Source organism: Plantactinospora sp. B6F1 (assembly GCF_040120695.1).
Lineage (GTDB): Bacteria > Actinomycetota > Actinomycetes > Mycobacteriales > Micromonosporaceae > Plantactinospora.
On the sequence record NZ_JBEEAC010000003.1, the window covers coordinates 111753 to 226596 of the forward strand.

The 114844-nt window shown below is 71.7% G+C and carries 102 protein-coding genes, 2 tRNA genes and 5 pseudogenes (2 of these 109 only partly in view); 65 read left to right on the top strand and 44 right to left on the bottom strand.

Annotated elements, in window-relative coordinates:
- From ABNF97_RS06100 to ABNF97_RS06115, 4 genes are all read right to left on the bottom strand, one after another.
- Positions 1-252, bottom strand: partial view of an ATP-binding protein gene (locus ABNF97_RS06100; protein ID WP_349337908.1) — the 5' portion only. Its footprint begins 2667 nt before the window's first position; the window shows 252 of its 2919 coding nt (coding positions 1-252); it begins with the start codon at positions 250-252; the stop codon falls past the left edge of the window.
- Positions 253-575: 323 nt separating this feature from the next.
- Entirely contained in the window at positions 576-923 is a 348-nt protein-coding gene (locus ABNF97_RS06105) for a VOC family protein (protein WP_130465137.1), read from the bottom strand.
- A complete protein-coding gene (locus ABNF97_RS06110; protein ID WP_130465136.1) occupies positions 920-1120 on the bottom strand; it encodes a DUF397 domain-containing protein in 201 nt (66 codons plus the stop codon). The genes ABNF97_RS06105 and ABNF97_RS06110 overlap by 4 nt, the downstream gene beginning before the upstream one ends.
- The gene (locus tag ABNF97_RS06115) at positions 1111-1908 is read right to left on the bottom strand and encodes a helix-turn-helix domain-containing protein (RefSeq protein ID WP_349337909.1); all 798 of its coding nucleotides are present in this window, start codon (positions 1906-1908) and stop codon (positions 1111-1113) included. Before ABNF97_RS06115 ends, ABNF97_RS06110 begins: the two co-directional genes overlap by 10 nt.
- A gap of 242 nt (positions 1909-2150) precedes the next feature.
- Here ABNF97_RS06115 and ABNF97_RS06120 point away from each other — a divergent pair, with 242 nt between their 5' ends.
- Together ABNF97_RS06120 and ABNF97_RS06125 are read left to right on the top strand one after the other, a co-directional pair.
- Positions 2151-2435: a hypothetical protein gene (locus tag ABNF97_RS06120; protein WP_349337910.1), complete on the top strand. Its 285-nt coding sequence runs from the start codon at positions 2151-2153 to the stop codon at positions 2433-2435.
- Positions 2432-2830, top strand: a complete 399-nt coding sequence (locus ABNF97_RS06125; RefSeq protein ID WP_349337911.1) for a hypothetical protein — start codon at positions 2432-2434, stop codon at positions 2828-2830. Before ABNF97_RS06120 ends, ABNF97_RS06125 begins: the two co-directional genes overlap by 4 nt.
- On the opposite strand, the gene ABNF97_RS06130 is transcribed toward ABNF97_RS06125, so the two are convergent.
- The 3 genes from ABNF97_RS06130 to ABNF97_RS06140 all read right to left on the bottom strand — a co-directional run bounded on the left by ABNF97_RS06130 (position 2778) and on the right by ABNF97_RS06140 (position 5684).
- Positions 2778-3329: a phospholipase gene (locus ABNF97_RS06130; protein ID WP_349337912.1), complete on the bottom strand. Its 552-nt coding sequence runs from the start codon at positions 3327-3329 to the stop codon at positions 2778-2780. The genes ABNF97_RS06125 and ABNF97_RS06130 overlap by 53 nt on opposite strands.
- A 227-nt stretch (positions 3330-3556) precedes the next feature.
- Positions 3557-5218, bottom strand: coding sequence for a glycoside hydrolase family 10-like protein (locus ABNF97_RS06135; RefSeq protein ID WP_349337913.1), 1662 nt, complete (start codon positions 5216-5218; stop codon positions 3557-3559).
- Positions 5219-5423: 205 nt separating this feature from the next.
- Complete coding sequence (locus ABNF97_RS06140; protein ID WP_349337914.1) at positions 5424-5684, bottom strand: hypothetical protein; 261 nt, start codon at positions 5682-5684, stop codon at positions 5424-5426.
- 256 nt (positions 5685-5940) lie between these two features.
- Here ABNF97_RS06140 and ABNF97_RS06145 point away from each other — a divergent pair, with 256 nt between their 5' ends.
- Complete coding sequence (locus ABNF97_RS06145) at positions 5941-6963, top strand: NAD-binding protein (protein WP_130465131.1); 1023 nt, start codon at positions 5941-5943, stop codon at positions 6961-6963.
- 8 nt (positions 6964-6971) lie between these two features.
- Here ABNF97_RS06145 and ABNF97_RS06150 read toward each other — a convergent pair whose 3' ends face one another.
- Both ABNF97_RS06150 and ABNF97_RS06155 read right to left on the bottom strand, forming a co-directional pair.
- On the bottom strand, positions 6972-8006 hold the full coding sequence (locus tag ABNF97_RS06150) for a 2-oxoacid:ferredoxin oxidoreductase subunit beta (RefSeq protein ID WP_349337915.1): 1035 nt from the start codon (positions 8004-8006) through the stop codon (positions 6972-6974).
- Complete coding sequence (locus ABNF97_RS06155; RefSeq protein ID WP_349337916.1) at positions 7999-9861, bottom strand: 2-oxoacid:acceptor oxidoreductase subunit alpha; 1863 nt, start codon at positions 9859-9861, stop codon at positions 7999-8001. The genes ABNF97_RS06150 and ABNF97_RS06155 overlap by 8 nt, the downstream gene beginning before the upstream one ends.
- 344 nt (positions 9862-10205) lie before the next feature.
- Between ABNF97_RS06155 and ndhC the strand changes: the two genes are divergently transcribed.
- Positions 10206-10586 carry an NADH-quinone oxidoreductase subunit A gene (gene ndhC / locus ABNF97_RS06160; protein WP_130465128.1) on the top strand — a complete coding sequence of 127 codons (381 nt, stop codon included), beginning with the start codon at positions 10206-10208 and terminating at the stop codon, positions 10584-10586.
- Between the two features lie 99 nt (positions 10587-10685).
- Here the strand turns inward: ndhC and folP are convergent, their stop codons facing one another.
- On the bottom strand, positions 10686-11555 hold the full coding sequence (gene folP, locus ABNF97_RS06165; RefSeq protein ID WP_130465127.1) for a dihydropteroate synthase: 870 nt from the start codon (positions 11553-11555) through the stop codon (positions 10686-10688).
- A gap of 248 nt (positions 11556-11803) precedes the next feature.
- On the opposite strand from folP, the pseudogene ABNF97_RS34120 reads away from it, so the two are divergent.
- From ABNF97_RS34120 to ABNF97_RS06185, 4 genes and pseudogenes are all read left to right on the top strand, one after another.
- Positions 11804-12412 (top strand): annotated as a pseudogene (locus ABNF97_RS34120) (DivIVA domain-containing protein); the annotation flags it as partial.
- A 425-nt stretch (positions 12413-12837) separates the two neighbouring features.
- Positions 12838-13356 carry an SRPBCC family protein gene (locus tag ABNF97_RS06175; RefSeq protein ID WP_130465126.1) on the top strand — a complete coding sequence of 173 codons (519 nt, stop codon included), beginning with the start codon at positions 12838-12840 and terminating at the stop codon, positions 13354-13356.
- A 102-nt stretch (positions 13357-13458) separates the two neighbouring features.
- Positions 13459-14073, top strand: coding sequence for a DNA-3-methyladenine glycosylase I (locus ABNF97_RS06180; RefSeq protein WP_130465125.1), 615 nt, complete (start codon positions 13459-13461; stop codon positions 14071-14073).
- A gap of 155 nt (positions 14074-14228) precedes the next feature.
- Positions 14229-14828: a hypothetical protein gene (locus ABNF97_RS06185; RefSeq protein ID WP_349337917.1), complete on the top strand. Its 600-nt coding sequence runs from the start codon at positions 14229-14231 to the stop codon at positions 14826-14828.
- Positions 14829-14958: 130 nt separating this feature from the next.
- Here the strand turns inward: ABNF97_RS06185 and ABNF97_RS06190 are convergent, their stop codons facing one another.
- Together ABNF97_RS06190 and ABNF97_RS06195 are read right to left on the bottom strand one after the other, a co-directional pair.
- Positions 14959-15747, bottom strand: a complete 789-nt coding sequence (locus ABNF97_RS06190; RefSeq protein ID WP_130465123.1) for an enoyl-CoA hydratase-related protein — start codon at positions 15745-15747, stop codon at positions 14959-14961.
- A complete protein-coding gene (locus tag ABNF97_RS06195) occupies positions 15744-16568 on the bottom strand; it encodes a PaaX family transcriptional regulator C-terminal domain-containing protein (RefSeq protein WP_130465122.1) in 825 nt (274 codons plus the stop codon). Before ABNF97_RS06195 ends, ABNF97_RS06190 begins: the two co-directional genes overlap by 4 nt.
- 188 nt (positions 16569-16756) lie before the next feature.
- Between ABNF97_RS06195 and ABNF97_RS06200 the strand changes: the two genes are divergently transcribed.
- Together ABNF97_RS06200 and ABNF97_RS06205 are read left to right on the top strand one after the other, a co-directional pair.
- Complete coding sequence (locus tag ABNF97_RS06200) at positions 16757-16924, top strand: DUF3117 domain-containing protein (RefSeq protein WP_007455245.1); 168 nt, start codon at positions 16757-16759, stop codon at positions 16922-16924.
- 464 nt (positions 16925-17388) lie between these two features.
- Complete coding sequence (locus ABNF97_RS06205) at positions 17389-18771, top strand: leucyl aminopeptidase family protein (RefSeq protein WP_349338053.1); 1383 nt, start codon at positions 17389-17391, stop codon at positions 18769-18771.
- A gap of 33 nt (positions 18772-18804) precedes the next feature.
- Here the strand turns inward: ABNF97_RS06205 and ABNF97_RS06210 are convergent, their stop codons facing one another.
- Positions 18805-19380: a class I SAM-dependent methyltransferase gene (locus tag ABNF97_RS06210; protein WP_130465119.1), complete on the bottom strand. Its 576-nt coding sequence runs from the start codon at positions 19378-19380 to the stop codon at positions 18805-18807.
- A gap of 451 nt (positions 19381-19831) precedes the next feature.
- Here ABNF97_RS06210 and ABNF97_RS06215 point away from each other — a divergent pair, with 451 nt between their 5' ends.
- Together ABNF97_RS06215 and ABNF97_RS06220 are read left to right on the top strand one after the other, a co-directional pair.
- Positions 19832-21154, top strand: coding sequence for a trypsin-like peptidase domain-containing protein (locus tag ABNF97_RS06215; RefSeq protein ID WP_130465118.1), 1323 nt, complete (start codon positions 19832-19834; stop codon positions 21152-21154).
- Positions 21155-21252: 98 nt separating this feature from the next.
- Positions 21253-21699, top strand: a complete 447-nt coding sequence (locus tag ABNF97_RS06220; RefSeq protein WP_349337918.1) for a twin-arginine translocase TatA/TatE family subunit — start codon at positions 21253-21255, stop codon at positions 21697-21699.
- A gap of 31 nt (positions 21700-21730) precedes the next feature.
- Here the strand turns inward: ABNF97_RS06220 and ABNF97_RS06225 are convergent, their stop codons facing one another.
- The 3 genes from ABNF97_RS06225 to ABNF97_RS06235 form a co-directional block, all read right to left on the bottom strand.
- Positions 21731-22933 carry an Mrp/NBP35 family ATP-binding protein gene (locus ABNF97_RS06225; protein WP_349337919.1) on the bottom strand — a complete coding sequence of 401 codons (1203 nt, stop codon included), beginning with the start codon at positions 22931-22933 and terminating at the stop codon, positions 21731-21733.
- A 397-nt stretch (positions 22934-23330) separates the two neighbouring features.
- A complete protein-coding gene (locus tag ABNF97_RS06230; protein ID WP_349337920.1) occupies positions 23331-23852 on the bottom strand; it encodes a hypothetical protein in 522 nt (173 codons plus the stop codon).
- A 6-nt stretch (positions 23853-23858) separates the two neighbouring features.
- Complete coding sequence (locus ABNF97_RS06235) at positions 23859-24890, bottom strand: HAD family hydrolase (protein ID WP_349337921.1); 1032 nt, start codon at positions 24888-24890, stop codon at positions 23859-23861.
- A 100-nt stretch (positions 24891-24990) separates the two neighbouring features.
- Here ABNF97_RS06235 and ABNF97_RS06240 point away from each other — a divergent pair.
- Positions 24991-25932: pseudogene (locus ABNF97_RS06240) on the top strand (DMT family transporter); the annotation flags it as partial.
- A gap of 116 nt (positions 25933-26048) precedes the next feature.
- On the opposite strand, the gene ABNF97_RS06245 reads toward ABNF97_RS06240, so the two are convergent.
- Together ABNF97_RS06245 and ABNF97_RS06250 are read right to left on the bottom strand one after the other, a co-directional pair.
- Positions 26049-26480: a DUF4190 domain-containing protein gene (locus tag ABNF97_RS06245; protein WP_349337922.1), complete on the bottom strand. Its 432-nt coding sequence runs from the start codon at positions 26478-26480 to the stop codon at positions 26049-26051.
- Between the two features lie 48 nt (positions 26481-26528).
- Positions 26529-27107, bottom strand: a complete 579-nt coding sequence (locus tag ABNF97_RS06250; RefSeq protein WP_130465112.1) for a DUF4190 domain-containing protein — start codon at positions 27105-27107, stop codon at positions 26529-26531.
- A 256-nt stretch (positions 27108-27363) separates the two neighbouring features.
- Here ABNF97_RS06250 and ABNF97_RS06255 point away from each other — a divergent pair, with 256 nt between their 5' ends.
- Positions 27364-28218, top strand: a complete 855-nt coding sequence (locus tag ABNF97_RS06255; RefSeq protein WP_486484990.1) for an SDR family NAD(P)-dependent oxidoreductase — start codon at positions 27364-27366, stop codon at positions 28216-28218.
- 63 nt (positions 28219-28281) lie between these two features.
- Here the strand turns inward: ABNF97_RS06255 and ABNF97_RS06260 are convergent, their stop codons facing one another.
- The 4 genes from ABNF97_RS06260 to ABNF97_RS06275 form a co-directional block, all read right to left on the bottom strand.
- Positions 28282-28860 (bottom strand): DUF4190 domain-containing protein, encoded by a 579-nt coding sequence (locus ABNF97_RS06260; protein WP_349337923.1) that lies wholly within the window; start codon positions 28858-28860, stop codon positions 28282-28284.
- 119 nt (positions 28861-28979) lie between these two features.
- Positions 28980-29387: a CoA-binding protein gene (locus ABNF97_RS06265; RefSeq protein ID WP_130465110.1), complete on the bottom strand. Its 408-nt coding sequence runs from the start codon at positions 29385-29387 to the stop codon at positions 28980-28982.
- A 62-nt stretch (positions 29388-29449) separates the two neighbouring features.
- Entirely contained in the window at positions 29450-30988 is a 1539-nt protein-coding gene (locus ABNF97_RS06270) for an Rv2578c family radical SAM protein (RefSeq protein ID WP_349337924.1), read from the bottom strand.
- Between the two features lie 46 nt (positions 30989-31034).
- Complete coding sequence (locus tag ABNF97_RS06275) at positions 31035-32060, bottom strand: LacI family DNA-binding transcriptional regulator (RefSeq protein ID WP_349337925.1); 1026 nt, start codon at positions 32058-32060, stop codon at positions 31035-31037.
- Between the two features lie 302 nt (positions 32061-32362).
- Between ABNF97_RS06275 and ABNF97_RS06280 the strand changes: the two genes are divergently transcribed.
- From ABNF97_RS06280 to ABNF97_RS06290, 3 genes are read left to right on the top strand one after another with little or no spacing between them, the layout of a single operon-like run.
- A complete protein-coding gene (locus ABNF97_RS06280; RefSeq protein WP_349337926.1) occupies positions 32363-33541 on the top strand; it encodes a Gfo/Idh/MocA family protein in 1179 nt (392 codons plus the stop codon).
- Positions 33538-34353 (top strand): sugar phosphate isomerase/epimerase family protein, encoded by an 816-nt coding sequence (locus tag ABNF97_RS06285; RefSeq protein WP_349337927.1) that lies wholly within the window; start codon positions 33538-33540, stop codon positions 34351-34353. The genes ABNF97_RS06280 and ABNF97_RS06285 overlap by 4 nt, the downstream gene beginning before the upstream one ends.
- Before the next feature lie 32 nt (positions 34354-34385).
- Positions 34386-34829, top strand: a complete 444-nt coding sequence (locus tag ABNF97_RS06290; RefSeq protein WP_349337928.1) for a thiol-disulfide oxidoreductase DCC family protein — start codon at positions 34386-34388, stop codon at positions 34827-34829.
- Here ABNF97_RS06290 and ABNF97_RS06295 read toward each other — a convergent pair.
- The 3 genes from ABNF97_RS06295 to trxA all read right to left on the bottom strand — a co-directional run bounded on the left by ABNF97_RS06295 (position 34769) and on the right by trxA (position 36683).
- The gene (locus ABNF97_RS06295) at positions 34769-35731 is read right to left on the bottom strand and encodes an MFS transporter permease (RefSeq protein WP_349337929.1); all 963 of its coding nucleotides are present in this window, start codon (positions 35729-35731) and stop codon (positions 34769-34771) included. The two genes, ABNF97_RS06290 and ABNF97_RS06295, sit on opposite strands and share 61 nt — an antisense overlap.
- On the bottom strand, positions 35728-36168 hold the full coding sequence (locus ABNF97_RS06300) for a hypothetical protein (RefSeq protein WP_130465105.1): 441 nt from the start codon (positions 36166-36168) through the stop codon (positions 35728-35730). The genes ABNF97_RS06295 and ABNF97_RS06300 overlap by 4 nt, the downstream gene beginning before the upstream one ends.
- Before the next feature lie 152 nt (positions 36169-36320).
- Positions 36321-36683, bottom strand: coding sequence for a thioredoxin (gene trxA / locus ABNF97_RS06305; protein ID WP_107257700.1), 363 nt, complete (start codon positions 36681-36683; stop codon positions 36321-36323).
- Between the two features lie 675 nt (positions 36684-37358).
- On the opposite strand from trxA, the gene ABNF97_RS06310 reads away from it, so the two are divergent.
- The 10 genes from ABNF97_RS06310 to ABNF97_RS06355 all read left to right on the top strand — a co-directional run bounded on the left by ABNF97_RS06310 (position 37359) and on the right by ABNF97_RS06355 (position 45246).
- Entirely contained in the window at positions 37359-37898 is a 540-nt protein-coding gene (locus tag ABNF97_RS06310; protein WP_130465104.1) for a hypothetical protein, read from the top strand.
- A 25-nt stretch (positions 37899-37923) separates the two neighbouring features.
- Positions 37924-38583, top strand: coding sequence for a TrmH family RNA methyltransferase (locus ABNF97_RS06315; protein WP_130465103.1), 660 nt, complete (start codon positions 37924-37926; stop codon positions 38581-38583).
- Between the two features lie 90 nt (positions 38584-38673).
- Positions 38674-39399 (top strand): DUF6758 family protein, encoded by a 726-nt coding sequence (locus ABNF97_RS06320; protein WP_349337930.1) that lies wholly within the window; start codon positions 38674-38676, stop codon positions 39397-39399.
- 119 nt (positions 39400-39518) lie between these two features.
- On the top strand, positions 39519-39677 hold the full coding sequence (locus ABNF97_RS06325) for a hypothetical protein (RefSeq protein WP_165436875.1): 159 nt from the start codon (positions 39519-39521) through the stop codon (positions 39675-39677).
- A 6-nt stretch (positions 39678-39683) separates the two neighbouring features.
- Positions 39684-40559, top strand: a complete 876-nt coding sequence (locus tag ABNF97_RS06330) for a PH domain-containing protein (protein ID WP_130465101.1) — start codon at positions 39684-39686, stop codon at positions 40557-40559.
- A gap of 116 nt (positions 40560-40675) precedes the next feature.
- A complete protein-coding gene (locus tag ABNF97_RS06335; protein ID WP_130465100.1) occupies positions 40676-41386 on the top strand; it encodes a SigE family RNA polymerase sigma factor in 711 nt (236 codons plus the stop codon).
- On the top strand, positions 41383-42558 hold the full coding sequence (locus ABNF97_RS06340; RefSeq protein WP_349337931.1) for a hypothetical protein: 1176 nt from the start codon (positions 41383-41385) through the stop codon (positions 42556-42558). The genes ABNF97_RS06335 and ABNF97_RS06340 overlap by 4 nt, the downstream gene beginning before the upstream one ends.
- A gap of 10 nt (positions 42559-42568) precedes the next feature.
- Positions 42569-43468, top strand: a complete 900-nt coding sequence (locus ABNF97_RS06345) for a PHP domain-containing protein (RefSeq protein ID WP_349337932.1) — start codon at positions 42569-42571, stop codon at positions 43466-43468.
- A gap of 40 nt (positions 43469-43508) precedes the next feature.
- On the top strand, positions 43509-44123 hold the full coding sequence (locus ABNF97_RS06350) for a MarC family protein (protein ID WP_349337933.1): 615 nt from the start codon (positions 43509-43511) through the stop codon (positions 44121-44123).
- A gap of 265 nt (positions 44124-44388) precedes the next feature.
- A complete protein-coding gene (locus tag ABNF97_RS06355) occupies positions 44389-45246 on the top strand; it encodes a RecB family exonuclease (RefSeq protein WP_349337934.1) in 858 nt (285 codons plus the stop codon).
- Positions 45247-45345: 99 nt separating this feature from the next.
- Here ABNF97_RS06355 and ABNF97_RS06360 read toward each other — a convergent pair whose 3' ends face one another.
- Positions 45346-45771 (bottom strand): transcriptional repressor, encoded by a 426-nt coding sequence (locus ABNF97_RS06360; RefSeq protein WP_130465095.1) that lies wholly within the window; start codon positions 45769-45771, stop codon positions 45346-45348.
- Between the two features lie 209 nt (positions 45772-45980).
- Here ABNF97_RS06360 and ABNF97_RS06365 point away from each other — a divergent pair, with 209 nt between their 5' ends.
- The gene (locus tag ABNF97_RS06365; RefSeq protein WP_130465094.1) at positions 45981-46469 is read left to right on the top strand and encodes a DUF2231 domain-containing protein; all 489 of its coding nucleotides are present in this window, start codon (positions 45981-45983) and stop codon (positions 46467-46469) included.
- A gap of 58 nt (positions 46470-46527) precedes the next feature.
- Here the strand turns inward: ABNF97_RS06365 and ABNF97_RS06370 are convergent, their stop codons facing one another.
- Positions 46528-46869 (bottom strand): hypothetical protein, encoded by a 342-nt coding sequence (locus tag ABNF97_RS06370; RefSeq protein WP_130465093.1) that lies wholly within the window; start codon positions 46867-46869, stop codon positions 46528-46530.
- Positions 46870-46961: 92 nt separating this feature from the next.
- Here ABNF97_RS06370 and ABNF97_RS06375 point away from each other — a divergent pair, with 92 nt between their 5' ends.
- Positions 46962-47147: a hypothetical protein gene (locus ABNF97_RS06375; RefSeq protein ID WP_130465092.1), complete on the top strand. Its 186-nt coding sequence runs from the start codon at positions 46962-46964 to the stop codon at positions 47145-47147.
- An 86-nt stretch (positions 47148-47233) separates the two neighbouring features.
- Here the strand turns inward: ABNF97_RS06375 and ABNF97_RS06380 are convergent, their stop codons facing one another.
- From ABNF97_RS06380 to ABNF97_RS06390, 3 genes are all read right to left on the bottom strand, one after another.
- Positions 47234-47935 (bottom strand): hypothetical protein, encoded by a 702-nt coding sequence (locus ABNF97_RS06380; protein WP_130465091.1) that lies wholly within the window; start codon positions 47933-47935, stop codon positions 47234-47236.
- A 184-nt stretch (positions 47936-48119) separates the two neighbouring features.
- Complete coding sequence (locus ABNF97_RS06385) at positions 48120-48530, bottom strand: FmdB family zinc ribbon protein (RefSeq protein ID WP_130465090.1); 411 nt, start codon at positions 48528-48530, stop codon at positions 48120-48122.
- A gap of 128 nt (positions 48531-48658) precedes the next feature.
- On the bottom strand, positions 48659-49273 hold the full coding sequence (locus ABNF97_RS06390; RefSeq protein WP_130465089.1) for a 5-formyltetrahydrofolate cyclo-ligase: 615 nt from the start codon (positions 49271-49273) through the stop codon (positions 48659-48661).
- 109 nt (positions 49274-49382) lie between these two features.
- Between ABNF97_RS06390 and ABNF97_RS06395 the strand changes: the two genes are divergently transcribed.
- From ABNF97_RS06395 to ABNF97_RS06450, 12 genes are all read left to right on the top strand, one after another.
- Positions 49383-52112: a diguanylate cyclase gene (locus ABNF97_RS06395; protein WP_486484857.1), complete on the top strand. Its 2730-nt coding sequence runs from the start codon at positions 49383-49385 to the stop codon at positions 52110-52112.
- Between the two features lie 9 nt (positions 52113-52121).
- The gene (locus ABNF97_RS06400) at positions 52122-53078 is read left to right on the top strand and encodes a sugar phosphate nucleotidyltransferase (RefSeq protein ID WP_130465088.1); all 957 of its coding nucleotides are present in this window, start codon (positions 52122-52124) and stop codon (positions 53076-53078) included.
- A gap of 22 nt (positions 53079-53100) precedes the next feature.
- Entirely contained in the window at positions 53101-54420 is a 1320-nt protein-coding gene (locus ABNF97_RS06405; RefSeq protein ID WP_349337935.1) for a molybdopterin molybdotransferase MoeA, read from the top strand.
- 85 nt (positions 54421-54505) lie between these two features.
- Complete coding sequence (locus ABNF97_RS06410) at positions 54506-55147, top strand: GNAT family N-acetyltransferase (RefSeq protein ID WP_130465086.1); 642 nt, start codon at positions 54506-54508, stop codon at positions 55145-55147.
- Between the two features lie 287 nt (positions 55148-55434).
- Positions 55435-56280: a divisome protein SepX/GlpR gene (sepX, locus tag ABNF97_RS06415; protein ID WP_207230652.1), complete on the top strand. Its 846-nt coding sequence runs from the start codon at positions 55435-55437 to the stop codon at positions 56278-56280.
- A gap of 94 nt (positions 56281-56374) precedes the next feature.
- Positions 56375-56451, top strand: a tRNA-Ala gene (locus tag ABNF97_RS06420).
- 477 nt (positions 56452-56928) lie between these two features.
- On the top strand, positions 56929-57099 hold the full coding sequence (locus tag ABNF97_RS06425) for a hypothetical protein (RefSeq protein WP_349337936.1): 171 nt from the start codon (positions 56929-56931) through the stop codon (positions 57097-57099).
- Positions 57100-57314: 215 nt separating this feature from the next.
- Positions 57315-57983 carry a MauE/DoxX family redox-associated membrane protein gene (locus ABNF97_RS06430; RefSeq protein WP_349337937.1) on the top strand — a complete coding sequence of 223 codons (669 nt, stop codon included), beginning with the start codon at positions 57315-57317 and terminating at the stop codon, positions 57981-57983.
- Positions 57892-58434 (top strand): redoxin domain-containing protein, encoded by a 543-nt coding sequence (locus ABNF97_RS06435; RefSeq protein WP_130465084.1) that lies wholly within the window; start codon positions 57892-57894, stop codon positions 58432-58434. The genes ABNF97_RS06430 and ABNF97_RS06435 overlap by 92 nt, the downstream gene beginning before the upstream one ends.
- On the top strand, positions 58431-60323 hold the full coding sequence (locus ABNF97_RS06440; RefSeq protein WP_349337938.1) for an ABC transporter ATP-binding protein: 1893 nt from the start codon (positions 58431-58433) through the stop codon (positions 60321-60323). Before ABNF97_RS06435 ends, ABNF97_RS06440 begins: the two co-directional genes overlap by 4 nt.
- Complete coding sequence (locus ABNF97_RS06445; RefSeq protein WP_130465082.1) at positions 60323-60904, top strand: S26 family signal peptidase; 582 nt, start codon at positions 60323-60325, stop codon at positions 60902-60904. Before ABNF97_RS06440 ends, ABNF97_RS06445 begins: the two co-directional genes overlap by 1 nt.
- A gap of 81 nt (positions 60905-60985) precedes the next feature.
- Positions 60986-63844, top strand: a complete 2859-nt coding sequence (locus ABNF97_RS06450; RefSeq protein ID WP_349337939.1) for an AfsR/SARP family transcriptional regulator — start codon at positions 60986-60988, stop codon at positions 63842-63844.
- Between the two features lie 64 nt (positions 63845-63908).
- Here ABNF97_RS06450 and ABNF97_RS06455 read toward each other — a convergent pair whose 3' ends face one another.
- Positions 63909-65288, bottom strand: a complete 1380-nt coding sequence (locus ABNF97_RS06455; RefSeq protein WP_349337940.1) for a golvesin C-terminal-like domain-containing protein — start codon at positions 65286-65288, stop codon at positions 63909-63911.
- A gap of 539 nt (positions 65289-65827) precedes the next feature.
- Here ABNF97_RS06455 and ABNF97_RS06460 point away from each other — a divergent pair.
- From ABNF97_RS06460 to ABNF97_RS06470, 3 genes are all read left to right on the top strand, one after another.
- Entirely contained in the window at positions 65828-69532 is a 3705-nt protein-coding gene (locus ABNF97_RS06460) for an RICIN domain-containing protein (RefSeq protein WP_349337941.1), read from the top strand.
- A gap of 200 nt (positions 69533-69732) precedes the next feature.
- Positions 69733-75975 carry an RHS repeat-associated core domain-containing protein gene (locus ABNF97_RS06465; RefSeq protein WP_349337942.1) on the top strand — a complete coding sequence of 2081 codons (6243 nt, stop codon included), beginning with the start codon at positions 69733-69735 and terminating at the stop codon, positions 75973-75975.
- A gap of 179 nt (positions 75976-76154) precedes the next feature.
- The gene (locus tag ABNF97_RS06470) at positions 76155-77393 is read left to right on the top strand and encodes a PucR family transcriptional regulator (protein ID WP_349337943.1); all 1239 of its coding nucleotides are present in this window, start codon (positions 76155-76157) and stop codon (positions 77391-77393) included.
- On the opposite strand, the gene ABNF97_RS06475 is transcribed toward ABNF97_RS06470, so the two are convergent.
- Both ABNF97_RS06475 and ABNF97_RS06480 read right to left on the bottom strand, forming a co-directional pair.
- Positions 77317-77628 carry a cation:proton antiporter regulatory subunit gene (locus tag ABNF97_RS06475; RefSeq protein ID WP_349337944.1) on the bottom strand — a complete coding sequence of 104 codons (312 nt, stop codon included), beginning with the start codon at positions 77626-77628 and terminating at the stop codon, positions 77317-77319. The genes ABNF97_RS06470 and ABNF97_RS06475 overlap by 77 nt on opposite strands.
- Before the next feature lie 54 nt (positions 77629-77682).
- The gene (locus ABNF97_RS06480) at positions 77683-77907 is read right to left on the bottom strand and encodes a hypothetical protein (protein ID WP_349337945.1); all 225 of its coding nucleotides are present in this window, start codon (positions 77905-77907) and stop codon (positions 77683-77685) included.
- Positions 77908-78271: 364 nt separating this feature from the next.
- On the opposite strand from ABNF97_RS06480, the gene ABNF97_RS06485 reads away from it, so the two are divergent.
- Positions 78272-78586 carry a TraR/DksA family transcriptional regulator gene (locus tag ABNF97_RS06485; protein WP_349337946.1) on the top strand — a complete coding sequence of 105 codons (315 nt, stop codon included), beginning with the start codon at positions 78272-78274 and terminating at the stop codon, positions 78584-78586.
- 133 nt (positions 78587-78719) lie between these two features.
- Positions 78720-79133 carry a hypothetical protein gene (locus ABNF97_RS06490; RefSeq protein ID WP_349337947.1) on the top strand — a complete coding sequence of 138 codons (414 nt, stop codon included), beginning with the start codon at positions 78720-78722 and terminating at the stop codon, positions 79131-79133.
- Between the two features lie 69 nt (positions 79134-79202).
- Here the strand turns inward: ABNF97_RS06490 and ABNF97_RS06495 are convergent, their stop codons facing one another.
- Together ABNF97_RS06495 and ABNF97_RS06500 are read right to left on the bottom strand one after the other, a co-directional pair.
- Complete coding sequence (locus ABNF97_RS06495) at positions 79203-85457, bottom strand: RHS repeat-associated core domain-containing protein (RefSeq protein ID WP_349337948.1); 6255 nt, start codon at positions 85455-85457, stop codon at positions 79203-79205.
- A gap of 292 nt (positions 85458-85749) precedes the next feature.
- A complete protein-coding gene (locus tag ABNF97_RS06500) occupies positions 85750-86610 on the bottom strand; it encodes a hypothetical protein (protein ID WP_130465074.1) in 861 nt (286 codons plus the stop codon).
- A gap of 236 nt (positions 86611-86846) precedes the next feature.
- Between ABNF97_RS06500 and ABNF97_RS06505 the strand changes: the two genes are divergently transcribed.
- Complete coding sequence (locus ABNF97_RS06505; RefSeq protein ID WP_349337949.1) at positions 86847-89642, top strand: AfsR/SARP family transcriptional regulator; 2796 nt, start codon at positions 86847-86849, stop codon at positions 89640-89642.
- A gap of 52 nt (positions 89643-89694) precedes the next feature.
- Here the strand turns inward: ABNF97_RS06505 and ABNF97_RS06510 are convergent, their stop codons facing one another.
- The 3 genes from ABNF97_RS06510 to ABNF97_RS06520 form a co-directional block, all read right to left on the bottom strand.
- Positions 89695-90519, bottom strand: coding sequence for a GDSL-type esterase/lipase family protein (locus ABNF97_RS06510; RefSeq protein WP_130465072.1), 825 nt, complete (start codon positions 90517-90519; stop codon positions 89695-89697).
- A 105-nt stretch (positions 90520-90624) separates the two neighbouring features.
- Positions 90625-92157, bottom strand: a complete 1533-nt coding sequence (locus tag ABNF97_RS06515) for an outer membrane protein assembly factor BamB family protein (RefSeq protein ID WP_349337950.1) — start codon at positions 92155-92157, stop codon at positions 90625-90627.
- A 349-nt stretch (positions 92158-92506) separates the two neighbouring features.
- Positions 92507-94216, bottom strand: a complete 1710-nt coding sequence (locus ABNF97_RS06520) for a dolichyl-phosphate-mannose--protein mannosyltransferase (RefSeq protein ID WP_502930462.1) — start codon at positions 94214-94216, stop codon at positions 92507-92509.
- 147 nt (positions 94217-94363) lie between these two features.
- Between ABNF97_RS06520 and rsmI the strand changes: the two genes are divergently transcribed.
- Positions 94364-95224 carry a 16S rRNA (cytidine(1402)-2'-O)-methyltransferase gene (rsmI, locus tag ABNF97_RS06525; protein WP_349337951.1) on the top strand — a complete coding sequence of 287 codons (861 nt, stop codon included), beginning with the start codon at positions 94364-94366 and terminating at the stop codon, positions 95222-95224.
- A gap of 28 nt (positions 95225-95252) precedes the next feature.
- Here the strand turns inward: rsmI and ABNF97_RS06530 are convergent, their stop codons facing one another.
- On the bottom strand, positions 95253-96197 hold the full coding sequence (locus tag ABNF97_RS06530) for a hypothetical protein (RefSeq protein WP_349337952.1): 945 nt from the start codon (positions 96195-96197) through the stop codon (positions 95253-95255).
- Positions 96198-96552: 355 nt separating this feature from the next.
- Between ABNF97_RS06530 and metG the strand changes: the two genes are divergently transcribed.
- From metG to ABNF97_RS06555, 5 genes and pseudogenes are all read left to right on the top strand, one after another.
- Positions 96553-98370 carry a methionine--tRNA ligase gene (gene metG / locus ABNF97_RS06535; RefSeq protein WP_349337953.1) on the top strand — a complete coding sequence of 606 codons (1818 nt, stop codon included), beginning with the start codon at positions 96553-96555 and terminating at the stop codon, positions 98368-98370.
- Positions 98371-98397: 27 nt separating this feature from the next.
- The gene (locus ABNF97_RS06540) at positions 98398-99258 is read left to right on the top strand and encodes an SAM-dependent methyltransferase (RefSeq protein ID WP_207230650.1); all 861 of its coding nucleotides are present in this window, start codon (positions 98398-98400) and stop codon (positions 99256-99258) included.
- Between the two features lie 125 nt (positions 99259-99383).
- The gene (locus ABNF97_RS06545; RefSeq protein ID WP_130465068.1) at positions 99384-99956 is read left to right on the top strand and encodes a sigma-70 family RNA polymerase sigma factor; all 573 of its coding nucleotides are present in this window, start codon (positions 99384-99386) and stop codon (positions 99954-99956) included.
- Complete coding sequence (locus tag ABNF97_RS06550; RefSeq protein ID WP_349337954.1) at positions 99956-100522, top strand: hypothetical protein; 567 nt, start codon at positions 99956-99958, stop codon at positions 100520-100522. Before ABNF97_RS06545 ends, ABNF97_RS06550 begins: the two co-directional genes overlap by 1 nt.
- Before the next feature lie 209 nt (positions 100523-100731).
- Positions 100732-101205, top strand: a pseudogene (locus tag ABNF97_RS06555) (CE1 family esterase); the annotation flags it as partial.
- Between the two features lie 222 nt (positions 101206-101427).
- On the opposite strand, the gene ABNF97_RS06560 reads toward ABNF97_RS06555, so the two are convergent.
- Positions 101428-101637 carry a DUF397 domain-containing protein gene (locus ABNF97_RS06560; protein ID WP_130465067.1) on the bottom strand — a complete coding sequence of 70 codons (210 nt, stop codon included), beginning with the start codon at positions 101635-101637 and terminating at the stop codon, positions 101428-101430.
- A 534-nt stretch (positions 101638-102171) separates the two neighbouring features.
- Between ABNF97_RS06560 and ABNF97_RS06565 the strand changes: the two genes are divergently transcribed.
- Both ABNF97_RS06565 and ABNF97_RS06570 read left to right on the top strand, forming a co-directional pair.
- The gene (locus tag ABNF97_RS06565) at positions 102172-102615 is read left to right on the top strand and encodes a hypothetical protein (RefSeq protein ID WP_130465066.1); all 444 of its coding nucleotides are present in this window, start codon (positions 102172-102174) and stop codon (positions 102613-102615) included.
- 396 nt (positions 102616-103011) lie between these two features.
- On the top strand, positions 103012-103917 hold the full coding sequence (locus ABNF97_RS06570) for a TatD family hydrolase (RefSeq protein ID WP_349337955.1): 906 nt from the start codon (positions 103012-103014) through the stop codon (positions 103915-103917).
- 23 nt (positions 103918-103940) lie between these two features.
- Here ABNF97_RS06570 and ABNF97_RS06575 read toward each other — a convergent pair whose 3' ends face one another.
- Positions 103941-105020 (bottom strand): Lrp/AsnC family transcriptional regulator, encoded by a 1080-nt coding sequence (locus ABNF97_RS06575; protein ID WP_349337956.1) that lies wholly within the window; start codon positions 105018-105020, stop codon positions 103941-103943.
- Entirely contained in the window at positions 105017-105355 is a 339-nt protein-coding gene (locus tag ABNF97_RS06580; protein ID WP_349337957.1) for an alpha/beta fold hydrolase, read from the bottom strand. Before ABNF97_RS06580 ends, ABNF97_RS06575 begins: the two co-directional genes overlap by 4 nt.
- A 62-nt stretch (positions 105356-105417) precedes the next feature.
- Between ABNF97_RS06580 and ABNF97_RS06585 the strand changes: the two genes are divergently transcribed.
- The 7 genes and pseudogenes from ABNF97_RS06585 to ABNF97_RS06610 all read left to right on the top strand — a co-directional run bounded on the left by ABNF97_RS06585 (position 105418) and on the right by ABNF97_RS06610 (position 111843).
- On the top strand, positions 105418-106704 hold the full coding sequence (locus tag ABNF97_RS06585; RefSeq protein WP_349337958.1) for a glycoside hydrolase family protein: 1287 nt from the start codon (positions 105418-105420) through the stop codon (positions 106702-106704).
- 111 nt (positions 106705-106815) lie between these two features.
- Positions 106816-107691 (top strand): 16S rRNA (adenine(1518)-N(6)/adenine(1519)-N(6))-dimethyltransferase RsmA, encoded by an 876-nt coding sequence (gene rsmA, locus ABNF97_RS06590; protein ID WP_349337959.1) that lies wholly within the window; start codon positions 106816-106818, stop codon positions 107689-107691.
- A gap of 130 nt (positions 107692-107821) precedes the next feature.
- Positions 107822-108778: a 4-(cytidine 5'-diphospho)-2-C-methyl-D-erythritol kinase gene (locus tag ABNF97_RS06595; RefSeq protein WP_349337960.1), complete on the top strand. Its 957-nt coding sequence runs from the start codon at positions 107822-107824 to the stop codon at positions 108776-108778.
- A gap of 24 nt (positions 108779-108802) precedes the next feature.
- A pseudogene (locus tag ABNF97_RS06600) lies at positions 108803-110312 on the top strand (ABC-F family ATP-binding cassette domain-containing protein); the annotation flags it as partial.
- Positions 110313-110398: 86 nt separating this feature from the next.
- Positions 110399-110608: pseudogene (locus ABNF97_RS34125) on the top strand (ABC transporter C-terminal domain-containing protein); the annotation flags it as partial.
- Between the two features lie 161 nt (positions 110609-110769).
- A complete protein-coding gene (locus ABNF97_RS06605; RefSeq protein WP_130465058.1) occupies positions 110770-111225 on the top strand; it encodes a DUF4383 domain-containing protein in 456 nt (151 codons plus the stop codon).
- Positions 111226-111369: 144 nt separating this feature from the next.
- A complete protein-coding gene (locus ABNF97_RS06610; protein WP_130465057.1) occupies positions 111370-111843 on the top strand; it encodes a DUF4383 domain-containing protein in 474 nt (157 codons plus the stop codon).
- A 17-nt stretch (positions 111844-111860) separates the two neighbouring features.
- Here ABNF97_RS06610 and ABNF97_RS06615 read toward each other — a convergent pair whose 3' ends face one another.
- Positions 111861-112463, bottom strand: a complete 603-nt coding sequence (locus ABNF97_RS06615; RefSeq protein ID WP_349338056.1) for a TetR family transcriptional regulator — start codon at positions 112461-112463, stop codon at positions 111861-111863.
- A 217-nt stretch (positions 112464-112680) separates the two neighbouring features.
- Positions 112681-113655 carry a fatty acid desaturase gene (locus ABNF97_RS06620; RefSeq protein ID WP_130465056.1) on the bottom strand — a complete coding sequence of 325 codons (975 nt, stop codon included), beginning with the start codon at positions 113653-113655 and terminating at the stop codon, positions 112681-112683.
- A gap of 148 nt (positions 113656-113803) precedes the next feature.
- Between ABNF97_RS06620 and ABNF97_RS06625 the strand changes: the two genes are divergently transcribed.
- The 3 genes from ABNF97_RS06625 to glmU all read left to right on the top strand — a co-directional run.
- On the top strand, positions 113804-114655 hold the full coding sequence (locus tag ABNF97_RS06625; protein ID WP_349337962.1) for a helix-turn-helix domain-containing protein: 852 nt from the start codon (positions 113804-113806) through the stop codon (positions 114653-114655).
- A 28-nt stretch (positions 114656-114683) separates the two neighbouring features.
- Positions 114684-114758 (top strand) — tRNA-Gln (locus ABNF97_RS06630).
- A 70-nt stretch (positions 114759-114828) separates the two neighbouring features.
- On the top strand, positions 114829-114844 hold the beginning of the coding sequence (gene glmU, locus ABNF97_RS06635) for a bifunctional UDP-N-acetylglucosamine diphosphorylase/glucosamine-1-phosphate N-acetyltransferase GlmU (protein ID WP_130465055.1). 1541 nt of this gene lie beyond the right edge of the window; only the first 16 of its 1557 coding nucleotides appear in the window; it begins with the start codon at positions 114829-114831; its stop codon lies beyond the right edge, outside the window.

Genomic DNA, 114844 nt, shown 5'->3' on the forward strand with positions numbered 1-114844 from the left:
CGGACCGAGCGTGAGCGACTCACGGAACGGCGGGCACGCCGCGACGGGTATCACCCGCCCGTCGGACTCCAACCCGACGAGAAGCTCCCGGAGCAGCCGGCTCTTGCCGATCCCCGCCTCGCCCTCCAGCAGCACCACAGCGGGCGGACCGGACAGCCACAGCCGTAGCTCGGCGATCTCCTGCTCGCGGCCGACCAGTTCCGGCTGCCGGGGTCCGACCCGGCCACCCCTCGGGACAACCCCTTGAGACATCCGCACGACTCCCATCTCTCGACCCGGTGGAAAGATCGTCGGCAGAAACTCCTGGTAGACCTACACCCTGTACGGCCCCGCGTCCAGACCGCCAGCCCGATATTGGACAGCTCGGCGGTCCGGTCCCGTACGCCCGGCCAGGCCCAACCGGTACATCGCTCGATGCCTCACCCGCCGACGCACCGCTGTGCGACCACATCTGAAACGCGCTCGCATCGCCCAGGCGGAAGCAGCCGACGAACTCGTCGAACGAGGTCCGCAGCGGGGCCGGTGTCTCGGAGCTCGTGAAATTTCAGGCCGGTGGGGTGTTCGCCTTCCGCCGGTCAGCGGTGGCCGACGACGTTGACCACCTTGCCGTCCGGGTCGCGGACGAAGAAGCGCCGGACGCCCCACTGCTCGTCGGTGATCGGATGCACGATCTCCGCGCCCGTCGCGCGTACCGCCTCGTAGACCGCGTCGACGTCATCGACTTCCACGCTGAGGTCCGGGTTCACGGGGCCCGTTGCGTCTTCGGTGATGAGGATGACCTGGGCGGTGGGGTTGGCCGGTGAGACCAGGTTGACCACCCAGCCCAGGTTCATCTCTTCCCGGAAGCCCAGGAGCTGGTAGAAACCGCTGCTCGCCACCGGGTCGGCGGTGCTGATGTCGGGGACGGCACGGCGAATCGTCACGCCAGACTCTGGGGGTGCCTGGCGAGGGCGACGAACGCGCGCCAGGCGGTGGTGCCGAAGGTCAGGGCGGGGCCGGTCGGGTCCTTGCTGTCCCGGACCCCGACCACGCCGGGCAGGTTGTCCGCCACCTCGACGCAGGAACCGCCGTTGCCGCCGGAGCGGGTCGACTTGCGCCACCGGGCGCCGGTTAGCTCCATGATTTCGCCACTTCCCTGATCAGTTCGAGCGACGGCCGGAGCGGAAGGGCGTGGTTCCGCACGACCTCCCACATCCTGCTCAGATTAGCAATGTCGTCGGGGCGATCGACGAGCTGTGCTTTGAGCTGGTTGTCGGCATGCCCGAACCGGCGGTTGTCGGGGAGGTCGGCCAGGATGAACTGGCCGGCCATTCCCAGATAGATCCCGGTCGACGCGGGCACCACCTGCACCTGGACATGCTCCAGCTCGGCCAGCTCGATGATCCGCTCGATCTGCTCCCGCAGCACCTCCGGCCGCTCCGGCACCGGCCGGCGCAGCACCGCCTCGTCGATCACCGCGATGAACAGCGGTGGCTTCTCCCGGGTCAGGATCGCCTGACGGGACAGCCGGGAGGCGACGTGCCGGTCGATCTCCTCGGCGGTGAACCGGCCACCGGCCAGCGTCGCCCGGGCGTACGCCTCGGTCTGCAACAGCCCGGGCACGTAGGCCGGCTCGAACCAGCGGAGCATGACCGCCTTCCGCTCGATCTCGATCCAGTCCTGCAACCAGATCGGCGCGGCGTCGAGGCCGGCGAGCTTGAGCAGCAGCCGGCTGTACGTGCCGCCGGTGGAGAACGCCTTGTCGATCGCGGCGACGTAATCGGCGGTCGGCGGCCGGTGCCGGGTCTCCACCGAACTGACGTGGGTCGGCGAGAACTTTATGGCGCGTGCCCACTCCTCCTGCGTCGCGCTCCGGGACGTCCGTGCCTCGATCAGCTCCTCGACCAACAGGTCGATCGCGGTACCCACTACGCACCCTCCACTCATTTCCGGTCGTCGACTACTCGATCCACTCACGACTACGCGCCGCACGTCGCTGAACTGCGCGAACGTGCCGCAGACCTATCGACCGTAGTCGCATCCACAGCAGACTGTCACCAGCGGAACCGCTCGGGGTGGCACTGGAACGGGCGGAACCGCGCGGGGGCCGCCGGGGCCTTCCCCTTCCCGAGGCGGCCCCCGCTTCCAGACCGAGCGGAGGAGGTCGCGGGATGCGACGGCTGCTACGACGTACGACGCCGAAACGGCACCGTCGGGACTGGCGCCGGCTCTGGCGTTACTGCCGGTGTGGGCTGCGCTGGCGGTGCCCGGACCGGCTGGCTGCGGCGCCGCCGACACCGGTCCCGCCGCCACCCCCGGCGGCCCGGCCAGCCCGCGCCACGAACCAGCGCCGTGGCTGGGACAGCGCCACCGGCAACCGGGTGGTACGGGCCAGCCGACCCGTCGGTGCGCGGGTGGGTCGGACGGGCGTCACCCGGCTGCCGAGCGCGCGATGATCGCGGTTCCGCCCGCACGACCGCCTCACCTGCCGCGCCGGCCGATCTGGCTCTGCCGGGCCTGTGCGGCGGAATGGCCGTGCCTCACCGCCCGCACGCTGCTGGTGATCGAGTACGTCGTGGATCCGGTCGGGCTGTCGGTCTACCTCGCCACCATGCTCCAGGCGGCGTTGCGGGACCACCGGCTGCTCAACCCCGCGCCGGGTCCGGATCCGGCCAGGATGTACGCCCGCTTTCTCGGCTGGGCGAAGCCGCGCCTCGACATCGCCCGCAACCAGCTCGGGGCCGGCGCCGACGGCAATCGGCGCCGGCCCCGGCCGGATCAGGACGGTGAGGCGGGGATCAGCGCAGGCTCACCCCGGCGGCCGCCGCGCGGCGCTCGCCGTCGGCCTTGAGCTTCGCGGCCCTGTCCAGGTCGGCCTGCGCGACGATCACCGAGCCGAACGCGCGTACGGCCTGGTAGTAGGTCCAGGCCAGGCTGTAGCAGGCCGGGCGGACGAAGGCGTTGTACCTGGCGCAGGCCCGGCGCAGGTCCTCGTAGAACGCGCTGTCCAGCCGGGCCTTGTTCGGGTCGAACTGGCCGACCGCCTTGTAGTTGCGGTAGCCGAAGTCGTGCCGGTAGCAGGAGAGTGCGAAGTTGAACCCGAGCGGGTTGTCCGGGCTGGACGAGCAGTAGTCGGTGCTCCAGTTGAAGGCGTACTCGGCCCAGGCGGCCCGGTTAATGCGGGCGGAGTTCCAGGCGGTGTAGCTGCTGGCGCTGGTCTGGGTCCAGCTCGACAGCACCGAGAGCTTCTGTTCGGGGGTCACCGCGGCGGCGGCGGGTGCGGCGGACCCGAAAACCGCCAGGACCGCGAACGTGCCGGCGGTCAGGGCGGTGAGCAGGCGACGGGACATGGTGGGTACCTCCGGATAGGAAGGGCTCCCTCGTGGGGCGCCCGGCGGGGCAGAGTTGTCACCGGTAGGCGATCTAGGTGGTGACAGTCTCGGGGCATCGTCGCCCGCCGATCTCCATCCGACCTCTATTTTCGACAGGCGCCAGAACGGACGAATGCTCCGAGGCGTCGTACGCCCCGGAGCATCCGCCCGTCAGTGCCGGCTGGTTCAGTGCCGGCCGGTTCCGCTCAGCGGAGTACGAACCACGGCGGGCTGGGCTGGCTCTCGTTGGCCAGCCGGTCCAGCGCGGTCACGTAGTAGCTGTACCGGCGACCCGGCTCCGCCGTGCGGTCCAGCCAGGACTGCACGCCCTTACCGTCGGCCCGGACGGTGCCGACCAGGTTGCCGGCGTCGGCGAAGCCGCACGAGCCGGGCACGTCGATCCCGTCGAACCGGTAGATCGCGTACGAGCTGGCCTGGCCGAACGGCCAGAGCCCGTCGGCCGGCTGCCGCCAGCGCAGCCGTACCCCGTCGGCCTGCCGGGACGCGCCGGTCAGCACCGGGAACATCAGCGGCCTGGCGGCCAGGTGGGGCATGGTCGGGATCAGTGCCGGCCGGGAGTAGTGCTCGGCGGCGTAGATGTCGGTGGCGCCGAGCTTGTTGGCCCGGACCTGCACCGCGCTGAAGTGGATGTTGCCGTCGACCTGCGGATAGTCCCGGTTGAAGGTCAGGTGCCGGGACATCTCGGCCGGGTCCTGCCAGGCCGCCGGCTGGGCCGGCTCGCCGATCTTGTAGTCCGCCTGCCCGATGTAGAGCTGCACCCGGGTGCCGGCGACCACGTCCGCCCACCAGGGGACCAGCTTGGCGTAGTCGGCCACCGCGAGGCCGATGTTCCAGTAGACCTGCGGCACGATGTAGTCGATCCACTCCTCCTTCACCCACTTGCGGGTGTCGGCGAAGTTGGCGTCGTACGACTGGGTGCCGTTGGTCTCCGAGCCGAGCGGGTCGGACGAGGCGTTCCGCCAGATGCCGAACGGGCTGACCCCGAACTTCACCCACGGCTTCGTCGCCTTGATCCGTTGGCTCATCTCCTGGATCAGCAGGTCGATGTTGTGCCGCCGCCAGTCCGCCTTGCTGGCGAAGCCGGCACCGTACTCCTCGAAGGTGGCGTCGTCGGCGAAGTCCTGCCCGGCCGCCGGGTAGGGGTAGAAGTAGTCGTCGAAGTGCACGCCGTCAAGGTCGTACCGCTTGACCGCGTCGAGCATGGCGGTCTGGACGAACTGGCGTACCTCCGGGATGCCGGGGTTGTAGTAGAGCCGGGAGCCGGCCGCGTTGACCGGGTAGGCGACGGCCCACTCCGGGTTTTCCCGGACCGGGTGGCCCGGGGCGAGCTTGTCGATGTCGGCGCCGGCACCGTCCGGCATGGAGATCCGGTACGGGTTGAACCAGGCGTGGAACTCCAGGTTCCGCTTGTGCGACTCGGCGACCAGGTACGCCAGCGGGTCCCAGCCGGGGTCCTGGCCACGCACCCCGGTCAGGAACTCCGACCACGGCTCGTGCGGGGACGGCCAGAACGCGTCGGCGGTCGGCCGGACCTGTACGACCACGGCGTTGTGGTTCAGCCGCTCGGCCAGGTCGAGCCAGCCGGTGTACTCCGCCTTCTGGGCGGCGATCCGGTCCGGCGCGGTGTACGAGGCCTTGGTCGGCCAGTCGATGTTGACGACGCTCGCGATCCACATCGCCCGGAACTGCCGCTTCGGGGTGGCGGGATCGGTCGCGCAGCCGGTGTTGCCGGTGCGGGTGGCTGCGCTGGCGGTGGTGGTGGGTGTGGCGGTTGCGGGTGTGGCGGTGGCGAGCGAACCGAGCAGCGCGGCTGTCAGCCCGGCGGCTACAAGCCGATATGGCTTCATGCGGTGCTTCCCTTCACTGGGGCTCCCCGGGGGCGGGGATGGGCACGGCGGCATCCGGTCGGTGTTTTGTACCGACGCGCTAATGCCGCTGGAAGGAAATTTTCACACCGTCGCCACCGGCGCAACCTTCGATCGACCACCGGCGCTCCGCCGTACGGTCCGGCGCGCCCACCCGGGGCGTGTCCTGGGACCGGTCGGTACCGCCTCAGTCGCCCTCGGTCAGCGCCGCGACTCCGGCCAGCGCCGCCACCCTGACCAGTGCCTCGATCCGGCCCTGCGCTTCGCCGTCCCGGCCGAGCCGCTCGCCGACGATCCAGACCCACTCGTCCTGGTAATAGTGTGAGATGTCGTGCCGGACCTGCTCGACCCGGAGCCGGAGCGGGTAGCCGCCGTACCGCCAGTCCTCCTGGCGAAGCTGGAGTACCGTCCCGGCAGCCAGATCGGGAACTGCGGGCAGCGTGGTCACGGCACCTCCAGGCGACGGGGAGAGTTGCGGGAGCGCGCGGCTCGGTAGGCGAATGACCGCATCTGTCGTCACAGCGTGCTAATTCGGCGGCACCCAGCGCAATGTATCTAAGCAAAATTTCAACTCGATGCATGGCGGGACGCCCGGCCACAACCCGGCCGGTCGGCCCCGATCCGGGCAGGTGGTCAACCCGGTGCGATGATCCCGGCTATGTTGTGGGCGTGCGGGCGGGGGCGGCGATGAGGCGGGGGCGGCGATGATCCACTTTCCCGCCATCCGCAGGGGCCCCCTGCGGGCGCTGGGCCAGCGGCTCGCCGCCGCGATCGGCCTCGTCCTGCTGATCGTCGCGGTCGTCTATCTCGACCGGGACGGTTACCGTGACCTCAACGAGGACGGGGTCACCCTGCTCGACTCCTTCTACTACGCGGTGGTCTCCCTATCCACCACGGGATACGGCGACATCACGCCGGTGACCGAGGGCGCCCGGCTGATCAACGTCCTGGTGATCACCCCGGCCCGGGTGCTGTTCCTGATCATCCTGGTCGGCACCACCCTGGAAGTCCTGACCGAGCAGTACCGCACCAACCTCCGCTTGACGCGGTGGAGGAGGACAGTGAAGGACCACGTCATCATCTGCGGCTACGGCACCAAGGGCCGTAGCGCGATCTCCGCACTGCTCGAAACCGGCTTCGACAAGCAACGGATCCTCGTCGTCGAGCGCAACCCGGCGATCGTGCGGCAGGCCAACTCGGCCGGACTGGTGGTGGTCGAGGGGAGCGCGACCCGGTCGTCCACGCTCAACGAGGCGCACGTCCGGCACGCGAAATCCGTGATCATCGCGACCGACAGCGACGAGGTCTCCGTACTGGTCACGCTGACCGTACGGCAGCTCACCGCCGGCCAGGTCCGGATCATCGCCGCCGCCCGGGAGGCGGAGAACGCCCCGCTGCTCCGGCAGAGCGGGGCGCACCACGTCATCGTCTCGTCGGCGACCGCCGGCCGGCTGCTCGGCGTCTCCACCTCGGCCCCGCCGCTGATCGACGTCGTCGAGGACCTGCTCACCCCGGGCCAGGGCATGGCGCTGGCGATGCGCTCGGCCACCCGGGACGAGGTCGGTGTGTCACCGCGCCAGCTGGAGTCCCTGGTCATCGCGCTGGTCCGGCGGGGCAAGGTGGTCTCGCTCGCCGACCAGGCCGCCACCGCCATCGAGACCGGTGACATGCTGGTGTACGTCCGCGACGACCGCTCCAGCAGCGCCACCGCCGACCCGGCCCGCTGACGATCCTCCTAGAGGATCGTCCAGGTGTCACCGCTGTTCAGCAGGCCGGCAAGCTGCTCCTCCGGGGTACCGGTGCTCTTCGCCCGGGCCGCGTCGAGCTGCCCCTGCACCACACCGTCGTAGCTGGGCCGATCGATGTCGCGGAAGATCCCGATCGGGGTGTTGCGCAGGGCGAAGCCGGGCAGCCGGGAAAGCGCGAAGGCGTACGCCGGCTCGTCGACCGTGGCGTCGTGCACGACGATCTCGTCCGCGGGTACGGAGGCGGTCTCCCGGACCTCCAGCCCGAACCCGCCGGGCGGGTGGACCACGCAGAACTGCCCCTCGGACCCGAAGGTGACTGGCTGACCGTGCTCCAGCCGGATCAGGTAGTCGTCCCGGGTGGCCGGCTCCTTCAACTGCTCGAAGGCGCCGTCGTTGAAGATGTTGCAGTTCTGGTAGATCTCCACGAACGCCGAACCCTGGTGCTCGGCGGCGGCGCGCAGCACCGACTGCAGGTGCTTGCGGTCCGAGTCGATGGTCCGGGCCACGAAGGTCGCCTCGGCGCCGAGGGCCAGCGAGAGCGGGTTGAACGGCGCGTCGGCCGAGCCGACCGGGGTCGACTTGGTGATCTTGCCTACTTCGGAGGTGGGAGAATACTGCCCCTTGGTCAGCCCGTAGATCCGGTTGTTGAAGAGCAGAATCTTGAGGTTGACGTTCCGGCGCAGCGCGTGGATCAGGTGGTTGCCACCGATCGACAGTGCGTCGCCGTCACCGGTGACCACCCAGACCGACAGGTCCGGCCGGGAGACCGAGAGCCCGGTGGCGATCGCCGGAGCCCGGCCGTGGATCGAGTGCATCCCGTACGTGTTCATGTAGTACGGGAAGCGCGACGAGCAGCCGATGCCGGAGACGAAGACGATCCGCTCCCGGGGAAGCCCCAGCTCGGGCATGAACGACTGGACCGCGGCGAGGATGGCGTAGTCACCGCAGCCGGGGCACCAGCGCACCTCCTGGTCGGACTTGAAGTCCTTGGTGGTGAGTTTGACGGCGACGGGCTCAGGCATTCTTCACGACCTCTTCCAACATGGTCTCCAGCTCGGTGGCGGTGAACGGCAGCCCCCGGACCTGGTTGTATCCGATCGCGTCGACCAGGTAGCGGGCCCGGATCACGTGGGCGAGCTGGCCGAGGTTCATCTCCGGGATCACCACCTTCTCGTAACGGGCCAGCACCTCGCCGAGGTTGGCCGGCAGCGGTGCGAGGTGCCGCAGGTGCGCCTGCGCCACCGGCAGGCCGCGCTGGCGCAGTCCGCGGCAGGCCGCGCCGATCGGCCCGTACGTCGAGCCCCAGCCGAGCACCAGCACCCGAGCGTCCGAGTCCACGCCGTTGGGTGACCCGGTCTCCACCTCGACGTCCGACACCTCGATCGCCTCGATCCGGGCCGCCCTGGTCCGCACCATGAAGTCGTGGTTCGCCGGGTCGTACGAGATGTCGCCGGTCTTGTCGGCCTTCTCCAGACCGCCGATCCGGTGCTCCAGCCCCGGCGTGCCGGGGATCGCCCACGGCCTGGCCAGCGTGGCCGGGTCGCGCAGGTAGGGGAGGAAGGTCTTGCCGTCCTCGCCGTTCGGCTCGGTGGCGAAGTCGACCCGCAGGTCAGGCAGCGACTCGACGTCCGGCAGCAGCCACGGCTCGGAGCCGTTCGCCACGTAGTTGTCCGAGAGCAGGATCACCGGGGTCCGGTAGGTCAGCGCGATCCGGGCCGCCTCCAGCGCGGCGAAGAAGCAGTCCGACGGCGAGCGCGGGGCGATCACCGCGACCGGCGCCTCGCCGTGCCGGCCGTACAGTGCCATGTTCAGGTCGGCCTGCTCGGTCTTGGTCGGCATGCCGGTGGACGGGCCGGCCCGCTGCACGTCGACGATGACCAACGGCAGCTCCAGGGCCACCGCCAGGGAGATCGTCTCGCCCTTCAGCGCCACACCCGGGCCGGAGGTGGTGGTGACGCCGAGCGCACCGCCGTACGATGCGCCGAGCGCCGCCCCGATCGCCGCGATCTCGTCCTCGGCCTGCATCGTGGTCACGCCGAACCGCTTGTGCTTGCTCAGCTCGTGCAGGATGTCCGAGGCCGGCGTGATCGGGTACGCCCCGAGGAAGACCGGCAGGCCGGACCGGACACCGGCGGCGACCAGGCCCAGGGAGAGGGCCGCGTTGCCGGTGATGTTCCGGTACGTTCCCGGGTTCATCTTGGCCGGTTTGACCTCGTAGCGGACCGCGAAGTCCTCGGTGGTCTCGCCGAAGTTCCAGCCGGCCTTGAAGGCGGCGGTGTTCGCCGCGACCAGCTCCGGCCGGGCGGCGAACTTGCGCTCCAGGAACCGGATGGTCGACGCGTACGGGCGGGAGTACATCCAGGAGAGCAGGCCGAGCGCGAACATGTTCTTGGCCCGTTCGGCGTCCTTCTTCGAGACGTCGTGCTCGGCCAGCGCGCCGACGGTCATCGAGGTCAGCGCCACCGGGTGCAGCACGTAGCCGTCCAGCGAGCCGTCGTCGAGCGGGCTGACCTGGTAGCCCACCTTGGCCAGGTTGCGCCGGGTGAACTCGTCGGTGTTGACGATGATGTCGGCCCCGCGCGGCAGGTCGGCCAGGTTGGCCTTGAGCGCGGCGGGGTTCATCGCGACCAGGACGTTGGGGGCGTCCCCCGGAGTCAGGATGTCGTAGTCCGCGAAGTGCACCTGGAAGCTCGACACGCCGGGTAGGGTGCCGGCGGGAGCGCGGATCTCCGCGGGGAAGTTCGGCAGTGTCGAGATGTCGTTGCCCAGTTGAGCGGTTTCCGAGGTGAACCGGTCGCCGGTGAGCTGCATGCCGTCGCCGGAGTCGCCGGCGAACCGGATAACCACCCTATCCAGCTGCTGGACCTGCTTGCTCACTGCTGCACCTCGCTTCGCTCGGCCCGGTAGGACGGACTGAGCTCAGGGGTGACCTCGCCTTGCTCGGCCACGCGTCCTCCTTGAGCGCCGGTGGCGGGTTGGCGGTGCTGAGGGCTCGGCTGTCCGTTCCAGTCCTTCATCGCCCCGCTCCAGTCCTTCATTGCAGAGCCTACGTCGATGGTTAGGTGATCCTTCCCCAAGGTCCGGCACATGGGACGCCGCAATGGCGTCATTAGTATGCTTTCGCCCCACCTGGACGGGGGGTGCCGTTATCCAGATCACCGGAGTCAGACGTCGGGATTCCGCAGGGCGAGAACCCGACACCGGGCGGTAGGCTGCCGCACATGACCGGATACCTCGGGTCGTACGCGACACTGGGGCTGCTGCTGCTCGCCAGCGTACTGGTCTTCGTCGGTGCGTTCGCCGCCAACCGGGTGCTCCGGCCGGCCCGCCCCGCAGACCCGCCGGGCAAGCGGACCAGCTACGAGTGCGGGCTGGATCCGGTCGGCAGCGACTGGGCGCAGATGCAGATCCGCTACTACGTATACGCCTATCTCTACGTGCTGTTCGCCGTCGAGGCGGTCTTCCTCTTCCCCTGGGCGGTCGTCTTCGACCGGCCCGGATTCGGCCTCGTCACGGTGATCGAGATGGCGATCTTCGTCTCCGTGCTCGCCCTCGGCATCCTCTACGCCTGGCGGAAGAACATCCTCCGCTGGACCCGGTGAACCTTTTTCAACCTCCCCTTGCGGTCCGACGGACCGCAAGGTCGGAGGCGCTGCATGAGCGCCGCGCGGTTCAGGTTGAAAAAGGTTCAGTGAGCCGGATCAGGCCAGCCCGCGCCGGGACACCGCCGGTGGGCGATCACCCCTGATCGAGGCGACCATGTCGAGCAGCCGCCGGGTCGGCCGTACCTGGTGCGCCCGGAACACCCGGGCACCCAGCCAGGCCGAGATCGCGGTGGCCGCCAGGGTGCCCTCCAGCCGCTCGTCGACCGGCAGGTCGAGGGTCTCCCCGACGAAGTCCTTGTTGGAGAGGGCCACCAGCACCGGCCAGCCGGTGTCGGTGAGCTCGGTCAGCCGTCGGGTGATCTCCAGCGAGTGCCGGGTGTTCTTGCCGAAGTCGTGCGCCGGGTCGATCAGGATGCCGTCCCGGCGTACCCCGAGCCGGACCGCCCGGTCGGCGAGCCCGGTGACCGTGTCGAGGACGTCGGCCAGCACGTCGGGGAAGGTCGCCCGGTGTGGCCGGGTACGCGGCGCCAGGCCGCCCGCGTGCGAGCAGACCAGCCCCGCCCCGGTCGCGGCGGCCACCTCGGCGAGCGCCGGATCGGCACCGGACCAGGTGTCGTTGAGCAGGTCCGCCCCGGCGGCAACCGCCTCGACGGCCACCTCGGCCCGCCAGGTGTCGATCGAGATCACCACCTCGGGGAAGGCGGCCCGGACCGCGGCGATGGTGCCGACGGTACGACGGATCTCCTCGGCCACGTCGACCTCGGCACCCGGTCCGGCCTTCACACCGCCGATGTCGATGATTTCCGCACCCTCGGTCACCGCCCGCTCCACGGCCCGCAGCGCGCTGTCCGCCGCGAAGGTGACGCCTCGGTCGAAGAACGAGTCCGGCGTCCGGTTCACGATCGCCATCACGGCGAGGTCTCCGGGCGCGAACGACCGCCGTCCCAGTCGGAGCGCGTCCGCCATCCACTCCTCCTCCACCGGTTCTCCGCGCTGATCACGCTAGTTGACGGCGATCATCGGCCCTGGCCGAGGGGCCGGACGCCGGGGCCGCCCGAGCACCGGTCTCCGCGCGGACGGTGGCGCGGCACGCGACGACGTCCTGCCCGGCGCCGGGGGGTTCGCCGGCGCCGGCCGGCACAGTTTCACGTTCGTCGAAGAATGACCGGGGTGGCGGGGTCGCCCGACCCGGCTCGCCATGCCACCATCGGCGGATGGGTCAGGTTCTGCTCCTCTTGGTCGTGGCGCTGACCGTCGCGGCGGTGGTCTTCGGGGTGACGGTGCTGGTGACCGGCTCCGATCCGGGGCTGGGCACCGCCGAGCCGGACGGTCGGGCAGTGCCGCTGCCCGGTAACCGGCCGCTGCTGGAGACCGACGTCGGACAGGTCCGGTTCGATCTGGCGCTGCGGGGCTACCGGATGGCACAGGTCGACCAGGCGCTGCGCCGCACCGCCTACGACATCGGCTACAAGGACGAGTTGATCGGCGTGCTCCAGGCAGAGGTGACCGCGCTGCGGGAGGGGCGGCTGGACGACGCCGACGTGCTGCGCCGGGCCCGGGAGGCTGCGCTGGTACCGGTCGGGTCGGCCGGCACCGCGCCGGAGGGCGCGCTCGACGGCTCCTCGGCCCGTGCGCTGGCGGCCGCGGCGACGACCGGCGGGATCGGCGGGCACTCGTCGCCGGTGCCGCCGGTGGACGGGCCGGCCGATGCCGCCGGTGGTACGAGCGGTTCCGGCGAGCGGCCCGGTCCGCCCGAGCCGGCACCGCTCGATTTACCGCAGCGCGCCTTCAGAGCCGATCCGTCCACCCGGTCCGACCCCGCTGCGGCGCAGCCCGCCGCGTCCTCGACTGACGAGCGGGCGGACGAGGGTACGGACGAGCGGGCAGCCGAGCGGGCGGACGACGCCGGGGCGACGGTCCGGGCTCGCTCGGTCCGGGAGGGCGGATCCGTGATCGAGGCCGAGGACGGGGATCTGACCGAACCCGCCGCGTCGGTCCGGCCGGCCGTCGGCGCCGAGCCGGCCGAGCCGACCAGCGTCGAGCCGACCAGCGCCGATGCGACCAGCGCCGAGCCGACCAGCACCGCAGCGACCGGTGACGATCCGACCACCGGGAACGGGGACGACCGGCCGACCCGGGCGGACGCACCAGCCGGGTCGGGCAGTGCGGCGGCTGGGTCGGACGCATCGGCCGGGTCGGGCAGTGCGGCGGCTGGGCCGAGCGAACCGGCGGAGCAACCGGAGCGGGCATGAGCACCGCCGACCCGGGCGGTGCCGACCCGAACGACACCGAGGGGCTCCGGGCGGCCGCTCAGCCGGGCACCGGGGAGGTCACCGCCACGGTTATCGTCGCCGCCCCCGCACCCCGGGTCTTCGCCGCGCTGACCGCCTGGGAACGCCAGGGCGACTGGATCCCGTTCACTCGGGTCCGCCTGCTGGAGGGGGACGGCGGCGAGGGCAGCCTGGTGGAGGCGGTCACCACGGTCGGGCCGGCCGTACTCCGTGACGAGATGCGGGTGGTCCGGGTCGACGCGCCGTACGAGGTGCGGGTGGTGCACTGCGGGCGGCTACTGCGCGGTCCCGGTGTGCTGCGCTGCACCCAGATGGCCCAGGACCGCACCCAGGTGGTCTGGCACGAATGGTTCCACCTGCCCGGTGGCTCGGCCGGCCGGGTGGCCTGGCCGGTGCTCTGGCCCGGCTCCAAGTTCGGCCTCACCCAGGCGCTGAAGCGGTTCGCCCGGCTGGTCGAACGCGGACAACTGCCCTGACCGGCTCGGGACGGGGATGCCTGGCCGGCTCGGCACGGGGATGCCTGGCCGGTGCTCCTGGTCACCTGTGGGTTGTCGGGCGGTTGGCCTACCGTTGACCGCGTGACTGATCTGGTGACCGGCGCCGACGGGCTGGCCCGCTGTGGCTGGGGCGCGAGCACCCCTGACTATGCCGTCTACCACGACGAGGAGTGGGGGCGGCCGCTGCACGGCGACGACGCGCTCTACGAGCGGCTGACGCTGGAGGCGTTCCAGTCCGGACTCTCCTGGCTGACCATTCTGCGTAAGCGGCCGGCGTTCCGGCTCGCCTTCGACGGGTTCCATCTGGAGACCGTGGCCGGCTACGGCGATGCGGAGGTGGCCCGGCTGATGGCCGACGCCGGCATCGTACGGAACCGGGCGAAGATCGACGCGGCGATCGCCAACGCACGGGCCGCGCTCGACCTGCCGGACGGGCTGACCGCGCTGCTCTGGTCCTTCGCCCCGGCCGCCCGGGTGGCCCGGCCCCGGTCCGTCGCGGAGGTGCCGGCGATCACCGCCGAGTCGACCGCGATGGCGAAGGCGCTCCGGAAGCGGGGCTTCCGATTCGTCGGCCCCACCACGGCGTACGCGCTGATGCAGGCGACCGGCATGGTCGACGATCACCTCGACGGTTGCCACGTACGACTCGACGGCCGCCACGTGCCGCCGCCGACCGTCGCCGCCGTGATGGGATAGCGGCCTGACGCTTCCCCACGGCTGAAGCATTCCAGCCACGTCCGACAGTTCCGTGCACCCAGAGAAGGCGACGCCATGCCGACAACCAACGACACCACCTCCGAGCATCCTTTCCTCCCCGTGGCCGGAGCCAGGGGTTTCTCGGGCGGCTCTTGATGAGTGCAGCGGGTGCGGGCCGGAGCTGGGCGGTCGTCATCCCCGGGGAACGCTACGAGGCCGAGCGGCTCTTCCACCACGACACCCTGGAGCTGACTGGTCTCAACGGGGCGCCCCGGCCCGGCCCCGGCGATCCGGTGCTGGTGGTCCGCGACGAGCAGCCGCCGCTGGTGGTGGCGCTCGGCCGGGTGATCGCCACCGATGGTGTCGAGGAGCGGGACCCGGACGATCCGCAGGCCGGACCGGCCTTGCCCGGTCCGCTGGCCGTGGCGTATACCCGGCAGGTCTTCGACGCTCCCGTGCCGGCCGACCGACTCACCCTCCACGGCCCGGTCACCCCGGTCGACCCGGCGGTCTTCGAGGAGTTGGTCGGGCGGGTCGGCCCGGCGCCGGAGCGGCGGAACTACCTGGTCAGCCTGGATCTGCCGATCGAGGCGGGGTCGCCGGCCGAGGCGGTCCGGCTGTTCTGGGCGTACGTGCAGGAGCTGGGGCCCCGCGAGCTGCCAGCATTCGTCGCGCCGTCCGACGACGAGCTGGCGATGCAGGCGTTCGTGCTCGGCGTCGAGGCCAACCAGGATCCCGAGGAGGACGACGACTGAACCGGACCGACGACTGAACCGGCGACCGGAGTGACCTGAGACGGGTTGTCGGATATCCGACAAGCCACGACGGCGGCGAGCTGCCGTCGCCGCACCGCCGGTGCGGCGTGCCACGCTGCGGCAGGTCGGGTCAGCGGCCCTCGAACGTCGGCCGGCGCTTCTCCAGGAAGGCGCTGGTGGCGGCCCGGTGGTCGGCGGTGGCTCCGCAGATCGCCTGCGCCTGTGCCTCGGCGGCCAGCGCCTCGGAGAGGGTCCCGGCGTCGCCGACCGAGAGCTGCCGCTTGATCGCCCCGTACGCCACCGTCGGTCCGGCGGCCAGCCGGGCCGCCAACTCCTGCGCGGTCTCCAGCACCTGCTCGTCGTCGACGAGCCGGTTGAGCAGCCCGAGCCGGTGCGCCTCGTCGGCCGGTACCGGCTCGGCGAGCATCAGCAGTTCGATCGCCTTCGCGTGGCCGACGAGCCGGGGCAGTGACCAGGATGCGCCGGTGTCGCCGGCCAGCCCGACCTTGGCGAAGGCCATCAGGAAGCTCGTGCCGGGACCGCCGATCCGGAAGTCGGCGAGGAGGGCGAGGGAGGCTCCGGCGCCGGCCGCCATGCCGCGTACCGCCGCGATCACCGGCTTGGGCAGCCTGGCCAGCCGGGCGGCGATCGGGTTGTAGTGGGTCCGGACCGTGCCGAGCGGGTCGGTGTTGCCGTCGGCCAGCGTGGCGGCGTGTTCCCGGAGGTCCTGGCCGGCGCAGAAGGCCGATCCGGCGCCGGCGAGCACCACCGCGCGGCAGGAGCGGTCCTGTTCCAGCTCGGCCAGCGTGTCCCGCAGCGCCTCCTTCAGCGCCACGTTCAGCGCGTTCATCGCGGCCGGCCGGTTCAGGGTCAGCGTGACCACGGAGTCGGAGCGGTCGATGAGCAACGGCTCGGTCACGGGTGTCGACCCTTCTGTCGGGGGATTCGGTGGGCACCGTCGAGGCACTGCTCGACGAAGCGGTCGGCGGCTGGGCGCAGTCGCGCGGCGTGCCGGTCGAAAAAGGCGGCGGCGCTGGTCCCCGGCCACCGCTCGGGCAGGAGCGCGGGGGGCAGCTGCGGGTCCCGGAAGAGGAAGGTACGCCATGCGTGCACCAGGCGGAACCGGGCGGCGTACGCGTCCTCGTCACGGCTGCGTACGGTCACCCCGGCCAGCAGTGGCCGCTGCGCGGCGACGAATTCCTGGTACGCGTTGGCGATCTCGTCGAGGTCCCAGGCCCGCCGGACCACTCCCATCGCCCCGGGCGTGCCGGCGGTGTGCGCCGCGGTGAACCGCTCGTAGCGCACCCCGGCCTCGGCCAGCAGGCCGTCCACGTCCTCACCGGGCCGGGTGGCGACCCAGGTCTGCTCGTCGAGCATGCCGTAGCCCAGGTAGCTCAGGTTGGCGGCGAGACGTTGCCGGTCCCGCCGGTTCATGCCCGTTTCAAGCACGATCAGGTCGAATCGGCCGTCCCACCCGATCTTGCCCGTGCGGTAGATCCGGGCCGCCGCCTCGTCGAGTCGGCGGGCCGCTCTCGGGGTGAGCAGGTAGCCCGGTCCGGCGGCCAGTCGGAGCGGGTGCAGCCAGCCCTGCCGGACCATCCGGGAGACCGCGGTGCGGACCGCGGGTGCGGCGATGCCGAGCGGGGAGAGTAGTTTGACCAGCGCGGACACCGGTGCGCGTCCACCCCGGGTGCGGAGGTAGTCGCCGTACAGGTCGAAGAGTGCCGACCGTGCCTGCATGACCGCACATTGTGACACCCCTTCTCAAGATAAGCTAGATGCTGTTACATCAACGCCGGTTCGGTTTGGGTCCGGCGGTGTTCATCAGGGAAAATCGTTGGTCGGCACCGCGGCCTTGGGCGGTGATGCTGACCAAATGGATGTGGGGATAACCCACCGACCCTGATGAAGGTCTGAGGGGAGACAACATGGCGGCGATGAAGCCGCGGACGGGCGACGGTCCGCTGGAAGTCACCAAGGAGGGCCGGGGCATCGTCATGCGGGTTCCGCTGGAGGGTGGTGGCCGGCTCGTCGTCGAGATGACTCCCGACGAGGCCAACGCGCTCGGTGACGCGCTGAAGGCCGCCGCCGGCTAAGTGAACGCCGACTCCTCCGGGCGGTACGTCTCGTCCGGCGGGGTTTCTCACCCTGGGCCACCGGCGGCGCCGCCGGTGGCCCAGGGTCGTCATGTCGGGCGGGGTACCTTCTCCCCGTTCATACAAGATCGTCTGGAGGTGCCGTCGGCGTGCTGTCGATCCGTCTGGTAGTCGACCCGACCGGGTTCGAAACCCTGGCCCTGCCGATCGCGCCCGATCCGGCGCCGGGCAGGCCCACCGACGGGCCGGAGCGGGCAGCTCCGGGCACGACCGACGAGGCCGGCTCGGGCACGACCGACGGGGCCGGCTCGGGCACGACCGACGGGGCTGGCTCGGGCACGACCGACCAGGCCGGCTCGGGCACGACCGACGGGGCTGGCTCGGGCACGACCGACCAGGCCGGCTCGGGTACGGGCCAGGCCGGCTCGGGCCCCGAGGACAGCGCCGGGCCGAGCGCGCGAGCCCTGCCCACCCTCCTCGCCCTGCCGGCCGGGCTGGCGGCCGAGGCGACCGCCCTGCTGCCGCACCTCGATCAGCCCGGGAGCGCCGGCGCCCTGCACCGGTCGATCCGGCCGCAGGGCAGCCCGACCCGGCTGCTGCTGGCCGGGGTGGGCGCCGGCGACGAGGCCGGCTGGCGGTCCGCCGGGGCGGCGATGGTCCGGGCGGCCGCCCGTGAGAGTTCGATCACTATAGCCATTCCGGTCGATGCATCCCGGGATGCGGTACGCGGGCTCGCCGAGGGGATCTGGCTGGCGTCGTACCGGTTCCGGATGCCCGCCGTCGACGGATCCGCCGGCGACCCGCCCCCGCTGACCGAGGTACTGCTCGCCGTCGCCGACCCGGAGCCCTACCGGGCGGCGCTCGACACCGCCCGGGCGGTGGCCGAGGCGACCCGGTTCGCCCGGGACCTGACCAACACACCCTCCTCGCTGAAGACCCCGGCGTGGTTCGTCGACCGGGTGATCGAGGCGGCCGGTGGGCGGGACGGGCTGACCGTCGAGGTCCGGGAGCCGGACCGGCTCGCCGCCGAGGGGTTCGGCGGCATCCTCGCCGTCGGCGGGGGATCGGCACAGGGACCCCGGCTGGTCGAGCTGCGCTGGCGGCCCGAGGGGGCACAGCGGCACGTCGTACTCGTCGGCAAGGGCATCACCTTCGACACCGGCGGCATCTCGATCAAGCCTCGGGACGGCATGAAGCTGATGCGCAAGGACATGGGCGGTGCCGCGGCCGTGGTCGCCACCGCGCTCGGTGCCGCCGCGCTCGGGCTGCCGGTCCGGGTCACCGCGCTCGCCCCACTCGCCGAGAACATGCCGAGCGGCTCGGCGTACCGGCCGGGCGACGTCGTGCGGCACTACAACGGACTGACCAGCGAGAGCACCAACACCGACGCCGAGGGCCGGCTGGTTCTCGCCGACGCGCTCGGTTACGCCGTGGCGCGGCTCGCCCCGGACCTGCTCGTCGACCTCGCCACGCTCACCGGGGCGAACGCGGTCGCGCTCGGCAAGCGGACCGCCGCCCTCTACAGCGACACCGACGAACTGGCCGAGGCGGTACTCGCGGCGGCCGACGCGGCCGGCGAGCGGGCCTGGCGGATGCCGCTGACGGCCGACTACGCCGAGTACCTCGGCAGCGAGATCGCCGACCTCTACAGCGCCCCGAACCAGGGAGCCGGATCGGTCACCGCCGCGCTCTACCTCCGCGAGTTCGTCGGTGACCTGCGGGACCGCTGGGTGCACGTGGACATGTCGGCGCCGTCCTGGTCCGACGGCAACGACGGTGAGCTGGTCAAGGGCGCCACAGGCTGGGGCGTACGCACTCTGCTGCGCTGGCTGGCGACCCAGCCGTGACCGGCCGGTGTCCGGCGGCGGTGCCGTGGCCGGTCAGCGCTTGACCGCGACGAGCAGCCCCTCACCGGTCGGCAGCAGCGCCGGGGTCCACTCCTCGGACTCGCGGACCGCCTTGGCCACCTCCCGGACGGTCACCGTCTCCACGTCCCGGGCGGCCGGGTCGCCGATCCGGCCGGCGGCCAGCGCGCCGTGCAGCGCGAGCACCCCGCCCGGGCGCAGCAGCCGCAGCGCCGCCTCGACACAGGCGCTGTACTCCGCGACCTCCGAGTCGACGAAGATCAGGTCGTAGGCGCCGTCGGCGAGCCGGGGCAACACGTCCAGCGCCCGGCCGGTGATGATCCGGGTACGGCCGGAGGCGAAACCCGCCTCCTGGAAGATACGCCGGGCGATCCGCTGGTGTTCCGTCTCCACGTCGATCGTGGTCAGGATGCCGTCGGGGCGCATGCCGCGGAGCAGCCAGAGGCCGCTGACCCCGGTGCCGGTGCCGATCTCCACGACGGCTCGGGCGCTGCCGGCCGCGGCCAGCAGCCGGAGCGTGGCACCGGTCCCCGGCGTGACGGCGTCGAGTCCGACCTCCCTGGCCAGGCTACGGGCGGTACGCAGGACCAGGTCCTCGGCGACGTACGCTTCGGCGAACTGGAGTGCTTGGGCGGTCGTCGTACTGACTGACCGGGCGACCGTGGCGATGGGGCACCTCCGGGCGGCGAGGGACTCGGCTGGGGATGGAACCTGGGACGAGGGCTCGGTTGCGCTGTGGGTCGGGGCCGTACCGGGATTTCCGGCGGGGCGGAGCTTGCGGGCGGCGGGTCGGCGGGGCGACGGTGGAACGGTGGAGGTGGGACGGCGGACCGGGGCGGGGTTGCGGGTATGAGCCTAAGGGTGGCGGTACGTGATCGGCAGGCGCGTACCTCGGACGGTCGCCGCTGCCTCCGAGCAACGATGACCGGTCTTCGGCCATCCGTGCGATCCTGGATGCGGAACCCGGACGCCGCGGCCGGAACCGGTCGCTCCGGCCCGCGCGGCGCCCGGCTTCGGGGACGGACTGTGGGAGGCAGCGAACGTGACGGACGGCTGGAACTGGCGCCAGCCCGATGGGACGGCAAGGCCGGGGAATCCCGGGCCGCCGACGCCCCCGACGGTCGGGCCGGCGACGCCCGGATCGACCGTCGACCCGGGATCGTCCCCGTGGTGGTCTGACGCGCTGCGCGACCCGTGGCGGAACCCGGCCACCCCGGTGGCGGTGGTGGTGCAGGCGACACCGGCCTCGGGCACGGGTGCCGAACCCGAGCCGGTGACCGACCCGGACACCGGCCGGGGCGGACTGACCCGGGTCTTCCTGGTTTCGTTGGTCACCGCGCTGTTGGCCGGCGCGCTGGGCGGTTCCCTCGGGTACGCCTTCGCCGTGCGGGGCGGTGTCACCGGTACGACCGCACTCGGCTCGACCGCCGGAGAGCCACCGGTCACGGCCCGGCGTCCACCCGACTCGCTGGCCGGTGTCGCGGCCCGGCTGCTGCCCAGCGTCGTGACGGTACGGGTAAGCGGCAACGGCGGCATCGGTCTCGGTTCCGGGTTCGTGGTCACCCAGGACGGCTACGTGATCACCAACGACCACGTGGTCGGAGTCGGCACCGACACCGCGACGGTGGTGTTCAACGACGGCTCCACCGCACCCGCCGAGGTGGTCGGGAAGGATCCCGAGGCGGACATCGCCGTGATCAAGGTGTCCCGGACCGGTCTCAAGCCGGTGGAGTTCGGCGACTCGGACGGCGTGGCGGTCGGCGACCCGGTGCTCGCCTTCGGCACGCCGCTGTCGCTGGCCAACACCGTCACCGCCGGCATCATCAGCGCCCTGGACCGGACCTTCCGGCAGGGTGAGACGGGTGGGCAGGTGCGTTACTACGCGGCCATCCAGACCGACGCCGCGGTGAACCGCGGCAACTCCGGCGGTCCACTGGTCGATGGCGGTGGGCGGGTGATCGGGGTGAACTCGGTGATCCAGACGCCGGCCGCCGACGAGGAGACCGCCGGCAACGTCGGCCTGGCCTTCGCGATCCCGATCAACCAGGCAAAGCGGTTGGCTCAGGAGATCATCGACACCGGCAGGGCGCGCCGGACCGTGATCGGCGCGTCGGTCGGCGGCACCCGATCCGGCGCGTCGGGCGGGGTGCGGATCTCCGCCGTCGAGCCGAGCGGGCCGGCCGCCGCCGCCGGCTTGCGCGCCGGTGACGTGCTGCTCAGGCTCGATGGCAAGCCGCTGGAGGAACCGAGCGATCTGATCGCGCTGGTCCGCAAGTACGCACCGGGCTCGGTGGTGAACGTCGAGTACCGGCGCGGGTCGGAGCGGCAGGCCGCCTCGGTGACCCTGGCCGCCGACGCGAAGTAGCGGTCTGGCCGCCGACGCGAAGTAGCGGTCGGCTCCCCCTCCCACGGCCGGCGGTGGCGTGCGTACTCTTGCCGTGGGCGGGACGAGGAGGCGAGCGCGTGTTCGAGAACCTGAACTGGTGGGAGATCGGTACGCTGCTGCTGGTCGCACTCCTGATCTTCGGCGACCGGCTGCCGGCCGTGATCAGCGACGGCCTCCGGATGCTGCGCAACCTGCGCAACATGGCCCGCAACGCCACCGGTGACCTGAGCCGCGAGCTGGGCACCGACATCCAGCTCGAGGACCTGCACCCGAAGGCGTTCATCCGCAAGCACCTGCTGAGCGAGGAGGACGAGCAGGCGATCCGGAAGCCGCTGGAGGGGACGTTCGAGAAGCTCCGCTCCGACCTGACCGACGTACGCCGGGAGGTCGACGACGTGGCGGCCTCGGCGGACATCCGCCCCTCCACCGCCGGCTCGACCGGTGGCGTCACCGCCTCGACCCCGGGTACCGGCAGCGACGTACCGCCGGCCCAGCGCCACGCCTTCGACGTCGACGCCACCTGACCCCCGCGCGCCGCGGTCGGCCGGGGCGGGGTCAGCGACCGGAGGGACGTAGCCCGAGAGGCTTGCCGAGCAGCGACTCCCGACGTACGGCGAGCCGGTCGGCCACCGCGGCCAGCGCCCTGGCGGCCGGCGCATCCGGCTCGGCGAGCACCACCGGGTCACCGGCGTCGCCCGCCTCGCGGACCCGGGTGTCGAGCGGGATCTGACCCAGCAGCGGCACCTGTGCGCCGATAACCCTGGTCAGCGACTCGGCGACCGTCGCGCCACCGCCGGAGCCGAAGACCTCCATCCGGGAGCCGTCCGGCAGGTCCAGCCACGACATGTTCTCCACCACCCCGACCAGCCGCTGGTGGGTCTGCAGGGCGATCCCGCCGGCCCGCTCGGCCACCTCGGCCGCTGCCGTCTGTGGCGTGGTCACCACCAGGATCTCCGCGTTGGGCAGCAACTGGGCCAGCGAGATGGCCACGTCGCCGGTGCCCGGCGGCAGGTCCAGCAGCAGGACGTCGAGGTCGCCCCAGTAGACGTCGGCGAGGAACTGCTGCAACGCGCGGTGCAGCATCGGGCCCCGCCAGACCACCGCCGCGTTGCCGTCGGTGAACATGCCGATCGAGATCACCTTCACCCCGTGCGCCTGGGGCGGCATGATCATGTCTTCGACCCGGGTCGGCCGGCCCTCGACGCCGAGCATCCGGGGCACGGAGTGACCGTAGATGTCCGCGTCGACGACGCCCACCGAGAGCCCCTTGGCGGCGAGCGCGGCGGCCAGGTTGACGGTGACACTCGACTTGCCGACCCCGCCCTTGCCGCTGGCCACGGCGTAGACCCGGGTCCGGGAACCGGGCTGGGCGAACGGGATCACCGGCTCCTGGCTCTGCCCGCCGCCGCGCAGCCGGGCCTGGAGGGCCTGCCGCTGCTCCGGGCTCATCACGCCGAAGTCGATGGTGACTCCGGTCACCCCGGTCACCGCGCCGACCGCCGCGGTGATGTCGGTGCGCAGTTTGTCCCGCAGCGGACAGCCGGCGACGGTGAGCAGCAACTCCACCCGTACCGTGCCGTCGGCGGCGACAACGGCGGAGCGCACCATGCCGAGGTCGGTGATCGGCCGGCGGATCTCCGGGTCGTCAACGGTGGCGAGCGCGGCGTGCACCGCCTCCTCGACGGCGTTCGTGGGCCGGATGGCGGAGCCGGTGCCGGAGGCGGCGGCCCCCTGGCCGGGAACGGTTGGCGCAGACATATTCGCCATGCTACGTCGCCGAGCGGGCCGACCGGCTGGCCCACCCGGACGGACGCCCGGCCCGGCGGGGTCCAACCGACGAGAGGGAATCGCACGACGTGGGCGGCAAGTCGGACGTTCAGCACTGGGTGGGGACATTGGCGATTTGGCGGGTAGACGCCGTACCCGCCCGGGTGCGACGATCGTTGAAGTTCGCCGCGCGCCTAGCCCCTTGAGGCGCGCGGCGTTTCTCTGGTCCGACGTCCTGCGGTGCACGCTGCGGTGCTCTGCGCTGCCGTCGGGTTTGCGATGCGGTGCTCTGTGCTGCCGTCGCCTTCCGGTGCGGTGCTTGGTCGCCCGCCAGCCGCTCCGCCAGGCGCCGCGCTCCCGCTCCGCCGACCGCAGCACGGCCGGCCGGTCAGCGGCGCCGGACCCGGTGCAACCGGAACGGCCGGCGGGTCGGCCGGACCGCGGTGGCCTCGCGTGGCGGGGCGGCGAGCGAGTCGTCCGGCAGGGTCTCTCCGGCGGCCAGCGGCGGCCCGGCCGGGGTCAGCCGGCTGAGCACAGAGCCGGCCCGCCATCGCTCGGCCAGGTCCGCCGGGCTGCCGGAGGCGTTGAGCCGCTTGGCCGCCACCTGGGGGGCCACCGTCGCCCACTGCTCGCTCTCCGGTGCGACCCGGGACACCTCTGCCGACCAGGTGACGATCCGCCCACCGTGGTCGCCGCGCAGCGTCACCGTCGCAGTGTCCGCCTCGGCGAGTCCGGGCGCGGACTGCTCACCAGGACCGCTCACCACGTACAGCCCGTCGTCGAGTGGGACGCACCACAGCGCGACCGGTGGCCGGTCACCGACCGCCACCCAGGCCACGGCGGCCTTTTTCACCGCCTCCGCCACCAGCGGTGAGACCGGGGTCACCTGCTCGTCCGTCACACCCCGCATCCTGCCTCACCCGGGACCGGCACGGAACCCGACGTCGAGGCGGAGCGGGGGTACGTCGAGCAGCCCGAGAACCTCGGTCAGCGAGCTGAGTGCCGGGCCGGTCCAGCCATGGTCCGGGTTGAAGACCAGGTGCGCGTCGAGGTCGGCGGCGGCCAGCCGGATCGCGGTCATCCCGGCTCGGGTGGCGCCGGTGAGTTCCTGGCTGCCGCCGTCGCCGACGTAGAGGCAGTCGCCCGGAGCGAGGCCCAGCCGGTGGCAGGCGGCGAGATAGATCGCCGGATCGGGCTTGCAAACACCCACCTGTACCGAGAAGACCCCCGCGTCGAGCAGAGGCGCGACCGGCAGGCGCGGCAGAAGGGCCGGAAGTTCGTGGGTACAGTCGCTGACCAGCGCGGTACGGGCACCCCGACGCCGTACGGCGCGCAGTACCGTCACCGCCTCGGGACGGAGCCGGGTGTCGGCGCGTACCGCCGCGACCCGGGCCTCGACGGCGGCGCGCAGGTCGGCGGCGGAGGGTCGGACGCCGGTCTGCGCGCAGATCCAGCGCATGGTGTCGGTGGCGTCGCCGAGCGCCCCGGTGGCGCGCAGGTAGAAGGACCGGTCGAGCACCTCGACCAGCGCCTCCACGGCACAGCCGAGCAGCGCGGCGACCACCGCGTGCTGCCGGCCCCGCCGGTTGGCACAGGTGAGGGTGCCGAAGAAGTCGAAGATCACCGCCCGGTACGCGGGTAGGCGGCGCCCCGGCTGCGCCACGACGCGGTCGCCAAGCGGTGCCCCGCCCGGGTCCGGCCGATCCGGTCCTGCTGGCTCGTCCGGGCCGGAGCCGTCCGCGGTGGAGTCGCTCGCGGCGAGGTTGGCCGGGGTGAGGTGGTCCGGGGCGGGTGTGCCCGGGGTGGGGTGATGATCCGGGGTGGGGTGGTGGTCCGGGGTGGGGTGGTGGTCCGGAGCGGGTGCGTCCGGGGTGGGGTGGTGGTCCGGGGTGAGGTTGGCCGGGGCGGGACGGTGTTCTGTCGGGGAGGGGAACCGGTATGTGGGCATGGGGGAGCAGCCTCCGAACCGGATGGAGCCAGGCGGATCGGACGATGGTAACGACTTGTCGATCAGTCGGTGGCCCCCAGTGACATGTGAGGATTTCTCCGTGCCCGCCGTCGCATCGTCGCCCCGGACCTCGGTCGACCCGCTGAGCATCGGCGCGGTCACGGTGGCCATCGCGGCGGTCTCGTCGTCCGCGCCGCTGATCGCGTTCGCCGCCGCCCCCGCACTGGCCATCGCCTTCTGGCGCAACTTCCTCGCGGTCGGCGCGCTCGGGCCGGTCGCGGTCTTCCGGCGCCGGGCCGAGTTCCGGGCACTGGCCAGCGGCGCCGGCCGGCGGGACGCGGGCTACTGCGTACTCGCCGGTCTCGCCCTCGCGATGCACTTCGCCACCTGGATGCCGAGCGCCCAGCTGACCTCGGTGGCCGCCGCCACCGCACTGGTGGTCACCCAGCCGGTCTGGCAGGGGCTGATCGCGCTCGGCCAGGGCCGGCGGCTCTCCACGGTCGCCTGGCTCGGCATCGGGCTGGCGGTGGCCGGCGCGATCTGGGCGGTCGGCGCCGACTTCGGGGTCTCCGGTCGGGCCGTCGCCGGTGACCTGCTCGCGGTCGCCGGTGGGATGGCGGCGGCGGTCTACACCGCCCTCGGCGAGCGGGTCCGGAACACCATCAGCACCGTTGGCTACACCACCATCTGTTACGGGGTCTGCGCGGCGGCACTACTGCTGGTCTGCCTGGCCGGGGGCGTACGCCTCGGCGGCTACGACGCCGGCACCTGGCTCGCCGTACTCGGGCTGGTGGTGGGGGCGCAACTGCTCGGGCACTCGATGTTCAACTACGCGTTGCGCCGGATCTCGGCGACCACGATCAGCGTGCTCTTCCTGCTCGAAGCGCCGGGTGCCGCGCTGCTCGCCTGGGCCTGGCTGGGGCAGGCGCCCCGGACGGCCGCCCTGCCCGGGCTGCTCCTGCTGCTGGCCGGGGTCGCCGTCGTACTGCACGGCGAGGCGCGGGCCGGCCGGTGTCCGGGCACCGGGACGCAGGCGGAACCGCTACCCGCGCCACCGGAGGCGGGGCCCCTGCCGGAGAGCGAGCCGCCCCGGCAGAGCGGGCCACGCTCCGGCAGGGGCACACCGGATCGGCGGAACTGACCTCCGCCGGGACAGCCTCAGGTGCTCGCCGTGGTCGCGAAGAGCACGCCCATGAAGACCAGGTAGCCGAGGAAGAAGAGCAGGCCGAGGGCGACCATCGCGACGGAGACCCAGCCGAGTACCAGGCCGGCGGTGGCGAAGCCGCCGCCCTCCTCGCCGCTCGCCTCGATCTCGGTACGCGCCTTCTTCGACAGATAGATCGCGACCACGCCGACCAGTTGGCAGCTGAACAGGGCGACGATCCCGGTGACCAAGGCGGCGATCGCCATCCCGTTCGTCGGGCGACGGGCCACGTAGGGGTAGCCGGGATAGCCGGGATAGCCCGGCGTCCAACCCGGCTGCGCCGCGCCGGCCTGCCCCGGGTACTGGCCGGGGTCGACGGCAGGCTGCGCGGCGGCGTCCGGGGCGCTGGTGGGCTCGGACGGGTTACCGGTGCTGGCTGGGTTCACGGCGTCTCCTGCTGGTCCGGGTGCTCGGTAGCCGGGTGTCGTAAATGCTCAGTAGCCGCTGTCGTACGACGGCGACGGTTGGTTGGCCAACCAGACGAAGAAGACCACGATGGCGATGGTGGCCAGGACCGCGATAGCGGTGGAGATCCAGCCGACGATGATGCCGGCCTTGGCGAATCCCTCGCCGCCCTCGCCGCGCTCGCGGATCTGCTTGCTGGCGACGTGCCCAAGGATCGCTCCGACGGCACCGAGGTAGCCGCCGAACCCGTAGGCGCAGAGCCCGATCGCACCGACGATGGCGACCACCATCGCGGCGATGGAGAGGCCGTTCGTCGACGGGCCCGGGGTGACGACCGGATAGCCGACCGGCGGATAGCCCGGAGGCATCACCGGCTGGCCGCTGATCGGATCGGTGCCGGCCGGGTACGCCTGGGTCGGGTAGCCGGGGTCGGCCGGATATCCCGGCTGGTGGGGCTGGTGAGGGTTGTCCGCCTGCACCGTGGGGTCCTGGTAGATGGGCTGGTAGCCCGGATCGGGGTAGCCCCCGGGTTGGGCCGGTGGTTGGGCCGGTGGTTGTGCCTGCCAGGACGGATCGCTGGAGTAGGCACTCTGCTGGGGGTCGGTCATTCGAGGTCTCTCACTTCGTCCGTTCGGATGCGTCGCCAGGGTAGTCGGCGTCCGCCAGCCAGGTGTCCCCGCGTCCGGCCTGGCGGGGCGGCCGACGAACCGGGGCCGGTCCCGCCGGACGTGTGGTCGGCGCTGCCACGGCGGTGCGGCGTTGCCCGTATCGGCTGGAACCGGCAGGATCGCGGGCATGGTATTCGACGCGCGTGCCGGGGACAGATCCGGTAATCGGCCTCGTCGGGACGCCACGCGCCCCGCGCTGGCCCGCCGGCCCCGTACCGGCTCGCAGGGCACGGTCTCGCAGAGCATCGACCCGGGCCGGCCGACAGCGCCGGTCGGTGACGCCGAACCGGTGACGATGCGCCTGGACGGGCGGGTGGCGCTGGTCACCGGCGCCGGCAGTCCGGACGGGATCGGGTACGCGACCGCCCGCCGGCTCTGCGCGCTCGGTGCCCGGGTGGCGATCGTCTCGACCACCCGCCGCATCCACGAGCGGGCCACCGAGCTGGGCGCGACGGGCTTCGTCGCCGACCTCACCGACGAAGCCGAGGTCGGCGCGCTGGCCGACGCCATCGTCGAGCAGCTCGGCGAGGTGGAGGTGCTGGTCAACAACGCCGGACTGGCGAGCCGGGCGAGTCCCGAGATCCTCCGGCCGGTCGCCCAGTTGAGCTACGACGAGTGGCACCGGGAGATCGAACGCAACCTGAGCACGGCGTTCCTGTGCAGCCGGGCGTTCAGCGGCGGCATGGCCGAACGGGGCTGGGGACGGATCGTGAATCTCGCCGCCACCGCCGGCCCGGTCAACGCGCTGCCCACCGAGGCCGCGTACGCGGCTGCCAAGGCCGGCGTCGTCGGGCTGACCAGGGCACTGGCGATGGAGATGATCGCCGACGGGGTCACCGTCAACGCGGTGGCGCCGGGGACCATCTACACCGCGGCGTCCACGATGACCGAACTGAAGCAGGGGCTCGGTACCCCGGTCGGCCGCCCCGGCACCCCGGACGAGGTCGCCGCGGCGATCGCCTTCCTGTGCTCGCCGGCCGCCTCGTACATCACCGGCCAGATGCTGGTGGTGGATGGCGGCAACAGCGTGCGGGAGGCGGAGTACCGGTAGCCGGGCCGCCGTCCGCGAGCGGTCCGGCGATCCGGGCCCGCCGTCGTCGCCACGGCCCCTCGATCAGTACGCGCCGCCGTCGCCCTCCGCGCCGGCCCAGCTCACCAGGGCCAGCCAGCCGCAGCAGCCGATCAGGTAGAGCGCGGTGAAGATGTAGCTGAGCACCAGTCCCCAGGTGGCCAGCTGGCCGCCCTGTTCGCCGGTACTGCGGATCTGGCGTCGGGCCAGGTGCCCGAGCACGATGCCGGCCGGCGCGAAGACAAAGGCGAAGACGAGGGAGAGGATCGCCAGCAGATTGATGCCGGGCTGTCGGCCCGGCTGACCGTAGTGGCCGGGCCCGCCCGGGGCACCGGGCTGGCTCGGCTGACCGTGGTGGCCGTACTGGCCCTGGTGGCCGTACTGGCCTGGTTGGCCCTGGTGGCCGTACTGGGCGTGGTAACCGGGTTGGTCCTGGTAACCGGGCTGCTCGGGTTGGCCGGGATAGCCGTACTGACCGGGATAGCCGTACTGGCCGGAGTAACCCGGCGGGTCCGGGTAGCCGCCGTACTGGCCGGGCTGGTCAGCGCGTTCGCCAGAGCCGGATGGGGGCCCTGTCGGGGAACCCTGCGGATCCTGCGGTTCACCGGGCCCTGGGTTGTTCATCGGTGTTCCCCTCCTTACCGGGGGAACGCTACCCTTCGGCGCCGCCTTTCATGGCAAATGTCCGGGATGGCGCGTGGCGGATGGTGCCGAAGCAGCGGCACCGGGCTCCGGAGGGACCCTCAGGTACGCCGGGAGAGTCCGCCGGTGGCGCGCTCCACCGCGAGGCAGCGGTCCTCGACGTAGTCGATGCCGGCCTCCTCGGCGATTCGCCGGGCCTCGGCCGAGACGATGCCGAGTTGCAGCCAGACCGCCGGGGCGCCGATCGCGACCGCGTCGCGGACCACCTGCACGGCGTCCTCGGCCGGCCGGAACACGTCGACCAGGTCGACCGGATGCGGGATCTCGGCAAGGGAACGGTAGACCCGCTCCCCGAAGAGTTCGTCCGCCTTCGGGTTGACCGGGATGATCCGCCAGCCGTGCCGCTGCATCTGCGCGGGAACGCTGTGTGCCGGCTTGGCCGGGTCGCGGGATGCCCCGACCACGGCGATCACCCGGGCGTCGGCCAGGATCTGTTGAGGGCTACGCACCTCCCGAGACTAGTGCGGTGGGCACCGACATTCCACCGTGTCCCGGCGGGCCGGGCCGCTGATCAGAGCAGGGTGAGCTGTTCGACCGCGGGCGCCGGGGTCGGCACCCGGCGGGCCTCGCCCGGCTCGCCACGGTGCAGGCCGTACCGGCGGGCCGCCATCCGGACCCGGCCGGTCAGCTCGCGCTGGTATGCCTGCGGCAGGTAGGAGCCCCGCCCGAAGAGGGTCCGGTAACGGGGCACCAGGTGCGGGAACTCCCGGGCCAGCCAGCCCGCGTACCACTCCCGGGCGCCGGGACGCAGGTGCAGCGGCAGCGGGGTGACGCTCACCGCGCCGGCCGCCGCGACCGCGGCCACCGTCTCCTCGATCGACTCGTCGCCGTCGGTCAGCCCGGGCAGGATCGGGGCCATCAGCACCCCGACCGGAAAGCCGGCGTCGGTCAGCCGGCGTACCGCGTCGAGCCGGCGTCGCGGGCTGGGCGTGCCGGACTCGACGGAGCGCCACATCCGCTCGTCGACGAAACCGATCGACATCGAGACGCCGACCCGGGTCACCGTGGCCGCCTCCTGGAGCAGGGGCAGGTCGCGCAGGATCAGGGTGCCCTTGGTCAGGATCGAGAACGGGTTGGCGAAGTCGCGCAGCGCCGCCAGGATCGGCGGCATCAGCCGGTAGCGACCCTCGGCCCGCTGGTAGCAGTCGACGTTGGTGCCCATCGCGATGTGCTCGCCCGACCACTTCGGTGCCGCCAGCTCGCGGCGGACCAACTCGCCCGCGTTGACCTTGACGACTACCTTGCTGTCGAAGTCGCGACCCGCGTCCAGGTCGAGATAGGTATGTGTGCCACGGGCGAAGCAGTTGTGGCTGACCACCCCGTTGGCGACGAAGTCGCCGGTGCCGGTGGTGATGTCGTAGAGCTGGAGCTCCCGGTCGAGCGGCTCGATCCGGCGGATCCGCAGCGCCGCCCGGCTGCCGAGGATCGTCCCGTCGAGCCCGCCGACGGGGATGTCGGCGGGACCGGGCGTGGCCCGGCCGGTGCCGACCAGGCTGTCGGTGATCGCCAGGTAGGGCCGGGGAGGTTCGCCGGGCAGCGCGGCGACGACGTGCTTCCAGCCGCGCGGGGTGAGGAACCGGTGGTCGCCGCTGGCGGTCAGCTCGGTGCCGTCCGCCAGGACGATCCGGTACGCCGGCTTCACCGTCGACCAGTGCGCCAGCACCTCGGTCCGGACGTAGCGCCGGTGGTTGCCCTGCGCGACCGTGCCGTAGATCTGGTCGCCGATCCGCAGCTCGGCCAGGGCCCGGGTGCGCCCGTCGGCGAGCAGGATCGCGGTGTCGCCGGCCAGGCAGTAGGCGCAGGCGTGGCTGCACCCGCGGTAGGGGTTGATCGTCCACTGGAACGGCACCCGCGAGGCGCCGGGCACCCGGTTGATGATCGACCTGGCATGCACCTCGTAGAACGTCATCCCGGCGAAGCCCGGGGTGTCGAAGGTGCGGACGGTCGCGCCGGGCAGCGCCAGCGGCAGGGGTGGAGCCGCCGGCGCCGCCCCCGGAGGGGTACCGCTGTCGGGGGGAGCCGACGTCAGGTTTTCCCAGCGCATGGCCATTATTCGAACATACGTACGAGCCGCTGTGCAACTCGCCGCGCCGGGCTTACCGGCCGGCGGGCGGTCCGCTGCTCTCCCGGCGGACCAGCTCCGCGGCGACGTGTTCGATCTGTGGGGTGTTCAGCGGCTCGGGAGGTTGCAGCGCGAGGGTCATGGCCCGGGCTCCCATGTCGGCGAGGGGCAGCCGGATCGTGGTGAGCGCGGGCGTCACGTCCCGGGCGATCGGCATGTCGTCGAAGCCGACCACGCTGATCTGGCCCGGTACGTCGATGTTCCGGGATCTCAGCTGCGCGAGGACGCCGATCGCCATCGAGTCGTTCAGCGCGACGATGGCGGTGACCTCGGGGTGGGTCTCCAGCAGCGTGGCGGTGGCGGTGACACCGCCCGAGCGGTCGAAGTCGGCGTAGACGATCTGCCGTGCGGTGAGCTTCTGGCCGTGTTCCCGGGCGGCCCGGCGCAGCCCGGCGAGCCGGTCGGTGGTGGTGGTCAGGCGTCGGGGCCCGGCGACGACCCCGATCCGGGTGTGCCCGAGGCCGTACAGTTCGGCGCCGATCAGGTGCCCGCCGGACTCGTTGGCCGGGATGACCGCGTGTCCGCTGTGCTCGTGCCGGCCGATCACCGCGACGTGCCCACCGGTGGACTGGTAGACCCGCAGCTTGGCGTCGAGGGTGTTGGTGAACTGCTCGTCGTGGTAACCGGAGCCGGCCAGGATGATCGCGGCCGCCTGGTTGGCCCGGAGCAGCTCGACGTACTCCAGTTCCTTGTCCGGGTCCCGGTAGGTGTTGCAGATGATGACCAGCCGGCCGTGCTCGGTGGCCACCCGTTGCAGCCCTCGGGTGATCTCCGAGAAGTACGGGTCGGAGACGTCGTGCACGATCACGCCGACCGCGCTGCGATGGCTACGGGCGAGCTGCTGGGCGTGCGCGTTCGGGACGTACTGCAGTTCCTCGACCGCCGCCAGCACCCGCTCGCGCAGCGCGTCGGTCACCGGCTTGGGACTGCCGTTGATGATCCTCGACGCGGTGGCGGGTGACACGCCGGCCCGCCGTGCGACATCCGCCAGAGTGGCCATCGACTGCGTCCTTCCCCGACCGCCCGGTGGCCGGTTGCAGGTGAGAATAGCGCGGCGCGACCCGGGAGATTCGCGGCCGTCGAGGGGCGGGGTGACCCGGGCGGCTGAAGATCACCGGCGGGCCGGCAGGCTCTTGCCCGAATCGGAAAGGAGTCGGTAGCGTAATCCGGGAAAGCGCTTACCGACGTACGGCGTGCTCCACCGCGACCATCGCGCGCCAGGACGACCCCACCGCACCACGTACCCCCGCGCGCTCGACGAGTGGCACCCGCGGATCAGCCAGCCTTGAGGAGGCGACGTACATGGGCCGCACCACGATCGGCATCGTGCTCAACGGCGTGACCGGCCGGATGGGCTACCGGCAGCACCTGGTCCGGTCACTGCTCGCCATCCGGGAGCAGGGCGGGCTGGCACTGTCCGACGGTCGCCGGCTCTGGCCGGAACCGATCCTGGTCGGCCGCAGTGAGATCAAGCTCCAGGAGATCGCCCAGCGGCACGGGCTCACCGAGTGGAGCACCGACCTGCCCGCCGCGCTGGCCCGTCCGGACGTGCAGGTCTACTTCGACGCGCAGGTCACCGCCCAGCGGGAGAAGGCGCTGAGGCTGGCGATCGAGGCCGGCAAGCACATCTACACCGAGAAGCCGACCGCCGAGGACCTCTCCGGGGCGATCGAGCTGGCCCGGCTCGCCGACGCCGCCGGGATCAAGCACGGCGTCGTGCAGGACAAGCTCTTCCTGCCCGGCCTGCGCAAGCTCGACCGCCTGGTCAAGGGCGGCTTCTTCGGTCGCATCCTCTCGGTGCGCGGCGAGTTCGGCTACTGGGTCTTCGAGGGCGACTGGCAGCCGGCCCAGCGGCCGTCCTGGAACTACCGGGCTGCCGACGGCGGCGGCATCACCGTCGACATGTTCCCGCACTGGCACTACGTGCTGGAACAGATCTTCGGCCGGGTCGCGGCGGTGACCGCGCACGTCACCACGCACATCCCGCAGCGCTGGGACGAGACCGGCGAGCGCTACGACGCCACCGCCGACGACGCCGCGTACGGCATCTTCGAGATCGAGCGGCCCGGACAGTCCGGCCGGATCGTGGCCCAGATCAACTCCTCCTGGTCCGTCCGGGTCTATCGGGACGAACTGGTCGAGTTCCAGGTCGACGGCACCGAGGGCAGTGCGGTGGCCGGGCTGCGCAACTGCCGGATCCAGCATCGTGGCTCCACGCCCAAGCCGGTGTGGAATCCGGACCTGCCGGCGACCGAGGACTTCCGGTCACAGTGGCAGGTCGTACCGGACAACGAGGAGTTCGACAACGGCTTCAAGGCGCAGTGGGAGCTGTTCCTCCGGCACGTCGTCGCCGACGAGCCGTACAGCTGGGACCTGTGGGCGGGCGCCCGGGGCGTGCAGCTTGCCGAGCTGGGACTCGCCTCCGCCCGGGACGGCCGGCGCATCGAGATCCCGGCCCTCGACGGCGAACCCACCAAATGAGCGCGGTCCCGGCGCGGTTCTCGTTCAACCAGGCCACCGCCAAGTACTGGCCGATCCCGGAGCTGGTCGACGGCTGCCTGGCGGTCGGGGTGACCCAGGTCGGGCTCTGGCGGGAGGAGACCCTCGCACACGGCCTGGAGAAGACCGCCACGCTGATGCGCGAGTCCGGGCTCGCGGTCACCTCGCTGTGCCGGGGTGGTTTCTTCCAGACCCCCGACTGGTACGACGAGAACCGCCGCGCGATCGACGAGGCCGCCACCCTCGGGGCGCCGGTACTGGTGCTGGTCTCCGGCGGCCTGCCGGACGGCAGCCGGGACCTGGACGCGGCCCGCGCGCACGTCGGCGAGGCGATCGGCGAGTTGGTGTCGCACGCCCGCGCCGCCGGGGTACGGCTGGCGATCGAGCCGCTGCACCCGATGTACTGCTCCGACCGCTGCGTCGTGTCCAGCCTCGGGCAGGCGCTGGACCTGGCCGCGCCGCATCCCGCCGAGACGGTCGGGGTGGTGGTGGACACCTACCACCTCTGGTGGGACGACCGGGTCTGGGCGCAGATCGTCCGGGCCGGCCGGGAGGAGCGGATCGCCTGCTTCCAGGTCGCCGACTGGGTCACCCCGCTGCCCGAGGGGGTGCTGCTCGGCCGGGCGCTGCCGGGCGACGGCCGCGTGGAACTGCGCCGGTTCCGGGAGGCGGTGGACGCCGCCGGCTACCGGGGGCCGATCGAGGTCGAGGTCTTCAACGCCGAGGTGTGGGCCCGGCCCGGCCCGGAGATCCTCGACCGCACGCTGGCGGGTTATCTCGCCCACGTGGATTAGTCGGCACCGTCGCGCCGGAGGAGACTGGTGGCATGGACCAGCCCACCTTCGTGTACGACGGCGACTGCGCCTTCTGCACCACCTGCGCCGAGTTCATCGGGCGGCGGATCCCGACCGGGGCCAGGGTGCTGCCCTGGCAGTTCGCCGACCTCGACGCGCTCGGGCTGACCGCCGCGCAGTGCGAGGAGGCGGTCTGGTGGGTCGGCACCGACGGCGTACGCGCGGCCGGGCCGGACGCGATCGCTCGGCTGCTCGGCGCGAGCCGCCCCGGCTGGCGGCTGCTCGGCGCCGGCCTTCGACTGTCCCCGGTACGCCTGCTCGCCTGGCCGGCGTACCGCTGGGTTGCCCGCAACCGGCACCGGCTGCCGGGCGGTACGGCGGCCTGCTCGCTGCCGCAGGCGACCCGGGACCGGCTCTACGGCGCGGCCGGCGAGGGCGCGGCCGGTGGCTCCGTCGGGAGCGGTTCGGCGTCCTGACCGTGCAGGTGGGCGCCGGCCCGGTGGTCACCGTCACCGCGTTGGACACCTCGGCGGACGAGCCGGCGCAGCCGTTCGACCGGGCGTAGCCGCTCCAGCGGCAGGAAGCTGGTCATCGCCACCAGGTGCGGGGCGAACGAGATCGTGATGGTGGCGATGGTGACCAGGTGGAACGAGTAGAAGAACCCGACCACGGCCTGCCGCCAGCGCGGTGACACCACGAACACCAGCGGGCTGAGCAGCTCGAACGCGATGATCCCGAACTGTGCCGCGATCAGCAGGTACGGCACCTGGGCGATCAGGTCGGCCAGCTCGGTGCCGCGCCGGATGATCGCCCGGGCCAGTACCGAGCCGGTCATCCACTCCAGCCCGCCGAACCGGAGCTTCGCCCAGGCGGCGAGGAAGTAGGTGCAGACCACCGCGATCTGGGTGACCCGCAGCGCCCAGCCGGCCGCCTCGCTTTCGGTGCGGTCCCCGTGCCGGGCCCGGCCCACCGTCGGCAGCACGGCGAGCGCCACCAGGAAGGCGAACCGGTCGTGGTCCACCTTCCCGTAGCTCATCGCGATGACCATCCACTCGAAATAGAGCGCGAAGACGGCCCAGCCGAGTGCCCGGGGCGCCCGCCCGGTCGCGGCGGCGAGCGCGAGCAGCAGCAGCGCCCAGAAGATGAGGTTGACCAGCGGCGGGGTCGGGGTGGGCAACGGGAGCAGCCGGCCCACGAAGAGCGGCTGGTACAACTCGCCGGGGATGCTGGCCTTGTCGCGGATCCAGGGGGTGAAGACCAGCAGGTCCGCGGCGACGAAGAGGTAGACCAGGGTACGGAAGGCGGCCACCCGGCCCCGGGGGACCGGCTCGGTCAGCCAGCCCGACACGGCGGCGCCGATCCGTCGCGACGTGTTCACGGGGCCGCCTGCCACCGGACCACCGTCTCGTCGACGGCGTTGCCGGTCGGCCGGCCGTCGGTGACGCCGTGCCAACGGATCACGATGCGTACCTCGACGATCGGAGGTGCGTCCGGGTGCCGTTGCGCGTACGCGTCGGCGACCCGGCGCAGCAGGGTGGGGTCGGCCTCGTACCGGCCCTGCTGGCCCTCGATCTCGGCACGGCGGATGCCGGTGCTCTGCTCGCCGAGCCCGACCACCGCGCCCGTGGCGTCGACCCCCTCGATCCGGGTGTCCGGGGCGGGGTCGTCCGGCGGGTTGGAGCCGGCGTACATCCGGAAGGGGCCGAACGGGAAGTGGTCGTCCTGGCCCCAGAGGGTGCCGGCGAGCAGCACCGCGCCGGCCAGCAGGGTGAGGCCCACCCGGATGTTCCGGCTCCGCCTCGGCAACGCGTCCATCGGTTCGAGACCTTACGCGCTGGCCGCAAGTCCCGGGACCGTCGGTTCGGCCGCCCAGGCGCCGACGGGTCACGGGGACGGCTCCGGCCGGACACCCGGTTCGGTGTCCGGCCGGAGAGCGGTCGTGCTACGTGATGCTCGTCGAGGAAGGCTCAGTGGCTGTGTTCGGCGAGCTGCTTGCGTACGTCGTCCATGTCCAGCGCCTGCACCTGCTCGATCAGCGACTCCAGCGCCGACTCCGGCAGGGCACCCGGCTGGGCGAAGACGATCACGCCGTCCCGGATCGCCATGATCGTGGGGATGGACCGGATGTCGAACTTGGCGGCGATCTCCTGCTGCGCCTCGGTGTCCACCTTGCCGAAGACGATCTCCTGGTGCTTCTCCGAGGAGCGCTCGTAGACCGGAGCGAACCGCTTACACGGGCCGCACCAGTCCGCCCAGAAGTCCACCAGCACGATGCCCGGTTGTTCGGTCACCTCGTCGAAGTTGGCTGTGGTCAGCTCAACGGTCGCCATTGATCACTCCGATCACCGCAATTTGGCCTACGACTGGGAAACCCACCCGGCCCTCTCAGAATTCCCCGGTGGGGCGGATCGAAACGGTCCTCGTGCGGCGGCTCACGTTCCGCTTCGGGCATCGACACCTATTGGTTGGCCGGCTGCCCGCGGAGTGAAACAAGGTTGACACAGTCTAGTTACCGACAGTTATGGGAGCGTTTCCAAGCCTTCCGCTGGCCACTCCGGGTGTGATCCGGAAACCTGCCGGTTGGCAAGCGGAAACAGGTGACATAACGGATACCCGGGCGAGCGGATCTGCTCACGTTCCGTAACATTACAAAAAGGTAACTGTGACCCCCATCTCGTGTCGGACTCTTCTGTCGACCGGGTCGGGTCGGGCAGAATCTTCCCCATCAGAGCGTGGGCGGCGGGTGCCGGGGAGGGCCCCGCCGCTCATTGCGTCCGGGGTCGGTTTCGCCACCCGGCGCCACCCGGCAAACGCTTCCGGATTCCAGATTTCGACCCATGACGCGGCCGTGCTCGCCGCGCGGAACGCCAACATCGCCGGCCTAGGTTCCGTGCCCGGACCATATGGCCGGTCGCGTGACGGCAGGGCCGACACCGGTACCACCACTTTTCGGGTGGAACCGGGCCTTCTGCCTATCGGCGGCTTATGCTGGCCCGGGAGGCGCCATGAGTCACACCGGATCTCCGGACTCGCCCGGTGCCACGCACGGTGCCTGGCGAGCCACCATCACCGGCTACCCGCCCGACGACTGGCAGCTGCTCGTCCGGCTACCCGGCCGGGTGATCGTCGCGGCCTCGTCGGCTCGGCCGGACAACCCGGTCCGGGCGGTCACCGAGGGACTGGCGGGCCTGGACGGGATCGCCGCCGGGCGGTCGTTCGACAGCGAACTGGTCCGGGCGGTGGTCGCCGCCATCTACGCGGAGTCCGACGACGGCCACTCCGGGCCGGTTCGTACCGGGCAGCCCGACGATGGGCTCGCCGATCTGCTCCGGTCCTGCCGGGCCGCGGTCGAGACACTGGCCCGGCACGCCGATCCGGCCGACTCGGCCGCCTACCGGCAGTGGGTGCAGTCGGTCGCGGCCCGGGTCTGCCGGGCGGCCGGTACCGACGGCCGGCCCCGACCGTTCGGCGATCCGGTGGATCCGGACCAGCGCCGGGTACTGGACCAGCTCGGCGAGGCGCTGGGACTGCGCTCCACCGGCTGACCGCCGGTGCGTACCCTCGGCAACCGTGGAGGGTGTCGAGGTCGAGCCGGCGGTCGTCGAGGTCGAGCCGGAGGTCGGAGTCGGGCCGTGGCCGGGCGAGCCGCCCACCGATCCCCGGTACGACCCGGAACTGCTGCGCCACGGCGACCGGCGCAACGTCGTCGACGGGTACCGCTACTGGCGGCGGGAGGCGATCGTCGCCGACCTGGACCTGCGCCGGCACGACTTCCACGTGGCGATCGAGAACTGGCAGCACGACTTCAACATCGGCACCGTGGTCCGGAACGCCAACGCCTTCCTCGCCGCCGAGGTGCACGTGGTGGGGCGACGGCGGTGGAACCGGCGGGGTGCGATGGTGACCGACCGCTACCAGCACGTCCGGCACCACGAGACGATCGAGGCGTTCCTGGCCTGGTGTCGCGGCACCGACCTGCCGGTGATCGGCATCGACAACCTGCCCGGGTCCCGGCCGCTGGAGAGCGCGGTGCTGCCGCGCCGCTGCGTACTGCTGTTCGGTCAGGAGGGTCCGGGGCTCTCCGAGCCTGCCCGGCTCGCCTGCCCGGCGGTCTACTCCATCGCCCAGTACGGCTCGACCCGGTCGATCAACGCCGGAGTGGCCAGCGGGATCGCCATGCATGCCTGGATCCGCGCCTACGGCGCCCAGCCGCCGGACAGTCCCGGCTGACCTGGGCGGAGGCGTCCCGACCGTACGCGGAACGACCGAAAAGGCCGGTTCGCCTTGACTCGGCGCACCGGTGCGGGGACTGTAGTTCTCGTGGGTGTCGCGGTCAGCTGTCCACGGTGCGGCGGTCCGGTCCGACCACCGGACCTGATGCACACTGCCTGGCGGTGTCAGGACTGCGGTCCGGTCGCCCCGCTGCACGTCGCGGAGCACATCGGGCCGGAGATCGTCGCCAGCGCCGTCGACCACATCGTCGAGCAGCGCGGCTCCGCAGAGCTGTCGGGCGCCTCGGGCGCGCGGGCCGGCTCCCCGATGCCGCTCTGGTGCCCCTGGCCGCTCCCGCAGGGCTGGATGATGACCGGGGTCGGCTGGGCCGGTGACGATCGTGGCGGCGTACGCGCGACCGTGGTGGCCTGCACCGGGCCGGAGCCGCTCGGCGGCGGCCCCGCCGACCTGGTGCTGGTCGCCGAGGAGCCCGGCGTCGGCCTGGGCACCCGGCTGGCCGGCGCCACCGGCGTCGACCCGGGGCCGCAACTCGCCGAGGCGCTGACCGAGCCCGGCCCAGGGTCCGCCGGAAGGGTCGCGCACGCCAAGATCCGGGCCGGCGGGCACCCGACTCCACTTTGGTCGGTCAAATCTCCGACAGACCGGAGTGCCTACGCCGGTGAAGCTCGGGGGATCTGGCTCTATGCGATAGCCTGGCCGGCGAGTGCGGGTTACCTCCTCGCGGAAGACGTCGAACTGCACGACCTGACCGAGTGGACACCCCCCGAGCTCGTGTACGGTGCTCCGTCCCCCTACCTGCACGGGAGGGTCTGATATGGCCAGCCAGGCTGGGGCGGAGGGCGTATGTGGATTATTTCCCACAGGACACCCGACTGATACTCTGGGTTTTGCCGGGGTTCGCAACCCGGTGCCGCACGGAGGGATGGCCCGCCATGGTTAAAAAGGTCCTCACCTGGGGCGGTATCGCCTTCCTGGTTTTCTTCATCGCCTACCAGCCCTCCTCCGCCGCCGACGTCTTCAAGTCGCTCGGCGGCAGCCTGCTGGACGTTGCCCAGGGCTTCGGCGACTTCTTCACCGACCTCGTCGCTTAACCGTCCATGGGCAATCCGTCGGGTGAACCCCCCGAGCCCGAGGACGACGACGAACGCCGACGGCGCGATCGGGACACCGAGCCGATCCCCCGGGTCCAACCCGACGACGGGCCGGCGTTCGGCACCGGCCCGGGCTACTCCGACGGGCCCTCCTATTCGGACGGGCCTGCCTACGCGGACGACATCGGCTACGGCGAGGGCCGGGCCGGCACCCGGGGTTGGGTCCGGGATCCGGACCAGGGCCCGGAGATCTCCGAGGAGGAACTCGCCGGCCTCCGGGTCGACGCCTCGGGGATGCCGCTGGGCCCGCGCCGGGTCCTGCCGCTGGAGGACGAGCCGACCTCGCTGGTGGCCCGCTACCTCTTCCCGACCGAGCGCTACCGGGGCGAGTGGAAGCGGCACAAGATCTACCTCGCCACCCCGCTGCTCGTCGGGCTGCTCGCCACCTTCGTGCTCGGCTACCTCTCCGGCTTTCTCGCCGGCCAGGAGGTCGGCGCACTGACCACCGTCGCGGTGCTGATCTGGCTCGGCATCATGGGCTGGGTCGCCTGGAGGGTGGCGGACTGGTATTTCGACCGGTTCATCCTGACCAACAAGCGGGTGATGGTGGTCAACGGGATCATCACCCGCCAGGTCGCGATGATGCCGCTGCTGCGGGTCACCGACATGAAATACGAGCAGTCCCCGCTCGGCCGCGCCCTCAACTACGGCACCTTCGTACTGGAGTCGGCCGGTCAGGAACAGGCGCTCCGGGAGATCAAGTATCTTCCCAACCCCAACGAGCTCTACCTGCGCGTCGTCGAGGAGATGTACGAGCCGCAGGCGGTCGAGGCCCGGCTGGGCAAGGAGGCCGAGGAGGCCAGTGCCGACGACGGCGCCTGACGCCCGGCCCGGCATCTCCTGCCCGAACATCGGGCTGACTCGCACCTTTCCGCCGTAGACCTGCGGGTACGGCTTGTGGCAGCCTTTCCAATTGGCACCGGCGGGGGGAGGCGGCAGTGGCGCCGAAGCACTCGGTGGACGAGGAGTTCCGCGAGTTCGTCGCGGCCCGCTCGGCGGCCCTGCTGCGTACGGCGTACCTGTTGGCCGGGGACTGGGCGACCGCCGAGGACCTGTTGCAGACCGCGTTGACCAAGACGTACCTGGCCTGGAAGCGGCTCGGTGAGATCGAGGCGGTCGAGCCGTACGCCCGAAGAGTCCTGATCAACACGGCAACCAGCTGGTGGCGGCGGCGCTGGCACGGCGAGCGCCCCACCGAGGTGCTGCCCGAGCGACCCGCACCGGACCAGATCGAGGAGCAGCTCGAACGCGACCGGTTGTGGCGACACGTCCGTACCCTGCCGGTTCGGCAGCGGGCCGTGCTGGTGCTCCGGTTCTACGAGGATCTTTCCGAGGCACAGACGGCCGCTCTGCTCGACATCTCGCCCGGCACGGTGAAGAGCCAGACCTCCCGGGCCCTCGCCACGCTCCGGCGCCGGCTCGGCGGCGAGGCCGGTAGCGGGGCGCCGCAGGGCGAGGAGGGGCTGGCCTCGGCACCCGTCGCGGAGGCCGGCGCCGACGGTGGTCGCTTCGCACCCGCCCAGCAGGCGTTCGGCCAACCTCCTGGCACCCTGCCGGAGCTGCCCAGACCGCGCCAGGTCGGCGCCCGGCGGCCGGCCGCGCTGGCGGTGCCGGCCCCGCCCGTTCCGGCGGTCGGAGCGGAAGCGTGACGGCCGTGCTGGAAGATGCGCTGCGCGACATGTTCGCCGCCCAGGTCGAGACACCGCCGGTGGCCGACGACCCGGCCGGCACCGTGATCCGGCGGGGCCGGGTCAGCCGCCGGCGCCGGGCCGTCGGCTCGCTGGTCGCGGTCGCGGCCGCGCTGGTGCTGGTCACCGCCGGCGCCGCATCGCTCGGCCGCTGGCTGCCACACCGGCCGTCGGCCGGGACCGCCGCCGGCTTCGACGTGGACTCGCTCGCCGAGGTGACGGTCGGGCCGGTGGAGCCGCCGACCCCCGGCCGGGACACCAGGGTCGGGCTCGACATCCGCAGCGGTGCACAGCTCTGGACCACCGACGGCCGGCGGCTGAGCCTGGCCGGCGTCGGCGAGGTGACCCGGATCTACCGGGTGCCCGGCGGCTGGGTGTACGCCGGGGCCAAGCAGGTCAGGTTCCTCCGACCCGACGGCACCTCGGTGGCGCTCAGCGGCGAGAACGACCGGTGGGCGTTGAGCACCGACGGCGACCGGTTGGCCTTCCAGCTCGACACGACGCTGTACCTCGCCCGGGTCGGCGCGACCGGGCTCGCCCTGATGGGCGACGTCGAGGTGCCGGCCGGCACCTGGCCGGTCGCGGTCACCGCCGACCGGGTGGTGGTCTCCGACGGATCCCGCGGCTACGGCCTCGTCGACCTGGCCGGGCGGGGTCGGACGTCGCCCCGCAACGCCGACGTGACCGCGATCTACGGTGTACGCGGCGACGGCCTGATCGGGCTGGTCCGAGCGGCGAACGGCACCGGACGCTGCCTGGCCAGGCTTGCCACGACCAACGGGAAACTGCAACCGGTACGTACCGGCGGGTGCGGGTTCGGCCTGGGCTCCGAGGTGTCCGACGGCGCGCTCGCCCCGGGCGGCCGCTGGCTCGCCGAGCGGCGCGGTGCCGAGGTCGTGCTCGTCGACGTCGACCGGGCACTGGACGGCGGGCGGACCACGCTCTCCTGCCCGGCCGCCGGTGCCGGGCCGCCGGTCTGGGCCGACGACCGGACGGTGGTCACCGGAGGGGACGGCGAGCAGGTCGTCCGCTGCCGTACCGACGGCACCGAGGAGACCGTACCGCTGCCCGACGGCGTGTCGCAGGACTGGCAGCTCGTGCCGACGCTGACCGCATTGGCCGGCGGCCGGTAACCTCGGCCCGGTGACGTCCCGCCAGCCCGAGGCGCCCGACACCGGTCGCCGGCTCCGGATCGACCTGCATGCCCACTCGACCGCCAGCGACGGCACCTACACCCCCGAGGAACTCGTCCGAGCCGCCCGGGCGACCGGACTCGACGTGCTGGCCATCACCGACCACGACACCACCGGAGGCTGGGAGCGGGCCGCCGCCGCCCGGCCGCCGGGACTCGCCCTGGTCCGGGGCGCCGAACTCTCCTGCCGCTGGTACGGCACCGAGCCGCCGATCCCGCTGCACCTGCTCGGCTACCTCTTCGACCCGGAGTCGCCGGAGTTGGCCGCCGAACTGGCCCGGGTTCGCGCCGCCCGGGAGGTACGGGCCGAACGCATCGTCAAGCTGCTGCGGGCCGACGGCATCGACGTCGACTGGGCGGAGATCCGGGCCGCTGCCGGCGGCGGCACGGTGGGCCGGCCGCACATCGCGCGGGCGCTGATCCGGGCCGGCCTGGTGGCGACGACCGCCGAGGCGTTCACCCCGAACTGGCTCGGCGAGCGCTACCGACTGCCCAAGGACGACATCGAGGTGTTCCGGGCGGTCCGGCTGGTGCGGCAGGCCGGCGGGGTGCCGGTGATGGCACATCCGCGGGCGACCCGCCGGGGACGGATCGTGCCCGACTCGCTGATCGTCGAGCTGGCCGCGGCCGGGCTCGCCGGGCTGGAGGCGGAGCACGAGGACCACTCCCCGGCCGAACGGGATGCCGTACGGGCCCTCGCCGCCGAGCTGGGACTGCTGGTCACCGGCTCCTCCGACTTCCACGGCGCGCACAAGACCGTGCGGCTCGGCGCGCACACCACCGAGGTCGGGGCGTACCAGCGGATCCTTGCCGCGGCCACCGGGGTCGGCGTACTCACCGACCCGGACTGACCTCGGCCGCCCCCTCCCGGCGCCCGGCTAACGTGATCACGTGAACATGAAGCTGCTCGGCGAGGTCCTGCTGACCCTGCTGGTGATCACAGACCCGCCGGGCATGGTGCCGATCTTCCTCGCCCTGACCGGCCAGATGCCGGCCCGGGACCGGGTGCGCGCCGCGTGGCAGGCGGTGGCGCTCGCCCTGGGGGTGATCGTCGTGTTCGCGGTCGCCGGCCAGACCCTGCTGGACTACCTGCACATCGACCTACCGGCGTTGCAGGGCGCCGGTGGACTGCTGTTGCTGCTGGTCGCGCTGGAGTTGCTCACCGGAAAGACCGACGACCCCGGCCAACAGAGCACCTCCAACATCGCGCTGGTGCCCCTCGGTACGCCCCTGCTGGCCGGTCCCGGCGCGATCGTCGCCACCATGCTCTTCGTGCAGCGGGCCGAGGGTACGGCGGATTACCTGGCGATCGCGGTCGGCATCGTCGCGGTGATGGTCGCGGTCTGGCTCATTCTGCGCTTCTCCGGGATCGTGGTCCGGGTGCTCCGACCGGCCGGGATCGAGGTGCTGACCCGGATCGCCGGGCTGCTGCTCGCCGCGATCGCGGTGCAGTTGATCGCCGACGCGGTCGCCGCCTTCGTCACCGCACACCTCGGTACCTCCTGACCGGCCCTTCCCGCTGCTCTGCCCGTCCGGACGCCCGCCCTCCCCGATGCTCGCAGCTTTCCCGATGCCGCCGTTCCCGGTGGGGCCTCTTCGGCTCGTGGTCCGGCGGCGCCGGAGTGTCGGACCGGCATGGCAGGATCGGGGCGTGCGAAGGCCATCGTCCGCCGGCAGAAGTCAATCGTCCGCCGGCAAAAGCCGATTGTCCGCCGGCAAACAGACTCCTCGACCGCGCGGCGCCCAGCCGGAGCAGTTGGGATTCGAGGGGATGCCCGAGCGCCTCTTCGTCTGTACGCCGAGCCGGCTCGGCGCGTACACGGACTGCCCTCGCCGCTACCGCTACTCCTATGTCGACCGGCCCGCGCCGCCCAAGGGGCCGCCCTGGGCGCACAACTCGCTCGGCGCGAGTGTGCACACCGCACTGCGCAACTGGTATGCGTCGGCCCCCGACCGTCGCCGCCCGGAGGCGCTGCCGACCCTGCTCAAGGGCACCTGGGTCCGGGAGGGCTACCGCGACGAGGAGCAGGAGCGGGCGGTCTTCCGCCGGGCCCTGGAGTGGCTGGAGTCCTACGTGGAGACGCTCGACCCCGCCGACGAGCCGGTGGGGGTGGAGCGGGTGGTCGCGGTCAAGACCGCCGTGCTGGCCTTCAACGGCCGCGCCGACCGGATCGACGCACGTCCAGGCCCGGACGGCCCGGAGCTGGTGATCGTCGACTACAAGACCGGGCGGAGCGGTCTCGACGCCGACGACGCCCGTGGCTCCCAGGCGCTCGCGCTCTACGCCTACGCCGCCGAGCGGGTCTTCCGGAAGCCCTGCCGCCGGGTCGAGTTGCACCACCTGCCGACCCGGACGGTGGCGGGGCACGACCACACCGAGGAGTCGCTAGCCCGGCAACTCGGCCGGGCCGAGGACACGGCGCGGGACATCATCGCCGCCGAGCGGGCGGTCGCCGACGGCACCGACCCGGACGAGGCCTTCCCGGTCGCGCCCGGCATCCGGTGCGGCTGGTGCGACTACCGCCGCAGTTGCCCGGCCGGCGCGGACGCCCCCGACCGCGAACCCTGGTCGGCGGTGGAGCGGGCACTCGCACCCGCCGACCCGGGCGGCCCCGCCGGAGCGGCCTGACGCGCGGGTGGCGGATCAGCCGTCGGTGGCGACCAGCCGTCGGTGGCGATCAGCCGTCGGTGATGGATGGCGGTGGCGGATCAGCCGTCGGTGACGGGATCAGTCGTCGGTGGCACGGCGTGACTGGCAACTCGGGCAGAGGCCCCAGTAGGTGACCTCGGCCTCGTCGACCTCGAAGCCGTACGCGGTCACCGGCGCCAGGCAGGGTGCCGGGCCGACCGCGCAGTCCACGTCGGCGATCTCGCCACAGCCCCGGCAGACGACATGGTGGTGGTTGTCGCCGGCCCGCGCCTCGTAGCGGGCGGGCGATCCGGCCGGCTCGATCCGGCGGGAGAGCCCCGCCCGGGACAGCGCACCGAGCACGTCGTAGATCGCCTGGGTGGAGACCGAGTCGAGCCGTTCCCGGACCCGCTGGGTGATCTCGTCCACCTCCAGGTGCCCGCCGGCCGCCAACACCTCAAGAACGGCGAGGCGCGGCCGGGTGACCCGAAGGCCCCTCGACCGGAGCAGTTCCTCGCCAGTCATTCCACTATCACAGCACGTCGATGGGACCCCAACAAGGCGGACGCGGGCCGATCGTGGCCACCGCCACAGGCGTACGGCGTCGCGCCGGTGATGGAACCGGCGTGAACCGGTCCGGCTCGATCCTCGTGTACCGGGGTAGGTCGCGGATGTCGTGACCGAATTTTCGTACCCTCAGGGTCTCCCGTCGGGAGAGGCAGAAGGAGGCGTCGGTGTTCAGGGAAGTCATGGGTCTCCCCGCACACGTGCTGTTGGTGCACGCGGCCGTCGTCTTCGTGCCGCTGCTCGCGTTGGTCTCCACCGGGTACGCCGTACTGGCCCGGTCCCGGTTCCGCAGCCGGCTCGACTGGGCGGCGGCGGTACTGGCGGTGGCGGCACCGGCCTCCGCCTTCTTCGCGATGCGGTCCGGCGAGGAACTGCAGAAGGTGCTGATCGCCAAGAACTACGGCCCGGAGATCCTTCAGAAGGTGGTGGAGCACCAGGGCTACGGCGAGTTGACGTTCCGGTGGAGTCTCGCCCTCGGCGTGGTGACGCTCGCGCTCCTCGCCGTCACCGGCACCCGGGCCCGGGCCCGGTCCGTGCCCGGTTGGCTGGGCCTGCTGCTCGGCGCGGTCGTGGTGGTGCTCGCCGCGGTGAACGTCTGGTACGTCTACCTCACCGGGGACACCGGCGCCGAGGCGGTCTGGCAGGGCGTCGTCTGACCCCACCCATCCGGCGACCCGACCGGCGCGTCCGGTCGTTCAGGACGCGTTCGGTCGGTCAGAACAACGCCCGCGAGCAGAGCAGGCACATCAGCACCAGCACCACCGCGCCGCCCACCAGGCCGATGCCGTAGGTCAGCGTCCGCGCGTTCCCCTCCTCGGCGTCCAGGGCGAGGTGGTCCTGGGCCGGCAGCGGTCGTGGCGGTGCCGGCTGTACGTGCAGCGGTGGACGCCAGCCCGGCGGTGGAGCACTGCTCGGCGGCGGGCCGGGGTAGTGGATCTCGGGTCGTACCGGTGGCGGCGCCGGGGACGCCGCGGCGGACTCCGGGGAGTCGGCGGGCGGCCCGGTGGGTCGACGCCAGAAGGCGTCATCGGCGGAGTTTCCGCTCTGCGTCGTCACGCTGTCCGACGCTACCAACCCGAGTGGTTTCCGGCGCCTCGCCGGCAGTCACCGGCGGATCTGTCGACCTGCCGACCCGGTACGCTTGCCGGGTGTCGGGGACGGAGAAGCAGCACGCCACGAGGGTCGGGCGGGACGGTGATCGGCCGGTCTCGCTGACCGGTGACCGCCCGGTGTTGCCGGAGCAGTCCGTGGACGACACCGACCGGGGCTGGGGCGAGCGGCCGGATTCCAACGACGAACGGCTGTTGGCCGAGCGCCCACCACACTGGGACTGATCGGCGGAGACTGGACTGGCCGGCCGGCGACTGGGCGGTGTGCGCCACCGCGCCTGGGACGGCGACGGGCTGCGGTGTGGCGGTGGCTACGAACGAACGATGATGGCGAAGCGGGTCGATTCCGGCATCCCGACCGCGCGGTGGGCCTGATCGGGGCGGAGCGCCAGGTAGATGGCGCTGGCCGCGCCGTCGGTCTGGCCGGGGCCGAGCACGTCGAGCACCAGTGCCCGGGTCGCCAGGACGGTCGGCTTCGGTGCCCTGCCCGCCTGGTCACCGCCGGCTGCCGCGAGAAGATCCACCCGGGCTCCCGGTCGGGCCACGGTCAGCGCGGCCGGCTCGGCAAGCCGGATCGGTACCCCCACCGTCCCCGCCGGCACCGGCACCCCCGAGCCGCCGCCCGGGGTCGCCGAGCCCTCTGGCCCAGCCGGCAACCCGCTGGGCCGGGTCGCCGGTCCGGTCCCGGGCGTCCGAGTCGCACCGCCCGGCCAGGGCGTCCGAGTCGCACCGCCCGGCCAGGGCGTCCGAGTCGCACCGCCCGGCCCGGGAGACGGCGGTCCGTCGGACCGGCCGGAGCCGGCCACGTCCGCGGCGGTGCCGACCCGGCCGGGGGAGCCGGCGACCGGGACGGGACAGGACGCTGCCGGCTGGCGCAGGTAGAGCGCGCCGAGCGCGAGCGCCAGCAGGGCGGCGACCAGCATCCAGCGGAGTGTCGAGCCGGCACGCGGACGTGACCAGCGGGTCGGGCTCAGCGTGGCATCGCCACGGGTGGGCGTACGGTCGAGCGCCACGGCGAACCTCCTCGGCCCGGCGGCGCCGGTGGAGTCGGCGTCGTCCGGTGCGCAGCAGGCTAGGCGAGGGCACTCCGAAGCGGCGGCAGACGATTCAGACCCTGTGGATAACTCGGAGGGGTGTGGATAACTTGAAGGCCGGGTCGGCCCGGTGAGCCGGCGCCGCCAGCACCGTCGGAGGTGCTCAGGTCGTGCTGGTCGAGGAGGCGGAGGTCGCCTTCGGCTTGCTGCCGGACCCGCTCGACGTCCCGTGGACCGAGCCGGATCCTCCGCCGCCGTTGGCGGAGCCGGACGTGCCGCCGTTGGCCGAGCCCGAGCCCGAGCCCGAGTCGCCGCCGGAGCCGGTCGTCGCGGAGTCGCTCTTCTTCGACGCGTCGGACTTGGGTGCCGCGGAGCCGTCACCACCCTCCGAACTGTTGCTTCGGGAGTCGGTCCGGTAGAAGCCAGAGCCCTTGAACACGATGCCGACGGAGTTGAAGAGCTTGCGCAGGCGACCCTCGCACGCCGGGCACTCGGTCAACGGCTCGTCGGTGAAGGACTGCACCGCCTCGAGCTGGTTGCCGCACTCGGTGCAGGCGTACTGGTAGGTGGGCACGGTCCCCTCCGGATCTTGCAAGCCAGTTGGCACTCGACGTATCCGAGTGCCAATGGTGCGGCATCGTACCCGCTTTCGTCCAGCCGAGGTCTCCGGGCCGACTCTGCGACACCCCGACCGCCGAGCCGTCAACCGGACCCCACGGATTGGAGGCCACCGGTGGGGGTGAGCACGGCCCGTACCGGACGGTCGTGAGCTGCCGCCGGAACCGAATCGATCAACTCGCCGTCGTGCAACAGCGCCACCGTGAGGGCACCGGGAGCGGCCCGGGCCAGGGCGCGGTCGTACGAGCCGCCGCCGCGACCGAGCCGGATGCCGCGCCGGTCCACGGCGACTGCCGGTACGACGACCAGCTCGGCGGAGCTGATCGCCGCACGACCGAGCCGACCGGTGACCGGCTCCCGCAACCCCCGGCCGGCCGCGACCAGGCAGCCCGGTCCGGCGTACGGTGCCCAGTCCAGGTCGAGGTCCGAGCGGAGCACCGGCAGCAGGAGTCGCCCGCCGGGGCCCAGCGCGTCGGCCAGCGCGTCCGGCAAGCCGGCCCCACCCGGCTCGCTGCCGACCGGCACGTAACCGGTGATCAGGTGGGGTCGTACCCGCCGGATCAGGGTGCGGAGTTCGGTCCGGACGCGCTCGGCGGCGGCCAGTCGGGCCGGCGCCGGCAGCGCCCGGCGCCGGGCCAGCATCGTGAGCCGGAGCGCGGTCTTGCGCGGGCCAGCATCTCCATCCGAAAAATCCGGCACGTAACACTCCCGGGGGCAGGCCGGTTAACCATTGGGGTTGGGCCAGCATCGCAGCATCGCAGCATCGGGTGCGGAGTTTCCGGGGGGACGAGTGACGCTGCGTGGACGCTTGACCACCACCTTCCTAGCCATCGTGGTCGGGCCGGTGCTGGTCGGCGCGCTCTCTGTCGCCGGTACGGTCGCCACGGCAGGTCGCCATCGGGCCGAGCACCGGCTCAACCTCGCCGCCGACGCCGTCCGTACGACGGTCGGCGCGATCTGCCAACAGTTGCGCGCCACCGCCGGCGCGCTGGCCGTACTCTCCGATCCGGCCAGCCGGACCGGCGCGGCGGGTGAGGTGGTGACGCGGGGACTGGCGGACGCGGTCCTGATCACCGGTCCGGGCGGCGCGGTCGACTTCGTCACCCCGGCGGCACCGGCTCGGCCCTGGGCGTCCTGCTCAGGCCCGGCCGGCACCGGACCGGCGCCACGCGCCCTGACGGCCCGGGTGGACCTGCGGGACGGCTCGGGGGCGGTGACCGGTGGGGTCTGGGCGGCGCAGACCCTCGACGCGGCGTTCGTCCGCCGGCTCGCCACCGCCAGCGGAACCGCGGTGACGCTGCTGCGGGACGTACCCGGACCGGCCGCGACCTCGCCGGGACCGCCGTCGTCGGATTCCGTCGCCTCCCCGACGGATACCGCACCGACGGGTCCCGCACCGACGGATACCGCAGCGACGGGTCCCGCAGCGACGGGTCCCGCAGCGACGGGTCCCGCAGCGACGGATACCGGGGCCGCTGGCAGTGGTCCGTCCGCCGTCGGGAGTCCGGACGGCGGACGGCAGGGGGCCGAGTCGCCGAGTACCGAGTCGAACGGCTCCCGGGCGGCCGTGCTCGCCGCCGCCCGGCGGATCTCCGGAGACACGATCGTCCAGGCGGACGGAGGCCGGTACGTCCGCCGGGTCGGTCCGGCTCCCGACCAACCGCTGCCGCTCGTGCTGTCGGCGCCCCGCGATCCGCCGGCGGCCCGGTACGGACCCCTCGCGATCGTCGTACTGCTCGCCGGGGTGTTCGCGGTACTGGCCGCCAGCCGGCTGGCCCGGTCGACCACCCGGCCACTGGCCGAGCTGGCCCGGGCCGCCGACCGGGTCGCCGAGGGGGACCTGGCGACCCGGGTGCCGGTCCGGGCACCGGACGAGGTCGGCCGGCTCGCCGACAGTTTCAACCGGATGACCCGGGAGGCGGAGTCCTACCTACGGGCGCTGGTGACCAGCCGGCACCAGCTGCGCGAGCAGCTCGCCGTGCTCGGCGACACCCTGGCCAGCTCGCACGACCTGCACCGGGTCCTCCGATTGCTGCTCCGGGCCGCGATGACGGCGACCGGGGCCCGGGCCGGGGCGGTGCTGCTGCTCGACCCGAGGACCGGGGTCCTGGTCGCTCAGTGTGCCGAGGGTCTCGACCGGCGCGGCATCGGGCTCGGTCGGGCGGCGTCCACCAGCGGCCCGGTGGGCGAGGGACCGGAACATCCGGCCGACGACCGGCAGCGGCACGGCGAGCCGCCGGCGCTGCGGATACCGCTCGGCAAGGGACTGCTCGGCACGGTCGCGGCCACCGGCGAGCCGCGCCGGGGTCGGCTGGACCGGGACGGGCCACGTCTCTACGGTCGTGAGCCGCGCTGCCGAACGTACGTCGCGGTGCCGCTCCCGTCCTCCGGCGCCAACGGCCAGGTGCCGTATCCGGGGGTGGAGCCGGCGAGTGCCACGCCGCCGCTGCGCCCGGCCACCTCCGCCGGCTGGCCGGGTACGGCCTCGGGGTCGGGCAGCGGCCCTCCGAAGTTGACGCTCGGGATGGGCCGGACACCGGCCGGCGGACGTACCGCGGCCGGGGTACTCGCCCTCTACGACCGGCTCGGGTCGGACGAGTTCGACGACGTCGACCTGGTCACGCTCGGCAACTTCGCCGACCACGCGGCGGCGGCGCTGGAGAACGTCCGAATGCACGAGGAGGCGCAGCGGCTGTCGCTGACGGACCCGCTTACCGGGCTCTGGAACTACCGCTATCTGAAGGAATCGGTCCGGCGGGAGATCGAACGGGCCAGCCGGTTCGGCCGGATGCTCAGCGTGCTCGCCCTCGACCTCGACCGCTTCAAGGAGGTCAACGACACGTACGGGCACGCGGCCGGGGACGCGGTGCTCGCCGAGTTCGCCCAGCGGATCCGGGGTGCGATGCGGGAGGTGGATCTCGCGTTCCGCCAGGGCGGTGAGGAGTTCGTGGTGCTGCTGCCGGAGACGGACGCCCGGGGCGCGGCGACGGTGGCGGAGCGGCTGGGCGCGGCCGTCCGGGAGACTCCGATGGCGATCCGGCCCCGGCCCGGCGCGGTCGCCCCGGTCCGGGCCCTGGTCCCGGTCACCGTGTCGATCGGCGTCGCCGTCTATCCCGACCACGCCGCCACCGGACCGCAGTTGCTGGTGGCGGCCGACGAGGCGCTCTACGCGGCGAAGGCGGCGGGCCGGGACACCTACCAGATGGCCACGGCCGGCGGCCGGCCCACCGTCGAGGAGATTCCGGTCCGGGCCGGCGCGGCGACGCCGGACGACGGCCTTCCCTGGGCGGGTGGCCGGCCCGGGCCCGGCGGGTCCGGCGGGGCCGGCGGCTGGCCGGGTCGGGCGCGTCCGGGCGGGGACGGACCGGTCCGGGCGGGGCGTCCGGGCGGGGACGGACCGGCCCGGGCGGGGCGTCCGGGCGGGGACGGACCGGCCCGAGCGGGGCGCCCGGGCGGGGACGGACCGGTTACCGCGGAGGGCGGCCCGGACGGCGCGTTATCCGGGCCACAACCGCCGCGCCAGGGCCGTGGCCGATAGTCTCGCGACATGCCGGAGAACGCAGCTACCCCAGCCAACTCCTCGACGCCGACGGCCGGACGACGGGCGGTGAAGGCCGTCATCCCGGCCGCCGGCCTGGCGACCCGGTTCCTGCCCGCCACCAAGGTGGTGCCGAAGGAACTACTGCCGGTCGTCGACCGTCCGGTGTTGCAGTACATCGTCGAGGAGGCTGCCCAGGCCGGTATCGACGACGTACTGCTGATCACCGGCCGGGGCAAGACCGCGATGGTCGACCACTTCGACCGCCGGCCGGACCTGGAGGCCCGGTTGGAGGAGAAGGGCGACCCGAAGCTGCTGGAGGCGGTGCGGGGGCCCGGGGAACTGGCGCAGATCTACACCTGCCGGCAGCCGGAACAGCTCGGCCTGGGCCACGCCGTCGGGTACGCCGAGACGCACGTCGGGGACCAGCCGTTCGCGGTCCTGCTCGGCGACGAGTTCGTGAACCTCGCCGAGCCGCTGCTACCGGCGATGCTGGACCTGCAGGCCCGGACCGGCGGCATTGTGCTGGCCTTCTTCGAGGTGCCGCCGGACGAGACCAAGCGGTACGGCATCGCCTCGGTGGCGCCGGCGGACCGGAGCCTCTCCGACCTCGGCGAGGTGGTCGAGGTGACCGGGCTGGTGGAGAAGCCGAAGCCGGAGGACGCGCCGAGCAACCTCGCGGTGCTCGGCCGGTACGTGCTGCCGAGCTCGATCTTCGAGGCGATCGGGCGTACCGGGAAGGGAAGCGGCGGGGAGATCCAACTCACCGACGCGATGGGTCTGCTGCTCAAGGAGGGTATGCCGGTGCACGCGATCATCTACCGTGGCACCCGCTACGACACCGGCATGCCGCTGGGCTACCTGCAGACCGTGGTGCAACTGGCCTGCGAGCGTGAGGATCTCGGTGCGGAGTTCCGGCAGTGGCTGGGCGAGTTCGTCGCCTCCGACGCCGGCCGCCGCACATGACGCCCTTCTGCGAGGTGACGGTGTGACAGCGACGGCCGATGCCGAGGCGGCCGCCAACGAGCTGACGCCGCTCGCCGACTACCTGGGCAGCGTGCTGCGCAGGTTGCGGGCGCTTCCCCCGCTCGACCTCGACCTCACCCAGGCGTACGGCAACGTGCTCGCCGAGGACGTCGTGGCGCCGCACGCCTATCCGGCCTTCGACCAGGCGGCCATCGACGGGTACGCGGCGCGCTGGGAGGACATCTCGGGCGCGGGGCGTACCGGTGGCGCGGCCGGCGGCTACGGCCCGAGCCGGCTCGGCGACCCCCGCCCGGTCCGGCTCAACGTCGTCGGCGACCTCGGCGCGGCGAGTTGGCGGCCGGTCCGGCTGACCCCGGGCGCCTGCTTCTCGGTGGCGGCCGGTTCGCCGCTGCCGATCGCCGCCGACGTGGTGGTGCCGGTGGAGTGGACCGACCAGGGCATGGCGGCGGTGGAGATCTTCCGGACCCCGAAGCGCGGCTACGGGCTGCGCCGGGCCGGTGAGGAGCTGCCGGCCGGTACCCTGCTGGCCCGCTCCGGCTCGTACATCTCGCCGGCCCTGGTCGCGGTCTTCGCGGCGACCGGCATCGGGCACGTGGTGGTCCGGCCGAGCCCCCGGGTGGTGATCGTGGCGACCGGCGACGAGTTGGTCGACGTCGGCCGGGCCAGCCAGCCGGGGCAGGTGGTGGACATAAACTCGCACGCCTTGACGGCGGCGGCGGCCGAGGTGGGCGCGCTGGCGTACCGGGTGGGCATCTGCGACGACGATCCCGAGGGGCTGCGCGGGCTGCTGGAGGACCAGACGCTCCGGGCCGACCTGATCATCACGACGGGCGGTACCGGTGCCGGCCCGGGTGACATGGTCCGCCGTGTACTGTCCCGTCGGGACGGTGGCCGGGCCAGCCCGGTGACCTTCATGGAGGTCGCCCTCTATCCCGGAAGCGCCCTCGGGTTCGGTACGGTCGGAGCCGAGGAGGTACCGGTGGTCTGTCTACCCGGTGAGCCCGGTGCGGCACTGATCGGCTTCGAGGTGCTGGCGAGGCCGGCGATCCAGTTGCTGGCCGGCGCCGAGCCGGTGTTCCGGCCCAGCGTCCGGGCACACCTGCTGGAGACCGTTTCCTCGCCGTCCGGGCTGCGGGAGTTCCGGCCGGCGCACGTGGCCGAGCGGCGCGGCGGCGGCTACACCGTGCAGCCGCTGCGCGGTGGGCCCTACACGCTCTCCGGGCTGGCCGAGGCGAACGGCCTGATGGTGCTCGGCGAGCGGGTCACCAGCGCGGCGGCCGGCTCCACCGTGGACGTGCTACTGCTGGACCGGCGCAGGTGACCGGGCTGCCACCCTGGCAGGGCGGTGCCGGCGACGGCGCCAGGGTGTTGACGAGGAGGCGTGGGTTGCCGACGGGAAACCGGGCGTGAACCTTGCCGCGACCCCGGGCTGGCCGGTCGTACTCCGGGACGGTGCGGTGCTGCTGCGCCCGTACCGGCGGTCGGACGCGGGGGCCTGGTCCGAGGTGCGCTGCGCCAACCAGGCCTGGCTGGCGCCATGGGAGTCCTCCCCGCCGGGCCGATGGGACGAGATGAACTCGCGGATCGCGTTCCGCTGGGTCTACCGGGACCAGCGCAGACAGGCGCGTCGCGGCGAGGCCATGCCGTTCGCGGTCTGCCTGGTCGAGGGCGCCCGGGAGCGCCTGGTCGGGCATCTCAACCTGGGCAACATCGTGCGGCGGGCGTTCTGCTCGGCGTACGTCGGCTACTGGGTGGACGGTCGGGTGGCCGGGCGCGGCGTGATCCCGACCGCGATGGCGCTCGCCGTGGACCACGCGTTCGGGCCGGCCGGGCTGCACCGGATCGAGGTGAACATCCGGCCGGAGAACGGCCCGTCCCGGCGGGTGGTGGAGAAGCTGGGCTTCCGCGAGGAGGCGTACCACCCGCGCTACATGCACATCGACGGCGCCTGGCGTGACCACATCGGGTACGCGATGACCAGCGAGGAGGTCGCCCGGGAGGGTGGCCTGCTGGCCCGCTGGCACCGGGTGCGCGCCGCCGCGTCCTAAAGCGGTGTCGCCGGGGCGTCGTCGACAGCTCCGCGCAGTCCGGCCCGCCGGGGATCTCGTGCCGGATGCGGGCCGGGGTACCGCATGTTGATCTCCTTCGTCGCTGGTCGGCCGGCGCGCCGCACGATTTTCCTGGTCTGTCCCCGTAACCTGAAGTAATCGGGACGTGCGGCAACGTCGGACGGACCCGCGTCGGCTCCGGGAGCTGATCCGCGCCTGCCGTGGACGCGCCCGGCGGTGCGGGAGAGGCTCGTCCGGTCGGTTGCCCGAGGTGGGTGACGGGAGGGATGAGGGTGCCGGCCTCGGTGCTCCTCGCCGTCCTCGCCGCAGCCGGTCTGCTCGCCCTCGCGCCGGCACTGGTCCGCCGGTACGACGCCACGGAGCGGCTGGCCGCGGAGCGGGCGCAGTCGACGGCGCGGGTGCTCCAGCGCCGCCGACGGCGACGCAGCGTCCCGGGGCGGCAGCCGGTGAATCCACCCCGCACTCGAATCGTCACCCTGCGCACTGGTGTTCCCCCTGCCGACCTGGCCACCGCCCAGCCGGTCTCGCCGGCCGCCAGCCCCGGCACGCCGGTCTCCGGGCCGCCGGTCTCCGGGCCGCCGGGGAACGGTCGGCGCAGCCGTCGACTGCGCTCGGTGCCCCGCAACCCGGGCCCCGCCCGGCGTCGTTCACCGCCCGCCCGGCACACCCCGGCCGTCTACCGGAGGCGCCGGGTCTTCGTCGCCCTGCTCCTGCTCAACTTCGTCGAGCTGGTCGGGGTGGTGCTGGTCAGCCCCGGCTTCTGGATCGGCTTCGCGACCACCGCGACACTGCTGGGCGCGTACCTCGTACACCTGCGGAGCCGGGCCGTCGCCGAGCGCCGGCGGCGGCGCGTGCAGGCTCGCGAGGCGGCCTGGCTGGCCGCCCGGCAGGCGGAGGTCCGGCGTGCCCAGGCCCGCCGGGCGCAGGCTCGCCGGGCGGCGCAGCGCCGCCTGGCCGCCCAGCGGGAAGCGGTACGCCGGGCCGCGCTGGGGATGAACCGGGCGACCGACCTTCCTCCGGCGGCCAGCGGGGGCGGCCGGGCGGCGGGTTCCGTCTCCTACCGGCGGGCCGGCGGGCTGCGCGGCCGACCCTACGAGGCCGGGGGACGGTGAGCGGCTCCCGGTGACGTCGGCGGGGCTGGTTCGCGCCCGGGGCGGCCGACCTGTTAGCCTTGGCGCCGGCCTGCCGGTTCGTCGGCTTGGTCAAGGGGCTGTGGCGCAGACCGGTAGCGCACCTCGTTCGCATCGAGGGGGTCAGGGGTTCAAATCCCCTCAGCTCCACCACAAAGCAGCAGGTCAGGGGCGGGTTCTCGGGAGATCGAGAGTTCGCCCTTGATCATTTGTCCGTCTGGCGTCGTCGGACGGAGCCCCAGTTCGTGGCACGTGGCGGACGATCTCAAGCCGAACGGGTGAGGTGGGCGACCGGGGCGGCCTGGCTGGGACATCACGTTGCGGCAGTCGCGACGGTGGCCCCGTGTCCAGGCTCAAGCTGTAGAAGCGGAGTTCGGCATCCCGCGGTAGCCCGAAGCGGCTACGCCACGCTTCCGACGAGGCGTACCGGCCGACGGCCGCGGCATTGGTTCGTCGCGAGAGCCCGTTGCCGACGGAGGGCATTGCGTCCGTCGCAACGCCCTTTGCATCCACTTTCCACCCGGCTTCCACGCGGCCCGTTGATCGTGGGCTCACGAGGGCGCACCGGGCGCCTTCGGTGCGACCTTCGGGTCGTGCCCGCTGATGAGAGGAAGGCGGAGTATGTACAAGTTGGTCGAGAGAGCGGGGTCGAAGCTCCTGGGACTGTTCGTCCCGGAGGTCGAAGCGTCCGCCGCCGCCTGCGGCTGGAAGTACTTCAGTTCCTGCTGGCAGTGCGGCTACGGGGCGTGCGACGCGTACTGCTGCGACGGGTCGGGTTGCTCGACGATCCTCTGCTACTGAGCCGCGTGCCGTAGGGCTCGCCCGTGGCAGCCCAGGGTCCGGTCGGCGCCCGGCAGGGGCCGGAGGCTGCCCGGGTACCACCTTGGTATCCGGGCGGACCGGCACCGCGGTCGGGGTCGCCCGGGCCCGCTGCGTTGCGCCGCCCGATTCAGGTGACAGGGGCCGGGGCACCGCCGGGCGGCGACCCGGTGCCAATCTTCCACTAAGGATGTGCGATGCCTTACCTGGCGATAGGAATCCGCTGCCTGATCGGAGTTGTGTTCCTCGGCTCGATCGTCGGCAAGCTGACCGGGAGGGACGCCTTCGAGGCGTTCGTGGCGTCGACGGCGCGGATATCGGCGTTGCCCGACCGTTTCGTCAGGCCGCTGGCGCTCGGGGTGGTGGGCGCCGAGGCGGCGGTGTGCGTGCTGGTCACCGTGCCGTCGCCCGCCGCCGTGCTCGGGCTCGTGCTCGCGGCGGGGCTGCTGGTGGCGTTCGCCGTCGGCGTCCTTGCGGCGATCGTACGGGGCGAACGCACCCCGTGCCGGTGCTTCGGGGCCTCAACCCTGCCACTGGGCCCGTCACACGTCGTCCGGAACATCGCGCTTGCGCTGGTCGCCGTCCTTGGCGCGACGATCGGGACAGCCGCCACGCCCGCGCAACTGCCCGGCGGCGTGCTCGCCGCACTCAGCGCCGTGGTCCTCGGCGGAGTGCTCACCCGGCTGGACGACATCGTCGGACTCTTCCGTTCCCCTGCCCAGGAGGCCGCGGACGTCGCCCGTGGTCTCATCCTCAGTCATTCCAGGAGCCGACATGCCCTTCCTGATCGCAGCACTGGTCATCACCGGTCTGCTCTGCGTACTGAACCTGATTCTCACCCTCGGGGTGATCAAACGACTGCGTGAGCACACCGAACTTCTCTCCACCATCGCCCAGGGGCCACCGGCCATCGAGGTGGGCCAGGTGGTCGGCGAGTTCGAGACCACCACCGTCGACCATGAGGCGTTGACCCGCGACGCACTGACCGGCGATACGCTCGTGGCCTTCTTCTCGCCCACCTGTGGGCCGTGCAAGGAGAAGCTGCCGAAGTTCGTCGAGCACGTACGCGCGCTGCCGGGACGCGACCGCTCGCTGGCCGTCGTGGTCGGCGACCGTGACCAGGCACAGGCGTTCGTCGCGGATCTGCGGCCGGTGACCCGGGTGGTCGTCGAGGCCGGCGACGGTGCGCTGAGTTCGGCCTTCCGTGCCCGCGCCTACCCGACCCTGCTGCGGGTGGGTCGCGACGACGCCGGACGGCTCGTCGTCACCGCCAACAAGGTGGAGGTGGACCAGCCAGCCACGTTGGCGGTCCGGTGAATCCCCGGCGGTCGGCGGCCCGATCCCGAGGGCTGGTGGTGCGGGCGTTGGGCGCCGGCGCGCTCACGGGCAGGGCGGCTCCCGGCAAGCTCGGACTGTACGCGGCCATCACCCTCGTCGGCGGCGCGCTACCGGTGGCGACCGCCTGGCTCACCAAACTGGTGTTGGACAACCTGATCGGCGGCGCCGCGCTCGCGACGCTGGTCGCGCTCGGCAGCGGTCTCGCTGCGGCCGGTGTCCTGGTCAGCGTCCTTCCCCAGGTCGGACAGTACCTGCGGGCCGAGTTGGACCGCGCCGCCGGGATGCTGGCACACGATCGGCTCTTCCGTGCCGTGAACGGGTTCGTTGGGCTGGGGCGGTTCGAGGATCCGCCCTTCCTGGACCGGCTGCGTCTGGCACAGCAGGCCGGCGGCACGAGTCCGAACCAGGCCGTCGACGGCCTCCTCGGGATGGCGCGTGCCGCCATCACCATCACCGGCTTCCTGGCCTCCCTGTTCCTGCTCAGCCCGGTGATGACCACGCTGGTACTGCTGGCCGGCATCCCGGCGCTGATCGGCGAGCTGGCACTCGCCCAGCGACGGGCACGGATGCTCTTGGAGATCGTGCCGGCCGAACGTCGCGAGTTCTTCTACCGCAGCCTGCTGTCCACTGTAGAGGCGGCAAAGGAGGTGCGGCTGTTCGGCGCGGGTACGTTCCTACGGGAGCGGATGTTGGCGGATCGCCGCACCGCCTACACCGCCACCCGTGCCGTGGATCGGCGCACGGTGCTGGTCCAGGCCGGGCTCGGGCTGATGGCGGCCGCCGTTGCCGGCGCGGGAGTGTTGTGGGCGATCCGTGCCGCCCGGCAGGGGCAGTTGTCGATCGGGGATATCGCGATCTTCATCGCGGCGGTGGCCGGCGTGCAGAGCGCGCTCGTCACCGTCGCCCGGGAGATGGCCCGTACGCACCAGGCCCTGCTGATGTTCGACCACTACCTCGCGGTGACCACGGCGGGGCCGGAGTTGCCGCTGGCGAACGCACCACGACCGCTGCCGCCGCTGCGGTCCGGGATCGAGGTGCGCGATCTGTGGTTCCGTTACTCCGAGGACCAGCCCTGGGTACTGCGCGGGATCAATCTGTGGATCCCGCACGGGAAGGCGCTGGCGTTGATCGGGCTCAACGGCACGGGCAAGTCGACGCTGGTCAAGCTGCTGTGCCGGTTCTACGACCCGACCCGGGGTGCGATCCTGTGGGACGGCTCGGACATCCGCCACGCCGACGTGGCCGAGCTGCGGCGGCGGGTCGGCGCGGTCTTCCAGGACTACATGCACTACGACCTGTCCGCCCGGGAGAACATCACCCTCGGCGACCCGGAAACCGGCGCGGACGAGTCTCGGATCCGGGCCGCGGCGCAGCGGGCGGGTATCCATGGCAGGCTGGCCGCGCTGCCGGACGGGTACGACACACTGCTCTCCCGGATGTTCGCCACCGAACCCGGCCAGACCCCAGCGGGGAGCGGGACGCTGCTCTCCGAGGGCCAGTGGCAGCGGCTGGCCCTGGCCCGGGCACTGCTCCGCGACCAGCGCGACCTGCTGATCCTCGACGAACCCTCGGCCGGGCTGGATGCCGAGGCGGAGCACGAGATCCACACCGCCCTGCGGCGGCACCGGGCGGGCCGGACCACGCTGCTCATCTCCCACCGGCTCGGTGCGGTCCGGGACGCGGACCTGATCGTGGTACTCGCCGACGGCGATGTGGTGGAGGAAGGAAATCACGACGAACTGATGGCGGTGGACGGCGAGTACGCCCGGCTGTTCCGGCTCCAGGCCGCCGGCTACCGGGACGGGGCGGACGGCTACCGGGCCGGAACGGTGAGCGCGCTGGTGCGTACCGCAGAACGTGGGCCGTGATGCCGTTCCCGGTCCGTCCCGTCGGTGCCCTGCCGGCGCTCCTACCCACCTCGGCCTGGCAGCACGGGCTGGTCTACGCGGTGCTGGTGCTTCTGTCGGTGCTGGTCGCCACCGTCCTGCTGGCCCGTCGGCTGGTCACGGTGACGGTTCGCGGGCCAAGCATGGAGCCGACCTTCCAGGACGGCGACCGGGTACTGGTACGGCGGGGGCGGGCGATGTCGGTCGGCCAGGTGGTGGTGGTGGAACGGCCGACCCCCCGTGACTGCCGTTCGGGACGGCCCTTGACCAGCAGCCGGACCCTCGCGGAATCCGGCCCACGTTGGATGATCAAACGGGTGGCGGCGGTGCCCGGCGACCGGGTGCCGCGTGGACGGGTGGCAGCCCTGGCGAACGTGTCCGAAGACCGGGTGCCACCCGGTCTCGTGGTGCTGCTCGGCGACAACCACAGGGCGAGTTTCGACTCCCGTCAGTTCGGCTACTTTCCCGCTGAGCGGATACTCGGCGCGGTGCTGGTCGCCCTGCCGCCCCATCGTCCGAAGTCCTGTCGTACCAAGGGTTCCGCGTCTGAGACCCGCCGCTGAACCGAGTGGCGAACCCGCTTGCGGGATAGCATCGGCCACAGACGCTTTTCGATCGCCGATGGGGCTGATGGAGGCTTGGTTGTGGCTGACTTGCGGGTCGCCGTGCTCGGCCCACTGTGGATACAACGGCACGGAAACCTGGTCGGAATGGGCCCCAAGCTCGCCGCGCTGTTCTCGGTCCTGCTGATCGAGGTCGACAGGATAGTGCCGGCCAGTCGACTCGTCGAACTCCTCTGGGAAGGATCCAGGCCGTACCGGGCCCGTTCCACGTTGCGCAGCCACATATCGCACCTCCGACAGGCCCTGCAGACGGAGCGCGGCGACGGTGCGATGGTGACGACCAGCGGCAGCGGCGCCAGCGTGGGCTATTCGCTCCGGATACCGCTCGACCGGATCGACTCGCACCGGTTCGAACGACTGTGCGGCGAGGGGCGGCGCCTGCTAGGCGAGGGCGACCAGGAGCAGGTCGGGCGGGCCGCGGAGTTGCTCCGGATGGCCCTGGCCCTGTGGCGCGGTCCCGCGTACGCGGACATCGCCCACCATCCGTTCGCGATACCGGAGACGTCCCGTCTCGACGCGATGCGCCGATCGGCTCGGCGGGACCTGGCCGACGCACTGTCGACACTCGGGCAGGTGGACCAGGCGATCGTGCACCTGACCGCCGCGCTCGGCGACGACCCGTACGACGAGGGCATGCGGCGCTCGCTCGCGACGGCCCTTTACGCGGAGCAACGCATCGACGAGGCGGCCGAGGTGTGCCGACAGGGCCTGGCCCTGTTGTACGAGCGCGGCATCGACGCACCAGAGCTGCAGAATCTGCAACGGGACATCCTGCGCCGGCAGGTATCGCTGGCGCCGAAGCCGCAGCAGCGCGAGCCCACAGCGGTACCACGTCTGTTGCCGCCCGAACCGCCCTACTTCGTCGGGCGGGTGGCCGAGCTCGAGTCGATCCAGCGGCGCCTCTGCGGCCCGGCCGACCCTCAGATCCTGATCGTGACCGGTCCGGCGGGGATCGGAAAGACCAGCCTCGCCGTACGGTTGGCCCACACTCTGGCCGCCGACTACCCGGACGGGCAGTTGTACGTCAACCTGCGTGGTTTCGGCCCCACCGGGCTGGCGATGCGTCCGGACGAAGCCCTGCGTCTGTTCCTCGAGGTGCTGGGCGTCTCCCCGGAACGGATGCCGGTTACCGCGGAGGCCCAGACCGCCCTCTACCGTAGCCTGGTCGCCGGCCGTCGGATGCTGGTAGTGCTCGACAACGCCCACGACGCGGCCCAGGTCCGTCCGCTACTCCCCGGCTCGACCACCTGTCCGACGCTGGTGACCAGCCGGGATCAGCTGCCGAGCCTGATCACCGCGGACGGCGCCCATCTCGTCGGCCTCAACGTCTTCACCCCGACGGCGGCCGGCCGCCTGTTGAGCCGCCGAATCGGGTCGAAAAGGATCGCGGCCGAACCGGAGGCCGTACCCGAGATCATCGCCTCCTGCGCGGGGCTTCCGTTGGCCCTGACCATCGTGTCCGCGCGAGCCGCCAGCCATCCGCACTTCTCGCTCCGTGCCCTGGCCGACGAGATCCGCGCCGCCCAGGGCGGACTCCACGCCTTCGCCAGCGGCGACGCGGCCGCCGACGCCCGGTCGGTCTTCTCCTGGTCGTACCGCCGATTGAGTGCCGGGGCGGGGCGCCTGTTCGAGTTGCTCGGACTCTGCACGACGCCGGAGATCGACGCGCCCGCCGCAGCGAGCCTGGCCGCGCTGCCGGTGGCGGAGGCCCGATCGCTCTTGGCTGAGCTGGCCCGTACCCACCTGTTGCAGGAGCGGATCCCGGGCAGGTATGCGTGTCACGACCTGCTACGGGCGTACGCCCGGGAGCTCGTGGCCGAACGGCCGGGCGACGAGGAGCACGCGGCCATGGGTCGGCTGTTCGACCACTACCTGCACACCGCCGCCGCGGCCGACCGGCTGTTGCGGACATCGCGGGAGCCGATCGCCCTGCCGACGCCACGTCCCGGACTGGCGCAGGTGTCGTTCGAGGACGAGGTCGAGGCGCTCGCCTGGTTCGCCACCGAGCATGCGGTGCTGATGGCCGTCGTCGGCCAGGCCGAGCGGGCGGGATTCGACGGCCACGTCTGGCGGATCGCGTGGACCCTGGCGAACTTCTTCGACCATCGGGGCCACTGGCACGACTGGGCCACCACGCACGAGGCGGCGGTGGTCGCGGCGCGGCGCGAGGGCGACCGGCTGGCCGAGGCCGAGGCATATCGCACCCTCGGATCGGCGTACATCCGGCTGCGCCGCTTCCAGGAGGCCGAGTCCCAGTACCGGCATGCGCTCGACCTGTTCGTGGCCGTCGACGACCGGGTTGGCCAGGCTTTCACCCACCGCAGTCTCGGCTGGCTCCACGAACAGCAGGGCAGGGTCGACGAGGCGCTCCGGTACGACCTGCGGGCACTCGGACTCTTCCGGCAGGCCGGACACCGCGCCGGGCACGCCAGCTCACTCAACTCGGTGGGCTGGTGCTACGCACTGTTGGGGGATCACAAGCATGCGATCCGTCATTGCCGGCAGGCGTTGGAACTGCTGCGGACGATGGACAACCGGGCCGGCGAGGCGGCCACCTGGGACAGCCTGGGCTATGCCCACCTCATCGCTGGCGACGGACACGCCGTCGACTCCTACGCGCGCGCGGTCGACCTGTACCGGAAAATCGGTCACCGATCCAACGAGGCGATCTCGCTCACCCATCTCGGCGACGCGCACGACAGGGCCGGAAGCCGGGCCGCCGCCCGTGTCGCATGGCAGCAGGCTCTGTCGATCCTCCAAGAGTTGGATCATCCGGAAGCCGACCAGGTACGGAGACGACTTCACCTGGCGCGACGAGGGCCCGCAACGGTTGAGTCCAAGCCCGCCGTGCCCGGGGCGGGGACGCGGTCGGCGACGTAGTAGGCGTTGGTGACGTCTTGGTGTACCGGGTCGGGTCCAGGAACACGACCCGGTACACCTCTGCTCAGGAGACTCTGGTGAGCCGGATCGCGTCGGCGATGACGTACCCGGTGCCGGCCGTCCAGCGTGACACGCCAACCACGTCGTGTGCCCCGGCGGACATCGGGTACGTCCCCAGGGTCACCCACTTGCCGCCGTTGGTCCGCTGGTTGACATGTACCGTCTGGTTGCCAGAGCTGGTCACCACGACGTATGGCGTGCGGTCGTTGTAGCCGGACGTCGCGGGGTACCAGACCTCCACCTTGTACGTCCCGTTACCCGGAAGGTCGGCCGAGTACCAGGCCGGATCGGAAATCGGTTCCGGGTTGGCGAACCCGTAGTCGGCGCCGTACCGCTGGGTCGAGTAGCTCGAAATCTGCCAGTTGGCGCTGGCCCGGAACGAGGTCGACGTGTTGTCGACAATGACCGACCAGGCGGGTGGGGTGCTGATCAGGTACTGGCTGTTCGCGACGTTCCAGTGGCTGGCCAGCCAGGTGCCGGCGGCCGGTCGCACGTTGTAGTAGTCGTCGTGATTGCAGTCGAGCTGATTCTCCGGTGCTCCCGGGCACACCTTGACCAACTGCCCCGGCGGGTTCGGTATTCCGCCGTCGTCGTAGCACATGATGTCCTCGTCGTCCCAGCAGTGGCCGTGAGCGGTGGCGTTCGGCGCCCCGGGTAGCACGGCACCGAGGGTGTGCAGCAGTTCGTGCGCGCTGGGCGCCCAACCCCAGCAGCCGGTACCCATGGTGGCCAGCTCCGGCCCTGAGTTGTACCGGTTCTCCGCACCCGGCCGGGAGTCGTTCGCCCCGGGGCCACCACCGCCGAGTCCGCACCACGAGGTGGTCTCGGCGTACGCGAGGTACTTGCGGCTCGTGCTGTTGTATCCCGCGCTCTTCAGGGCATCGAAGGTGTCTCCGAAGTCGCCGAGCGTGCCGTTCGGCACTACGACACGGGTCACCGTCGGCACGCAGGATGCGTCGTGCACCCACCGGACCCGCCGGTACCCGCCAGTGGCCTGCGCGTCGACGAAGAACGCCTCGTCGATCTGGGCTGCCCACTGCTGGAACGTGCTCTGGAACTGGGCGAGCCGATCGGTCTGGGACGTCTCCCGGACGTACAGAATCCGGACGCGTTTGCCGCTGGTGCCGTCGCCGTCACAGACCACCGCGGCCGGGGCCACCGCGGCCGGGGCCGCGGTGGTGCGTCCGGCCGGTCCCACGCCGATCCATCGGCTCAGCGGACCAGGGTCCGCCACCGGATCGTTGACACCGGACGCGTTGACCGCGGTCCCGGCGGTGGCGCCGTCGCCGGCTGGGTGCGCCACCGCGTCGCCTGTGGGGCTCGCCACCGCACCGCCGGCAGTGACCAACCCGGCCACCAGCGCCATCAGCGCTCTGCGTTTCATGCCACCACTGTCCCTTCGTTTCCCATCGACATCTACCTTGATCCAGCCGACGCCCCGGCCCACCATATATGTCGATATTCCGTTATGCACTAACGAACTGAGCCTCCGGACCCACGCGGGCTTGGGCGGCCGGAGGCTCACTCCTGGATGTGAATCTGTGTGTGTGGGACACCGGCGAGGATCCCGACCGCGATCTCGTCGTTACCCGCGACGATTGCGGTCGGCGGCTCGTCGAGCGTGAGGATCTCAGCGTTCGGCCGACGGCGCGGAGGCCAGTGGCCCGCCGATCCAGGCGATCCTGCGGTGCCCCGGCCCGGCGCGGTCAAGGGTTAGCCCTCGGCGGTCCGGCGCTGGTGCCGGCGGGGGAGCCGCCTCCCGGCCTGGCGGTGATGTCGTTGCGGCAGGTTGGCTCAGGCACGCGTACGCCGGGCGCATGTGCGGAAACTGTGCGGTCCCGTAGCCATCCTGATGCTGCCCGTGCACCGACCGCCGGTCGGACGGCGCACGGCGGTGCGCGCGTGCGGAGCGGAAGGACCGTGATGACATCTCGATTCGCTGTGGCCGGCTGGTCGGCGACTCTCCTGGCGGCACTCCTGGTGAACCCGGCCGTACCGGGGGTGGCGTCCGGCGCTGCCCTGTCCCGGTCGCCGGCCGCGCCGACGGCACCTGACTCGGCGGACGGGACCGAGGCCGCCCGGGCGGCCGAGACGGCACGGCGTACCGGCGTCCCCGTCGAGATCGCCGCCGAACGCACCGAGACCGCGCGAGTCTTCGCGAACCCGTCCGGAACCCGCACGCTGGAGCAGTACCTGCTGCCGGTACGGGCGAAGCGCGACGGCAAGTGGGTGCCGATCGACACCCGGCTGGTCCGGAGCGCGGACGGCAGCGTGTCGCCGGGCGCGACCCCGGTCGGGCTTCGGCTCTCCGGCGGCGGTTCCGGTCCGCTGGTCACCGCCGAGCAGCAGGGCGCCGAGTTGGCGTTGAGCTGGCCGGCGCCGCTGCCGGAGCCGGTACTCGATGCCGACACGGCGACCTATCCCGAGGTACTGCCCGGGGTGGACCTGCAGGTCCGGGTCAGCCCGGTGGGCTTCTCGCAGGTTCTCGTCGTGAAGAACGCCGCCGCAGCGGCGAATCCGGCGCTGCGGCGCATCCGGTTCGGCACCAGTACCCGCAAGCTCGCGTTGCGCGCGGGTGAGGACGGCAGCAGCGTGGCGGTCGACGCCACCGGCCGGGCGGTCTTCGCCGCCGGACCGCCGCTGATGTGGGACAGCACGCCGGAGCCGTCCGGGCCGACCGGGATCGCGTCGGTGAATGCGGCGAACGCGGCGGAGACGGCAGATGCCGCCGAGGCGGGGCCGGCCCCGGACCGCCGGCGGGTGATGGACCTGGAAATCAAGCCCGATGAACTGGTGGTGATCCCGGACCAGCGGATGCTCGCCGCCCCGGACACCCGGTACCCGGTCTACATCGACCCCTCGTACAGCGCCGCCCAGTACCTGTGGACCCCGGTCTATAAGGGCGACGACGACACATCGTACTGGAACAGCGACCATTACCGGGAGGATGTCCGGGTCGGCACCGTGTACGGCAGCACAACTGGCCCCCCGTGGCGGAGCCTCTTCCAGATGAACATCGCCCGGGTGGCCCGGGCGAAGGTCTCCCGCGCCTGGTTCTCCATCTCCATGACGCACACCGGAACCTGCGCGGAGACGGGCGTGGAGCTGTGGCACACCAAACTGCTCGACCCCATCGCCCCGGCGAACTGGACCTGGAACAACACCAAGGGGCACTGGCTCGGTGGTGCGGCCCTGGACACCCGCGAGGGCAAGGCCAACAAGTCAGCCTGCGCCCAGCCACCGAAGCTGATGGAGTTCGGCCTCAGCCCCGACACGGTCACCCCGGTCGTGCAGGAGGCGGTCGCGGGGGCGAACGGTCCGCAGGAGGCGATCGGCTTCGGGCTGCGGATCCCGAGCGGCAAAGAGGGCAACGGGGACTGGTGGAAGCGGTTCAAGGTCTCCACCGCGCGGCTCAACATCGAGTACAACACTCCGCCGGAGATCCCGACGAGTGTTTCCACCGTGCCGCCGTCGCCCTGCGGGACGGCTGCCGCGCCCACCCCGCTGAAGACCGCTACCCCGATCTTCAGCGGGGTGGGCTTCGACCCGAACAGCGACAACGTCAGCAACGAACTGGAAATCCTCTCCGGCGAGCAGGTGCTGACCAGTCTCTCCTCCGGCACGGTCGGCTCGGGCAGCGTGGTGCGCTGGCCGCCGGTCGCCGCCGGGACGCTGCCGACCAATCAACCCGGTGCCGTTTTCAGCTATCGCGCCCGTACCGTCGACTCGGGGCTGGCCAGCGACTACAGCGAGCGCTGCTGGTTCACCGTGGACACCAGCCGGCCGAACCCGCCCACCGTGACCTCGCAGGACTATCCCGGCCCTACCCCGGTGAAGTCGGTGGGCGAGGCCGGCACGGTGACCTTCGCTCCGAGCGGTGCGGAAACGGATGTCACCGGCTACCACTACGGGTTCAGCCCGGACATCACCACCATGTGGGTGGCCGCCGGGGCGGACGGCAGAGCCACCGTACCGGTGACGCTCTGGCCGCAGTACGCGTCCGACACCGGTGACGTCCGCCGGACCCTCTACGTGCGGGCGGTGGACCGGGCCGGCAACAGTAGCGGGCTCAACTGCGACGATTACGGCTGCGGATACGAGTTGGTCGCCCGGGGCCGCGCCGTCACGGATCCGGCGATCTCCGCCGACGTGAACGGCGACCGGCGCGCCGACGTGACCACGCTGGTGGACCACGGCCACGGCCAGACCGCGGTGTGGAACCTGCTCTCCGCCCCGGGCGGATTCCACAATGGGTACGTCGCCTGGGACACCGGCATCGCCGGCGGGTTCCCGGCCGACCTGGTGCGGAGCGTTACCGGTGACTTCGACGGGAACGGCCGCACCGACGTGGCCATCTTCCGCGAGGACGCCGACCGGATGGTACGGCTGTTCCTGCTGCCCGCCGACGGCAACCGGTTCTCGGCCATCAGCGAGCCGGTCTGGAGCGGTGACACCTTCCGGCTCAGCCACCTGAAGGTGGTCGCCGGGGACTTCGACGCCGACGGCGACGACGACATCGCCGCGCTCCAGGGTCTGGCGGACAACCAGGTCAAGCTCTGGGTGTTCCGGTCCACCGGGAACGGCTTCGCCGCCCCGGCGCTGAGCTGGACCAGTCCCGTCCCCGGCCCCGGGGTCTCCGGTGCCAACCTGGTGGCGATGGACGTCGACGGGGACGGCGACGACGACGTCATGGACATGCACGACATCGGCGGCGCCCAGACGCAGATGCGAATCCACCACGCCAACGCCGGGGTGCTCAGCGGTCCGGGGTCGCGGTGGGACAGCGGGCCCGGTGGGTTCGACGCCCGTCGGGCGCGGTTCGTCGGCGGGGACGTCGACGGGGACGCCGCCGGTCGCGACGAGGTGGTCGCGCTCTACGACGACGGCAACGCCACCGCGCGGCTGGTGGTCTTCAAGGCTCGGGCCGACGTCTGGACCCCGACGACATGGTGGAGCAGCGGCGCGGGCGGGTTGGACGCCACCCGCGGAACCCTCGCCGCCGGGGACTTCGACGCGGACGGCCGGGTCGATGTCGCCTCGCTGTACGACACCGGCGCTGGCAAACGCCGCCTCTACACCTTCATCTCCAACGGCGGCGGGTTCGCCGACAAGCGAACCGACTGGGAGGGGTACGTCAGCGAGGCCAAGCCGACCGTGCAGGTGGACCCGAACCGCAGGTACCGGATCCATCCGGTGCACAGCAACAAGTGCTTCGACGTACCGGGCGGCCGGACGACGAACGACGTGCTGCTGGACCAGTGGGACTGCGTCACCACGGCCACCTGGGAGACGTTCCGCTTCGAGCGGGTCGGTGGCTCGCCGTATTACCTGATCAGGACGGACGCCGACAAGTGCCTCGACATCAGGGTGTACAGCCTGCTCGACGGCGCGCAGACCCTCCAGTACGCGTGTCATGACGGTGGTGCGGTGAAGCCCAACCAGCTGTTCCGGCTCGACCTGGTGGCGGGCGGCGGATACGAGCCCGTGGTGCAGATGCGGGTCGTACACAGCGGGAAGTGCCTGCGGGTCGACGGTGCGAGTCTCGCCAACGGGGCGCAGATCGTGCAGGGGGCCTGCGCGGCGGTACCGCCGGACAGTCAGCGGTTCGCCCTTCGCCTGGAGCCGTGACCGCGGCCCCCGTCCTGCGCGCTTTCCGTGCCACGGCAACACCGTCCTGAGCATCCACGCATCGAGGCGGGTGATCCAGCCTGCCGGCTGTACACCGAGGTGACCTGGGGAACCGGATAGGAGACGTCATGGACCGGCGGCGAAGACTGGCGACACGGCATCGATGGTCGCGGGTGGCGCGACACGCGATCGTGCCCGCGATGAGCCTGGTGCTCGTCGTCACGCTCGCGGATGCGGGACCCGCATCCGCGAAGGAGGCGGCGCCGGAGTATCACCAGCTCTCCGGCGAGCGGTCCGTGCCGGTCCGGTCCGTCACGGTGCCGGAGTCCGAACCGGATCCGGCTGAGCTGAAGGCCCTGCGGGGTTCCCCGACGGTGAAGTGGCCGGCGCCCGGGGTCGCCGAGGTGGCGGTGGCCGGCGCTGCGGGAGAGCGCGGCGTGGCGCAGGACAGCGGGGTGGCGTCGGCCGGCTCGCTGCCGATCCGGGTCTCGGCCCCGAAGGGTACGGCCCCGAAGGGTACGGCGTCGGACGCGGCCGCCACTGCGGCGGAGGCCGCGCCGGGCCGGGTCCGGGTGGAGTTGAAGGATCGGTACCTGGACGGTCTGTTGTTGGATGTGCGGCGGGCTGATGGTGTGGCGCGGGATGGCCGGGTGTCGTTGGAGGTGGATTACTCGGGTTTCCGGGATGCGTTCGGGGCGGACTGGGCGGTTCGGTTGCGGTTGGTGAAGTTGCCTGGGTGTGCGGTGACGTCGCCGGAGCGGCCGGGGTGTGTGGGTACGCCGGTGGCGACTCGTAACAACGGTTCGGGTCGGTTGAGTGCGGATGTGACCGCACCGGGGACGCTGGCATCTGCGGCGCGGCCGGTTGATGCGGGGTTGTACGCGGTGGTGGCGGCGTCGTCGTCCGGCGCGGGTGATTTCAAGGCGTCGCCGATGGCGCCGTCGTCGATGTGGACGGTCGGCACCTCCTCCGGCGATTTCAACTGGAGCTACCCGATGGAGACGCCGCCGGCGGCGGGTGGCCCGGAGCCGAAACTGGAGTTGTCGTACTCCAGCGGTTCCATGGATGGGCGGACTTCGGCGACGAACAACCAGCCGTCCTGGGTGGGCGAGGGGTTCGAGTTCAACCCGGGTGGCTACATCGAGCGTCGGTACACCAGTTGTGGTACGGACACCGCCGGTGGGAACAACAGTGGGCACAAGACCGGTGACATGTGTTGGGCGACCGACAACGCGGTCTTCTCGCTCAACGGCAAGGGCGGCGAGCTGATCCTTGACGACGAGACCGGGAAGTGGCGGCCGAGGGTTGACGATGGTTCTCGGGTGGAGCGGTTGTTTGATGCTCCGAACGGGGATTATGACGGTGAGTACTGGCGGATCACCACTCAGGATGGTACGCAGTACTTTTTCGGTAAGCACAAGATTCCGGGTTCGGAGGTGACGAATTCCACCTGGACGTTGCCGGTGTATGGCAACCAGAAGGGGGAGCCGTGCTACAAGTCGACGTTCGACGCGTCGCACTGTGCGCAGGCGTGGCGGTGGAATCTCGATTTTGTGGTGGATGTGCATGGCAATGCGATGAGCTTGTATTACGAGCGGGAGTCGAATTTCTACGGTCGTAATATGTCGGCGTCGAAGGTTTCGGCGTATGACCGGGGTGGTTGGCTGGCCCGGATCGACTACGGGCACCGCGTCGACGAGCAGACGGTGACGTCGGGGCCGATCGGACGCGTGGTCATGACGCCGGCCGACCGGTGCATTCCGGGCACGACGTGCTCCTCGTCGCAGCCGGCGAACTGGCCGGACGTGCCGTGGGACCAGGCCTGCACGAGCAGTAGCAAGTGCACCAACAAGCACTCGCCGACGTTCTGGACCCAGAAGCGCCTGGCCAAGGTCACGACCCAGATCTGGCGGGGGTCCGCCTTCGCCGACGTGGAGTCGTGGGAGTTCGAGCCGCGTTTCCCGAGCCCGGGCGACGGTACCCGGGCGGGGCTGTGGCTGGAGTGGATCCGGCATAAGGGTCACGTCGGTGATGAGGTCGTCGAGCCGGACGTGCGCTTCACAGGCAAGCAACTGAACAACCGGGTGGATGGCAAAGACGACATCCCGCCGATGAACTGGTTCCGGCTGGTGAAGGTCCAGCTCGACTCCGGCGGCGAGGTGATGGTCGACTACGCGCCCGGTGAGTGTTCGGGGCCGGACAACCTGCCCACGCCGGACTCGAACACCATGCGATGCCACCCGGTGCGTTGGACGCCGGAGGGTGAGCTCAAGGAACGGGAGGACTGGTTCCACAAGTACGTGGTCACCCAGGTCACCGAGTCCGACCGGACCACCGGGCTGGAGCCGGAGGTGACCACGATCGACTACCTCACCACCCCGGCGTGGCGGCACGACGAGGAGGACGGTCTGGTCCCGACCGACCGCAAGACGTGGTCGCAGTGGCGCGGCTACGGCAAGGTCCGGATGACCAAGGGCACGGCCGACGAGGTGAGGACGGTCACCGAGGCGCTGTACTTCCGGGGCATGGACGGGGACAGGACCGCCGCCGGTGGCACCAAGTCGGTGGTGGTCCGGGACTCCACCAACACCATCTGGCGGGACTTCGATCCACTGGCCGGGGCGCCACGGGAGCAGATCACCTACAAGCCCGACGGCGAGATCCTGGAGCGGTCGATCACCGATCCGTGGGTCTCGGCACCGACCGCGACGCGGACCCGGAACTGGGGTACGACCTCGGCGTACCAGATCGAAGAGGCGAAGGTCCGGCAGGCCGAGGCGAAGACCGCCGGCGGCTGGCAGAACTCCGGATCGGACAACGTCTACGACGCCGCCGGCCGGCTGCTGCGGTCGGTGGACTACAACGACCTGGCCGACCCGGACGACGACACCTGCACCCGCTACACCTATGTGGACAACGAGGCCGTGTGGCTGATCGACCTGCTGGTCCGGGAGGAGACCGTCGGGGTGAGCTGTGACAAGACCCCGTCGTACCCGGCCGACCTGCTCAGCGACGAGCGCTACTACTACGACGGCAGCAACACCCTCGGCGCCACGCCGACCCGGGGCAACGTCACCCGCAAGGACGAGCTCTCCGGTTGGTCGGATGGCGCACCGACGTTCGTGACCACGATGAGGTTCGGCTACGACGCGCACGGCCGGCAGACCGAGACGATCGACGTGCAGGGCGGGCGGAGCACGACCCAGTTCACCCCGGCCACCGGCGGTCCGGTCACCGGCATGACCAGCACCAACGTGCTCGGGCACCGGATGGTGACCATCCTGGAGCCGGCGTGGGGCGAGGAACTGCTCACCACCGACGCGAACGGCCTGCGTACCGTGATGCGGTACGACCCGCTCGGCCGGCTGACCAAGGTGTGGGAGCCCGGCCGCGACCCGGCGACCGACGATCCCACCGCGGAGTTCAGCTACCTGGTGCGGAACCACGGCGCCAACGCGGTGACGACGAAGTCGTTGCAGCCGGACGGCACGTACGAGACCGAGTACGAGCTCTACGACGGGTTCATGCGGCCCCGGCAGACCCAGGAGCCGGCACCCGGCGGTGGCCGGGTCGTCACCGACACCGTCCACAACTCGCGTGGCCTGGAGGTCCGGGAGAACGGCCCGTACTACAACGACGCCCCACCCGGACCCGACGTGGTCATCCCGGACGAGCAACTCCTGCCGTCGCAGACCCAGACGGTGTACGACCACGCCGACCGGCCGGTGGCGGAGATCTTCAAGGTGGGCGGCGTGGAACGCTGGCGCACCACGCACACCTACGGGCACAACCGGCACGACATCGACCCACCGAACGGCGAGACTCCGACCACCCAGATCATGAACGACGAGGGCCAACTGCTGGAGTTGCGCCAGTACCACGGCGACTCGCCGACCGGGGCGTACGACTCGACCCGGTACACGTACACCAAGCGGGGTGACATCGAGACGGTCACCGACCCGGCCGGCAACGTCTGGCGCCACCATTACGACCTGCGCGGCCGGGTGATCCGGTCCGAGGACCCGGACAAGGGCGCCACGACGTTCACCTACAACGTCGCCGACGAGAAGGTGACCGCCACCGACTCCCGGGGCGTCACCCTGGCCTACGCCTACGACCCGCTCGGCCGGCTGACCGCGCTGCACGAGGGTTCGCTGGCCGGACCGAAGCGGGCCGAGTGGAGGTACGACGCGCTGCCGGACGGCCGACCGGCCCGGGGGCTGCAGACCACGGCGACCCGGTACGTGGACGGCAATGCGTACACCGTCGCCACCACCGGGCTGGACGCGGCCGGCCGGGTGACGGACTCGGCCTACACGATCCCGGCCAGCGAGGGAGCGCTTGCCGGCACCTACCGGTTCACCACCGCCTACCACACCGATGGCGAGGTCGCCACCGAAGGGCTGCCGGCGGCAGGTGGCCTGCCGGCCGAGCAGCTCAGCTTCGGCTTCGACCGGCTGGGCCTGCCGGCCACGCTGACCGGACACAGCTCGTACGTGACCGAGGCGAACTACACCCCGTACGGTGAGCTGGCCCGGCTCCGGCTGTCGACCGGCGACACGTGGATGACCTCCAGCTACGAGTACGAGCGCGGCACCCATCGGCTCAGCCGGGCGATCGTCGAGCGGCAGAACGCGTCCGCCCGCCTCGCCGACCTGCGCTACTCGTACGACGCGGCCGGCAACGTCACGAGGATCGCCGACAGCGGCGCCAGTCCGGAGACCCAGTGCTTCCGGCAGGACCACCTGCGCCGGCTGACCGCAGCCTGGACGCCGGAGTCGGGCAACTGCGCCACGGCACCGTCGGCGGCCGGGCTCGGTGGCCCGGCACCGTACTGGCACGCCTGGACCTTCGACAAGACCGGCAACCGGCTGTCGGAGACCCGGACCGAGAAGTCCGGTGCCACCACCAGCAGCAGCTACGACTACCCGAGCACCGGACACTCCCAGCCGCACGCGGTGCGTGCGGTCTCCACGACGGGTCCGGACGGCACCACCCGGAGCGACACCTACGGGTACGACTCCACCGGCAACCTGACGACCCGGACCAGGGGCGGCGCCGGGCTCGACCTGGTCTGGGACGCCGAGGGCAACCTGGCCGGCACCACCGGCGCGGAGACCACGAGCTACGTCTACGACGCCGACGGGAACCGGCTGATCCGGCGCGACAAGACCGGTACCACCCTCTACCTCGGCGGGACCGAGGTCCATCTGGGCACCGGCGGAGCGGTCACCGGTACCCGCTACTACGAGTTCGCCGGGCGGACCGTCGCGGTGCGCACCTCGGCCGACAACAAGCTGCACTGGTTGGCCCTGGACCACCACGGCACCCCGGAGATCGCCGTCGACGCGGCGACCCAGCAGGTGCACCGCCGCCGGCACACCCCGTACGGTGAGCTGCGCGGGGCGGCGCCGGACCACTGGCCGGGGCAGAAGTCCTTCGTCGGGGGGACCAGCGATCCGACCGGACTGGTCCACCTGGGTGCCCGCGAGTACGACCCGAGCCTGGGCCGGTTCATCTCGGTGGACCCGGTCATCGACTTCGGCGATCCACAGCAGACGAACGGGTACGCCTACGCGAACAACAGCCCGGTGACGCACGCCGATCCCGACGGCCAGTTCGGCTTCATCACCCGCGTCATCAAGAAGACGGTGACCCGGACCGTGGTGCACAAGGTCGTCAAGCACGTGACCAACCTGGTTCGGGTGCCGGTGACGATCGTCAAGAACCACGTCAAGAAACGCGTCACCCAGCTAAAGAGGATCCACAAAAGGATCGTCCGCAAGGTCAAGAAGATCCACAAGAAGATCGTCAAGATCAAGAAAAAGATCAAGACCAAGGCCAAGCGGTACGCCGATCGAATCAAGAAAGAGGTCAGGAAAAAGATCAACCCGGCCATCGCGGCGGCCAAACGGATCAAGAAGACCGTGGAGACAGGGGCTGCCGCGGCCTCCAGGATGGCGAGAAAGGCCCGACAGGACGCCACCCGGGCCTTGAAGGCGGTCGGTCGGGCAACCGCCACGGCGGCCAGATGGACCTGGGAGAACTCAAAGCCCGGCGGTGCGATCTGGGACAGCGCCAAGATCGGTCTCAGCGTCGCCGCGCTCATGGGCTGTGTCGCGTGCGGTGGAGTCGCCGCCGGAATGGCCATGGTCGACGCCGGCAGGTATGGCAAGGACGGCGAATGGGGCAAGGCCGGGCTGGAACTGGCCACCGGGCTCAGCTTCGGAGCGGGCGGGGCGGCGAAGGTCGGTCTGGGAAGCGCCAAACAGTTGCAGGCAGCCGTGGTCAGGGTGCCGACCACCACCCGCGGCTCCGCCGTGCTCCGCCGGCACGCCGCCGACCAGGTCCGGGGCTACCAGCGGCTGTCGCGGACGTTCGACGTGGTCGACAGCGGTCTGATCGGCGCAAGCGTGGCCACCTACAGCCACTATCCGAAGTAACTCGCGGGTATGCCGGCACGGGCCGGGGACCGACGAGGTTCCCGGCCCATGCCCGGCCGGGCCGAGCCGGCCGGGCCCGCAAAGGGTGCCCGGTCCGCTCCCCGAGGTACCCCGGCGTCGTACGCTAGGCGGACCGGGTCGGCGGTCGGCGCAGACCCCCTGCCGGGGAGGTGTGCGCGATGCCCGGCAGCGCCCGCCGGACCGGCCCGGCCGGAGTCCGCTCCGACGACGCCTGGCTGGCCGAGGTCGCCAGCGCGGCCAGCGCGGACGCCGGTGGGGTGCCGGTCGAACTGCTCGGCGACTACCTGCGGCTGCTGGCCGACGCGGCGGTGACCGGCCGGCGGCCACGCCGTGGTGAACTCGACGCGGTGGAGGTCCTCGGCCGGCGCGCGGCCGAGCAGGGCGTGTCCGCCGGACGGGCGGTCCGGCTCTACCTCTCCGCCGCCCGGCGGCTCTGGCAGCAACTGCCGCACGTGGTGCGCTCCTCCGACAGCGAGACGGTACGCGCGGCGGCCGACGCCGTGCTGCACGTCGTCGACACGGCCGTGGCCACCCTCGCCGAGGGATATGCGGTGGCCCGCCGGGAATTGGTCCGCCGGGAGGAGGCGCTGCGCCGGGAACTCGTCGACGACCTGCTGCGCGGCGACTCCGACCTGGGCGGTCTGGTGGAACGGGCCGAGCCGTTCGGGCTGGACCTGGCCCGGGTGCACCAGGTGGCGCTCGCCTCGCCGGGCCGGCGACTGCCGGACACCGAGGCCGCGATAAGTGCCTTGGAGCGGGTCATCTTCGACCGGCTGGGCGACCGTGACGTGCTGGTCGCCACCAAGGAGGGGATGCTCGTCGTGATCGCCCCGGCGGACACCGTGACGCCCGAACGGGGCTCGGACGAGGGCGCCTCCGTGGGAGACCTGGGGCGGCTGATGCACGCCGAGTTGGACCGGCTGGCGCGGGGCCGGCCGTGGCAGGTGGCGGTTGGCCGCCCCCACCCCGGCCTGTACGGCATCGCCCGCTCCTACGAGGAAGCGCGGGAGGCGCTGACCATGGCGCGCCGGCTGCACGCCGAGGCCGCCGTCATCGACGCCCACGACCTGATCATTTACCGGGTGCTGCTGCGGGACCAGCCGGCCATGGTGGATCTCGTGCGGGCGGTACTGGGCCCGCTGCAACGGGCCCGCGGTGGCGCCGAGCCGCTGCTGGACACCCTGGACGCGTACTTCGGATGTGGCGAGGTGGCGACCGAGGCGGCCCGCCGGGTGCACGTGTCGGTCCGCACCGTCACCTACCGGCTGGCCCGGATCCGGACGCTGACCGGTTACGACCCCACCGACCCGCGCGACCGGTTCACCCTGCACACCGCCGTGCTCGGGGCGCGGGCGCTGGACTGGCCCCGCCAGCCACTGCCGGCGCCGCCGGGTTAGCGCTGCGGGTCGTCGCGGCGACCATTTCCGGGAAGCCGAGCAGGGTGGCCAGCGCGACCGCCTCGGCGCGGGTCAGGACCAGGCCGACCATCCGGTCGGGGTCGTCCGGGTCGTCATGGACGATGTCCCGGCGGTCGTCACCGTGGTATTCGACGATGCCGATCCGGCGGCCCTGTGCCGTGGTGAAGGTGTGCTGTGTCCCGATGCCGGGCAGAGTCGTGCGTTCGATATCCATTGGCGGGCGCTCCAAGCGGGACGGCTGCCGGCGGCCGGCCGGAGCGGCTCGGCGTCAGCGCAGCGCGGTGGACGGTCGGGCGGGGGTCGGCACGCCCGGCGGCGCCCGGTCGGCCGACCAGGCGGGCACGCAGCCGGGAACGGCGCGGGCCAGCCGGACCACGATGCAGATGCCCAGCGCGCGACCGGCGCGTACCGCCGCGACGACCAGTGCCAGCACGACCAGGACCGAGAGCGCCAACCGCCGTTGCCCGCCGGCCGGGTGCTGTCGGCTCCACATCCCGCCGACCATAGCCGCCCGGGGTGAATGCCGGCCGCCGGCCCGCGATTGGCGGCCGAGGGTCGCGGCCGCTATGGTGCGGAGCCGTCACCGTGATCCGCTGCGTCGACCGGTGCGCGGTCGGTGTTGCCGACCGCCGGCAGCCGGGCGCGCGATTGTTGGCCGGCGCCATCCAATGTCAGTGCTCTCGTTTCGGCGGACGCTGGAAGTCCGAGGCGTACCCAGCAGCGAGGAGGCGGTGATGACGACCCGCGCGCCGGTGGCTCTGCCCGCCCCACCCGCCGGTTGTCCGCCGCTGCCCCGGCCGGCCTCGCCTCCTGGACGGGCCCGCCCGGGCGGCCGGGGAGGTAAGGAGCAACCGACGATGACGCACAGCCTGGACGACCGTACCGAGACACTCCGCGACCAGCTGGAACGCCAGTTCCGGGAGCACACCGACCAGCTCACCGAGCTGACGGTGTACTCCCGGCAGCCTGACCGGGGTGGGCACGATCCGGACACCCTGCGCCGGCTGATCGAGGCTGCCCAGCAGGGCGTCGCCGACACCGCGCAGGCGCTGCGACGGATGTCCGAGGGCAGCTACGGTACCTGCGAGGGCTGCGGCGCCGAGATCCCGGTGGCCCGCCTGGAGATACTGCCCTGGGCCCGGTACTGCGTACCGTGCCAGCAACGCCGCTGAGCGTTGCCCCGGGGTGAGTCGTCACCCGCCCGACCGCACAGGATCCGCCCACGGGGCGCCCCGTGCGATGCCAGCCGTGGTACCGAATGCCGACGGCAGCAACGCATGAGGAAGCCACCCGAGAGGACGCCCTGTGCAATTCGAGACACGTCCGACCACCGCGGCCCAGCAGAAACGATCACCGGGACGGGGCGGGCAGCGCCAGCTCGCCGTTACCCTGGCGACGCTGGGTCTGGCCCTGCTCGGCCCGGTCGCCGCGCCGGTCCCGGCGCATGCCGGGCCCGGCCAGGTCGCCGAGCCCGGGATGGGAACGCTCCGGACCCTGGCGTACCCGGTCCCGGCCGGTGCGCTCTTCGTCTCCCCGACCGGCAGCGACGGTGCCCCGGGCACGGAGAGCGAACCGCGCGACCCGGACACCTGGTACCGGGTGACCCTGACCCACACCGTCACCACCGACGACAACCTGCTGCCGCTCAGCGTCCTGTCGCACAACCTGACCCCGGGCGGCCCGACGCTGCTCGTCGACGACTGCACGCTGACCGGCTGACCGGCTGACCGGAAAAAGGTGCTGGGCCGGGAGAATCTTCTCCCGGCCCAGCACCGTACCTTTTCTCGTTCAGCCCTTCTTATCCTCCCACCAGGGGAAGCCGGTGGCGGAGAACACGTCCTTGGCCAACAGGCCGCCATCGAAGCCGTCGATGCCCTCGGCCGCGTCGTCGGCGTGCTTCACCAACCTGTCCGTCTCGGCGATCCGGGCGGCCCGGTTCGGGGCGTTCTCCGCGAGTTCACCCGCGGCCTGCCGAGCGCCGTTCGCACTCCTCGCGCCGGCCGCGGCGGCCCGGCCGAGCCCGAATGTGACCAAGCCGAACGCCTCGAATGCCGCCTCGTGGCCATTGCCCGCGGCCAGGTGGCTCAGCATGTCGACCGCGGTCATCCCGGCCGCGATCCCGCCGCAGATGGCACACCCCACCAGTGCGGCGGCGCTGAGCCCCATCTTGGCGGCCTTCCAGACGGGATTCTCGGTGATGTTCTTATTGACCCAGCGCCCGGTGGACATCGCGGCCTGGGCCAGGGCCTTGTTGGTCCGCTCGACCGCAGCCTGGACCGCTCTGGCCCCCCTGGCCACCGTGGCACCCACGTGTTTGGCCGCTCTTCTTACCCCATCCAACCCCTTTCTTACTTTCTTGCCGACCGATCTGGCCACCTTCTTCGCCGCCGTCCTGATCCTCTTCTTGATCTTGACGACCTTCTTGTGGATCTTCTTGACCTTGCGGACGATCTTTTTGTGGATCTTCCTCAGCTGGGTGACGCGCCTCTTGACCTCGTTCTTGACGATCGTCACCGGAACCCGAACCAGGTTCGTGACGTGTCGTACGACCTTGTGCACCACCGCCCGGGTCACCGTCTTCTTGATCACGCGGGTGATGAAGCCCCACTTCCCGTCCGGGTCCGAGTAGGTGGTGGGGCTGTTGTTGGCGTACGCGTACCCGTTCATCTGTTGCGGATCGGTGTAGTCGATGACCGGGTCGATGGAGATGAACCGGCCCAGACTCGGGTCGTACCCCCGTACCCCGAGTTGGACCAGGCCGGTGGCCTGATCCTTGACACCGCCGACGAAGGACTTCTGACCGGGCCAGTAGTCCGGGTTAATCCCGCGCACCTCCCCGAACGGGGTGTGCCGGCGCCGGTGCACCTGCTGGGTGGTCGCGTCGATAGCCACCTCGGGAGTGCCGTGGTGGTCCAGACCCAACCAGTGCAACTTGTTGTCCGCCGAGGTACGCACCGCGACGGTCCGCCCGGCGAACTCGTAGTAGCGGGTACCGGTGACCGCGCCGTTCGGGCTCAGGTGTAGCTCGGTCGTGCCCAGATAGAGCGTGGTACCGCTGGAGTCCCGCCGGATCAGCCGCTCACCGTCCACGTCGTAGACGTAGCCGGAGGTTTCCGCACCGGTGGTGCCGGCCAGGTGGCCCTCGGCGTCCCAGCTCAGGTTCAGCGTCTTGCCGTCCCTGGTCCGGGAGGTCGTGTTGCCGATGGCGTCGTACCCGTAGCTGTCGGTCCGGGTGCCGTTCGGGCCGGTCGTGGTGACGCTGCGCACCGTGTGCGGCTGGGCCTGCCCGGCCGCCGGATAGCTGTAGGTGCTCTTCGTCGTGCCGGCCTTGTCGGTCCGGCTCTCCGACAGCCGGTTGCCGGTCTTGTCGTACGTCCAGGCGTGCCAGTACGCCGCTGGCCCGCCGAGCCCGGCCGCCGACGGCGCCGTGGCACAGTTCCCCGACTCCGGCGTCCAGGCCTCGGCCAGCCGCCGCAGGTAGTCGTGCCGGAAACACTGGGTCTCCGGCCCGCCACCGGTGTCCGGGTCGGCGGTGTCGACGAGCCTGGTGAGGTTGCCGGCGGCGTCGTGCGAGTAGGTCAGGTCGACCAATCGGCTCGGCCCGGTCTCCCGCTCGACGATCGCCCGGTTCAGCCGGTGGGTGCCGTACTCGTAGGAGTAGCTGGACCGCACCCACTTGCCGCCCGCCGACATCGTCACCTGGGCCAGCTCGCCGTACGGGGTGTAGCTGGCCCCGGTCACATAGCTGCTCTGCCCGCGCAGGCTACTGGGCAGGCCGTCCCGGTTGTAGCCGATGGTGACCTGCTCGGCGGGGAGGCCACCGGCGGCTGGCGAACCCAGCGAGGCGATCTCACCGTCCGTGTGGTACGTGTTGGTGAACTGGTAGGTGCCGGCGAGCGCTCCCTCGCTGGCCGGGATCGTGTACTTCGTACCGGTCGGCCGCCCGGCGGCGTCGTACCCGGCGACCGCGGTGGTGTAGGCGTTGCCGTTCACGTACCGGGTCGTCGCGGTCTGCTCGCCCCGGGCCGGCGTACCGTCCGGCAGCACGTCGAAGGTCCACGCCGCCCGCTTGGGGCCGCTGAGCGATCCCTCGTGCACGGCCGTCATCCGACCCAGCGCGTCGTAGGCGAACGCCAGGTTGACTCCCCGGGCATCCCGGGAGCCGATCTTCTCGCCCGCGTCGTTGTAGGTCAACTCCGTGACGCCACGGTCCGGGTCCTCCGACCGGATCATCCGGCCGCGCAGGTCGTAGCCGTAGCGCCAGACGTTGCCGGCCGGATCGGTGACCGAGGCGAGCTGGCCACGCTTGGTGTAGGTGTACCGGGTCGAGTCGTACGCTCCGGTCGGCGAGTTGCCGTGGTACTGGCGCAACTCCAGCAGGTGACCGTCGACATCGGTGATCCGGGTGGTCGGGGTCTCCCCGTCCGGCGGGTCGATGTCGTGCCGGTTGTGCCCGTAGGTGTGCGTGGTGCGCCAGCGCTCCACGCCGCCCACCTTGAAAATCTCCGCCACCGGCCGGTCGGCGTGGTCGTACACCGTCTGGGTCTGCGCCGGCAGGAGCTGCTCGTCCACGATGAGCACGTCGGGCCCGGGTGGGGCGTCGTTGTAGTACGGACCGTTCTCCCGGACCTCCAGGCCACGCGAGTTGTGGACGGTGTCGGTGACGATCCGGCCGCCACCGGGTGCCGGCTCCTGGGTCTGCCGGGGCCGCATGAACCCGTCGTAGAGCTCGTACTCGGTCTGGTACGTGCCGTCCGGCTGCAGCGACCTGGTCGTCACCGCGTTGGCGCCGTTGTTCCGGATGAGGTAGCTGAATTCCGCGGTGGGAGTGTCGGTGGCCGGGTTCCGGTCCGGCCCCCACATCTTCGTCACCCGACCCAGCGGGTCGTACTGCGACACGGTCCGCCGCCCGTTCGGGTCGGTGACGACCAGGTCCTCACCCCACGCCGGCTCCAGCGTGGTGCTGGTGACGTGCCCGAGCGGGTTGGTGGTGGTCGCCGCGGTCACCGGCCCGCCGGTGGCCGGCGTGAAGGTCATGGCGGTGCGAGCGCCCTTCACGTCGATCGTCTCGATCTGGCGGCCGTGCGCGTCGTAGCTGGCGCGCATGGTGGTGACGTACGTCGGCGCCCCGTTGACCCAGCCGGAGAGCTCCTCCTTCCGGGTGACGTCGCCACGGGTCGGCGTGGCGCCGAGGGTGTTGCTGCCGTCGTAGTAGTACCGCTCGTCGCTGATCAGGTCCGCCGGGTACGACGGGGTCCGATCACAGCTCACCCCGACGGTTTCGACCCGGACCGGCAGGTCCTTCAGCCAGGCGGCCTCGTTGTCGACGTAGGTGTAGCGGGTGCAGGTGTCGTCGTTCGGGTCGGCCAGGTCGTTGAGGTCGGCCGTCTGGGTCAGCCGCCCGGTCCGCACGTCGTAGACGTTGTCCGACCCGGAGTTCTGCCAGCCGCCGGAACCGGTCGTCTCGGCCTGCCGGACCTTCGCCTCCTCCAGCTTGAACGCCTTGGTGGTGCCCCAGCTCCGGGTCCGGCTGGCGGTCGGATCGGAGACCCACGGATCGGTGATCGACCGCTCCTGGACCGTCCCGTCCTGGTTGTAGGTGATGCTCTCCCGTTCCGTCCCGGCCAGCGGGTCGGAGTCCCGCCAGGTGGTGTTCGTGGAGTCCTTCACGAACACTTCCTTGGTGCCACCCGAGTCGGTCTTGTCCCCGTCCATACCCCGGAAGAAGAGCGCCTCGGTGACCGTCCTCACCTCGTCGGCCGTGCCCTTGGTCATCCGGACCTTGCCGTAGCCGCGCCACTGCGACCACGTCTTGCGCTCGGTGGGAACCAGACCGTCCTCCTCGTCGTGCCGCCACGCCGGGGTGGTGAGGTAGTCGATCTTCGTCACCTCCGGCTCCAGCCCGGTGGTCCGGTCGGACTCGGTGACCTGGGTGACGATGTACTTGTGGAACCAGTCCTCCCGTTCCTTGAACTCACCCTCCGGCGTCCAGCGCAGCGGATGACACCGCATGGCGTTCGAGTCCGGCGTCGGCAGGTTGTCCGGCCCCGAACACTCACCCGGGGAGTACTCGACGGCGACCTCACCCCCGGAGTCGAGCTGGACCTTCACCACCCGGAACCAGTTCATCGGCGGGATGTAGTCGTTGCCGTCCACCCGGTTGTTGAGCCGGGTTCCGGTGAAGGCGACCTCGGGGTCGCTGTCCGTGCCGCCGACGTGCCCGGAGTGCTTGATTCCGTCGAGCCAGAGCCCCGCCCGGGTACCGTCGCCGGGGCTGGGGTAGCTGTGCCTCAGCGTCCACGACTCGACGTCGGCGAAGGCGGACCCCCGCCGGATCTGGCTGGTGACCTTGGCCAGGCGCTTCTGGGTCCAGAACGTCGGCGAGTGCTTGTTGGTGCACTTGGTGCTGCTCGTACACGCCTGGTCCCACGGCACGTCCGGCCAGTTCGCCGGCTGCGACGAGGTGCAGGTCGTGCCCGGAATGCACCGGTCGGCGGGGGTGAGCACGACCCGACCCGTCGGCGGCGTCACGACGGTTTCGTCGCTGACCCGGTGCCCGTAGTCGATCCGGGCCAGCCAACCACCCCGGTCATACGCCGAAACCTTCGACGCCGACATATTACGACCGTAGAAATTCGACTCCCGCTCGTAGTACAAACTCATCGCATTGCCATGCACATCCACCACGAAATCGAGATTCCACCGCCACGCCTGCGCGCAATGCGACGCGTCGAACGTCGACTTGTAACACGGCTCCCCCTTCTGGTTGCCATACACCGGCAACGTCCAGGTGGAATTCGTCACCTCCGAACCCGGAATCTTGTGCTTACCGAAAAAGTACTGCGTACCATCCTGCGTCGTGATCCGCCAGTACTCACCGTCATAATCCCCGTTCGGAGCATCAAACAACCGCTCCACCCGAGAACCATCGTCAACCCTCGGCCGCCACTTCCCGGTCTCGTCGTCGAGGATCAGCTCGCCGCCCTTGCCGTTGAGTGAGAAGACCGCGTTGTCGGTCGCCCAGCACATGTCACCGGTCTTGTGCCCACTGTTGTTCCCACCAGCGGTGTCCGTACCACAACTGGTGTACCGCCGCTCGATATGACCGCCGGGACTGAAGTCGAAGCCTTCGCCGACCCAGGACGGCTGGTTGTTCGTCGCGGAAGTCCGCCCGTCCACGCCGCCGCTGGAGTACGACAACTCCAGTTCCGGCTCGGGACCGCCGACCGCCGGCGGCGCGTCCAGCGGGTACCGCCAACCGAAGTCGCCGGAGGAGGTTCCCACCGTCCACATCGACGACGGCGCCATCGGCGACGCCTTGAAGTCACCCGCGCCGGACGAGGCCGCCGCGACCACCGCGTACAACCCCGCGTCGGTCGGCCGTGCGGCGCTCGACAGCGTCCCCGGTGCGGTCACCTCGGCGCTCAACCGGCCCGACCCGTTGTTACGAGTCGCCACCGGCGTACCCACACACTCCGGCCGCTCCGGCGTCGTCACCGCACACGCCGGCAACTTCACCAACCGCAACCGAACCGCCCAGTCCGCCCCGAACGCATCCCGGAAACCCGAGTAATCCACCTCCAACGACACCCGGCCGTCCCGCGCCACACCATCAGCCCGCCGCACATCCAACAACAGACCGTCCAGGTACCGATCCTTCAACTCGACCCGAACCCGAGCGGGGGTGGCCGAGGCCGTTTCGGCGGCGGTGGACGCCCCGGCGGGCGCGGTGCCGGCGGCGCTGACCCGGACCGGCAGGGTGCCGGCAGACGCCCTGCCGCTCTGCTGCGCGGTGCCGTTCCGTTGCTCGGCGCCGCTCTGTCGCGCGGTGCCGAGGGTGATCTCGGTGGCCCCCGGCTTCGGCCAGGTCACCGCCGGGGTGCCGCGCAGGGCCCGCTCCTCGGCCGGGTCGGGGCCGGGCTCCGGTACCGTCACGCCCCGGCCGGGTACCGACTGCTCGCCGGCGGTCTTCCAATAGTCCGGTGCCGGCCTGGCGGACGCGGGCACCGCGTCGGCCAACGTCGCGACCAGCACCAGACTCATCGCCGGCACGACCAGGTGACGGGTGGCCGTCAGCCATCGGGGTCGGATCCGTTGTCTCCCTGGCCCCGCCCGGTATCGGGTCGGTTTTCGATCACGGTCCATGATGCCTCCTGTTTCCGGGGTGCCCCGGTCGGGTCGGGCAGTCGGCAGGTCGATCGACCTGCCTCCATGCCCCGAGCGGAGACATCGTGGCGGGCGGAGCGCACACGAACCGCACAGAAGGAACCGCCGCCGGTGGCGTGGACCGGCGGCGGCCGTGGGCGGAACGAACGGGCGGGCGAGTCGGGGCGGTTCAGGACGCGAAACGCTGGGTGAACCGGTTGCGCAGCGTGGTGCTGCCGGCCAGGCTCGGGCACGCCCATTCCGGTTGCACACCCCAGCTGTAGGCGACGTCGAAGACCGGGGCCGGTACCAGGCTGTCCCACCGGGCGAAGATCTGGGTCATCTCGGATCCGGTGGGCAGCCGCCACTTGCGGTTGTCCGTCGGGATACTCGAGCAGGTCTGGCCGAACGCCTGGTATACCGGCACGATCGCGGCGAGCGGAATGCCGTTGGCGAGCGTATCCTCCACCGCCTGGTCGATCAGCCCGTACTCGCAGCTCTCGCCGATCCGGCACGGGTACGGGTCCAGTCCGATCAGGTCCACTCCGGACAGCGCGGGTGCCAGTTCGGGCGGCGCGGACTCGCCGTCTCCGCCGCCGGAGACGACGAACGACTTCTGCGCGCCTCCCGTCCGGGTACGGATGTAGTTGGCCCGCTTGCTGATCAGCGCGAGTAGCGTGGGGCACGAGCTGAAGTCCGGCTCGTCCCAGAGGTACCAGCCGAACACCTTTGGGTTCCCGGCCAACTCGTCGACGATCGCGTTGAACTCGGCATCCGTGTACTCGGAGGTGCACTGGGAGATGTCCCCGCCCACCCAGATGAGGGCCCGGTGACCGGCCGGCAACGCGTCGACGTCCTCCGGGTACGGCCCCAGGTCCCAGATGTTGAAGCCGACGTTGCGGGGCGCCGAGGCGAAGTCGACGTTGTTGGTGTAGTGCAGGGAGGTGGTGGCCAGTGGTTCGACCTCGGCAGCCACGGCCGGTGCCGTACTGCCCGACCCCGCCGCCATCACGAGTGCTGCCAGCAGCGCTGTGGTCCTTCTCCCGCGCATCTGCGCTCCCCTCCCGGCATTGCCGCCGGTCGCTCGTTGTCGATCGGACGGTGGTGTGGCGCAACCAGGCTAGAGATCGAGGCGTACAGAATCCGCACACGTCCGCGGACGCCGCCGCCCCGGACGGCGCGGTGCCTGGGAACCCTGCCCCGCGTCATGTGATAAAGCGGCATCGACGCTTTCGGTAATGTCCTGGACCGGCACCCGCGTGCACCATGACACCGGAAGGGGTTGCGGTGGAATTTCGGCTGCTGGGTCCGGTGGAGGTGGTGAGCCACGGCCGGGTGCTCAAACTCGGCGGTGCAAAGCGCGCGGCCCTGGCCGCGGCCCTGCTGCTCCAGGCGAACCGTGTGGTCCCGCTCGGCCAACTTGCCGAGGCGCTGTGGGCGGCACCTCCGCGTGCCATGGAGTCCAACCTGCGTACCTACGTCGCCGGTCTGCGCACCACGTTCCTCGACGCCGGTGAGGACGGGGCCCGCCTCGCCACCGACCAGCGGGGGTACCGCCTGGAGGTCCGCCCCGGCGAGCTGGACCTGGACACGTTCGAGGCGCTCGCCGCCGAGGGGGACCAGGCGCTGGCCCGGGCCGACACCCCGACCGCGGTGCGGCGGCTGCGGGCCGCGCTCGACCTGTGGCGCGGGCCCGCGCTCGCGGGGCTGGTCGGCGGACCCTACCTGGGGATGGAGGCTGATCGGCTGGACCAGCGCCGGTTGCAGGTCGTCCGGCGGTGGGCCGACGCCGCCCTGGCCGAGCGCTGTCACGAGCAGGTGGCGACCGAACTCGACCCACTGGTGCGGGCCTATCCGATGTGGGAGGGGCTGTGGGGCCAGCTGATGCTCGCCCTGTACCGGTGCGGCCGGCGGGCGGCGGCGCTGGCGGCGTACCGGGAGGCGTACCAGGTCCTCACCCGCGAGTTGGGCGTGCTGCCGGGCCAGGCGTTACAGGAGTTGCACCAGCGGATCCTCGCCGCCGACCCCGACCTCGACCCACCACCGTCGGACACGCCGGTGCGGACCGCCCTGCCGAGGCCACGACAGCTGCCGGCGGACATCGCCACCTTCGCCGGCCGTACCGAGCAGCTCCGCGCGCTCGACGCGTTACTGGGCGCATCCGGCGGGGACCGGCCGGAGGCGGTGGTGATCGCCGTCCTGACCGGCGCGCCCGGGGTCGGCAAGACCAGCCTGGCGGTGCACTGGGCCCACCGGGTGGCCGAGCGGTTCCCCGACGGACAGTTGTACGTGAACCTGCGGGGCTTCGACCCCGGCGGCGTGGTGGTGTCGCCGTACGACGCGGTCCGCGGGTTCCTCGACGCGCTGGGTCTGTCGCCGCAGCAGATCCCGGCGAACCCCGATGCCCAGGCCGCGCTCTACCGCAGCCTGCTCGCCGAGCGACGGATGTTGATGGTGCTGGACAATGCCCGCAGCGCCGAGCAGGTCCGTCCGCTGCTTCCCGGCGCACCGGGCTGTCTGGCCGTGGTGACCAGCCGTAACCAGCTCGCCGGCCTGGTCGCGGCCGACGGTGCCGATCTGCTGACGGTGGACCTGCCCAGCCCGGCCGAGGCGCGCCGGATGCTCGTCGACCGGCTCGGCGACGAACGGGCGGCCAGGGAGCCGGCCGCGGTCGACGACATCATCGCCGGCTGCGACCGGTTACCGCTCGCCCTGGCGATCGTCGCCGCCCGGGCCGCCAGCCACCCCGGCTTCCCGCTCGCCGCCGTCGCCGCCGAACTGCACACCGCCCGGGGCGGACTGGACCCGTTCGCCGGCGACGATCCCGCCACCGACGTGCGGGCGGTCTTCTCCTGGTCCTACGGCGCGCTGCCGGCTCCGGCGGCCCGGGTGTTCCGGCTGCTCGGCCTGCACTTCGGAGCGGACATCGCCGAATCGGCCGCGGCGAGCCTCGCCGCACTGCCGGTGGAGCAGGTACGTCCACTGCTGAAAGTACTGACCAAGGCCCATCTGCTCACCGAGCGCGTTCCCGGTCGGTACGCCTTCCACGACCTGCTGCGCGCCTACGCCGCCGAACTCGTCGACAGCGTGGACCCGGCGGTGGACCGGAGCGCGGCGCTGCTCCGGTTGCTCGGCTGCTACCTGCACAGCGCGCACACGGCCGCGTTGCTGCTGGACCCCGCCCGGGAGCCGATCGGGCTGCCCCCGTTGCCGCCGGGCGTCACGGTCGAACGGTTCACCGACGGCCCGCAGGCGGTCGCCTGGTTCACCGCGGAGCATCGGGCGCTGCTCGCCGCCATCCGGTGGATAGCCGATCATGGCCTCGACGACCAGGCCGTGCCGATGGCCTGGGTGCTGACGGACTTCTTCCACCGGCAGGGGCACTGGACGGACTGGGTCACCGGCCAGCAGGTCGCCCTGGACGCCGCGCGGCGACTCGGGGACCGGGCCGGGCAGGGGTGGGCGCACCGCGTCCTCGGGCACGCGTACGTCCTGCTCGGACGGCCACAGGACGCGCTCTGCCAGTTCGAACACGCCCTCGAGCAGTACCGGGCGCTCGCCGACCACGTCGGGCAGGGCACCTCCCACCTCGGCCTGGGCGGGCTGCTGGAGCAGGACGGCCGGTACCGGGAAGCGTTGCACCAGTGCCAACGGGCGCTCATCCACTTCAGCCAGGCGAACGATCGGATCGGGCGGGCCCGGGCCCTCAACGCCGTCGGCTGGTGCCACGCACTGCTCGGCGACCACCAGCAGGCACTCACGCACTGCCGCGCGGCGCTCGCCATCCAGCGCGCACTCGGCGACCGGCGGGGCATGGCGACCAGCCTGGACAGCATCGGCTACCTGCACCATCAGTTCGGTGAGCACGCCGCTGCCGTCGACTGCTACCAGGAGGCCGTCGAGCTGTTCCGGGAGGAGGGGGACCGGTACTACGAGGCCGACGTGCTGCACCACCTCGGCGACACCCACCTGGCCCGGGGTGACCGTACGGCGGCCAACGAGGTCTGGCGACGAGCCCTGGACATCCTCGACGAACTCGGCCATGCCGGCGCGATCACGGTTCGGAAGAAGCTCGACGCCTGACCTCGGTTGCCGCGCAGGCCAGGGCAGCTCCGCACGCGCCGTGGGTGGCCGGTCAGGACGTGCGGGCGGCGGCCCGCAGGGCGGATTCGACGATGCCGGCGTACCCGGCGTGGCCGGCCCGGTTCGGGTGGTACGACTCGCCGAGCGGGTTGGACGTACCGTTGATCCACTCGACGTCGTCGCAGACCGCGTGCCCGGTGAACGGACCCCGGGCGTCGACGAAGGCGAAGCCGTGCGCGGCGGCCCGGGCGGCGATGGTGGTCGCCAGCAGGTTCGCCGCGGCGTTGAGTTCGGCCTGCTCGCCGGGGGAGATCCGGGCGATGATGTTGCACTCCTCGCCGTTGAAGAGCCGCGGGTAGCCGACCACCGCGACCCGGGCGTTCGGGGCCAGGCCGCGGATCCGGGAGTAGAGCTGGTCGAGCCGGCCGGGCAGGGTGTTCCGGATGGTCTTCTCGGCGTTGTCGATCTGGGACCAGCAGGTGGTGGGCCAGGGCAGCGCGCACTGCACGATCACCGATGCCCAGCCGATGTCGTTGCCGCCGGCCTGGACCGTGACGTAGCTCGTGGCCGGGTTGAGGCTGCCGAGCTGTCCGCTGAGCACGCTGAGGGTGGTGGCTCCGGAGCAGGCGGCGAAGGTGAGCGTGGCACCGAGCCGGGCCGCGTCGAGCACCGGGTAGGCGTGCCGGGAGCGCTGGCAGGAGCCGCTGTCCGGGTAGTACTCCCGGGTGCCGGTGCCGGAGGCGTACGAGTCGCCGACCGCGGTGTAGGTGGTCGCCGCCGCGTGTGCGGGTGTGGCGGCCAGGCCGATGGTGAGGATGCTGACGAGTGGGACGGCGATGGCGGTCAGCCGGGGGACCAGGCGACGAGGCAGCGGCATGTTGGCCTCCTGACATAGGCAAATGTTGATGTCAGGCTGGCAGATACCTGCGTCGTGCGGAAGTAGTTGCGTAGGTTTCTTTCCCTCCGGCCGGTGTCGGGCGGGTCAGCGGGCCGCGATGGCGTGGAACGCGCCGGCCCGGGTGCCGACGTAGATCCGCCCCCGCCAGACCGCCGGAGTCGACTCGATGCAGCCGCCGAGCTTGATCTTCCACAGTGGCTTCGGCGCGGCCCCGGTGTCTGCGACGTCGTACGCGTGCAGCGTGCCGTTGCAGTCCCCGATCACCAGTACGTCGTCGACCACCACCGGCGACTGCCAGGTCGGCCCGGGCAGCTCGAACCGCCACCGCACGGCCCCGGTCGCCCGGTCGACGCCGAGCACCTCGCCGCCCTGGGTGTCGAAGATCGCGATGTCCCGGTGCAGGGCCGGGCTGCCCCAGATGCCCGCCGGCTTGCGGGCGTGGTCGTCGACGTGCCACACGCTCGGGTTGTCCCGGCGCGTCGGGTCGAGTTTCATCATCTGCCCGACCTGCCTCGACCGGGCGGTGCCCCGCTCGTACTCCGAGCCGACGTAGAGCGCGCCGGTCTCGTCGATCGCGATCGAGGCGTCGGTGTCGTCACCGGTCCAGAACCGGAACACCCGCTTCGGCTTGCGGCCCTGTTTCAGCCCGCTGATGTCCCAGCCCTGCACCAGCCCGCCGGAGTTGGCGAAGTAGACCACGTTGCCGGAGATCGCCACCGAGTTCTCGATCGAGACCATCCGGTCGTCCACGTCGCGGAGGAGCTGGGCATCCCAGCCGGGGGCGTTGAACACCAGCTTCGGCTTGACCGTGACCCTGCCGTCGGCGTCGTACCCGCGGTTCAGCTTGACGATGTGGAACTGGCTGTTCTCGCCGCCGAGGAAGAGGTAGTCGTCGAGGATCAGGCCGGCGCCGTCGAAGTCGTCGTTCCACATCGTCGGCGAGACCGCCCGGGCCGACAGCTTCCACAGCTCTCTCGGTCGGCCCCGGTCGATCGCGATCACCCGGTAGTAGTTGTCCCGCGATCCGGAGTAGACCAGCGGGAACCCGTCCGGGTCGACGGTGACCGAGCCCTTGATGATGTCACCGGTCGGGAAGTCCGGCAGGATCCGCTCGCCGGTCTCGCCGTCCAGAAAATGAATCTTGTGGTCGTACGCCCCGAAGACCACCCAGGTCCGCCCGTCCCGCTCGAAGACGGCGGGTTGGCCGGTCCAGCCCGTACCGCACCACACCCGGGTGCCCTTCTCGTCGGTCGACTTCCCGCACAGGCCACCGCTGCGGGGGAACTGCCAATGCCGGGCCGGAGTGGTTCGGGGCATCGGCCCGGTGCCGTAGTACGTCCGGGTCGGGTTGCCCCGGAAGGTGAGCAGGCCGTCCACCTTCTCGCCGTACGGCTTGCCGACGAGGGCCGGATCGGACCAGCCGGTGAAGGGGGTCGGTGCGGCACCGCCCCCGCCGGCCGGGGTCGGGCTGATGCTGCCCGACCAACTCGGCGCGGCGTCCGGTGCGTCGCCGGCCAGATCGCAGGAGGTGAGCCCGAGTACGGCCACCAGGCCGACCACGAGGAGCCGGGTAGGGGTCGGGGGCGGGGTGAATCCTGAACGCAGTGGTCCGGTCACCGCAACAGTGTGCCTACCGACGGCAGGTACCGACAGGGCCCTTTTCGGTCACTCGAATGTCGGGTCCTTCCGTCGGGTCGGCCCGATGATCAGCGGAGCCGGCATCCCGTGCACGGGGAGTGGTCCGGCCACGTGATCGGGCGGCTGATGCCCGTCCGGGCCCTCTGCCCCATACGCCCGTCTTGCTCGGCGGTGCGTCGGTCGGAAATCTGACCCGACACCACCCGTTGTGCCGCTGATCCAGGGTGGTTAAGCTCCTTGGTGCGCGCCCCAATCGCCCGCTTCCCCCGTGGCAGGCGATCGGGGCGCGCACCTTTGTCTGGGCCCCGATCGCCCCTCACCAGCCGATTCAGATCCAGCGGTTGCCGAGCCACATCCGGCTCGACCACTCCGCGTACGGCAGGATCTGCGCCACGAAGATCGGGTAGAAGTAGGCGAAGCAGATCGCCACCAGTAGCACGTACGTGCCGGCGACGATGGCGCCGATCATGCGGCGGTCACTGGTCTGGCCACCCTGGGTGTCCTTGGCCCGCTCGGCATCCCGGGTGCCCTTGGCCTGCTCGGCGCCGTGGGTGCCCGAGGCCTCCTCGGTGCCCGGTCCGGCCGGCGGGTCACCTCCGGCCGGGGCACCCGCCGTCGCCGGTGCCCGGGCCGGGCCGGTGATCGCGCCCAGCACGTAGGTCACGGCCAGGATCATGAACGGCACCACCGGCGCGACGTAGAAGAAGAACATCGTCCGGCCGTCCATCGCGAACCAGAACCAGGGCAGCAGGCCGGCCGCCACCGGCAGCAGGATCGCCGGGGCCCGCCAGTCCCGCCGGGCCAGGCCCAGCCAGGCGAGCGCGGCCAGCGCCGGCAGGAACGACCACCACAGGAGCGGGGTGCCGAGCAGCAGGATCTCCGAGGCACAGCTCGGGGCGCCGCAGGCGCCCTGGTCGGACCAGTGGAAGGCGACCGGCCGGCCGAGCAGCAGCCACTGCCAGGGCCAGGACTGGTAGACGTGGCTTTCGCTGAGGCCGGAGTGGAACCTGAGCGCCTCTTCGTGGTAGTGCCAGAGGTTGAGCAGGCTGCCGATGACCGGCGGACTGGACTGGCCGGTGTCGGCCCGCCAGTTCCGGAAGTAGCCGTTGTCGCTGGCGAACCAGCCGGACCAGGTGGCGAGGTAGACCAGGACGAGCAGCACTCCGGCGCCGACGATCCAGAGTCCCTCGTCGAGGAAGGTGTCCCGCCACGGCCGGCGTACCCCGGCGGAGCGTCGGGTGCCGACCTCCCAGAGGACGACGAGCAGCGCGAACACCGGTACGAAGTACAGCGCGCTCCACTTCACCCCGAACGCACAACCGAGCATCACGGCGGCGAGCAGCCGCCACCACGGCACCCCGTCGGACCACCGCAACGGCGGCCGGTTGCGCCGGCCCGGCTGGCTCGGGTCGAGGCCGGACTCGATCGCCCGCAGCCACCGCTTCCGTCGGACGTCCCGGTCCACCACCAGGGCGCCGAACGCGGCCAGCACGAAGAACATCAGGAAGATGTCGAGCAGCGCGGTGCGGGAGAGCACCAGGTGGAAGCCGTCCAGCGCCATCAGCAGCCCGGCGGTACAGCCGAGCACCGTGGAGTGGAACATCCGGCGGGCGATCCGGACCAGTATCAGGACCGAGAGGGTGCCGATGGCGGCGGCGGAGAACCGCCAGCCCAGCTCGTTGTAGCCCCAGATCTGCTCGCCGATCGCGATCATCCACTTGCCGAGCGGCGGATGCACCACGTACGCGGCGGTGTTGTTCTTCTCGTCCCACTCGATGCCGCGCAACAGCAGGTTGTGCGCGTCGGTGGCGTAGTAGACCTCGTCGAAGATCTTGCCCTTGGGATTGCTCAGCCCGACGAAGCGGAGAATGCCGGCGATCAGCACCACCACGGCGGTGGCCAGCCAGGACCACGGTTCGAGCCGGGCGTCGAAGGGTGCCAGCCGGCGTCTGATGATCCCTGGTACGCCCCCGGCGGGGCGTTCGGGGGGGTCGGTCGTGGCTGTTCCGCCCGGGGTGGCCGAGGTCACCTCGACCACCGGAGCTGCCGGCGGCCCGGCGGTGCCCGGGCCCTCGGTCTGCGCTGTCGACGCCAGAGTCACCCCGTGATCGTAGGCTGCCAAGGTGTGAAACGGGGCACGACGCTCGCTATGTGCGATGACAGGTATCGATGAAGGAGTCTGTTCGTGGAAAAATCGCCCGGTAACGGACGGCTGATCCTGCTCGGGGCGCCGCTCGGAAACCCCGGCGACGCCTCCACGCGGCTGCGGGACGCCCTCGGGCAGGCCGACGTCGTCGCCGCCGAGGACACCCGCCGGCTCAGCCGGCTGGCCCGCGACCTGGACGTCACCATCACCGGCAGGATCGTGTCGTACTTCGAGGGCAACGAGGAGCGCCGCACTCCCGACCTGGTCGACGCGATCCTCGACGGCGCGCTGGTGGCGCTGGTGACCGACGCCGGGATGCCGAGCGTCTCCGATCCCGGGTACCGGCTGGTCCGAGCCGCGCTCGACGCGGGCGCGCCGGTCACCGTGGCACCCGGCCCGAGCGCCGTCACCACCGCACTCGCCCTCTCCGGTCTGCCCACCGACCGGTTCTGCTTCGAGGGCTTCCTGCCCCGCACCGGCGGCCCGCGCCGGGCCCGGCTGCGGGCGCTCGCCGCCGAGGAGCGCACCCTGGTCTTCTTCGAGGCGCCGCACCGGGTGGCCGGGATGCTCGCCGACCTGGCCGCCACGTTCGGTCCGGAGCGGCCGGCGGCGCTCTGCCGCGAGCTGACGAAGACCTACGAGGAGGTGCTGCGCCGCCCGCTCGGCGAGTTGGCGACCTGGGCCGCCACCGGCGAGCCGCGCGGCGAGATCACCCTGGTGGTGGCGGGCGCCCCGGCGGTCGCCGCGCCGGCTCCGGCCGTCGCCGACCTGCGGGCCGCGGTCGCCGAACTGGAGGCCGAGGGTACGTCCCGACGCGACGCGATCGCCGCCGTCGCCACCGGGTACGGCCTGCGCCGCCGGGACGTCTACAACGCCGTGCACCCGCCGACGGCGAACTGACCGGGCCGGCCGAGCCGCACCCGGGGGGTCAGTAGGCGGCGGCCAGGAACCCGGCGGTGAGCAGCAGCGGGCCGCCGATGCTCACCAGGGCGGCGGCGTGCCGGTTACGCCGCCCGGCCAGCCGCAGCGCACCGGTGATCCAACCGGCTCCCACGCAGCAGAGCAGTACCATCCCGAAGCCGAGTACCCAGCGCAGGTGCAGCAGGCCGGTACCCGCGCCGACGTACGCCTGCCTGCTCTCCGCCCCGGTCATCCGGGCCGTCACCCGGCTGCCGAACTCCCGGTGTGCCCCGTCGACGTCGGCCAGCCGGACGTCGTACACCCGCAACCGGCCGCTGTCGGCGCTGAACGTGCCCCGGCAGTGTTGCCCGAGCCCTCGCCCCGTGCAGGTCTCCACCGTCGCGGTACCCACCTCGCCGTGCCCGGCGGCGAGCCAGAACGGCTCGGCGCTGACCCAGGCGAAGAAGCTGGCGACCAGGGAGCAGAGGATCACTCCGGCGAGCCCGAGCGCCGGGTTCCGCTGCGGCTTCGGCGGTCGGGGTGCCCGCTGCCCGGTCGCGGCCGGGTCCTTCGGCCGGCCGTACCAGGTCCGGGGGGTCGGCTGGACGGGTGTGCCGTCCCAGTGGACCTCCTCGATCGGCAGCCAGAAGTCGTCCTCGTCGGCCGCGTCCGGCTCCGAGCCGGCCGGTCCGGTCGGCAACTGGCCGGTCGAAGTGTTCCAGGCCGGTCCGGTGGCCCGGGGTGCCCGCTGGGGCAGCATCGCGAGCGGGGCGCCGGTGGTCGGTTCGATGCCGGACGGTCCGGCGAGGGTGCCGGGGGCGCCGAGCCAGGCGGAGCCGAGCGCGGGCGTGGCGCCCCGGAACGGTCCGGCCGGCGCGGGCTCGTACGCCGGGGCCGGGCGCTGCTGCGGCGCCGGTCCCGCCTCGGCGGCCGACTGCCCGACCGGTCCGGGTCCGGTTGCCGGCCGCTCCACCGCTGCCGCCTCGGTCTCCGGGCGTCCGACCGCTCCCGGATCGGCTTTCGGGCGCCCAACGGCCCCCGCCTCGGCTTCCGGGCGCCCAACAGTCCCCGGATCGGCGGGCGGCGGGTGCTCTACCACCTCGGCGGACGCCTCGGAGTCGACCGGCGCCGGTGGATCGGGCTCGCCTGCGGCAGGGCACGTTTCCGCTGCCTGCTGCCCACCCTCGTGGCCCGTCACCCGTCCATTGGACAACGCTGATCCGGCTCGAACGGGCAGCGCGACACGCGTGTCGAAGGAGAAAAAAGTCGGATATCAGTCTGAATATTGGCAGGTTAGGCGATCTTTCAGCTCACTAGGCTAGGTGTCGATGAGTCACGTTCTCGCGGCGGTCGCCTGGCCGTACGCCAACGGCCCACGACACATCGGTCACGTCTCCGGCTTCGGGGTCCCCTCCGACGTGTTCAGCCGATACATGCGGATGGCCGGCCACGACGTACTCATGGTCAGCGGCACAGACGAGCACGGCACGCCGATCCAGGTGCAGGCGGACCGGGAGGGCGTCAGCCCGCGCGAGCTGGCCGACCGCTACAACCGGGTGATCGTCGAGGACCTGCACGGGCTCGGCCTCTCCTACGACCTCTTCACCCGGACCACCACCCCCAACCACCACGCGGTGGTGCAGGAGCTGTTCGAGACGCTGCACCGCAACGGATACATCGTGCCCAAGGTGACTATGGGGGCGATCTCGCCGTCCACCGGCCGTACCCTGCCGGACCGCTACATCGAGGGCACCTGCCCGATCTGCGGCTACCCGCACGCCCGGGGCGACCAGTGCGACAACTGCGGTAACCAGCTCGACCCGGTCGACCTGGTCAACCCGCGCTCGAAGATCAACGGGGAGACGCCCCGGTTCGTCGAGACCGAGCACTTCTTCCTCGACCTGCCGGCCTTCGCCCGGGCGCTCACCACGTGGCTGGACTCCCGGGAGGGCTGGCGGCCGAACGTCCTGCGGTTCTCCCGGAACCTGCTGGACGACCTCCAGCCCCGGGCGATCAGCCGGGACCTGGAGTGGGGCGTACCGATCCCGCTTGAGGGCTGGCGCGACCGCAGCGACAAGCGGATCTACGTCTGGTTCGACGCGGTGATCGGCTACCTGTCGGCGTCCATCGAGTGGGCCCGGCGCTCCGGCGACCCGCAGGCGTGGCGGCGCTGGTGGGCGGCGGACGCCCAGCGCGGCGGCGGCGTCGACGGGGACGCCCGCGGCTACTACTTCATGGGCAAGGACAACATCGTCTTCCACTCGGTGATCTGGCCGGCGCTGCTGCTCGGCTACGACGGCGAGGGTGACCGGGGCGGTGAGCCCGGCGATCTGGGCCGGCTCCAGCTGCCGACCGAGGTGGTCTCCAGCGAGTTCCTGACCATGGAGGGTCGGAAGTTCTCCTCGTCCCGCCAGGTCGTCATCTACGTACGCGATTTCCTGGCCCGGTACGACGCCGACGCGCTGCGCTATTTCATCGCCGTCGCCGGGCCGGAGAGCCAGGACACCGACTTCACCTGGGCGGAGTTTCTGCGCCGCAACAACGACGAGCTGGTCGCCGGCTGGGGCAACCTGGTCAACCGGTCGATCTCGATGGCCGCGAAGAACTTCGGCGCGATCCCGCCGGTCGACCCGGCCGGGCTGACCGAGGCCGACCAGGCACTGCTCGGCACCGCACGGGCCGGGTTCGGCACCGTCGGCGGCCTGATCTCCAGGCACCGGCAGAAGCAGGCGATCGGCGAGGCGATGCGGGTCGTCGCGGAGGCGAACAGGTACCTCTCCGAGCAGGCGCCCTGGAAGTTGCGAAGCGAGGCTGACAAGCCCCGGATGGGGACGGTCCTGCATGTCGCGCTCCAGGCGGTCAGCGACGCCAACACGCTGCTCACGCCCTTCCTGCCGTACTCGGCCCAGCGGGTGCACGAGCTGCTCGGCGGCACCGGCGTGCACGCGCCGATGCCATCGATCGTGGAGGTGGACGACCTCGACGGCGGACCGTCGTACCCGGTGTTGACCGGGGACTACACGGTCGGGGCGAGGTGGGAGTCGGTACCGGTCGAGGCGGGGCGGCCACTCGCCGCGCCGAAGCCGGTCTTCCGCAAACTCGACCCGTCCATCGTGGACGAGGAGCTCGCCCGACTCGGCGACTGACCCGAGCCGCCCGCTATGATTCGGCTCGTGACGGCACCCAACGACGGAAGCAGGCCGCAGATCCGGCAGGACGTGCCCACCCCGGCCCGAATGTACGACTACTGCCTCGGCGGCAAGGACAACTTCCCGGTCGACCGGGCGGCGGTGCTTGCCGTACACAAGCAGTTTCCGGAAGGGGTGACCGAGGCCCGGAACAACCGGCTCTTCCTCTACCGGCTGGTCCGCTTCCTGGCCCGGGACGCCGGCATCCGGCAGTTCCTGGACATGGGCAGCGGGTTGCCGACCCAGGCGAACGTGCACCAGGTGGCCCAGCGGTTCCAGCCGGACGCGCGCGTGGTCTACGTCGACAACGACCCGATCGTGCTGTCGCACGGCCGGGCGCTGCTCGCCGACGACCGGACCACCACCGTGATCGCCGCGGACATGACCGAACCGGAGCGGATCCTCGACGACCCGGAGACGCGGAAGCTTATCGACTTCTCCGAACCGGCCGCCGCGCTGTTCCTCTCGATCGGCCACTCGATCGTCGACGACGAGAAGCTGCGGGGCATGTTCGAGACGGTCTGGGCGGCGCTGGTCCCCGGCAGCTACCTCGCGTTCTCCCAGGTGTGCGGGGTCGACCGGGCGACGGTCGAAGAGGGTAACGAGATGACCAGGCGGCTCGGCCTGTCCTGGCGCAACCGCACGGTGGCCGATGTCACCGAGCTGCTGCGCGGGCTGGAGCCGGCGGAGACGATCGAGCCGGGTCTGGTCAAGGTCGTCGACTGGCGTCCCGACCCCGACCAGCCCACGTTGGCACATGTCGACGAGCCGCTGCGGCCGTACCTGGAGTCGCCGCCGCGCAACCAGCGGTCGATGGAGTGCGGCGTGGTGTTCCGCAAGCCCTGAACTGTTCCGCGAGCCCTGAAACAACCGACCGGGTGTCTGGCATAGCCAAGGTGTGAAAGCACTACGACCCGGGAGGGGCACCTTGGCGAAGACGCATGTCCGAAGGCCGGCCGGACGGAGCACCGGTGCGGACTGACATCGAACTGCTGGTGGCCTCGGACCACGACGCACACGCCTTCCGCGAGCTGTACGACAGGTACGCGAACGTGATCCACGGGTTCTTCCGGCGGCGCACCGGTGAGCACGAAGCGGCGTTGGACCTGACCGCCGAGACCTTCGCCCAGGCGTGGCAGTCCCGGCACCGCTTCGTCGACGAACGCGGCGGATCGCTGGGACCGTGGCTCTTCGGCATCGCCCGCAACCTGCTGCTGCGGGCGGTACGGGACCGGCGGGTACTCGCCGAGGCCACCGCCCGGCTCGGGATGCGGGCCGAGCGGGCCGCCGTCATCCCCGACGAGAGTTGGCTCGACGGCCTGGACGCGGACCTGGAGACCGCGCTCGCGTCCCTGCCAGCGGCGCAGCGCAGCGCGGTGGAGCTGCGGGTGCTGCACGACCGCAGCTACGAGGAGATCGGCGACGCGCTCGACTGCTCACCCGGCGCGGCCCGGATCCGGGTCTCCCGTGGACTCACGGCGCTGCGCGGACGACTCCGACCGACCGGCCCGACCCGGGCAACCCAGACGAGGAGGGCATCCTGATGACCAACGACCTGCACCCGGACCTGGTCCGGCTCGGCAACGTACTGGAGCACGCCGTGAGTCGGGAGATCGCCGCGAGCGCACCCCGCCGGGTACACCGCCGACGGCTGTTCGGGTCCCGGACCGCGTTCCTCGCGGCGGTCACCGTCGGTGCGCTTGCCGTCGGCGGCGGTGCCGCTGCCGCCGCCGTCGCGCTGCTGACGCCGGACACCGTCGCCCGGGGCATGCCGGGCTCGGCGGTGATCTTCGAGGGCACCGACCCGACGTGCACGACCGAGGACAGCGTCGTCTTCACCTGCACGCTCAGCCGGGCGCCGCAGGACGACGTGCGAACCGACCTCTCCAAGATCCCCGAAGCGAAGCGCCCGACCAAGCCGAGGGTCGTCGACTTCAAGGACCGCAAGGAGGCCTTCGTCGACGGGCAGCGCAGGATCGCCGGCGGATGTGTCGGTGCCGACACGGTCGGCCTGCACTGGACCTGCTACGCCGGCCAGCGGGCCGTGGACGAGGGGATCATCGGCCAGGACCTGCTCGGCGAGTACCAGCCGACCCCGGCCCGGGGCTGACCGACCCGCCACCGGACAGGCCGGGGACAGCGTCGCTGCCCCCGGCCGACGGGCCTCACCTGGACGCCAGGTGCGTTACGCGACCTCGGTGACGTACCTGGTGTCCAGGTCACCGGCCGAGGCGAGAATGGACCTATGCAACGGTTGTCACGGAAGGACGCAGGGTCGGCGAGGACGCGCTCGGCACCGCCACACAGGCCGAGGAAGCGCACGGCTGGAACACCGTCGCCGACCGGGAGGGCTTCCTCGTCGCCTATCCGAACGGGACCAGGCCGACCTGGGCGGTAAGCGACGGCCGCTGCGGCCCTGCGGTCCGGGCCGGGGTCGACGACGTGGCATTCGTCGAGGGGCTGGTCCGGGCCGTCGCCGCCGAACTGCCGGTCGACCCGAACCGGGTCTACGCCACAGGCATCTCCAACGGCGGGATGCTGGCGTACCGGCTGGCTGCGAGAGCAGCACCTTTGCCGCGATCGGCCCGGTCGCCGCCACCAGGCTGGGGCGAGTGCCCGTCCCCGGCGCCGATATCGCTGATCCACATCCACGGCAGCGCCGACCCGACGGTGCCGTACGGCGGCGGCCCCGGCCTGCTCGACCTCGACCCGCCCTCCTCGGCCCTGTCCGCCACCGAGACGCTCTGGAGCTTCTTCGTCGCCCACCCGAAGCCCTCACCCCCAGCCCGGTAACACGCGCCGCCGACCTCACAACGGCACTTTTCGGCCGACGGCGATACTCCTCCACACGAGACTGTCGAGCTGCCCCGCCTGTGCTCCCGGCGTGCTGTCCCGCACGTGCTCCCGGCGTGCTGCCCCGCCTGCCGCCCGAGCGACGACCGTCACCTGGACAACAGAGGCGCTACGCGGCATCGGTAACGCCTCTGTTGTCCAGGTCACCGGCCGGTACACCGGCTACCGGTGGGCGGCGGCGCGTACGGAGTGGACGAATCGGCGCCACGGGGAGGGCGGAAAGGTGAGGACCGGGCCGTACGGGTCCTTGCTGTCGCGTACGGCGACCAGGTCGGGCAGGTTGTCGGCGACCTCGACGCAGTTGCCCTCCGCCCCGCTGCGGCTGCTCTTGCGCCAGGCGGCACCGGTCAGCTCGACTCGTCGGTCGATCATCGTCTCTCCCCTGCGAACGATCTGATCACGTCGTTCGATTCTGTCTCCGACAGGGCGAGCCCCGATCCGCCAGATCTTCACCGTCGAACACTCCGCCGCCGCTCCGGCCGTCCTGATCGTTATGCCGCCCTCGTCGCGGAGCTGACGCAGAAGCGCGGCCGAGTTGTCGCCGGGGCACGGTCGTCCGGTTCTGGTCCATTGCCGTTGCCTTTCGCCGATAGTGAAATGCGGTGGAATTGCAGACCGAAATGCCGTTTCGGCGCGGGTAGGGGAGTTGGCGGCCCAGGTGCGGGTAGCAAGGGCATCGCGCCGATAAGCGAGGTGTAATTCGGCTCCGATCATCGACAGTGATATTAGTAATGCCCAATCGCTACGGGCACCCGCGAATCGCGAGTACTCCGAGTGCCGCCGATGGCGCGGGCGGCTGTTCCATCTCTTTCAGTGGGCGCGCGCGATCCTGCTCTCACGGGTTGCGGAGTCGTAGGATCGTGGCGGGACGAAGCTCGCGGACCGCCAGACCGACCGGAGGAAACGATGCGCAACACCGAAATGGCGAAGCTCGGCGGGCTCGTCGGCGAGTGGACGGCGACGCTGTCGGACGCCTGGTTTCTCGAACCGCCGGGCGCCACGGTGCCGGGCACCACCACCGTCGAGTGGCTCGGAGAGTCGCTACTGGTCCTGCGGTCGGAGTTCGGCGGAGGCGGGCACGCGCATTCCGAGATGAGCCTCGTCCTCGGGCGCAGCGACCCGAACGACCGGTTCGTCGCGCTCTACCAGGACGACCGCGGCGTCTGCCGGCAGTTCGCCATGACCTTCGACGGCGGGTACTGGACGATGCTCCGCGAGGACCCCGACTTCCACCAGCGCTTCACCGCCGAGGTCGAGCCGGATCGGATCCACGGCCGTTGGGAGGCGTCCGAGGACGCCGGCAAGACCTGGCGAAAGGACTTCGACCTCACCTTCGCGCGCCTGCGCTGACGCGTCTCAAACGCGGTACGGCACGTCGAGGAGCTGGTCGTCGGCGACCTCGACCGCCGGCGCCCACGCCTCGTAGACCCCGCGCTCGTAGACCCCGCGCTCGTAGCACTGCGCCGAGTGCGGCGACGTTGTCCGGGTCGGGCCGGCAGAGCCGTACCCGCAGCCAGCCGCCCTCCTTCCCCGACCTCGCTGGCGTGGGCATACCGGTGATAGCGGTAGCGGGCGTCGGGGCGGCGGTCCCGCTCGAAGCCGGGCGCCGCGCCGCTCCGGTGCTGAACAACTCGTACGCGGCACCCCGGGCGAGTTCCCCCGTCCCCGCCGGTTCGGCCGACGCCTACCGCCCCGCTATCCGGGCCCATCCGGTACGCCCGGGCCAGAGCACGGGACCGATATGTGATGCTGGCGGCGATGAGTCAGCAGCCGACCGAGAGCCGCCATCAGCGGGCCGCCCGCCGGGCGGGGGAGTATCCACCGGTACCCGAGCCGCTGCCGGTGCCGGTGCTCGACAGCCACACCCACCTGGACATCACCCTCGCCGAGGCGGACCCGCCGCCCTGGCACGGCCGGTCGGCCGATCCGGTGGCGGCAGCGGTCGAACTGGCCACAGAGGTCGGGGTGGACCGGCTGGTGCAGGTCGGTGTCGACGTGAGCTCGTCCCGGTGGGGTGCCGAGGTGGCGGCGCGGCAGCCGGCCGTGGTCGCCACGGTGGCGCTGCACCCGAACGAGGCGCCCCGGCTCGCCGACCTGGACGAGGCGCTGCGGGAGATCGAGGCACTCGCCGCCGAGGAACGGGTACGCGGGATCGGCGAGACCGGGATGGACTTCTTCCGGACCGGGGACGAGGGTCGGGCGGCCCAGGAGGCGAGCTTCCGGGCGCACATCGCGATCGCCAAGCGGTACGCCAAGCCGCTGGTGATCCACGACCGGGACGCGCACGCCGACGTGCTGCGGATCCTCGACTCGGAGGGTGCCCCGGAGACGGTGGTGCTGCACTGCTTCTCCGGCGACGCCGACTTCGCCACCGAGTGTGTCCGGCGCGGCTACCTGCTCAGTTTCGCCGGCACGGTCACCTTCGGCAACGCCGGCGCACTGCGCGAGGCGGCCCGGGTCACCCCGCTGGACCAGATCCTGGTGGAGACCGACGCCCCGTACCTGACCCCGATGCCGCACCGGGGGCGGCCGAACGCGTCGTACCTGATTCCGCTGACCGTCCGGTCGCTGGCCGAGACGACCGGCGCCGACCTCGGCGAACTCTGCGCGGCGCTCTCCGCCACCGGCGACCGGATCTTCGGCCCCTGGTGACCACCGCCCGGCCATGTCGCGGGTCAGGCCGACCTCCGCCGGCTCCGCGTGCCGCGACCGGTGCCGGATAGTGTACCGCCGGTCGGCTGGGTCGGCACCCCGCCGCCCATGCCCTCGGCGGCGAGTCGCCGGGCCGCCCAGGGGGTGATCACGAAGCCCCGCTTCACGGTGAGCAGCTGCACCCCGGCCGTCCACGCCCGGATACCGTCTATCCCACCGAGAGTCCTGGTGGTGAACTCGAAGACGTCGGCGTGGGTCGGCAGGATCACCTCGCACATCAGCGACTCCTGGCCGAGCGTCGCGGCGACGTAGCGGACGCCGCGCAGCGCGGCCAGTTCCCGGGCCACCCCGTCGAGCCGGGACGGCGCCACCGAGAGCCAGAAGAAGATCTCCGCCTCGAAGCCGAGCGCCGTCGCCGGGACCAGCGTGATCACCTGTACGCAGCCCGCGTTGTACCGCGACTCGAACCGCCGCCGGACGGTGCTCTCGCTGACTCCCAGCCCGCCGGCCACGGCCTGGAAGCTGTTCCGGCCGTCCTCGCGGAGCGCCGCGATGATCCGCTCGTCCAGTTCGTCGAGGTGCGCCGGGGGGCAGTCGTGCACCGGCGGCGGGGCGACGAGCTGGGGCCCGGTGCCGAGCAGGTGCCGGGACCACTCGTGGGTCGACTTGTAGGTGTGCAGGTTCAGGTCCGCGACGCTGCCCTGCACCCCGGGGACCTTCTGCAACCCGTTGAGCAGCACGCTGTGCAGGCTGGCCCCCTTGGGCACCAGTACCTCGGCGACCAGATCGTAGACCCCGGTCACCAGTGCGACGAACCGGATCTCCGGCATCGCGGCCAGCGCCTGCGCGGCGGCGAGCTGGCTTCCCGCCGCGCAGCGGATCCGCACGATGAGCAGGTCGGCCCGCCCGCCGCCGGGCTGCGGCGCGGCGGCGACCTTGACCAGCCCGTCGGCGAAGAGTTGCTGCGCCCGGCGCGCCACGGTGGTGACCGAGGTACCGGTGAGCTGGGCGATCTCCGTCCAGCTCGCCCGGCCGTTGACCTGGAGCGCGGCGACGATGCGCCGGTCGGTCGGGTCGAGGTCGTAGGTCTCGCCGGGCGTCATGCCCGGTGCGCCGGTACGCCGGCCAGGAAGTCGTGGACGACCTGCTGGAAGCGCTCCGCCTCCTCCAGCTGCGGGGAGTGCCCGGAGTGCTCGAAGACCACCAGTTTCGCGTCCGGGATCAGCTCGACGATGGTTTCGCTACGTTCCACCGGCGTGATCCAGTCATGTCGACCCACGGTGACCAGGGTCGGACAGGAGATCCCCGGGAGCAACGACTTGATGTCGTAATTCGGCTGGTTGACGGCGAATGCGAAGTTGTGCGTGGCAAACCGGTCGTAGTAGCGGCGCTGCTCGACGATCGGCTCGCCGAGCAGGAAGGTCCGCTCGCGCTCCACGAACCGTGCGCCGAGGCTGCGAGTGTGCGGGATCTGTGCGGCGGGCCCGAGATCATCCGGGCATGCGTACTCGGAGGCTTTCCGCCGCCGCCGTCGTCGGCCTGCTCACGGTCGCGGCGCTCGCCCAGCCGGCGCACGCCTGGACGCCCACCGTCTCCTCGTCGGGCGTGCCGCTCCCCAACGGGGTGTACCCCGGACAGGCCGGCTATCAGACCGCCGGCTACTACCAGTACGCGCCCTCGATCGTCCAGACCTCGAGCACCCAGCGGATCATCTACTACTGCGCCAACCAGGTCGAGTACGACCGCAAGGCGGGCAACGGACTACAGGCCACCCACGACCACGTCCTGTTCAACGTCGGCACCCGGCAGTCGAACGGCTCGTACAGTTGGGGCCGCACCCAGGTGGCGCTCCGGCCCCGCCTGGAGCCGGGAAATCCCGGGTACCATCCGGCCACACCGCGCTGGGCGGCGTACCACATCTGCGACCCGGAGGTCGTCAAGGGCAGGTTCACGTACCCGACGGCGGACGGCGGGCGGCGGACCTACACCTGGGCGATGTTCTTCACCGGGGCGGACAACGATGACGGCGGCGCCGACGGCCGGTTCAACGTCGTCGGCCTCGCGCTGGCCACCTCGCCGCTCGGTCCGTGGACCATCGTCGCGAACCCCGTCATCGACATCACCGAACCGGACTACAACCCGGCCGGATACGGCGTGGGTCAGCCGAGCGTCACCAGCGTGAACGGGCAGGGATACCTGCTGCTCTTCTACAGCGGGCTGGACTGTGCCGCGCTGGACCGCCCCGAGCCCGGTTGCGACGGCACGGACCGGGGCACCGCCGTGCGCACGCTCGACATCAGCAACGCCGACGCGCCGGTTCTCGGCACCAGGTCGTTCGTCACGACCGCCGGGCTCACCCCCGAGCCGTTCCTGCCGAACTCGGGGCGTTTCCTGCACAACGCCTCGTGGGCCTACGACTTCAGCCGGGACTCGTTCGTCATCTCCCGGGACACCGGGGCACTCGGCGGCAACGAGGTCCAGGAGTCGGTCGAGATCGACCGGATCGCCGGAGCCAGCATCTGGGCGGGCGGCGGCACCTGGACCGTCATCGGGCAGATCACCGGCGCCCAGACCGGATACCGGTGGAACCACAACTCCGGGCTGGTCCGCGACGCATACGGTGGGCTCGCCTACCGGGCCCCGCTCGACCACTCGGGCGTCGACGTGTACTTCGCCACCGAGCCGGGCCAGAGCACGGTGACGCCACCCTGGGACGGGTACTTCAGTTACCGGATGCGGCACTGCACATCGCCGCTGCACGAGTCGCCGCCGCAGCAGGCTCGGTGACAGGGCGTCAGCAGGCTCGGTGACCGGGCGGCAGCAGACTCGGTGATCCGGCGTCCGGCGCGCACCGGTGCGCCGCCCGGCCCGCCCCGCTGACCCGTACCCTGTCACAGCGTGGCCGCAGACCTGCTCGGACCGGTGGAGATCCGGGAACTCGCCGCCCGGCTGGGCGTGCAGCCGACCAAGAAGCTCGGCCAGAACTTCGTGCACGACCCGAACACCGTGCGCCGGATCGTCAGCGCCGCCGGGCTGACCTCGGCGGACGTGGCCCTGGAGGTCGGGCCGGGGCTGGGCTCGCTCACCCTCGGCCTGCTGCCGGTGGCCGGGCACGTGCACGCGGTCGAACTCGACCCGGTGCTGGCCGGAGCGCTGCCGGCGACCGTGCAGCGGCACGCCGGCCCGGCCGGTGCGGCCCGGTTGACCGTGCACCCCGCCGACGCGCTGCGGATCACCGCCGGCGACCTCGGTGAGCCGGCCCCGACCGCGCTGGTGGCGAATCTGCCCTACAACGTCGCCGTGCCGGTGGTGCTGCACCTGCTCGCCGAAGTGCCGGGCCTGCGGCGCGGACTGGTGATGGTGCAGAAGGAGGTGGCCGACCGGCTGGTCGCCGGCCCCGGCTCCCGGACGTACGGCGTCCCGTCGGTCAAACTCGCCTGGTACGCCGACGCGCGCAGCGCCGGCCGGGTGCCGCCGAACGTCTTCTGGCCGGTGCCGAACGTCGACTCCGGGCTGGTCGCCTTCACCCGGCGTGAACCGCCCCGGACCGACGTACCCCGGCAGCGGGTCTTCGCGGTGGTCGACGCGGCGTTCGCGCAGCGCCGCAAGACCCTGCGGGCGGCGCTGGCCGGCTGGGCCGGCGGCCCGGACCGGGCGGCCGCGGCGCTGGTCGCGGCGGGGGTCGATCCCGGTGCCCGGGGTGAGTCGCTGACCGTCGGGCAGTTCGCCGCGATCGCCGCGTCGGCCCCCGTGGCCGCCCCGGCAGCCGAGTAGGCTGACGGCGTGTGTGGCAGGAGATGGTCGACGTGACGGCCGAGCCCGGCATCCCGGCGGCCCGGCGGCCGTGGTCACCCGACCCGCTCCGGCAGCGGCCCGCCCGGCCCAGGGTCAGGGACATCGCTGCATGACCGAGGCGTGGCGGCCGGACGAGGAGGACGAGCGTCCGCGCCGGAGGATGTCCGGCCCGGTCAAGGTCCGGGTGCCGGCGAAGGTCAACCTCCATCTCGGGGTCGGGCCGCTGCGCCCGGACGGCTACCACGAGCTGAACACCGTCTACCAGGCGATCTCGATCCACGACGAGCTGACCGCCCGCCGGGGGGACACCCTCACCCTGACCATGGAGGGCGAGGGCGCCGGTGAGCTGGCCCTGGACGAGTCCAACCTGGTGATCCGGGCCGCCAGGGCGCTGGCCGGGTACGCCAGGGTGCCGGCGCACGCCCGGCTGCACCTGCGCAAGCAGATCCCGCTCGCCGGCGGCCTGGCCGGTGGCAGCGCCGACGCCGCCGCCGCGCTGGTCGCCTGCGACGCGCTCTGGGGCACCGACCTGAGCCGGGACGAGCTGGCCGGGATCGGCGCCGGGCTCGGCTCCGACGTTCCCTTCCTGGTGTACGGCGGCACCGCGCTGGGCACCGGACACGGCGAGACGATCAGCCCGATCCTGGCCCGGCCGGTCACCTGGCACTGGGTGGTGGCGATCGCCGAGGTCGGCCTCTCCACCCCGGCCGCCTACCGCGAACTCGACCGGCTGCGCGCCGAACACGCCGCCCCGCCGCCGCTGCGCAACGCCGACGCGCTGCTCGCCGCACTGCGCGGCCGGGATCCGGCCCGGCTCGGCCGGGCGCTCGGCAACGATCTCCAGGCCGCCGCGCTCTCGCTGCGCCCGGCGCTCACGGAGACGCTGAAGGCCGGCGAGGCGGCCGGTGCGCTCGCCGGCATCGTCTCCGGATCCGGCCCGACCTGTGTCTTCCTGGCCACCGACGGCGGTCACGCCGAGCGGGTCGCCGCCGAGCTGACCGCCTCCGGGCTGTGCCGGACGGTCCGGATGGCGTACGGGCCGGTCCCCGGCGCCCGGGTGAGCTGACCGGGGCGACTACCGTCTGGGTACATGGCCAACATCGTCAATCTGGACCGGGTCTCCAAGGGGTACGGCGCGGCTGGGCAGCTCCTCACCGACGTCTCCCTGGGCCTTTCCGACTCGGACCGGATCGGCGTCGTCGGGCTCAACGGCACCGGCAAGTCCACCCTGCTGCGCCTGCTGACCAAGGCCGAGGAGCCGGACAGCGGCCGGGTGACGCACCGCCGCGACCTGCGGGTGGCCGCGCTGCCGCAGACCCTGGTGCTCGACCCCGAGGCCCGGGTCCGGGACGTGGTGCTCGGCACCGCCTGGCTCGCCGAGGGGTTCGGCGCCGAGCACGAGTGGGCCGGGGACGCGGGCGTACGCGCGATCCTGGACGGGCTCGGCATGCCGTACCTCGGGCTGGACCAGCCGGTCGGGCCGATGTCCGGCGGCGAACGGCGGCGGGTGGCCCTGGCCGCCCTGCTGGTCCGCACCGCCGACCTGCTGGTGCTGGACGAGCCGACCAACCACCTCGACGTGGCCGGGGTGGACTGGCTGGCCCGACACCTGGTCGGCACGCGCGGCGCGCTGGTGGTGGTCACCCACGACCGGTGGTTCCTGGACGCCGTCTGCACCGCCACCTGGGAGGTCGCCGACCGCACGGTACGCGCCTACGAGGGCGGCTTCGCCGCCTGGACGCTGGCCCGGGCCGAACGGGAACGGGTGGCCGCGGCCACCGAGGCACGCCGGCAGAACCTGCTGCGCAAGGAGATCGCGTGGCTGCGGCGGGGCCCGCCGGCCCGGACCTCCAAGCCGCGCTTCCGGATCGAGGCGGCGAACGCCCTGATCGCGGACGTACCGCCGCCGCGGGACACCGTGTCGCTGCAACGGATGGCCACCGCCCGGCTCGGCAAGCAGGTGTACGACCTCACCGACGTCACCCTGTACGCCGGGGAGAAGCTGATCCTCGACAGGCTGACCTGGCAGGTCGGCCCCGGCGACCGGATCGCGATCGTCGGCGCGAACGGGGCCGGCAAGACCACCCTGCTCCGGCTGCTGGCCGGGGTGCGCGGCCCGGACGCCGGGCAGTTGCGGACCGGCTCCACCGTCCGCTCGGCGTTCCTGTCGCAGGAGCTGGCCGAGCTGCCGGGCCAGCTGCGGGTGCTGGAGGCGGTCGAGGAGGTGGCCCGCCGGGTCGTCCTGGGGGACCGGGAGATCAACGCGTCCCAGCTCGCCGAGATCTTCGGCTTCGACGACCGGCGGCTCTGGACCCCGGTCGCCGACCTCTCCGGCGGTGAGCGGCGGAGGCTGCAACTGCTCCGGCTGCTCGCCGCCGAGCCCAACGTGCTGCTCTTCGACGAGCCGACCAACGACCTGGACACCGACACCCTGGCCGCGCTGGAGGATCTGCTCGACTCCTGGCCCGGCACCCTGGTGGTGGCCAGTCACGACCGCTACCTGGTCGAACGGGTCACCGACGTGGTGTACGGGATGTTCGGTGACGGCCGGCTGGTGCACCTGCCCGGCGGCGTCGACGAGTACCTGGCCCGCGCCGCCACGCCCGGCGGGCCGCCGCCGGACGGGCGGAGCAACGGTGCGGTGCCGGTCGAACGGCCCGAGGGGGCGTTCTCCGGCGGGGAGCTGCGGGCGGCCCGCAAGGAGCTGAGCCGGCTGGAGCGGCAGATCGGCAAGCTGGAGCAGCGGGAGACGGCGCTGCACGGCCAGATGGCCGAGCACGCCACCGACTACGCCCGGATCGCCGAACTGGACGACCAGCTTCGGGCGGTACGGGCCGAACGGGAGCAAACCGAGGAGGCCTGGCTGACCCTGGCCGAGCAGGTACCCGAGGGCTGAGCACCGCCGGATCGACGGCCGGGCCCGGACGACGGCCGCGAATCCACCGCGCCGCACGTGACCGCCGACATGCTCGGTGGGGGTGTGCGGGGTCACCCGGAGGCGATGCGGAAGAATCTCGCTCCGACCCTCACTGGCAACGGCGTTGGAGACTGTTGATCATGGCCCACAACCCCGTCAACCATCCCGCGCGGCCGATCTACCGGGCGATCGGCGGGCTGGCCGGCCTCTACCTGGTGACCTTCGGCGTCCTCGGCTTCGTCCAGGCCGGCGGCGGCGAGTTCTTCGCCCAGGACGACACCCTGGTGCTCGGCCAGGGGACCAACCTCGGCCACTCGGTGATCTCGATCGTGCTCGGCCTCGTCGTACTGGTCGCCACCCTGGTCGGCCGGAACGTCGACACCGTGGTCGACAAGTTCCTCGGATACGGCCTGATGGCGCTCGGCCTCGCCGAACTGGCGGTGCTGCGTACCGACGCCAACTATCTCAACTTCACCGTCACCACCACCATCGTGACGATGATCCTCGGCGTGGTCCTGCTGATGTGCAGCATGTACGGCAAGGTCGGCTCCGAGGAGGAGGCCAAGGCCTGGCAGGACGCCCGCCTCGTGCTCTGAACCACCCTCGTGTCCTGAACCACCCTCGCACCGGTCGGACGTCGGCGTACGTCCGGCCGGTGCAATCCGGCGTTCGCCGCGCGATCTCCTCCGGCCCGGGTGACAATCCGGTAGAAAGCCGTCCACCGGTTGCGAGGAGGGGGAATGGCGCACATTCCAATCAACCATCCGGCCCGGCCGATCTACCGGGTACTCGCCGGGCTGATCGGCCTCTACATCGTGGTCTTCGGCATCTTCGGACTCTTCGAGACCGCCGGGGACGACTTCTTCAGCCGGAGCAGCCACTGGGTGCTGGGGCTGCGGACCAACCTGGCGTTCGCGACGGTGTCGGTGGTCTTCGGGCTGGTGGTGCTGGCCGGCGCGGTGCTCCCGGGCAATTTCGGGCACCTGATGAACCTGGCCATCGGGGTGGTCTTCCTGGTGGTCGCGATCGTCATGATGACCGTGTTGCAGACCGAGGCGAACATCCTCAACTTCTCGATGTCGACGGTCGTCGTGTCGATGCTGTTCGGCCTGGTCCTGCTCGCCACAGGTCTGTACGACAAGGTCGGCCCGCCGGAACTCGCCGAGAAGGAACGCGAGACGCGCAGCAGTTCGAGCGCCCGCACCGGCCGCTGAGACCAGCGGCCGGCGACTCAGCGGGCCCGGCGGGTGAGCAGGGTCGGCTTGGCCTCCAGGTGGGACAGGCCGTTCCAGGCCAGGTTCACCAGGTGCGCCGCCACCGTCTCCTTGCGCGGCTTGCGTACCTCCAGCCACCAGCGGCCGCTCAGCGCCACCATGCCGACCAGGGACTGCGAGTAGAGTTCGGCGAGCTTCGGGTCGTAGCCCCGGCTCTTGAACTCGGCGCCCAGGATGTGCTCCACCTGGTGCGCCACGTCGTTCATCACGCTGCTGAAGTTGCCGGTCGCGGAGAGCACCGGCGATTCCCGGACCAGCACCCGGAAGCCGTCGGTCTCCTCCTCGATGTAGTCGAGCAGGGCCAGCGCCGCCTGCTCCAGCAGCTCCCGGGGGTGCCCGGCGGTCAGTGCCGTGGTGACCCGGTCCAGCAGGGCGCGTACCTCCCGGTCGACGACGACCGCGTAGAGGCCCTCCTTGCCGCCGAAGTGCTCGTAGACCACCGGCTTGGAGACCTTGGCCCGGGCGGCCACCTCCTCTATCGAGGTGGCGTCGAACCCGCGCTCGGCAAATGCCTGCCGGCCGATGGAGATGAGCTGCTCGCGGCGCTGCGCCGCGGACATCCGTACCCGGGAACCGGGCTTGGCGGGCGGCGCCGGGGCCTGCCGGCGGCCGACCCCGCGGCCGGTACGCGGAACGTCTTCCACATCGTCGTCCCGCTGCCGTCCCGTGGTGCCGCGTCGACTCGCGCCGTCCCCGGTGGCGCCCTGGCTGCGCTCGGTCACCCGGCCATCCTGCCAGGCAGACGCTCGTGATCGGATGCCCGGACGCGCCGCGGGGTCACGGCGAGGGTGTTGATTTGACCAGCTTCGCGGCGACCCGCTCCGGCTTCGGCCACCGTACGTCGTACGCGGCGCCGACCTTCTCGAAGAGCCAGATCGCCCGGGCCGTGATGTCGAGCTGACCACGCAGTACGCCGTGCCGGGCACAGGTCGGGTCGGCGTGGTGCAGGTTGTGCCAACTCTCACCGAAGGAGAGGATGGCCAGCGGCCAGAAGTTCGTCGCCCGGTCGCCCTCGCGCACCTCGAAGGGCCGCTCGCCGTAGACGTGGCAGACCGAGTTGATCGACCAGGTGATGTGGTGCAGCAGGGAGACCCGGACCAGGCCGGCCCAGAAGAACGCGGTCAACGCGCCCTGCCAGGACCAGGTGACCAGGCCACCCAGCAGCGCCGGGGTGAGCAGGGAGAGGCTCACCAACAGCGGGAAGAGCCGGTCGACCCGGTGGATGTCCTTGTCGGCGAGCAGGTCGGGGGCGAACCGCTCCCGGTTGGAGAGTTCCCGCTTGAACAGCCAGCCGACGTGCGCGTGGAACAGCCCTTTGGTCAGGCCCCACACACTGGCCCCGAACCGCCAGGGTGAGTGCGGGTCACCCTCGACGTCGGAGAAGGCGTGGTGCCGGCGGTGGTCGGCCACCCACTGGGTGATGTTCCCCTGGACGGCGAACGAACCCGCGACGGCCAGGGCGACCCGCAGCCAGCGCTTGGCCTTGAACGAACCGTGCGTGAAGTACCGGTGGAAGCCCACCGTGATGCCGAGTCCCGCCACCACGTACCACACCCCGGCGATGGCGATGTCGGTCCAGCTCAGCCACCCACCCCAGGCCACCGGTACGGCGGCGAGCAGGGCGAGGAAGGGAATGGTGACGAAGGACCAGAGGGCGATGAGGATGCCTCTGGACTGGACGCCGTCGGTGAGTGGCTTGGGGCCCTTCTTGACGCCGGTGGCCGTTGGTGGTTCGAGCAGAACGGAGGACATGGCACCTCGCTGAGCGTAGGGGGACGATCGGTAACTTACGCCTACGTCACCGTAACCTACGGTCCCGTAGTCTGTCATGGACGCGGACTGAGAATCCGCTGGCAACCATCGACGGTTCTTGTCGTACACGAGTCCTAATCTCCAGGTCATGGTCGATCCGCTCGCCGATGAGGCACGCCGGCTGCGTACCGTCGAGATGCTGTCCGCGCGGGAGATCCGGCGACGGCTCGGCATCGGCAAGGACCGGTTGTCGGCGTTGCTGCGGGATGTTCCCCCGCCGGAGTGGACGAAACGGCCCAACGCCAAGGACGGGCTGCGGGCCCGCGCCGTCGAGCTGCGCGCGGCGGGCCGGTCGGTGCCGGAGATCGCCGCCGAGCTGGGGGTGGCGAAGTCGACCGCGTACCGGTGGGTCCGGCACCTGCCGCTCGACCGGGACCCGGAGGTCGAGGCCGACCGTCGACGCGCGCACTCCCGCCGGATGACCGACGCACGTTGGATGGCCCACCGCGAGTCCCGCGACGCAGCCGAAGCACAGGAACACGCCCGAGCGGCCGAGCGAATCGGGCAGGTCAACGAACGGGATCTGTTCATCCTCGGCGCGGCGATCTACTGGTGCGAGGGCGCGAAGTCGAAGCCGTGGCGCCGTGACGACCGGGTTGTCATCATCAACAGCGACGTCCGTCTGCTGGGGCTCTTCCTCCGCTTCCTGGAGGTCTGTGGAGTCGATCGGAGTGTTCCGAGCTATCGCCTGAGCATCCATGAGTCGGCCGACGCCGAGGCGGCCGCGCGGTGGTGGCAGGAGGTGCTCGGTTTGCCAGCCGAGCGATTCCAGCGACCGACACTCAAGCGGCATCAGCCGAAGACGGTCCGCTACAATACTGACGCTGACTACCGCGGCTGTCTGATCATCAATGTTCCGCGCAGCCGAGAACTCTACTGGCGCATCGAGGGTGCGATCAGCGCCCTGTTCGACTCGGCGACCGCCGGTGCGGGTGGGTGATCGATGAGCCGTTAGGCTGTTTCCCCGATGGGGTGTGGGGTAACGGCAACCCGCAGGCCTTTGGAGCCTTGAGCTTCTGGTTCGAATCCAGACACCCCAGCCAAATCGGACATCCGGCAATCGGCGTGTTCCATTCCCCCGGCGAGGGTGACTGCGGCTCTTGTCTGGTTAGCATGGGGCCGCACACTG

Coding starts and splice junctions, on each gene's coding strand:
- metG (WP_349337953.1), top strand. CDS start 96,553: ATGAGTCACGTTCTCGCGGCGGTCGCCTGGCCGTACGCCAACGGCCCA.
- ABNF97_RS06280 (WP_349337926.1), top strand. CDS start 32,363: ATGGGCCGCACCACGATCGGCATCGTGCTCAACGGCGTGACCGGCCGG.
- ABNF97_RS06570 (WP_349337955.1), top strand. CDS start 103,012: ATGCTGGCGGCGATGAGTCAGCAGCCGACCGAGAGCCGCCATCAGCGG.
- ABNF97_RS06615 (WP_349338056.1), bottom strand. CDS start 112,463: ATGTCCGCGGCGCAGCGCCGCGAGCAGCTCATCTCCATCGGCCGGCAG.
- ABNF97_RS06270 (WP_349337924.1), bottom strand. CDS start 30,988: ATGGCCATGCGCTGGGAAAACCTGACGTCGGCTCCCCCCGACAGCGGT.
- ABNF97_RS06625 (WP_349337962.1), top strand. CDS start 113,804: ATGGTCGATCCGCTCGCCGATGAGGCACGCCGGCTGCGTACCGTCGAG.
- ABNF97_RS06360 (WP_130465095.1), bottom strand. CDS start 45,771: ATGACTGGCGAGGAACTGCTCCGGTCGAGGGGCCTTCGGGTCACCCGG.
- ABNF97_RS06125 (WP_349337911.1), top strand. CDS start 2,432: ATGATCGCGGTTCCGCCCGCACGACCGCCTCACCTGCCGCGCCGGCCG.
- ABNF97_RS06430 (WP_349337937.1), top strand. CDS start 57,315: ATGCCTTACCTGGCGATAGGAATCCGCTGCCTGATCGGAGTTGTGTTC.
- ABNF97_RS06325 (WP_165436875.1), top strand. CDS start 39,519: ATGGTTAAAAAGGTCCTCACCTGGGGCGGTATCGCCTTCCTGGTTTTC.
- ABNF97_RS06120 (WP_349337910.1), top strand. CDS start 2,151: ATGCGACGGCTGCTACGACGTACGACGCCGAAACGGCACCGTCGGGAC.
- ABNF97_RS06310 (WP_130465104.1), top strand. CDS start 37,359: ATGAGTCACACCGGATCTCCGGACTCGCCCGGTGCCACGCACGGTGCC.
- sepX (WP_207230652.1), top strand. CDS start 55,435: ATGAGGGTGCCGGCCTCGGTGCTCCTCGCCGTCCTCGCCGCAGCCGGT.
- ABNF97_RS06455 (WP_349337940.1), bottom strand. CDS start 65,288: ATGAAACGCAGAGCGCTGATGGCGCTGGTGGCCGGGTTGGTCACTGCC.
- ABNF97_RS06575 (WP_349337956.1), bottom strand. CDS start 105,020: ATGACGCCCGGCGAGACCTACGACCTCGACCCGACCGACCGGCGCATC.
- ABNF97_RS06285 (WP_349337927.1), top strand. CDS start 33,538: ATGAGCGCGGTCCCGGCGCGGTTCTCGTTCAACCAGGCCACCGCCAAG.
- ABNF97_RS06110 (WP_130465136.1), bottom strand. CDS start 1,120: ATGGAGCTAACCGGCGCCCGGTGGCGCAAGTCGACCCGCTCCGGCGGC.
- ABNF97_RS06480 (WP_349337945.1), bottom strand. CDS start 77,907: ATGTGGAGCCGACAGCACCCGGCCGGCGGGCAACGGCGGTTGGCGCTC.
- ABNF97_RS06185 (WP_349337917.1), top strand. CDS start 14,229: ATGAGTGCAGCGGGTGCGGGCCGGAGCTGGGCGGTCGTCATCCCCGGG.
- ABNF97_RS06510 (WP_130465072.1), bottom strand. CDS start 90,519: ATGCCGCTGCCTCGTCGCCTGGTCCCCCGGCTGACCGCCATCGCCGTC.
- ABNF97_RS06610 (WP_130465057.1), top strand. CDS start 111,370: ATGGCGCACATTCCAATCAACCATCCGGCCCGGCCGATCTACCGGGTA.
- ABNF97_RS06235 (WP_349337921.1), bottom strand. CDS start 24,890: ATGCCCACATACCGGTTCCCCTCCCCGACAGAACACCGTCCCGCCCCG.
- trxA (WP_107257700.1), bottom strand. CDS start 36,683: ATGGCGACCGTTGAGCTGACCACAGCCAACTTCGACGAGGTGACCGAA.
- ABNF97_RS06550 (WP_349337954.1), top strand. CDS start 99,956: ATGACCAACGACCTGCACCCGGACCTGGTCCGGCTCGGCAACGTACTG.
- ABNF97_RS06435 (WP_130465084.1), top strand. CDS start 57,892: ATGCCCTTCCTGATCGCAGCACTGGTCATCACCGGTCTGCTCTGCGTA.
- ABNF97_RS06330 (WP_130465101.1), top strand. CDS start 39,684: ATGGGCAATCCGTCGGGTGAACCCCCCGAGCCCGAGGACGACGACGAA.
- ABNF97_RS06275 (WP_349337925.1), bottom strand. CDS start 32,060: ATGGCCACTCTGGCGGATGTCGCACGGCGGGCCGGCGTGTCACCCGCC.
- ABNF97_RS06175 (WP_130465126.1), top strand. CDS start 12,838: ATGAGCACCGCCGACCCGGGCGGTGCCGACCCGAACGACACCGAGGGG.
- ABNF97_RS06475 (WP_349337944.1), bottom strand. CDS start 77,628: ATGGATATCGAACGCACGACTCTGCCCGGCATCGGGACACAGCACACC.
- ABNF97_RS06485 (WP_349337946.1), top strand. CDS start 78,272: ATGACGCACAGCCTGGACGACCGTACCGAGACACTCCGCGACCAGCTG.
- ABNF97_RS06470 (WP_349337943.1), top strand. CDS start 76,155: ATGCCCGGCAGCGCCCGCCGGACCGGCCCGGCCGGAGTCCGCTCCGAC.
- ndhC (WP_130465128.1), top strand. CDS start 10,206: ATGACCGGATACCTCGGGTCGTACGCGACACTGGGGCTGCTGCTGCTC.
- folP (WP_130465127.1), bottom strand. CDS start 11,555: ATGGCGGACGCGCTCCGACTGGGACGGCGGTCGTTCGCGCCCGGAGAC.
- ABNF97_RS06135 (WP_349337913.1), bottom strand. CDS start 5,218: ATGAAGCCATATCGGCTTGTAGCCGCCGGGCTGACAGCCGCGCTGCTC.
- ABNF97_RS06445 (WP_130465082.1), top strand. CDS start 60,323: ATGCCGTTCCCGGTCCGTCCCGTCGGTGCCCTGCCGGCGCTCCTACCC.
- ABNF97_RS06620 (WP_130465056.1), bottom strand. CDS start 113,655: ATGTCCTCCGTTCTGCTCGAACCACCAACGGCCACCGGCGTCAAGAAG.
- ABNF97_RS06400 (WP_130465088.1), top strand. CDS start 52,122: ATGCCGGAGAACGCAGCTACCCCAGCCAACTCCTCGACGCCGACGGCC.
- ABNF97_RS06260 (WP_349337923.1), bottom strand. CDS start 28,860: ATGAACAACCCAGGGCCCGGTGAACCGCAGGATCCGCAGGGTTCCCCG.
- ABNF97_RS06290 (WP_349337928.1), top strand. CDS start 34,386: ATGGACCAGCCCACCTTCGTGTACGACGGCGACTGCGCCTTCTGCACC.
- ABNF97_RS06585 (WP_349337958.1), top strand. CDS start 105,418: ATGCGTACTCGGAGGCTTTCCGCCGCCGCCGTCGTCGGCCTGCTCACG.
- ABNF97_RS06145 (WP_130465131.1), top strand. CDS start 5,941: ATGATCCACTTTCCCGCCATCCGCAGGGGCCCCCTGCGGGCGCTGGGC.
- ABNF97_RS06225 (WP_349337919.1), bottom strand. CDS start 22,933: ATGTCTGCGCCAACCGTTCCCGGCCAGGGGGCCGCCGCCTCCGGCACC.
- ABNF97_RS06130 (WP_349337912.1), bottom strand. CDS start 3,329: ATGTCCCGTCGCCTGCTCACCGCCCTGACCGCCGGCACGTTCGCGGTC.
- ABNF97_RS06595 (WP_349337960.1), top strand. CDS start 107,822: ATGACCGAGGCGTGGCGGCCGGACGAGGAGGACGAGCGTCCGCGCCGG.
- ABNF97_RS06150 (WP_349337915.1), bottom strand. CDS start 8,006: ATGCCTGAGCCCGTCGCCGTCAAACTCACCACCAAGGACTTCAAGTCC.
- ABNF97_RS06195 (WP_130465122.1), bottom strand. CDS start 16,568: ATGCAGGCACGGTCGGCACTCTTCGACCTGTACGGCGACTACCTCCGC.
- ABNF97_RS06605 (WP_130465058.1), top strand. CDS start 110,770: ATGGCCCACAACCCCGTCAACCATCCCGCGCGGCCGATCTACCGGGCG.
- ABNF97_RS06465 (WP_349337942.1), top strand. CDS start 69,733: ATGAGCCTGGTGCTCGTCGTCACGCTCGCGGATGCGGGACCCGCATCC.
- ABNF97_RS06230 (WP_349337920.1), bottom strand. CDS start 23,852: ATGCGGGGTGTGACGGACGAGCAGGTGACCCCGGTCTCACCGCTGGTG.
- ABNF97_RS06495 (WP_349337948.1), bottom strand. CDS start 85,457: ATGAGTCTGGTGCTGGTCGCGACGTTGGCCGACGCGGTGCCCGCGTCC.
- ABNF97_RS06200 (WP_007455245.1), top strand. CDS start 16,757: ATGGCGGCGATGAAGCCGCGGACGGGCGACGGTCCGCTGGAAGTCACC.
- ABNF97_RS06250 (WP_130465112.1), bottom strand. CDS start 27,107: ATGACCGACCCCCAGCAGAGTGCCTACTCCAGCGATCCGTCCTGGCAG.
- ABNF97_RS06560 (WP_130465067.1), bottom strand. CDS start 101,637: ATGATCGACCGACGAGTCGAGCTGACCGGTGCCGCCTGGCGCAAGAGC.
- ABNF97_RS06500 (WP_130465074.1), bottom strand. CDS start 86,610: ATGCGCGGGAGAAGGACCACAGCGCTGCTGGCAGCACTCGTGATGGCG.
- ABNF97_RS06300 (WP_130465105.1), bottom strand. CDS start 36,168: ATGGACGCGTTGCCGAGGCGGAGCCGGAACATCCGGGTGGGCCTCACC.
- ABNF97_RS06460 (WP_349337941.1), top strand. CDS start 65,828: ATGACATCTCGATTCGCTGTGGCCGGCTGGTCGGCGACTCTCCTGGCG.
- ABNF97_RS06565 (WP_130465066.1), top strand. CDS start 102,172: ATGCGCAACACCGAAATGGCGAAGCTCGGCGGGCTCGTCGGCGAGTGG.
- ABNF97_RS06355 (WP_349337934.1), top strand. CDS start 44,389: ATGCCCGAGCGCCTCTTCGTCTGTACGCCGAGCCGGCTCGGCGCGTAC.